This is a genomic window from Streptomyces sp. NPDC059994, from assembly GCF_042737755.1.
In the GTDB taxonomy this organism is placed as follows: domain Bacteria; phylum Actinomycetota; class Actinomycetes; order Streptomycetales; family Streptomycetaceae; genus Streptomyces.
In genome coordinates, this window is sequence record NZ_JBHWUR010000023.1 from 1 (window position 1) to 83422 (window position 83422).

Genomic DNA, 83422 nt, shown 5'->3' on the forward strand with positions numbered 1-83422 from the left:
CGCTTTGCGCGGGGGCCCACCTTCATATGTGGGGGCGCAGCGCCTCCGCCACCGCCTGCGCGATCTTCTCGTGGCCCCCGTCGTTCGGGTGCAAGCCGTCCGCCAGGTCCGACGGGGTCAGCAGGTCGCGCCCAGGAAGCACGTGAAGGCGGCTGTCGCCGCCCGTGATGTGGTCCCGGGCCGCCGCCTCCATCGCGGCGCGCAAGGCGCTCAGAGTGGCGCCCAGGGCGTTCGGGGTCCGCTCGGCGGCCGGGCGCAGCAGCGGGGAGAGCAGCAGGAGCGGGGTGTGCGGGTGGCCCCGGCGCACCAGGGCGAGGAACGCGCGCGTCGTCTCGTACAGCAGCGGCGCCGAAGTCGGCACGCCCGACCAGCAGTTGGTGCCGAACGCGAGGGTCAGGACGTCGGCGGGCAGGGACGCGAGCTGTTCGGCGGTGGCGAGTTCGCCGCGCGCGGCCCCCGCGTAACCGAGGTTGACGGTGTCCAGGCCGAGCGCGCGCCCGGCCGCGGCGGGCCAGGCGTGGGCGGGGCGGGTCGACCACCAGCCCTCGGTGATCGAGTCGCCGTGGACCAGCCAGCGCGGGCCGCGCGGCGCGGGCGCGAGCGTGCCGCCGACCCCGCGCAGGGCGAGGATCCGGGGCGAGCGGTCCTGGGGCGGATGGACCGTGAACGGGCCGCCGCCGGGCGGGAGTCGGAGTACGGCGACCGCCTCCTTGGCCGGTGCCACGGCCGTCTCGTGGACGCGGCGGCCGTCCGTCCAGAGCGCGAAGGTGTGGGCGAGCGCGCGCATCCTCTCGGTGGGCGCGGGCACCTCGGCGCGGTAGCGGATCTCCACGGCCGACGCGCCGTCGGCCGCGAATTCGAGCCGCACCCCGATCGGCAGCCCGGCCCGTTCCGCCGTGTCCCAGGGCAGCCGGGCCAGGTCGTCGGGGTCGGCGCGCACCGGCCGGCCCTTCGCGTCCCGCCACGCCACTCCGCGCAGAAACGGATCCGGGTCCAGCCAGGTCATCGGTGCCTCCGATCGTGGGGTGCCCGAGCGGCCCGGAAAGGTGTCGGGGACCTCACTCCTACCCCGCCGCGCGGGGCCCGCGCACCCCGTTCACGCACGGATCGAACGCTGATGCGCAACAAACACCCATCCGTCGCCCTTGTGCGCAATGATCATTCACCGATGCGCAAGGTTGCTGCATTACGAGCGGGAAGCGGAACCCTTTACTCTTCTCGCGATACGTGGAGTGGCGGCGACCGCCTGCTCGGCGGTACCGGCCACGGTGTGCTCAGTCATGCCCGGATTGCCCCTTCGTACGGGAAGGGCCGGACCGTCGCGGTCGTCGGCTCCCGAAGGCAGCGACAAGGAGCCCACTGAAGTGTTGGACCACGGCACAGCGCCCCCCACCGCAGCTGCACCGGCCACCGGGGCGCAGCGGCCCGGCAACCCGCTGTTGCGGCGCAAGCCGGTAGAACTGCTGGTCGCCGAGGGCGGCAAGGGCGAGGGCGGCACTCTGCGCCGCACCCTCGGCATGTGGCAGCTCACGATGATCAGCATCGGCGCCACGCTCGGCACCGGCATCTTCGTCGTCCTGGGCGAGGCCGTCCCCGAGGCCGGACCGGCGGTCACCCTGTCGTTCGTCCTCGCCGGGCTCACCGCGCTGTTCTCCGCGCTCTCCTACGCCGAGCTGGCGGGCTCCATCCCCGTCGCGGGCTCCTCGTATTCGTACGCGTACGCAACGCTGGGCGAACTCGTCGCCTGGATCTGCGGCTGGTGCCTGATCCTGGAGTACGGCGTCTCGGTCGCGGCCGTGGCCGTCGGCTGGGGCCAGTACCTCAATGAGCTCCTGGACGGGACCATCGGCGTCACCATCCCTGACGCGCTCTCCGCGCCGCCCGGCGACGGCGGGATATTCAACCTGCCCGCGCTGATCGTCGTGCTGCTCGCGATGGTGTTCCTGCTCGGCGGTGCCCGCGAGTCGGCCCGCGCGAACACCATCATGGTCGCGGTGAAGATCGTCACCCTGGTGCTCTTCTGCTCGATCGGCATCATGGGCTTCAAGTCCGGCAACTACTCCGACTTCATGCCGCTGGGCATGGCGGGTGTCAGCGCCGCGGGCTCCTCGCTCTTCTTCTCCTACATCGGCTTCGACGCCGCCTCCACCGCCGGTGAGGAGGCCAAGAACCCGCAGCGCGACCTGCCGCGCGCGATCATGCTCTCGCTGATCATCGTCACCGCGCTGTACGTCCTGGTCGCCGCCGTCGCCGTGGGCGCCCGCAAGTGGAGCACCTTCGAGGGCAGCGAGGCGACTCTCGCCGCGATCATGAACGACGTCAGCGGCCAGGCCTTCTGGGGCACGCTGCTCGCCGCCGGCGCCGTCATCTCCATCGCCAGCGTGGTGCTGACCGTGCTGTACGGCCAGACCCGCATCCTGTTCTCGATGTCCCGCGACGGCCTGGTCCCCAAGGTCTTCGGCAAGGTCCACCCGAAGACCGGCACCCCCCGCGCCAACACGGTCATCGTGTCGCTCTTCTGCGGTGTGCTCGCCGCGGCCGTCCCGCTCGGCGACCTCGTCGACGCCACCAGCATCGGCACGCTCTTCGCCTTCGCGCTGGTCAACGTGGCCGTCATCGTCCTGCGCAGGACCCGCCCGGACATGCCGCGCACCTTCCGCGCCCCGCTCGGCTGGCTCTGCCCGATTCTCGGCTTCTTCTTCTGCATCTACATGATGAAGGGCCTCGGCACGTCCACCTGGACCGTGTTCGGAGTCTGGATGGCCGTCGGTCTCGTGATCTACTTCGGATACGGCATCCGCCGCTCCCGACTGGCCACGGCCACGGACACCGTATCCGCAGAGAAGTGATCCACCCGCAGTGCGACTCAATGACCTCGACGAGCGCATCGTCCACGCGCTCGCTGAAGACGCCCGCCGCTCCTACGCCGACATCGGCTCGCTGATCGGCCTGTCCGCGCCCGCCGTGAAGCGGCGCGTGGACCGGCTGCGCGCCGAGGGGGCCATCACCGGATTCACCGTCCGGGTGGACCCCGCGGCGCTCGGCTGGGAGACCGAGGGCTTCATTGAGATCTACTGCCGCCGCAACACCTCGCCCGACGCCATCAGGCGCGGCCTGGAGCGGTACCCCGAGGTCGTGTCCGCCTCCACCGTCACCGGTGAGGCGGACGCGATCGTCCAGGTCTTCGCCTCGGACATGCGCCACTTCGAGCGGGTCCTGGAGCGGATCGCGGGCGAGCCGTACGTGGAGCGGACGAAGTCGGTCCTGGTGCTCTCTCCGCTGCTCAGACGGTTCTCGTCGGGCTCGCCCGCCTGACCGGGGAGGTCGGGCCCTAGTTGTACGGGACCTGCCACGGCAGCACATGGAAGTCGCTGGTGCCCGCCTTCACCTTCTCGAAGGGGGCGGCGCTCATGCACTTGGGCAGCTTCTTGGTCGCCTCGTCCTCCGAGCCGATCCAGCTGTAGCCGAGCCGGTCGTGCGTGCCCTGGTCGCTGACGGAGACACCGAGGCGCTTGCCCGTGAACGGGGTGTCGCTCTCGGTGACGATTCCGGTCACCACCGCGACCCTGCCGCCGGTGATCAGGCAGTCGACCTTCGCCTTGGCCGTCCCGGTCCGGCCGTCCGGGAAGACGTGCCGCCAGGTGAACGTGCCGAACGCCTTCTCCGGGTCCTTGTTGTCCTTCGCGGCCAGATGCGCGTCGAAGGAGAAGGTGATGTCGTCCCCGGCCGGGCGGTAGAGCTTGGCCGTCCCCGTCAGCGCGGCCGCCTCACGCGGCGCGCCCCGCCCGGCCCCGTTGTCGGAGGCGACCGCCGACCCGGCCGCGCCCGCGCCGATCAGCAGGGCCGCTGCCGGCGCCAGGGTGCGGGTACGGGTGCGGGAGAGGGCGGGACGGTTCATTGCGGGTCCTCCGAAGCGGTCGTGCTGCGCGGCGCCCGGGTCCTCCGGGCGCACTCAGCTTCCCGCCGCCGCCGGGCCCGCCGCATCGCACCCGAGGAGGGACCGCCTCCGCCGTACGGCGGGGGAGTGGGCCCTCGGGTACACCCCGAGGCGTAAGGGCCACGTCAACGCCACGCAACGAATCGCCGCCGAGGGCCCCTGACGCGCAATGAAAGATCCTCCGGCGCGCAACGGTCGCGCCTTGTCCGGGCCGAAGGCCGGAACGTACCGTCATAGGCGACCCCCTCACCCCCTTACGCCCCCGAGGTCTGCCATGCCGCCGCTGCGCACCGCCCTGCTCCAGAGCTCCGGCCGTCCGGGTGACGTCGCCGCGAACCTGAAGGTGCTGGACGAGGCGGCGGGCCGGGCCGCGGCGACCGGGGCCGGGCTCGTCGTGTGTCCCGAGATGTTCCTCACCGGCTACGCCATCGGGGACGACGTGCCCAAGCTCGCCGAGGCCGCCGACGGGCCCGGGGCGCGGGCAGTCGCCGAGATCGCGGTGCGGCACGGGCTCGCGGTGCTCTACGGCTACCCGGAGCGGGACGGCGAGACCGTCTACAACTCGGCCCAGCTCATCGACGCCGACGGGCAGCGCCTGGCGAACTACCGCAAGACCCACCTCTTCGGCTGCTTCGAGCAGGAGTGGTTCACCCCCGGCGACCAGCAGGTCGTCCAGGCCGAGCTGAACGGGCTGCGGCTGGGGATGATGATCTGCTACGACGTGGAGTTCCCCGAGAACGTCCGGGCGCACGCGCTGGCCGGCACCGACCTCCTCCTGGTGCCCACCGCGCAGATGCACCCCTTCCAGTTCGTCGCCGAGTCCGTGGTGCCGGTGCGCGCCTTCGAGAACCAGATGTACATCGCGTACGTCAACCGGACCGGCCCCGAGGGCGAGTTCGAGTTCGTCGGGCTGAGCTGTCTGGCCGGGCCCGACGGCACCGCCCGGGCCCGCGCGGGCCGCGAGGCCGAACTGGTCGTCGGTGACGCCGACCCCGAGTTCCTGGCCGCCTCGCGCGCCGACAACCCGTATCTGCGGGACCGCCGCCCAGGCCTCTACACCTCCCTCGTCTGACCCGGACCCTTCCGGCCGCCCCCACCCCCCCTCGTACTGTGCAAGGAGTCCGTACCCCATGACGTCCACGGTGCCCACCGCTGTCCCGCACACCGACGGCCAGCCGCCGATCACCATGTTCGGTCCGGACTTCCCCTACGCGTACGACGACTTCCTGGCCCACCCGGCCGGGCTCGGTCAGATACCCGCGACCGAGCACGGCACCGAGGTCGCCGTCATCGGCGGCGGTCTGTCCGGCATCATCTCCGCGTACGAGCTGATGAAGATGGGCCTCAAGCCCGTCGTGTACGAGGCCGACCAGATCGGCGGGCGGCTGCGCACCGTCGAGTTCGACGGGCCCGGCACGGACGGTCTGACCGCCGAGATGGGCGCGATGCGCTTCCCGCCCTCCTCGACGGCGCTCCAGCACTACATCGACCTCGTCGGCCTGGTCACCGAGCCGTTCCCGAACCCGCTCGCCGAGGCCACCCCCTCGACGGTCGTCGACCTCAAGGGCGAGACGCACTACGCCGAGACCATCGCCGACCTCCCGCAGGTCTACCGCGATGTGTCCGCCGCGTGGAACGCCTGTCTGGAAGAGGGCGCCGACTTCTCCGACATGAACACGGCGATGCGCGAGCGGGACGTCCCGCGCATCCGCGAGATCTGGGCCAAGCTCGTCGAGAAGCTCGACGACGAGACCTTCTACGGGTTCCTCTGCAAGTCGGAGGCCTTCAAGTCCTTCCGCCACCGCGAGATCTTCGGCCAGGTCGGCTTCGGCACCGGCGGCTGGGACACCGACTTCCCCAACTCCATCCTGGAGATCCTGCGCGTCGTCTACACCGAGGCGGACGACCACCACCGCGGCATCGTCGGCGGCTCCCAGCAGCTGCCGCTGCGGCTGTGGGAGCGCGAGCCGGAGAAGATCGTGCACTGGGCGCAGGGCACCTCGCTCTCCTCGCTGCACGAGGGCACGCCGCGTCCGGCGGTGACCCGGCTGACCCGCACCGCGGGCAACCGGATCACGGTGACCGACGCGTCCGGAGACATCCGCACCTACCGTGCGGCGATCTTCACCGCGCAGTCCTGGATGCTGCTCTCCAAGATCGCGTGCGACGACTCGCTCTTCCCGATCGACCACTGGACGGCGATGGAGCGCACCCACTACATGGAGAGCTCCAAGCTCTTCGTGCCGGTGGACCGGCCGTTCTGGCTGGACAAGGCCGTCGACGACAGGGGAAACCCGACCGGCCGTGACGTCATGTCGATGACGCTGACGGACCGGATGACCCGAGGCACCTACCTGCTCGACAACGGGCCGGACCGGCCCGCCGTCATCTGCCTCTCCTACACCTGGTGCGACGACAGCCTGAAGTGGCTGCCGCTGTCGGCGAGTGAGCGCATGGAGGTCATGCTCAAGTCGCTCGGCGAGATCTACCCGAAGGTCGACATCCGCAAGCACATCATCGGTAACCCGGTGACCGTGTCGTGGGAGAACGAGCCCTACTTCATGGGCGCGTTCAAGGCGAACCTGCCGGGCCACTACCGCTACCAGCGCCGTCTGTTCACGCACTTCATGCAGGACTCGCTGCCCGAGGACAAGCGGGGCATCTTCCTCGCGGGCGACGACATCTCCTGGACGGCGGGCTGGGCCGAGGGCGCGGTGCAGACCGCGCTGAACGCGGTGTGGGGCGTCATGCACCACCTCGGCGGCGCGACGGACGGCACCAACCCCGGCCCGGGCGACCTGTACGACGAGATCGCCCCGGTCGAGCTGCCGGAGGACTGACGGCCACCGGCGGCCGATGACGGCCGATGACGGCAGGGGCTCGGGGCTTTCGCTCCCGGGCCCCTTTTCGTTCGCAGCCTTTTCGTTCGCAGCCTGTTCGTTCGCAGCCTGGTCGTTCGTGGCCCGTCCGTTCGCAGCCCGTCCGTCTACAGCCCCGCCGCGCGCGCCAGCCCGTACACCTCCGCCGTCACGTCCTTCAGCTCCTCCGCGTCGCGCGTGGTGCCCTGGAGGTCGAGCAGGAACTCGCCTATGCCCTCGTGGGCATGGGCCACCAGGTCCTCGACCATCTGCGCGGCGCTGCCGGCGAACGGGGGGCGGTCGGCGCCCTCGTACGGCTTCGGGCTGTACCGCGCGTTCACGCGGACGCACACCTCTGTCGCGCGCTCCCGGCCGCGCTCGGCGGCCGGCTCCCGCAGCTCCGTCCATGCCCTGGCGAGCTGGTCCGCGCCCTGGGCCACCGGCATCCAGCCGTCCGCCCGGTCCACCACCCGGCGGACCGCCCCCGGGCCCGCCGCCGCGAGGTACACCGGGATCGGCCGGGCCGGCTTGGGGCCGACCTCGGAGGGGGCGATGGTGGTCAACTCGCCCTCGCGGGCGACCATGGGAATGTCCCGCCCGATGTCGTACCGCTTCATCTGCGGAAGGCCGAGTCCGAGCCGGATAGCCATGAGTGAACTCCTCGTGCCGAAGCAGGGGCCGCGTAAGGCGTCAGCAGGCACCGCCCCACCAGGCCGACACCCGCGTCCATCCGCTCTCTGAACTCCCGGGACAGGTCGGGAAGTTCCCGCAGTTTCCACAGCAACCGGGCCGACGACCAGGCCGCGTCGCGCGCCCGCTCCAGGCTCCACGACGCCAGCAGGTGCGTGAGCGGGTCCGCGACCTCCAGCAGATCGGGCCCGGGCATCAGCTCCTCGCGCACCCGCTCCTCCAGCGCCACCAGGGTGTCGCCGACCCGTTCGAAGTCCCGCTCAAGCCCGTCCGGCTCGCACTCCAGGGCGCGGCAGCTGTCGACGACGGCGAGCGCCAGGTCGTGCCCGATGTGGGCGTTGATGCCGCAGAGCGCGAACTGGAGGGGGCGTACGCCCGGGTGGCGCCGGTACTGGAAGAGCGGCCGCCAGCAGGCGGGCGGCCGCCGCCCCGCCGCCACCGCGTCCACCGCCCGCAGATACCGCCCGGCGAAGAGCACGTCCAGCGTCGCCGCTGACCGAGAGTCGTCGAACGCCCCCCGGGTGAGGGACCGGCCGATCTCCTCGGTGACCGCCAGATAGACCCGGTTGAAGACGGCCAGGCCGTCCTTGGGCGGCAGGCTCGCGCGCAGCGCCCGCATCCGCGCCGCTACGGTGTCCACCGACGCTCCGGAGAGCTCCGTGCCACCTGCCCGCTGTTCGATCAGCACCATGAGGGCAGCGTCCCAGCACCGCGCTTTCCGGGACGCCGCCGGGCCCGGGGCTTCCCCGGAACGGGTGAACACGCGGCCATCGGGGCCTTGGGGGAGGGGAGTTCACGGTGCCGGGAACACCGCCGTCACGCGCGCGTAGGCGCCGGGACGACAGAGCCGCGCGCCGCTCGGCCGTGCGGCGTGCCGCCATGGTGGGGCTGGCCTGCGCGGTCGTGGCCGCCGGCGCGGTCTCGGGCGCCTTGGCGGCCCTCGGGGGCGGGGGCGACGACACGGCCCGGCCCACGGCGACCGCCTCGGCCGCCACGGTGACCCTGCCCGCCGTGCCCCCCTCGGTATCCGCGACGCCGTCACGCCCGCGGGAGACCCCGCGCCCGGCCGAGCCGTCCCTCGCCCCGAAGCCCTCGGCCACCCCGTCGCCGTCGCGGGCGGCGGTCTCCGCCGCGCTCTACCGCTCGCCCGACTCGCAGGTCCTGGACTGGGTGCGGGACCACCCCGACGACCCCCGCCGGTCGCTGATCGAGCGGCGGATCGCGGACCAGCCCACGGCGGTCTGGTTCACCGAGTACGACCCCGGCGCGATCACGCGCGAGGTGCGGGCGGTGACCTCGGCGGCGGCCGGACAGGGGCGGGTGCCGGTGCTCGTCCCCTACGCGATTCCCGGCCGGGACTGCGGCGGCGCCTCGCAGGGCGGTGCGCCGAGCCCTGAGGCGTACGACACCTGGATCGGGAACTTCGCGGCGGGGCTCGGGCGTTCACCGGTCATCGTGGTCCTGGAGCCGGACGCGATCGCCCAGTCGGACTGCCTCTCCGAGGGCGAGCGCGCCGCCCGGTTCGCCTCGCTGGCCAGGGCGGGGCGGGCGATCCATAGCACCGACGCCCGGGCCAGGGTGTACTTCGACGCGGGCCACTCCGGATGGCGCGACGCCGGGGAGATGGCCGGGCTGCTGCGCGCGGCGGGCGCGGCCACCAGCGGCGACGGCATCTTCACCAACGTCTCCAACTTCCACCGCACCTCGGACGAAGTGGCGTACGCGCGGCGGGTGCTCAAGGCGCTGGGCGGTCCCGCGCGGCTGGGCGCGGTGATCGACACCAGCCGCAACGGCAAAGGCGCGCCGCCCGGCGGGGAGTGGTGCGACCCGGCCGGACGGGCGCTGGGACGCACCCCGACCACGCACACGGGCGAGGCGCGCATCGACGCCTATCTGTGGGTGAAGGTGCCCGGCGAGTCCGACGGCTGCCGGGGCACGGCGGGCAGCTTCACTCCCGACTACGCCTACGACTTGGCGCGCTGAGCCCCCGCGGCCGCGCCGCCCTCGCCGCTGCCGTCGTCGTACGACGACGTGCCCTCGTCGAGCAGCGGCTCCTGCTCCTTCAGATGGGCCGGGGCCAGGGCGCGCAGCACGTGGTAGCCGGTGATGACCACGATGGTGCCGAGGGCGATCCCGCTGAGGCGGAAGTCGTCGGTGAACTTCAGGGTGACGCCGCCGATGCCGATGATGATGCCCGCGGCCGCCGGGACCAGGTTCAGCGGATTGCGCAGGTCCACCTTGGCGTTGATCCAGATCTGGGCGCCCAGGAGGCCGATCATGCCGTACAGAATGACGGTGATGCCGCCGAGGACGCCGCCGGGGATGGCCGCGACGATCGCGCCGAACTTGGGGCAGACGCCGAAGAGCAGCGCGAACCCGGCGGCGGCCCAGTAGGCGGCGGTCGAGTAGACGCGGGTGGCGGCCATGACGCCGATGTTCTCGGAGTAGGTGGTGTTGGGCGGGCCGCCGACGGCGGTGGAGAGCATCGAGGCGGCGCCGTCCGCGGCGATCGCGGTGCCGAGCTTGTCGTCGAGGTCGTCGCCGGTCATCTCGCCGACGGCCTTGACGTGTCCGGCGTTCTCGGCGATCAGCGCGATCACCACGGGGAGGGCGACCAGGATGGCGGACCACTCGAAGTGCGGGGCGTGGAAGGAGGGCAGGCCGATCCAGTCGGCCCGGCCGACGCCGGAGAGGTCGAGCCGCCAGTGGTCGGTGGCCTCGCCCGCGCCCGGAACGGAGTGGATCTTGCCGAAGACGCGGTCGAAGAGCCAGGAGATGCCGTAGCCGAAGAGCAGGCCGAGGAAGATCGCGACCCGGGACCAGAAGCCGCGCAGACAGACCACGGCGAGCCCGGTGAAGAACATCACCAGGAGCGCGGTCCACTGGTCCTGCGGCCAGTAGGTGGCCGCGGTGACCGGCGCCAGGTTGAAGCCGATCAGCATGACCACCGCGCCGGTCACGATCGGCGGCATCGCGGCATGGATGATCCGTGCGCCGAACCGCTGCACCGCCAGGCCCGCCGCGAACAGCACGATGCCGACGACGAAGACCGCGCCGGTGACGGTGGCGCTGGTGCCCCCGGTGGCCCGGATCGCGGCCGCGACGCCGACGAAGGAGAGGGAGCAGCCCAGATAGCTGGGCACCCGGCCCTTGGTGGCGAGCAGGAAGATGACCGTGGCGACGCCGGACATCATGATCGCGAGGTTGGGGTCCAGGCCCATGAGGACCGGCGCCACGAATGTGGCTCCGACAGTACATCATGAGAGGTCGGGAGAGGCAGAGACACCCACTCACCTGCGGAAACGTCGCCTAGACGCTCCTGCTCGGGGTCCGTGACAGCCTCCAAGATGCCCCTGGAGAGGCCGGAACCGTCCCCCGCGAGGAGCCTCATCACATGCTCGAACTCTTGAGGGGTCAGCCGCACCGCAACCTCGTCCTGGGCGCCTTCCTCGACCTTGGAAGCCCCCTCAGCAGCTCGCCACGCCGCGATGTTGGCGAGCGTGTTCAGCAGGAACACGTCTGCCGCGCTGCGCTCCTCACAGGCCGGCTGGGGGAGGGACCTACCACCTATCGCCATGGGTTCACCGAGTTCCATAGCCCGATGTTAGCCAAAGATGATCTTTGCGAGAAGGGTTTCGATACTCACGAGGCTCAACTTTGTATCAACGTTTGTGTGGCAGTTAGTTCATTCATTCATGGGTGATGCTGCAACCTCCGCCCCCGTCTTGGGTGGGGCGGGGAGGCGAGCTGGGTGACCATCTCGGCGCCGGCCTCGCGCCTCGTCCCACTGCTCGGGGGTATATAACCCCCTCACAAGAAATGTCGGTGTCTTTGAGCGGCCGGCAGGACGCCAAGCTCCCCGAATGAGATCCGGATCACATGATTTGAATGCTGATTTGAAGCGCTGGTGAGGTTAGAGAGCTGCCATCACCTCGGAAACGCTCTGAATGGCCACCCAAAGGTGACTTAGAGGCCGTGGGAGGGCCTTAAGGGTCCTAGGCCGGCGGACCCGCAGGGGGCCGTCAGTTAGTTCATACCTGTACACGATCGAAGGAAGGCACCCCTGGTGGGTCCTTTGAATGAATGCACAGGTATTACCCCCGTATGTATATGCGTTGCATGTGTGTGGGTTAGTTCATTCATTAGGTGGTGGGCGAATGCGCAATATCTCTGGCTGCATTTCAGCTAGCGCCCAATATCTTTTGAGAATGAATGAACTGACTGTAATCGGTAGGTATTCGTGCCCATACAGATCGTTACGAGGTGCACGCTCCGTGCCCAGTGTCGCCAAGTATCGATACGGAGTGGTAAGGGTCACGCTCTAGTGACGCGATAGCACACATCGGAATGCGCTAGAGGGTTGTGGAGATGTGTATTGCATCACTATTGGGTGCAGGCTTCTAGGAAGGTGCATTCTGTAGGGAGTCGCTAGAGGGCAAGGCTATTCATTGTAGTGTTTCCACATAGACAGGCCGTATCCACTGTGCATCGACCGGCCTGTTTGTGTGACGGTTATCATCCGTTTCGCTATTGACATTCGATAGGCTTTGTGGTTTCGCGTGCGTCTCCTTTGATATCAAGGGCTTGAGGTGTGTTGATGCAAAGAGTGATACATAGTCTTGACGCGTACATGAGGTGGACAGTCAGGTTGGAGTGTGACAGTGTTCTTCTTGTCAGCGAGACACCGACCGGAAAGGCCAACCGAGACCCACCCGCTAAGCGGGGTGTGGATACGGGGCCTGAATCTGAATCCGGGCGTCAGGGCCGCGACAGGAGCGCTAGGAACGGCTCCCAAAGGCAGTACGGACCACAACCTAGGTACTAGGACCAGGTCCCTGTGTAAGAGCCCCTAGGGCTTGCAGGGAAACCGACTAGGAACATCACATAGGCCACACCCGGTGAAGCGAATAACCGGGATGAACCTAGAGCGCCCGTCCCTATATCTGCATGTGATGCAGCGTGGTTCGGAGTACGTCATAGGAGAGTGAGCGGATAGCGGGATGTGATCGCCCCGGCATGGATAGATCAATGCACTACTGAGATTGACTCTCACACACCCAATCGATACGACGTATCCAGCGCACAGGACCAAAGCCATGAGCAACGGCCCGCAGTGCGTCTCTAAGCGCCTGAGGGTGGATGTGTGGGGGTGAGTGACAGTACGGCACTCAGAACAAGCGAGAGGGGCGTACATGATGCGCGACAGAGCTGTACTCATAGCGTGTGTGCTGGTGTTCTCCTCCCTGGCGTTTGCGGGGGGATTTACCTATGCAGCAACGGCGATCAAGGCCGATGCAGTAGCGACGTTTAACGATGGCTTCACCGATGGCCTTTGTCGGCAGTCTGGCGAGCGCATCGAGGATGGCAGGGGTAACGCCTGCCTGACTGGTGTCAGGTGACCTAGAGCGCCTTAGTCAGGCTCACAAGTTGGAATGTGAGACTGGCTATGGCTCGCTAGCTCATAGCGAGGAACATAAGGGAGCAACCATGGAAAAGATTGCGGACGACTCACCCCGTAAGGGATTCCGCATTAGTCGATTTGCCCGTGAGTATGCCGAGCGTTCGCCGCACACCTATGGTGGCGGGGAGTTCGGAATGTATGGCATGTGGGACATGCGCGACAGCGCGGAAGGTCTCACCGTAGCCAAGGGGTTCGGGCTCATCGAAGACTCGGACGGGTCACCCCTGTCTGATTGGAATTCGGGGGGCTACTACAACTGCGACTGCCGAGAGAACGTGATCAGGGTCAACGCAGAGGCCGCGCACGCGGCCTTTGAAGCGGCCGGAGTCGAACACTGGGACTGGCGCGGCCTGGTTGCCTTCGATGCTGGCGACATCCGAGGACTGAGGATCGCGCGCCAGATATCCAACAAGCTGGCAGGGTATCCCATTCTCGATGATGAGCGGTTGTCGGAGCTGGAGTGGGATAACGCATGCACCATGATTGCGGACCAATACACCTTGCCCACGGGTGTTGAGCCTGGGGATGTCATCAATAACATGCCAGAGGTCCCGCATTGCTCTAACTGCTCATCATGTGACGTGGAAGATGCGATGGGGCATCTCGGATATCAGAAGTGCTTGCACTGTGATGAGTGGTTGAAGACGGAAAAGGGTAGTGCGCTCTGCTGGGGTTGCACAGAAGATTACGCCGAAGGCGACTGCGATTGCTTGAGTGTCTACGTCGACACGCTCAAGCATTCCGGATCGTATGCAAGCGTCGCAGAAGTGAAAGTCATGATGCGGGCTTGCGTCAAGTGCTCCAGGGCTCGCTACCCCTACCGAATGGCTGCATAGCTGATGGCCTTTAGTCGGGTCCGCAAGTTGGAATGTGACATGCGGGCGCGGCTATGGACTCTCAGACAGGCGAGAGTGCGAACGAAAGGGTAAGTCATGAAGACGATTCACCTTAACGAAATGAACCGCGAACGGCTGGTCTACGGGATGCGGGTACAGGTCCGGCTTCCGTATTGCGAGTACAGCCGTCGTCAGGCTGGCAGCTATCGCGGGTCGATCGAGTACGTGAAGGGAGACCACGTGGGCATCTACGTGCCCATGAAGGGGCGCAGTGACGCGGCTGGATTCCTGGTCGGGAGTGCCCGTATGGACGAAAGCGGTACGTGGATTGAGGGCCGCTGAAATGAAAGCGACCGTGAAGGTGGACGATCTCGAACAGACTGCGGCGGGTCTGTACGTACTTGAGTGCGGTGCCCACGATCAATGCGAAACGTGGTCATTCGAGTTTGAGCTTACGGAGTGGGACGAAAGTAGCTGGACCGTAGTAGCGGCCGGTTCGAATGGCCCGGCTGCTTATGAGGTCGCTCACCGCTACATGGTCGACCACTGCGTGAATGATCTGCCATTTCAGATGGTGGAGCAGGATCGAGGAGAGCCCGGACCGCTCGCAATCTATGGCTGGAATGACGCGCGGACGGGATGCCTCCTGCCCGCATGGGAAGAGGAGTAAGAAAATGACACTGATGCACCAGGAGCCCCAGGCCGGCCGTGGGACAGCTCTCGAAGTCCTCGGACGCTCGGACGCCGTGAAGATGGGCGCCGGAGCGATGCGGCCGGGCTCCCGTAAAACGGTTTACGTCTGGACGCGGGAAGACATTTCTTCGGCGGTCAACGCTGGCGTGGATCTCGTAGCGGAAGAGCTTGCAGGGTCGGAACGTGATCAGGACCTCATGAACATGGTCGTGAATGCCGTTATGCACATCCTCGAAAACCCGAACACTTCGCTTGATGAGGTGATCCGAGAGAACTACGAGGAAGACCCGGAAGAGGTTCGCTCGTGGTGGTCGGGATGGTAACCCCGGCAGGCGTTCAAATTGGTATGCGTGTCAAATACCGCTCGATGTTCGGATACAAGCTCACCGGAACCATCCGGGGAGTCATCTACGGCGCACCAAAGATGAAGCGCGACAACATCACACACGTGGTCATTCAAGGCTCATACGACACGGCACCTGTTGAACGCTCGTACGACATGAACGTAATCCCTCTCAAGGATGTTTGGAAGGTTCGCTAACCATGCACCAGATTTACGCCGCCTGCCTCGCCTCATATAACAACGGCATCTTGCATGGAGAGTGGATCGATGCCACGCAGGACCCCGACTCGATTGGTCATGAGATCCAGCTCATGTTGGACGCCTCCCCGATTCCTGGGGCGGAAGAGTTCGCGATTCACGACTACGACGACTTCGGCGGGCTCGAACTCGGCGAGTACGAGTCTCTGGAAAACCTCCATCTGATCGCGCTTGCGCTGGATGATTTTCCGGCGGTGATCGTTCGTCACTTCCACGGAGAGGTAGAGGTCGCAGACCTCTACGAGACGTGCCAAGACCGGTTCATTGGAACCGTCACGGAGGAGATAGGGCCGGAGGAGAATGCCTACGCCGCATACATCCTGGAAGAGGAAGACCACTACTGGGACGAACTCCCGAAGCAGTACCACAGTCACATGCGGGCTATCGCAGTTAGCGAGGCTGCGGAACGGCTGATCTGCGGTGAGACAGCGCTCTATGAGGGTGCAGGTACCTGGCACTTCGTCCGTGACTACTGACGCTTAGCGGCTGAACGTCAGGGGCTCAAGTTGGAATGTGAGCCCCTGGCTTTGAGTCTCTAAGGACTCTTGACCGACACCAGGAAGGAACACAAGGAGTGGGACGCATGAAGTCGTACGAACAAGACCGTGCGGCGGTGCGCGCGGAAGCGGAAGAGGCCGCGCACTACCTGAGGCACAGGGAGCGGATGACGCACATGGAACGGGTCTGGGAGATGTGCGGCACGGCCGCTAACGGATACCACTGCCCGACCGCAGTGGCGGAAATGCTCGTGAAGGAAGCGGTGTCGGCCTTCCTGGACTGCCGTACCGAACTGATCCTGGATGGGGTGGCCGCATGACGAACAGTCGTCTTCCCCGCCTTGGCCTGACTGTCGAGGACGTCGCAGAAATCGAGCTGGAGCTGAGCGCGGGTCACGAACTGGTCTACGTGCTCGACAACGGACAGCAGATCGTTCTTACCCCCGTGGAGGCTGACGCGTGATGCTGTCCGAACCGATGATGTGTGACACCTGCTGCACTCCGTTGAACCCTAGGGTCGACGCTTTCGGCTTTCGATACGCACACCCGGCCTGGATTGGAAAGGAGTGGGACCACGAGCCCGCGCCAGTGCCCGTGAATGCCGAACGGGTGCAAGGCATCTGTGACTTCTGCTCATCCGACCACCCTGAAACTGCCTTCCGCACCCGTAAGGCGATCGTAGAGATAGTGGGCGGTGTCACGAAGGTGTATTCGGAGGGGTGGGCCGCCTGCGAGAGGTGTGCCGTGCACATCCGTAATCGCTCGCCGCACCTCCTAATCGACCGAGCGGTTGCCGTGTTGCCGGGGACACTGAGCCGCCCCGAGAAGCGAGCACGCAGGGCAGCGATCAAGCCGGTCTTCATGAAGTTCTTCGCAGCTGAGCCGACGGAAGTGGGGCTCTAAGATGCGGCCGACTGAACAGACGGTGATCCGCAACGCTTCCGACTCTTGGCGAGCTTCTGCCCCCGGATCGAAGAAGTGGGTCTACGACTCGCACGGCCGCCCTTCCCTTGTCGAGGCAGACCTTTTGGAGCGGCTCGAAGCTCTCGGCTGGGCGATGCGGTTCGTGGACGACTGGCGGGTGTACTACCCGGAGAGCCATGCGGCCTGGGCCAAGGCGAGCGAGCAGGCCGGCCGTTCCCTCGACCCTGAGCACTGGCACCACGAGTGGGTCAAGGCGGGGAAGCCGCAGTGATGGAGGCCGCAGCCGAAAACGTGGTCCTGGTCGAGTCGCTTCGGGTGGCGGTCCCGCTGCACATGATGGAGCTCGGCTCCCGTTCGCCCGAGGAGTTGATCCGAATCGCGGCGGAGTCCGCCACGGTCGTCGGGTCGCAGGGCGACGTGTTGCAGTTCCGGTCGGCTAAGCGCGGAGAGACCGCGAAGGCGTTCAACGCGCTCGCCCGAGGACTGGCCGCTGGTGCCCTGGTGGCTTGGGGCGGCGCCACCTTCGCGGGGCTGCACTGGTGCACGGTCCCCTCCTGCCTCGGCCCCGACATCGAACACCCCAGCCCAACGCAAGGAGAGCACACGGAGAACTACGGCTAACCGGCTTCGGTGGCTTTGATGAGGGCCCGGCTTCGGCCGGGCCCTTCGTCATGGCTGATCGAAACACGATCGGACGGACAGAGGGATACGGACATGGCCACGAAGCAGATCACGACCTACATTGACGACCTCGATGGTGCCGAATCCACCGACCCCTACGAGATCCGAACGGTTGAGTTCGGGATCGACGGGACGTTGTACGAGATCGACCTGACTGACGAGAACGCAGGCAAGCTGCGTGAACTCCTCGCCCCCTACATGGTTGCCGGACGGCGCGTGGGGCACCACCAGGTCCAGGCCGGCCGCCCCGCGGCCCGCCCTTCGGTTGGGGACGACGATGCCTTGGACGCGAAGGCCGTTCGGGCCTGGGCCAAGGCGCAGGGATACACATTGTCCGACCGTGGGCGCATCCCCTTGGACGTACAGCAGGCGTACCGGACGACCCTCGCCAACGGCCAGGCGCCGCAGCCGAGCGCCATCGAGCGTGAAGTAGCAGCATCCAACGACGCGGCACTGATCGTGAGCGAGGAGGAAGCAGCCAACCACTACAAGGAGCTGCCCGTTCCCGAGGGGCGAGAGAAGAACTGGGCGAAGCGCGAGGGGTCCGGGTGCGAGCGGACGCACAAGATCGCGGACATGACGCTCATGGAGCGTATCGAGTCCTTGACTGCCTTCAACCTCAAGGTGCTTGGTCAGCTCACCGGAGACATCCCGGTCAAGAACGGAAAAATTAAGGGGCTCGGGACCTCGTCGGCGAGGCTTCGGAACTTCGAGTTCATCGACGCCGATGAGTTCATCACGCCGTTCGGTCGGTACGCCTATCGCGTCCACGCAGAGAAGTCGAACGCATAGCGAACCGATGGTTTTTGGTCAGGGCCGTCCGAAAGGACGGCCCTTTGGCCATGCCCTATCGGTCATAGGAGGACAGATGGCTAGGAAAGTGGTTGAGAGCGTCGTATGTGACGCCTGCTCCGTAAAGGGTAGAGAGCAGGCGGGCGTTATTGAGCTTGCTATAGGCTCGGCGAGCTACGACCTGTGCCAGGAGCACGGCGATAAGTTCGCGGCCTACTTCGAAGACTTGTTCGGTTCCGTCGCGGCCGTCGCGGCTTAAGGGGAGAGAAGCAAAAGTGACCACGTTCAAGGCAATGCAGTACGGCCCCCTGGGCAAGGCCGTTGCGGCGGCCATGCCGCACACGGAGGCGGACCCGATCGGGGTCTACGCCGCAACCCTGTCTCTTTGGTCTGCTGCGGTAGCTGGAAAGGTGTTTCAGCCCTCCGGCCGGCCTACCGCCTTCTGGTCGGCGCTCGTAGGGCGGTCGAGGGTGGGACGTAAGGGCTTCGCCCTGGCGACGGCGCGAGCGATCCTTGACCCGTCCATCGGCAGCTTCCTCGGCACCAGGATGCGCAAGGGAATTTCGTCCGGGCCCTCCCTGGTGACCACCCTGTTCGAGGTCGAGCAGGAGTCACTTACCTCGGAGGACGGCCGGGACGGTCGGGTGATGATCGCGGAAGGCGAGTGGGCCTCCGTCCTCAAGAGGGCCAACCGTGACGCCACCTACCACGATCAGCTCATCAACGCTTGGGACGGCGAAGCGGTCGTCAACACGACCAAGGGCAAGGGGGGCAAGAGGGAAGAGCAGAGGATCGACGTGCCCCTCCTCGGCTACCACGTCCACATCCAGCCGGGTCGGTGGGCGCCTCTCGTCAAGCCTGAGTTCGCCCTAGGAGGTGCCTTCAACCGCATCCCGCACTTCTTGGTCAACCAGTCGAAGTCCCTTCCGTCGAGCGTCAAGAAGCCGCTCGACGCGGTGAAGGAGACCCCGGCGCTGACGCGGGCCTACCGCTGGGCGCGGGAGAGGGCCCGGGAGATGGAGCTGTCTCCCGAAGCGGCGGCGCGGCACGACGCTTACCGCGCGGAGTTCGATGACCGCATGGCATCGCTGCCCGAGGCCGTCTCGTGTTTCATCGAGCGCGGTGACGAGAACCTGCTTCGTATTGCCTGCCTCCTGGTGGCCGCCGAGCGCAAGACCGTGATCTCCGTCAAGGCGTGGGAGGCCGCGCACGCGATGATCGAGTACTCGATGGCGTGCACGGAGAAGCTGATCAACGAGGCCCAGCAGGGTACCGGCCGACAGATGAAGTCGGTCGAGCAGATCATCCGGGAATCCCTCACCCGCTACGGAGGCGAGGCGACCCGGACCCTGATCCTGCGGTCCCTGGGCACTCGTGGCAACGCCGACTCCATGGAGGCCGCCATCGAGAAGATGCCCGACGTGGTCATGGAGAAGCGGGCTGGCTCCGCCAAGGGTGGCCCGAAGCCCGTGGTCGTGAGGTTCGTGGACGCGACGCGGGAGCATGAGCGGCCGGCCGTGCAGCAGGCCCAGGAGCAGAACGAGCACCAGGAGGACGAAGAGGTCGAGGAGAGGCCCAAGCTCACCGTCGTACCGGCGCAGAGGAAGGCCACTGCTGTACGCCCGCCAGCCAAGAAGGCGAGCGAGCCAGTACGGAAGTCGGCCCCGCGGAAGGCGGCGACGAAGAGGGCAGCCACCAGCCCTCCGCAGAAGGAGAGCGCTAACCCGCTTGCTGGGCTCCTGTGAGTCCGGACAAGATGCCACAGAGGCGGCCCGCACGCATCGTGCAGGGCCGCTTTTCCGTCTTGGTCAAGAAGTGGTCCGACGGAACGTGGAAGGACTGACCCTCTCACCAACTGAAAAAGGCCGGGGCCCCTGACGGGGCCCCGGCCTTTTTTGTTGTGCATTTTGTACCATGCTATGTAGCAGGGTTAGTTAGTTCATTCACGACCGAGGGGAGATACCTCCACCCGCGAGGTGCCGGGAGACGTTGCCAGCCCCGCTTCATAAAGGGCGAGCTTGAGGTGTGCTGCCGCAGCGGCCTCCTCGGGGGACGGCTCGAAGAGCGCGGTTTCGGTCTTTCGGTCCTCGACCCGCTGTGCAACCTCGGCACCACCGAGCAGTGCGAGCGAGGCCGGGATCAGGGCCTCCCAGGGGATGTCCGGAAACTGGACGATCAGCCAGGGGGTGAGGGCGGCCAGGGCGCCGAGCAGGCGCACGACGTGCTTACGAAACATGAGCGACCTCCGGGGCCGGGATAACGAGCTGGGGGACAACGGGGATGTCTGTGGGCTTGGAGACCTCGGGGTGGATGGGAGCCGGCACGTCCGGCTTCGGCTCCTTGGGCTTGGTCTCGACGTCCGGCTTCGGCTTCTCAACCGGCTTCGGATCGGGCTTCGGCGTCAGCTTGTCGAGCTTTCCGGAGACCTCATCGAGCTTGCCCTTGACCTCTCGGAGCTCCTTCTCAATTCGTGCCAGGCGGTCATCCTGTGAGGGCTTCTGAACCGCAGGCGCAGCAGGCTTTGAGGGGTGGAACGGCTCACGAGGCTTCGACTCCTTCGTCGCGGTCGTGGTGCCCGCGTGCTTACCGGCCTGGACCTTCACCTTCTGGCCGGGGTAGATCAGGTGGGGGTTGGCTGCCAGCCCCTCGTTCCAGCTCACGAGCTGGGCCAGACTCACCCCGAAGCGGTTGGCGATCGAGGAGAGCGAGTCGCCCTCGTTGACCGTGTACGTGCTCCCGGTGGTCGGAGGCGGGGACGGCTCCGGCTTCTGCGGCGGTGCTGTCGGCTTCTCGGTCGGTGCCGGAGGGATGGGCTTCGCCGGGACGTTGATCTCCTGGTCCGGGTAGACCACGTCAGGGTTCTTGATGTCGGGGTTCGCCGTCAGGAGGGCCGCAAGGGAGACTCCGAGGAGGGCCGCGACAGCTCCGAGGGTCTGGCCCTTCTTCACCTTGTACTTGCCACTGGGGGTGCCTGTGGAGCCGCCCGAGCCGGAGGCCGGCGTCGAGGCGGTAGCCGCGTAGGTGAAGCCGGTCTTGCCCTTCTTCGACGGGTCCGCGGTGACGATTCCCTCGGTGTACTCCGGCAGGCCGTAACCGTGTACGTAGGAGTCTCGGCGGAGACGCTTCCGTGCCATGACGCCGTTGCCGTTCGCGTCGTTCGAGAGGCTGGTGTTGCCCTCGTAGGTGTAGATGTAACTCTCGTCGTACGCGTAGCAGATGCCGGTGTGCGTGCTGCCCGAGGTGCCGTAGATGACCTGGGCCCCAATGGCGGGGTATTCGCTCCAGCGGGAGCGCTGCTTGAACCACTCCATCGCGGTCCAGACGCTCGCGGTGCGCGGGAAGAGATCGGCGACGCCTGCCTTCATTGCGACCCAACTCGTCCAGGTTGCACACCAGGGCTGATAGTTCGACCACTCAAGGCCGGGGACCTGTGGGGAGTACTTCTGGTGGCCGGACGGCCGCTCGCCGGCTGCGCGTTCCGCGCGGTAGCCGACCTCGTTCTTCGCTATGGATAGAACCTGGGTAACCTGACTCATGTTTCCGCCTTTCGGGCATGAAAAAAGGGCCGGCCCTGGTGGGCGGCCCTGTGCGTGAACTAACCGGCAACGGATAGTTAGTTCATTCGGTTCGGCGCAGAACGAGCAGTCGTTCAGGGTCGATCGCGGTGAGGATCTGGATGAGGCGGGCGTTCTCCTGCTCGATCCGCTTGAGGCGGTCCTTGATCTCGGTCAGGTCCAGCTCCAGCCGGTCTCCACGAGCCTTTTGGGCTTCCGCCTCCGCCTTCCAGACCTCGGCGGTCTTGGCTTCCTTCGTGGCTCGCACGACAACGAAGCCGCCGATAATGGTGGCGAGGATGCCGCAGAGGCCGAAGGTGTTGAGAATTAGTGTGGTGGTGTTCAACCTGCCAACCCCATTGCGTCGGGAGCGATTTGAACCGCCGCGAAGGAGTTCATTGAAGAGTTCTTGTTCTCGGAGGTCGCCTTCGTCCACTCGCCGCCCCAGCCCGTCACGCGGACGGATATGAAGGCCCCTTCGGGGAGGTGAACCAGTCCGGAGCAGTTAACGCTGAGGTACGAACCGACAATCTTCGTGGTGTTTAGAGACTTGAGGAAATCGTTCGTGCTGTCGTCCTGCGGGAACTGGACGGCGATCATGGCATCTACTTGCGCAGACTTCTTGCCGTCCATATCGCTCGGAGGGCGGAAGGTCAGATTGGTCGTCACGAAGTAGGTGCCGGCCGAAGGGCAACGGAACTTGACCATATTCGGTGAAGTCCATCCTTGCCTCTGGAAGTCCCATGCGTCCCACTTGACTTCGGTTCGAGCGGAGAAGCTGGCTAGAGAGTCCAAGCCCTTTACCCGCAATGCGCTGGGACTGGTGAGCTGTTTGTTGTTCTCGAACAGGTAAGGATTGAGGTCCGCAGCCGACACGAGCTGTCGGGGGGACCAGGACGGGTAGGTGAGCATTCAGGCCCCCATGTAGACGGCTCCCAGAGTGTTGACTCGCCCATCGCCGTCGCCGCTCACCCAACGGGTGCCGGAGCCCCAGCCGTAGAAGCGAACGTTCAGGACCTCACCTGCCGTCAGGTAGACAAGGTCGTCCACCGCCACAGAGCAGTCCTGATTGATACGGGTCGTGCTGTTCTGGGAAAGGATTCTGGCGTCGCCACTGCTGCCGTGGATTTTGAACTGGAAACCGTACGAAGCGGATTCCGTACCATCGCTGTGCTTTGCCGCGCAAAAGAAGTGAAGCAGGTACATTCCCGAGTAGGGAACCGTGATCGCGGTCCGGTCTGCGAAGCCATCGGCGAGCCGCTGTAGTACGAAGCCGGGATCATTGGCGTACATCTCCGGCCATGCGAGTGCGACCTTCTCCTGACTGGAAGCCACGTTGAAAGAAGTTCCGCGGGCAGTGAAGCGCGGACGGTTCTCCAGGTGCCCGAAGACATCGAGTGTGGTTCCATTCATGTCGGCTACGCTGACAACCCTGTCGTCCTTCCACGCGGTCAGCGTGGGCGGCTTGACTGACGGCTGCGACCAACTGTTGCCACTCGGGCTGACCATGAATGCGTTGAAATCTGCGTCGAAGTCATTTGCGGCGATTCCCCATCTTCCGGTGGCGCCCGAATCGAGGTAGACCTGAGTTCGAATCGAAGTGCCCTGGGTGAAGTACTCGGTCACGCTGACGCGGATGGTCGTGTAGCTGTTTGCCTGCTGGTGCTGGCAGGTGGTGTGCGCAATCGCCCCCGAGGCGCCCTGGCCGCTAGCCCCTTCCGCGACGATATAGGCGTTCAGGTTCTCGCCCACGCTGCGGACAACGCTCCCCCACACCGATGCGTTGAAGGTGACGTGGTAGACGCCGTCCTCGGGTATTCGGTATCGGATGTTGTCACCGCTGGAAAAGCCGTTCAGGAAGTGCCGACTTGAGTCCCAGGCGACATCCTTCCGCTGTCCTGCCGTGAGGGGCTGATTCGGTGGGACACCGCCAGGGAACGCAGTGCCGACGCTCACGCCGCGGGCCGAGAAATACGGCATCTTGGCGTAGTACTTCTGCGGCAACGTCAGGCGGGCATTCAGTAGAGAGGGGTTTGGAATCTCTCGGGACTGCCACCTCGTGAGAGTCGGTTTAGGCATTCTTCACCTCACTGGAGATATGTAGTCTTGCCGAGCACGGAAGCCGCCATGTCGCCCAGAATCCAAGTCGGGAGGCCGTCATCGGCTCCGGGAATCTTTATGGTTACTACCGCTGCGGCCGGCACCGTCGTATCGAGCTTTGCCGTGCCTACGCTCGCCCCCGAACCTGGTGTGTCAGCCGCGTGAACCCGTATCTGGTTCTCGCCGAACTTTCCCCCCGTGGAATAACGCGAGATCAGGCCCTCGGGGAACTGGACCGTTGAAAGATTCTTGGACTCGGAAACGACAGCGAAGAGAGAAGTGTTACCTCGGGGAGAGTTCATCGGCACTTCGAATACGTTTTTGTATTCCTTGATCTCCTGTAGAGGAGTGACAGGAATGTTCATCGTGTCGGCGTACCGGTACACGTAGTTGGCGACCGTCGAGTCACCGCCCGCGGGGACGCCCCACCTGACGGAGTCACCGTCGCGGAGACCCCATGCCCCGTCGTATTGGAAGACAACGCAGGCGATCCACGAACCAGTTGCCAGCCGTTTCGTTTGCGGCATGGAAAGAGTGGGGTTCAGGAGCTGCGGCATATCGTCCCTAGCGACGCAGACGGATACCACGAAGTCCCCGAGACGAATGCCTGCGGGGAGCTTGTAAGTCCGGTACTCGCTGTTTTCCTTGGGGGCCCCGTTAGCTGCTACGAATGATGGATACTGAATGGGGTCGGGGTAGCGGAACATCCACCCCTGTCCATCCCAGACCCTAACTGCGGGCTTCGTGCTCCATCGGGACCCATCCCAGATCTTCTTAGTGCCCTCGACCCACTTCGAGCCATTCCATATCTTCACCCGGTTGTAGGAAGAAGTGGGCTTCGGCAGAGCGGAAACCACAGCCCCTACGTACCGGTGGAACACATCTGTGCGCGCGGAAGGATCATCGCGGTTCGCAGCTCCCGAGTTGCCGTTGGGAAAGAATGCTTTGCGCTGACCGGCAGAGAGCTCAAGTTGTACCCCTGCTCCCGACTTGTTTCGATTCGCAATATTGGACTCCTTGGCCCCAGCGATATCTTCACCGGGGTTGTAGTCCACCGTGAATCCAGCCGCCTCCAGCTTTCTCCCCACCATCTGGGCGAGCGCGTTATCGAGGCCGCCAATGTGGGTTACCTGCTCATCTCCGGAATAGCCGTGATAGGAGATCGTCTTGGTTGCCGTGCGCTGGATTTTCACGCAAGTCGGCTCATCAAAGTTGGTGCTCGTGATGTGCAGAGTTCCGTTGTCTTTGGCCTTGATGCCCTCCATGCAGTACAGGGAGTGTCCGGTCTGGGTGGCCACAGCTTTTGCCACTTCCCCGGAACCAGCCTCGATTCCACCGGCGTGAATGGCAATGTGTGAAGTATCGGAGTCGGCGATGCTGTACGTGATCCTGAAAGCATCAGGTTCCGCCGCTACAAGTTCCTGCCAGTTCTTATACTCATCCGCCATAGGTCACCCAAACGTCGCCGGGCCGCAGGGTGATGCCCTGCACAGCGGGATCGGTTGGCCCGGAGAATACGCGGGCGTCACCCACGTTCGGAGCCTGAACCGGTGAATTGGTAATCAGGGTGCCGTTGGTTCGGATGTCACCGTTCTTCATTACCCGGAACGTCGAAGGCGTGCTTCCGTTCACGGTAATCAGCGGCTTGGTATCAGTCACGTTGGCACTGTTGATGACCAACGCAGTGTTATCGGTGAACGGATCAAGGTAGAGCGCGCCGCTCGACTTGAGATTGGTGCCTGTCTTCGCGTCACGATTCATGCGAATAACGTCGTTGGTGCCGGCCGGTGCGTCAACATTGAACAGTGCATCGGACGGGATTGTTCGACAGTCATTTCGTCCGGTCTTGAGTACGGCCTGTTCCAGGAGCTCACGGGAGTAGGCGCGGTCGCCATGAGGGTCGGCGTTCGACAAAAGGTGTGAACGGAAGCGCACCCCCACGTTGTTGGCAGTGAGCATGGTCCGGCCCTTACCGAAATCGACCCATAGCTGCTCTGTGCCATCTGGTCCCTGGAACTGGGGGATCATGCCTCGTTCATCTGCAAGGAGGCCGTCCAAGGGTTCGTCGTTGGGTCCCAGGACATCCTTGACGGGATCGGGGTCGGTGGCGGTGAGGTAGACCCGGCCGGGAAGGTTGGGGAGTCGGGAGCCGGCCTCGTCCTCTGCGACGTCCGCCGAGGTGCCGCCGAAGTAGTTGCGTGCCATTGAGTCTCCCGGTTAGGCGAGCCCCTGCGTCTCGTAGACGCCGGAGAATAGGATGTAGGAATTTCGAGGGAACACGCGGAGGTAGTCAAGGCCCTCGTGCAGATACTTGGGGTTCTGGTAGAGAATGCGCGCCACGTTGGTGCGATTCCCTCCCCAGGTGTAGCCCCGGAGGTCAACGAAGTTGGGCATTCCCGCGTCGTATCCACCGTTCGTCATCTGCCCTGACAGGACCTGCCCGATGTCACCGTGAAATGGCATGGGCAGCGTGAACGAGATGCAATCATCCTGGGAGTTGTTCCAGAAGTCGATTTCCGTGCTGTTGGCGATATCGATGGAGAACCAGATCATGTTGGGAGCGATCCACCTCCACCGCCCTCGCGCCTGGAGCTTGTCGTCCGTGCTGACGCGGGTGTTGAGGATCTTCGGCGTGTAGGTCTTCGTCGCGCCGAGGTCCCGGGTCACCGTGTAGCCGTCTGAGCCGTTGAACGCCTCGTACTGGTTCTTCGGGTCCAAGCACCGGATGAACGTGCCCTGCGGCTGGTGGTAGGCCACGGACTGAGCGGGGGCGACCGAGGCCGCGTCGTCACTGGTGATGTAGGGGTGGACCGGCTCTGCGACGGGGTTGCCGCCACCGCCCTTAGGCACGCGGATGACGTACAGGGGGAGTTCCCACTCGCCGCCGGGCTGGCGGGCCGGCTTCGGGATCTTAGGGGAAGTGGACTCGGCGCCGCGTCGGACAGCGAGGTTCACTGACCCCTTGGCGAGGTCGGCACGGAGGATAAGGAGGTCGACGCGGGCCTTGTCCTTGGACAGGTTACTGTCGATGCGGACGGCGGCCGGAGCGTCGAGCTTGTAGTAGAAGCCGCCCACGAATGCCTCGCCGGGCTGCACGGTGATCGTGTTCACGTCGGTCACGCGGGCGTAGAACGGCATGGCCTCCGGTACCAGGTTGGTCGAGGTCAGCAGCATGTTGATCCGGTCGCCAGACCACATCGAAGCCATGCTTTGCCAGTCGTTCTGCGTGACGGCGGTGCGGCCCCCGCCTGCTGCATCCTTTTCGAAGGGGTAACTGGTCTCCGTCATTTACAGTCTCGCTTCCAGCTTGCGCAGCTTGTCTCGAAGCTCGCTCACATGCTTGTAGAGGTTGAGCGGTTCGCCCGTTCCCTGTTCGCCGATTTTCGGCGTCACAGTCGAGACGCGACCGCCGTCCTCAACGGTGATGGTTACCTCTCGGACCACATCGACATAGGTCTCTCCGTCGATTTCGACACTGACCTTGTCTCCCAGGTAGTAGTCCCGCCCGAACCTGCATTGCGGGGTTTCGATGGGGTACACCTGAAAGTTGCCGTTCTTCTGGTTTTCCTTGAACACGCCCTCGGCTGCGGACTTGACGGAGTCCAGGTAGTGCTTCACGGCCGTGGGTTTGTCCTTCCAGGGCTTCCCGTCCGGGTCTGTGCCGAGGTCTTCCTTGCCGTCCGTGAGCTTCGTGACGAGCTCGGGCCCGCCGTCCTTGCCTGTCTTCAGCGGTACGTCGCGGCGGTCTACGAACTGCTCGATTACGAATCCCCACTCCCGCTCGTCCGCGGTGAGGTCGTTCACCCACAGGGGCTGACTGTCGTCGTCCAGCGCGGACTTCTCCGGGAACTGCTTGATGAAGCGTTCTTGACCCTCGCCTTGGCAGGCGACGACTACCCGCGTGACGCGGGGCGCCGTCAGTGTTGCGATGTACTCGCGCAGGTTGCCCAGCTCGGGTGAGAAGCGGACGTCCATCGACTTGTCGGCGGGGGTGAAGACAGTTAGTTCAATCTTTCGCGTGTCAGGGTTCCAGAGGAACTGGTAGGCGATCTCGCCTTCCTTCGTCCAGTTCTCCGCGAGGGTGCCGATCGAGTCGTAGCGGAGCGTCCCGCCGATCGGCTTGCCGACCTTCGGTGGGACGCCGGCCGTGGCGGGCGGCGGCCCCATGTTCACACCGGGGACCTTGCGGCCGGGCAGGCCGCGGTTGCCGAAGGCGAAGTCGTACTCGACCCACAGTGCCTGGCCCGCCTCGAACCCGTAGGTCCGGCGGTCCTCGCCCTTCCACTGCTGGTCGACGGGCAGCACTCTGCGGGCGTCTCCCTCACCGGTGGTGCCGGGAAGGGCGAGGTATCCGTAGGGAATCTTGTTGTCGCACTTCCCGCCCACGTAGACGGACCCAACTCCCGTGTGCTGTTCGGTCGTCCAGTACTTCTGGAAGGTTTCGATCTGACCGGAGAAGATCGGCTTGTCAGGGCGCTCATCCATCCAGACGGCTATCCCCCCACCCTTCTCCAGGAGCTTCGCCTGTGGTGTCTCATCACGTACGAGGAGCTGCCAGGAGCCGGCCCGGTTGAGTCGGAGGACCAGGTCCATCTTCATCCACGTGTCCAGCTCGCCTATTCGGTTCAGATTCCGGTCACGGACCTCAATGCGATATCCCATGGTCAGTAGCTTTCGTATCGAGGAAGCATACGGAGGCGCAGTGCCGCGCTGGATGCCCCCGGGTTCATCTTCACGCTGACCTTGGATTCGCCGGAGGGGATCGAGAACAGGGCCGGGCTTGTATCGAGATCGGGCCAGAAGTTCTTGCCTGTACTGCTGCGGACCGTCTTGTATCCGGGGCGAGTGTCGATGGTCAGGGTTTCGCCTCCGGCGATGATGTCTTTGGTGCCGTCACCCTTGTTGACGCCGAACTTCTGCCCGGCTTCGTTGGATATGGTGAAGGATCTGATGGGGCCCACCAGTTCCCACACAGGCCAGCATTCGACGTCGCCCGGATTGCTGACCGGTACTCCGGAGGAAGTGATCGTGCCGCGGCTTATCTCCATGGGCAGGAAGGGCTTGCCCGGCCCCTTGAGGAACTCCTTCCCCGCACCGGTCTTCCACTCGGCCATGACCTCGTTGGTTCCGTAGAACCAGGGGTCGAAGGCGGTGAGTTGGACGCCGTACCGGCACCAGGTGAACCCGGCGTCGTCGGGGCCTTCCTTGCCCTCCATGCCACCCTTGTAGTAGGCGGTGATGTATCGGGACGTGCCGTCGCCCTCGGTGAAGCGGAGTACGCAGTGCCCGTTTTTCGGGTTCAAGGTTCGGGTGAGGTTGCGCTTCAACTTGAGGAGGGTCCGGCGGTCCACCCCGTATAGGTAGAGCGGGAGCATGATCTCTCGTGCTGCGGCCTTCGTGGACCGGAAGGACCCGCCGTCGAGGTTGGGACTCGTGTCGGAGAAGACCTCCATGGGGGGCATGTCGAGCCCTTGTGCGCCGTCCTGGAGGAAGATGGCCGGCCAGGCGCGGCCGGAGAAGTCGGTGAGGGAGATGGTCTCTCCCATGCCACTGTGCCCAGTGATCGTGACGTTGGTGTGCCCCCAGACATCCGGAGAAGGGGGCTTCCCGACAACGGGTATGTTCTCTTCCCATTTGGGTTGCCTGTATCCCGGAACTGGCATAGCGCACCTCATTCAATTTGGGGCAAGCGAAAGCCCCGGCCGATGGGGCCGGGGCTCTCGTTCCCGCTATATTCCGTACATGGTCTCCACGTATTGAAGTCCGCGAATCACTGCCTGAGTGGTGTCCTCGGCCTTGGCTTCGTGGATGTGGATTTCGTATCGGTTACCGAGAAGGTCTCGGGTATCGCCGTGGTTGTAGACCCTCTCCCCGCCACGGAAATTGACCAGCTCGGGACCTCGTTCTCCGACCAGGGCGAGGCCCGGTGACGCGTACGGTGTTCCGGTCCAGTAGCCCTTGGGGGGCTTGGTGGGATCGGCCTGCTGAACCCGTGAGATGTCGCCGTACCGGGCCTTGATGTAGTTGATCGCGGCGGAGATGTTCGCGACCGGATCGAAGATGTCCCACGAGGTGCCGGCCTGGTGGTAGGCCCGGAAGGTCGGATCGATCACCTGGGCCAGGCCCTTGGAAGGGGTGCCGGCCTTGGCGTTGGAGTCCGAGTTGTTCACGGCCCGGACGTTGCCGCCGGACTCGCGGCGGATGATCGTCGCAAGGCCGTCCGACCACTTCGGCCCGCTTACGCTGGTCAGCCCCATCGCCTGTGCGATGTACTGGCCAATCGCGGAGTCCACGCCACCCCCGAGGGTGCCGGTGAACTTCGGGATCGAGCCCGGCCACGTGTTCAGCACGGGACCGTCAGCCGAGGCAACTCCACCCGTGGGCCGCAGGGCCGCCGTCGCGTTGCGCCAGTAGCCCCGACTGCGCTTCAACGAGTTCGATTCGTTGCCGCCAACCGTCTCGTCCGCACCCGTCTTGATGTTGATGTGCCCGTTGCCCTGGTAGGTCATCAGGTCACCCGGCTGGGACTGGGAAACCGGCACGTGGCGCATGGCGCCATTCCAGGTAGCTACGGCCGGCCACCGATTCCGCGGTGCCCCCTGGGGGCTGTTTCCGTAGGCCGCGTTGGCCCCGGCCTTGTCCACCACGTAGGAGATGAAGTCGGCACACCAGGCTTCCCCGTTGCCGAGGTTGTACTTGGAGCCGCCGACCATCGGAGCCTCGGTGCGGAACTCGTCCAGGGCGACCTTGACGGCGGCACCGCCACCCCCGGAGGTATGGTCGTCAACCCACTTGGTCCACGTCTGTGCCCACGGCTGCGTCTTCTCGAATCCCGTGGAGTTGAGGTCCCCAGGGACACCGAAGGTGCGGGTCACGGTGTCGAGCATCGGCTTGACGACCGACGACCATCCGGCCTTGAGTGCGGAGGTGTAGCCGTCGAAGTCGTCGTCCTTGTGCTTGTTCACCCAGTCCGCACCGGTCGGGCCGGTGAACGCGGCCGGGCCGACGATGCCGCCCTTCGCGTAGACGTGGCCGCCCTTCCGGGCCTGCTCGTTCCAGCGGAGGATCGTGTCGGTACCAAGGGACCTGACGACCTCGGGGCGGAGGATTCCCTCGCCCTTCGACAGGATGGCCGGGACCGTGTCGACGCCCGGCTGGTAGCCGGGCACGATGCCGCCGGTCGAGAACTGCACCGGGGCGAGGGGTGCCCCCGTTCCGGCGAGCTTCGCCATCGAGGACAGCATCGGAACGGCACCCCTGTTGTAGGGGCCGGTGACCGTGCTCCTGGTGGACGAGTCCACGTAGGACATGGCCAGACCCCACGCGGTCCGAATCTGAGAACCGGAGGTCTCGAAGAACCGCTTGGTGGTGTCCAGGTCGCTGCGGAGTCGGGTGAGGGAGCCGGAGACGCCGGAGACCGACGAGGAGACCTGGTTTTCCATGCTGACCCAGACAACCTGGTTCGTGGACTGGAAGGCCCGCTGCGTCTGAGTCAGAGGCCCGGACAGGTGCAGGGCCCACCTGGCCTGCGCCGGAGTGATCGTGCCGTCAACTGCCGTACGGACCTTGGCCGCTACCTGGTCCCACTCCGCGGTCGAGGACGAGCGGTGTGCGGTCACGGCCTTCGTGAGATCTTCCAGGGACGCGATGATCTCGGCTACCGCCTCCTCGTACGCCTTCGCGTCGGGGAGGAGTGTGACGGCCTGGCCCTGACCCTGCTGGGCCTGGCCCGTGAGGGCGCCTGTCTTGGCGCCGGAGTTGAGCTGCCGGATGGCCGCGTGTCCGAGGAACCTGACCGCCTCGGGGCGGAGGACTGCTTCGCCCGGCGAGAGCATCGCGTGAACTCGGTCGTTGCCCGGAGAGTAGCCGGGGACCACGCCGCCGTCCGCGAACTGGAAGAGGCCCTTCGTGTTGGGCATCAGTTCCTTGACGCGTACAACGAAATTGTCGAAGACCTCTTCCGCGTACTCAGAGGGATTCGACCAGATTTCCTGGAGCAGGCGGACCATTTCCTTGACCTGATCGACCATGCCCTGAAACATCGACTTGACGGACGACAGGGCGTCCTCGAAGAAGCCGACCGGATCGCTAATCGCGTCCTTTAGGGCTCCTAGGATTTCAGCGCCCGAGTCCCAGACGTTCGTAACAAGATCCTTTAGGATCTGGGGTATCGCCTTGACCATGTCGGTCATGAAGTTACCGCCACGCTGGAGGATATTCCCGTCACCCTTCCAGACGTCATCCCAGAAAAGCTGGCCGGCGGTCGGAGCGATACCGCCCGCGGCGATACCGATAAGATTTCCGATACCGGTGGGGGCCTTAGTCAGGAACGATGGAACTCGCTCAAGGATGAAGTCCTTCATCTTGCCGAACCGGTCGTTCACCAGTCGGCCGGCGCCGTCTCCGCCAGCCTGGGCACCCCAGTGGCGGACGTTCGAACCCGTCTCGCCGCCGATCGCCTGACCGGCTCCGGCCATCCCGATGCCGCCCGTGAAGGCCCCGATCCCGGGACCCACGTTCACGATGTCGTACAGCTCTTCCAGGATGCTGAGCGGCCAAGTTCCGGACTTCGAGGAGCCCTTGCCGGCCTTGCCCTTCGCATGGCGCGTGATACGGCCACGAGCAGCAGCCGAATTCCATCCGTTGATGGTGTCGGAGCCGAGGGCGTTGGCGACCTCGGGACGGAGGACCGCCTCACCCGGGGAGAGGATCGCGTGGTAGTTGTCCACCCCCGGCGCATAGCCGGGGACGATGCCACCGAGAGCGTGCCCCTTGCCCTTGTTCTTGCCGTTGCCGCCTCCGCCGAATCCGGTGAGCTCGTTGACGGAGCCGAGCTTGCCGCCGAGACCACCGGCCTTGTTTTCGGCCTGGTCGAGCGCGTCACGCAGGGTGCGAACCTTGCCGGTGATCTGCCCCAGCGCGCGGCCGTTGATGTCCTTGATCCTGTCGTTGAGGCCCTTGGCCTCCGACTGTGACTCCCTGATCGCAGGGGTGAGGTTCGAGGAGAACTTCGTACGGAGACTGTCCAGGGAACGGCCGTTGAGATCCTGTACGGCGGAAGCCACCTGTGCGATGTACCGCTTCGCGGTCTCGGCCTTCTCCTTCAAGAACTCGACCTGCTGACGGACCATGCCGAGCTTGCCGTCATTGAGGTCGTTCACGGCCTGGCGGACCTGCTTGATGCCGGACTGTGCCGTCTCGGCCTTCTCCTTGAGGGACAGGAGCCGCTGACCCAGTTCGGCCAGCGGTGCCTGGTTCAGCTCCCGCACCGACAGGCGCGTCTGATCGATCTCACGGTCAGCGCCCTGAGCACCACCGCGGACACTCGTGCCGGCCTCGCCGCCCAGCTCGTTGGCGAGCGAGTTCAGCCGTTCCCGGTTGAGGTTGTAGATCCGGCTCTGGATCTGCTGGATTCGCTGATCCACCTGCCGAAGGGCGTTCTCGGCATCGCTCGTCTCGACCGTCAGGCGGGTGGAGCGGCTGTCCTGTCCCCGCATCCGGTCCATGCCACGCCGAGCAAGAGAGCGGTCATCGCCGTCGTGGTTCTCGGCGCGTCGAGCCTGGTACGCCTCACGGAAGTTGCCCTGCCCGGCTGCGACGCCGGAGAGGAACTGGTTCGCGGTGCGGTAGCCGCCGCGTACTCCCTTCGCCAGGCCACCGGTCAGCTTCATCAGCGGGAGGAACGATTTTCCTACCTTGCCGAGAACCTTGGTGGCCAGGCCGATGGCGATGGCCAGCGGCCCCAGTACTGCGACGACCTTGACGGCCTTGGCCACGAGATCCTTGAGCCAGGGATGGTCGTTAAGGAACCCTTGGGTCTTCTCGATGCCACCGAGGAGGAGGTTCAGGGCCTTGATCAGGTTGCCGGACAGGCCGCCTGCGAGCTTCTGGAAGTCCGGGTCCTCAACGAGATCCTGGAGCCTGTCGGCGAGCTTGTGTGTGTTCTTGCCGAGCTCGGTCCACTCGAACTTTCCGGTCTCCTCCGAGAAGCCACCGAAGAGCTTGCCGAGGGTGAGCTGCATCTGCTCCTTGACGGAAGTGAAGTGTCCGCCGATGGAGCCGGTGCCAAGAGCTTCCGCAGACCCCTTCACGCCTGGAGCCGTCTGGTACGCCTTGATGAACTTGTCGAAGAACTCCTGGGAGTTCACACCGCCCTTGGGGTCCTGGACCTCTTTGAGGAAGTCGGGACCGCCCTTGTACCCGGCGATCTTGCCGAGTTCGTTCATCGGGATGCCGGTGCCTCGGACGAACTGACGAAGGTACCGGGTGGACAGCTTGCCCTGGTCCATCATCATGTCGGCGGCCATCATGCCGCCCTTGACCTTCTCCGGGCTGGTGACACCGAAGGAGGCCGCATAGTCCGCGATGCCCTTGATCAGCAGTTCGGACTTCTTGAGGGAATCCGAGGTCGAGTCACCGTAGGACTCGAAGTTGCGGGCAACCTGCGAGAACTTGTCGGTCATGTCCTCCAGCGAAAACGGGGTGTGAACCGCGAAGTCCTGGATCGCCTGGAGGCCCTTGGCGACTTCCTTCTGGTTGAAGCCGGCCCGGTTCAGGCCCTCCGAGGAGTAGAACTGCATGTCGGCGCTCGTAGCGCCGATCTTGGTGACGTACCCGGCAGCGAGGGCCAGCGGGGCCACGAGGTTCTGCGTGAGACTCCGGCCGACCTGCTCAAGGTTCTGGCCGTAGGTCTCCGTGGACTGCGAGAGGGACTTCCACTGCTCTCCAGCGGACCGCGTGGACGCCCGGTGCTCGCGGTCCCAGGTGGCTACCTGACGACGGTTACTGGTGATCGTGTCGGCGTACGCCGAGCGGGTCTGCTGGAGACCCCGCAGCTCATCACGCAGGAAACCGACGCGGGCCTGATTGGCTGCGCGTTCCTCGGCGAGCCGCCGACGCACAGCGGCAGCCAGCTCCTGTTGGGCGGCCCTCTGCTCAGCAGCAGCCTGCCGAGCCGCGGTGGCCTGCTCGCGCCTGACCTGCGCGACATCGCGGGCCAGGGCCCGTTCCTCGGTCCGCTCCGCCTGGACGCGTCGACGGGTCTCGGCCAGGGCCTCGCGCTGGAGGCGGGCCTTCTGCTCCTGCTCTTCGCGGGCCTGGCGGATCGTGTCCTGAGTGGCCTGGCGGTTTGCGCGAACAGTGTCGGCAATCGCCTGACGGGTTACACGGGACGTGCCTTCCTCAAGCTGCTCGCGCTGCCTTGCCAGGTTGCGATAGGTACGGAACTGAGTGCCGGCCTCCTCACCGTGAAAGCGGGTCAAGCTCCGTTCGATCTGGCGGAGCTTGTTGGAGGTGTCGAGCGCTTCCTTCTCGGTCGCCTTCCCGGCCTGCTTCGCCGCCTTGGAGGTGGCCGTCGCGATCCCCTGGAAGCCGCCCGTCAAGCCCTTGGAGAACGCGGCGGCGCCGGCCTTCCCCATCGCGGTCAACTGGGTGGTGAGGTCCGTTCGAAACCGTGCCATCGCAGTCTTGGAAAGCTCCGGGTAGATCTCGATGTAACCGGCGCCGACCTTGACCGGTGCCCTTCCTCGCGTAGCCATGCAGCCTCCTAGGGGTTGCCGAAGGTGTTGAAGAACGAAGCCACGTCATCGCCGGAGGCGAACTCGCGAGGCTTCGGCTTCTCTGCAACCCGCCCAGGGCGGGGAAGTGGCTCCGGAGGTTCGAGGTCGTTGTCCTCGGTTGAATTGGCCTTGATGAAGAGATAGTTCGACAGTTCAAGACCATCGGAGATCCGGGCAAGAATGTGATTCGTCTCGGTCCAGGTGGTCGCCTCATCGATCTCGATAAGAAGAAGCGACTCCCCAGGCTTCTTGAAGAGAGCCTGGATCAGGACATGGACGCGGCGAAGAGATAGCCGCCCGGACCACAGGTCGAGCAGGTCAACCCCGAAGTGCGACAGGAGGTCGGCTTCGAGAGGATCGCTGTACTCGTAGAGGATGCGGGCGGTCTGTATCAGTTTCCCGGCTCACCGAAACCCGCAGCCTCGGTGACCTTCTCCAGGAACTCGTTGAACTCGCCGATGGTGCAGCGCAGGGCCCGGTACTTGGCCCACTGGTCCGGGCCGACGATGGCCCGCGTGATGGCACGTTCGCCGGCCCCCTCCTCGATCACGTCCAGGACCTCATCCGGCAGATCCATCGGAGCCTGGATCAGGAACTCCTCGCCCTTGAACTCGAAGGCGGTCGCCTTGCTCTTCGCCTCGGCGGACTTGGCGGCAACGGTGGTCTTCTTAGCAGTGGTCATGGAGACTCCAGGAAGTTTCGGGGTGGGGTATGAGAAGGGGGGCGGGGATACATCCCTCCCCGCCACGGGGAAACGTTTCTTCTACTTGACAGGCTCTGCCTGCTTGGCATTGACCGTCAGCTTCTCGGTGGCCTCTACGTTGACGACTGTTCCGGCGCTGGCCTTCACGGTGTACTGCGCAACCGGGGTATCGGCGGCGACCGTGACCGGTACTGCGAAGGCCCCGTTTTCCTCAACGGCCTTGGCGGTGCGGGTGAACTTTCCGTCCCCGGTGGAGAACGTCAGGGTGACGGCCTCTCCCTTCGGGAAGCCCTGGCCGACCACGTTGAAGTGACCACCCTGCTCAACCGTTCCGGGCTGGAGAGTTACCTTCGTTGCTACCTCAACCGGGCTGTCGATGACCTGGTCGTCAGTGAGGACGTAGCCGAGGTTTCCGGAGCGGTCGAGGGCATCGATCGTCAGCTCGAACTTGCCGTTCTCGGCGCGCTGGAGCTGGATCGCGCCACGGTCGGAAATCATGGCGCGGCCGATGACGCATCGGTATCGGACCGGCTTGCCGCCTACGGTCTGGGACCAGTCCACGACAAGTGCGAGCTCGGAAAGTTCGGGAGTGGACTTGAGGTCAAGCCGGTACGTGCCCGGGATGACCTTGCCTTCCTTGTCGGTGGCCGGCACCCACTTGGCACCGAAGAACAGCTCAGTCGTGAGCTGATTCGTCTCCATCAGGGTTGCCTTGACCTGGAAGGATGCGCTCTTCACGTTGTAAAGGACAGGTACCGCGGACTGCCACACGTTGACGGGGTCAGTCTCGATAGACGGGGTGATGGTCACGCCGCCCTCGTCCACGTAGCCCAGGGCCCGGAAGTCGCCGTCTGCGGTGAAGGGGACGGTATCCCGAGGCAGGATGTTGGCAACCCGCTCTGCCGGTGCGACGTAGATTTCACCCGAGGGCGCGAAGCGAATCTTCTTGGAGTTGCCGGAGTTCTCAGCCATGGGGCCTCCTGTGAGTGGGCATGAAAAAAGCCCCCAGGCAGGGGGCTGGAAAGTTGGCGCGAGTGTCACATTCCAACTTCAAGGCAAAAAAAGGGAGGTGCTGGCAGGGTTACGCGTCGGTCAGGAAGAGGGTCACTTCACCCTGATAGGTATGCTCCCGAGATGTCGAGTCCGGGAAGTAGCGAGGGCTGATGGCCTCGTCCACATCGAGGACCAGGGCGTCACCCACGACGAGGGCCGGCAGCTTCTCAAGTAGATGCTCACGCACCCGATACGCGACGGCCGCGGCTTCGGCCCGGTCCTCCGCGTAGACCTGGTAGGTGATGTCGGCGCGGTCCATTCGGGACCGGACCGCTCGGTATCCTCCGGAATGCTCCAGATAGATCGTGGTGTCTCCCGGCTCGCGGCCCACCAGGTTGCCGGTCACGAGGTTAGTTAGTTCATTCACGCCCTTGAGGTAGTCGAAGACCACGGAGACGGGGTCAAGGCGCATCACGTCTCACGCTCCTTCATCAGGGCTTCCTTCAAGGTGTGGTTGCCCGGATGGCGTCGGCCGCTCTTGTCGCGCCAGCCGTACTCCACGAGGAGGGCATGCCTGTCGGCTTGGACGGCTGAATGAACTATCCCCTCGACCTCGTACGCAGTGACGGAGAGGGAGAGGGCGTACATGTTCCAAGAACCTCTGCGGTTCTTCGGGGCAGATCCCCGGGCGGTCGCCGCGATGGATGACGCCTTCTGGGCGAGCATCCGGGCCGTCTCGGCTGAGGACATGAGTCGGTGCATGGCGGTCTCGTCGAGGACCAGGCGGACGCGGGCGGCCATCAGTGCTCCACCCGCCAAGCGCGAGCCCGTACGTGCCGGAGGGCGCCATGTCCCCAGGTCGAGGGGACGCCGTCCACCTCGTACAGCTGCTGCCCGAACCGGAGCCGGTCCGCGGAGCCCACGTCAGCCCCGAAGGGAAGGTAGACGAGAACCCGCTCCTGAGCGGTCTCCCTCTCGGGGGAGCGGACCTCGAAGGACCGGTCGGGCTGGACATTGCCGAGCCCCTTGAACACCACCCTCGCGTGGTCCCAATCCCGCTTCTTCCCGTAGGCCGTGTCCGTCAGGCCGGCGCGGAGAATCAGGACCTCATCGCTGAACAGGTTCTTCACTCCGCCTCCCGTACGAGGGAGATCGAGGCGAGCTTCCTGCGGTACCTCTTGAGGGAAGCCCTGGCCGCAGGGGAGAGGGACTGGGTGGTCGCGGACGATCCGAACTCGACCTGGATGTCTCCGACGCGCTCGCTCACAATGCCCGGGGCGACGGCAAGCCATCGGATGACCTCGGCGCAGATCACTGCCTTGATCCCCGGAGTCTCCGCGTAACCGCTGCCGCAGTGATCCCGCACGAGAGCGGAGGCGTCCTCAATGAACGCCTCCACCCTCGGCTTCTCATCGTCCCCGATCGTGCGCCCTAGGCGGACAGAGATGTCGCCTACGGTGATATCCATCTGTCACATCCCAACTTAGGACACAAAAAAAGGGCTACTTGGCTGCCTGAACGGCCACGGTGCGGTTCTTCTCCACGGCGACCTTGTTGTGGTCCACGATCGCCTTCTCGACACCCGAGGCAACGAGAAGCTGCTCAGGGCGGATGACCTTGGCGTCGTAGATCACGCGGCTCTTGATGGCGTCCGTGAAGGACTTCTCCGGCTTGTACGCCTCCATCTGCGCGAACGGGATCACCAGCGAGGTCGCAGAGGTCGAACCCATGAACATGTCGATGCTGTTGAGCGCATCGTGACGGCGGCCCTTGACGAACTTGGCCTCGCCCGGCCGTTCCTTGCCCAGGGTGTTCGAGACCTGGACGGGGATGCCGAGAATCGTGCCGATGGCGCCGGACGGCATGACCGCGCCGCCACCGAAGTGGGCGGCGTCGATGAACTTGGGATCGCGCAGGAGCAGCGACCGCAGGCGCGGGGAGATGAACAGGTAGCGGGAGTCCGGAGCGTTCTTGAGGTCCAGGTTCTCCAGCATCGCAACCACGTAGTCGTAGACGCCGATGATTTCGGAGTCGAGAGCGTTCGGAGTCACGGTGTCGATCTTGCCGTGCAGGGCGGGCAGGGTGGACGCGTCGGCCGGCATCGCCTCCGCGCCGTTCAGGTCCTTGCCCACGACGGCCGCGGTGAGGGTCTGGGCCAGCATCCGGTCGATGGAGACGGCCGCCTGGCGGCCACGCTGACGGACCAGTTCCGACATGAGGTCGATGCCGCTCTTCGTCTGGAGCTGGTGAAGGGCGTCGATCTCAATGTGGAAACTGGAGCCCTTGCCGACAGTCATCGGAATGTATTCAAGGGCCGCGTGATCCTTGTCGCCGATCTCGCCGTAAGCCTTGATCAGGCCCTTGTCTTCCACGGTGTCAACGAAGTGGGGGATGCGAATGCGGTCGCCTTCGCGGCGGAACTCACCCTCGTAGTTTCGGTTAGTAATCTCCGCGGAACCGAGGATGAGATTGTCCTCAAGGTCCTGGAGAAGCTGAGCGGTCCACAGCTCCGGAACAAAGACGCCGTGCCCCTTGAGGGTCGGGTCCTGTCCAGCAGGGCCGCCGGTCAGAAGACCCGAAGCTGCCTGAGTGGTGAAGTCGTTACCAGCCATAGATATGTCCTTTGGTTAGATTTCGCCTCGCATGAGGGCGTCACACTTGCCCGCCTTGCGAGCCTCGTTGATCTCCCTCGGAGACATGCGGGAAAGGTCTTCACGAGTGAGCTGGCCGGCGGCCGGGCTCCCCTGACGACCGAGGCCGAGATCCTGCGCGTAAGGCTGCGTGGTGCTCGGCTTGGGAAGGGACGACACGAACGCCTCGATACGCGCCGAGTCCGGGTTTCCGTCCGCTCCGAGAAACGACTCAAGGTTCAGATACTCGGCACCCGGAAGCGTCACGCCGGCCGCCGAAGAAGCTGCACGAAGCTCTGCGCTGATGAGCTTGGTGCCCACCTCAGAGAGAGCCGTGTTTCGGGCCTCCGCCCGAGCGGCTTCGATGGCCTTCTCGGTGTCGGACATGTGGGACTGGCGGTATCCCTCAAGTTCCGTGGACGCCGCCTTGAAGCGGTCCTCGTTCTTACGGGACAGGGCCTTCCACTTGTCGATCTCCGCCTGAAACGCGGCGGCGTCAGCCCCTTCGTTCACGCTGCCCGGGGGGATGTTGTCCGCAGTCATCTGGTCGTCGCTCATTTGATCATCCATTTCGGATCGGGAAGGGCCACCATTTCGGCGGCCGTCGAGGGAACGTTTCTGCTACTTCTTCTCGAAACGTTGACGGTTCGCATTGCCGGAGTTCCCCTGCGCAGGCTTCATGGCGTCAGCCTTGGCCTTAGCGCCGGAGACGGCCGACTTGTCGTCGGCTCCCTGCTGGGCGATGGCAAGCTCCTGCTTCTGAGCATCGGTCTGATACTTGTCGGCCCGTTCCATTTCGGTCTTGGCCTCTTCTTCAAGTAGTTGGTCGAAGCGTGCGATCTGGGAAGGGGTGTAGCCCGCGTCCTGCCAGAGCTGCTGCTTCGGGACATTGAGTTGCTGGAGCTTGAGTAGCGCGTCGATGTGCTGGGCCTCGGTCCTGTTCTCGGGATCGCGCCAGATCACCTCAGCAGCTTCGTACTCCTCGCGAAGCTCTCCGCCGTTCTCCACGGCTATGGCGAGCCTCATTACTCGCTCCCACGATTCACCGAAGTGCAGCATCCGCTCCCTGGTCTTCGATACCAGACCGGCTTCCGCAGAGGTGATCGCGTCGCCGCTCGGAGGCTGTCCGCCCTTGAGCATGTAATGGAACGGAACCCTCGCGATACTCGCCATGTGCATGGTGAGCATGTCCACGAGATCGACATAGTTGCTCAAATTCGCGGCTTCGAATTGGCCGAACGATGCTGCGGGGTCTTCGGCCTGGAGGAGTTTGTCTACGGCGACCTTGAACGGTTCGATCGGGTTGCCGTTCTCGTCCTCCTGGATTTCCAGACCGGTTACGTAACGCTGCGGCCAGGCAGCGTATTCGGAGGCAACGAGAGAGTCCGAGACCGTCTTGTTGATCGCGTCCTGGATAGGAATGACCGTGGAGAGGTCCGACATCGGCTCGCCGACGAGCCGGGTCCGGTTCTGAATGGGGACGACCGGCACGACACCGAGCGGGTTCGGCTTGGCCGGCCCGTCGATGGTGTAGCCGCCGATCTTCCAGTTGCCCACGTGAACCGAACGGGCCAGCCAGAGGGTGCAGAACTGGCGGCCCCAGTCATCGACATAGAACTTCGCCGCAGCCTCGATCTCGTGGCGTGAGCCCGGCTTGTACTGCACCACGACGTGTTCGGCAGACTCGACGGAGATGACGGCCTTACCGGAGTCATCGCCCCACACGACCGCGTACGCGGCCCCTTGGATCATGGCGTCCAGGTGGGCGGAGTTGGACTCAGAGTCCATCCGGTTCCGCTGCCAGATTTCACGAGCGAGGTCGTCTTCCGCAGGTTCCTTCGAAAGCCGAAAGCCGTCGATGAACATACGCTCGTTAACACTGTCAATGATCAACCCGCAAAAGTTGTCATTCCAGCGGTCGAAGACGTGGGCGAACTCAGTCCGATACTTCGACTGAGAGAAGAGCATCTTCTGATGCTTGCCATCGTAATACTCGCCGAACCGCTTGAAGCGGCCCGCGCGAGACGATAGCTTCGATGATAGATAGTCCATCCACATCTGTGGTGTGGAGGGAGGCGACATTACGCCTTCCTGGCCTATCGATTTATCCAGAGCAGCAACCATCCAAGCCCCTTTCGAGCGGGGCTCAGAAACCGACTACTCGCCTCCTCTTGATCTGGAGACGTCCATCAGCAATCGCGTCCGCGCGTGCTTCAAGTGCAAGTACGGCGGCCACCGCGATATCAATTTTGCGTTTGGATCGAGGCGAATCTTTTACGATCAGATCGCCCTGAGGAACTTCCCGAACGACCGCGTTGAGAACATGGCGGGTCATTTCGGGATCACCAACATGCGAGAGGTCGCCTACCATGACGGCGGTACGGAATCTCTCGACGGCCTGAACCATTCGCGTCGGCTTATTGGTCCAGTATTCAAAAACGTAGTCATCGCCCCACTCGACAGCCCAGCGGCCGATATTCTCCTGCCACCACGGGGGATCGGCGTACATCCACTCCACGCGGTAAGTGTTGAAGGCTCGCTTAACGGCTGCCTCGACGGAGAGAACATCGACTTCCCAGTCATCCTTGGCATGCTCGGGACGCAACCACTTGCCGATAACGAAGAGCTTGGCGTCACGCAATCTGACGCCTACCAAGGCAGTTCCGTCTCCGCGGACACTGCCATCGAAACCAATTGCTATCTGCTCACCGGACGCAATGTCGTCCGCGGCTTCGCAGGCATCCCACTCCGCCTTTGACATCCAGCCGTCCGAGCTCTCAGCGATTTGGTTGAAGAAAAACCGGAAATACGTGGAATCGGGAGTCGTGCGATCGAAGAGGATCGTCTTCGTCAAGCCTTGGATGTCGGCCCAGTGGGCATCCCCGTACGCTTCGCGTAGAGCTGCTGATACCTTTGCTTCGTCTCGGATGTCTTCAACTTCGAGGGAGCCTTCAAGACAGTCGTAGAGCCAATAGCCCTGGGCGACCATGTCGGACTCGAAGATGATCTGCGCTACCGAATCTTCGTTTGGGTTGAATGCATTCGTTGTCGTCACCCACCGGCTACCAGCCTTGGTGGTCTTTTCGACATTTCGCTTCAACACCTGATAGAAATCAGGGCCCCCCGTGGAACTCACCCAGTGATGGACCTCGTCCATGACGATAAAAGTTGGGCGGTTACCTTCATTTGTCCGACCGCTCGTCGCCTTCGGGGTGATCGAGCCCGGCTTCCCGGACTTGAACTGAACCATCGACTTCGAGATTTCCAGGCCGTATTCCTTCTCGGCCGGCGACTCGGAGAGCATGCCGCGGATCATGTCGAGGGTCTGCTGTGTCTGGTCAAGGGCAGTCGCACCAAGCTGCACGACAGGCAGCGGCACACGCTTGCCAACAGGAAGGCCATGCTCATCAAAGTGGCTGAACCGGCACGGGCCGATGAACTCTACGATCGCCAGGGCTGCGAGCAAAGGCGTCTTTCCCCAGCCCTTAGCCCGACGCAGGGTGCCGGCCGCGTACTTCCATGTTCCATCGGGGTTGATGGCGTAGAACCAAAGAACGAAACGAAGTTGTTCGTTCGTGAACTTCCAGCTCTCGCCTGCACTGTCACCATCGGGCTGAACAATGTAAGTCTGAGCCCAGCGGATAATGCCGTAGCCGAGGGTTTCGTGAGGGGCCGGCACACCCTTGGGAAGGTTTCCGGTCTGCATCTGAACTCCCCTCGGGAACAGGGGAGAATCGTGCTCAACCCTCGCTGAGGAGCTTGAACAGCTCCGCATCCATGTCTGCGTGTGAAGTGGGCTGGTGCGGCCCCGTGGCCTCGCTCTGGGCCTGCTTGTCGAAGGACATCCGCAACCGGGCTCTGTCCTCGGTGGTTGCGCCCCACTTGCCCACGCGCTGACGGATCTCCCCGGCGAGCTTCATGTCTCCGAGGTAGAAGGCGTCCACGAGCTTCGTGACGATCTCCAGCTCGGCCCAGTCGGTATCCATCCAGTCCTCGGTCTGAGGAGCCGAAGCCCACGTCTTCCAGAAGCGCTTGGCGCCGGAGGTGGTGATGCCGAGGGCCTTGGGGAGTTCACGGCCGGTGCTGGACTGACCGGACAGCTTGTGCTCGCCCAGGGCGTGATCCTTGTTCCTGCGAACGGAGTTGGGGTTGGGGGCCGGCCCGCGTCGAGCTGGCATCAGATCGCCCCCTTCATCACGTCAGGGGAGACCCCGTACAGCTCGCCCAGCTCCTGTAGCTCGGTCCTCGCGTCCTGGTGCCACCGCCGCTTCACCGCGGCCTTGGAAGGCTGTGAGCCTCGATGTCGGACGTAGTCCTGGTCTCGTTCATCGGCCCAGGCATCCCACAGGGTGGGGTCGGTCATCACATCACGGCTCCATGCATGAACTAACCGGGGCTCAGCCTCGGTCCTCGTAGTAGGTCTTGAGTGCGTGGCAGCGGCCACACAGCGTCCAGAGGTTGTCCAGTTCCCAACTCCCTCCCCGAGAGACGGGGATGAGGTGGTCCACCTGGAGGTTTTCGCGCGTCCCGCACTTCTGACAGGTGAACCGGTCGCGGGTCAGGACCTTTGCCCTGCGGGACGACCAGTCACCTGGACGAGACTGGTTCCGGGCCGAAGGCCGGTCCCAGCCCTTTCGGGCCGGGGGAGCGTGCTCCTCACACCGGCCGGAACGGATGGTCACAGAGGTACACCCGCTCACGAGGCAAATCTGTTTGGCTCTCGGCATTGGCCCTCCTCTGTGAACTTGTAAGGCGGTAGGGCGGATTCGAACCGCTGCCCCTTCCGGTGCCGCTCCCTTGCGAGGGCCTGACAACGCCGGGTTTCCCTGTCAGGACTCCGTACCGCTCGTGCGCTGGCCGGGAGTTGAACCCGGTCTACCTATCGTCGGGGCTTTGAAAGCCCCTATTGTCGGAGTGCAGCCGTACACCACCACGCCAGCAAGGAGCTACCTTGCCTTGGCCGACTCAAGACGATCACTCTCAGTCGGTTGAATGAGAGGCCCCGGAGGTTTCTGATCTGGCTCCGGGGCCAATGCCTTCCTGGACCTCTACTGGAAATACTCGACAGGAGATCTAACAGGAAGGAATCTCTCTCTGACTCTTGTAAGTCAGAGAGGATGTTTCTTAGGGAGAATGAATCAGCTTTTACTAACTGTTCTTTCTTCTTCTCACTAACTATGTCGGTGTCCGGGAGATGGCAAGCGGACACCGCCAAGTGGGGATGTGACACGAGGCACATGCTGCCGAACGGTCGATCGAACGAACATTCGAGTTGGGATGTGACATGGCTCTCAGGTTGGAGTGTGATGCAACTTTCAGGCGCTTCGCGAGTCGATCCCAGTGCTACCTTCGATCATGTAAGCGCGTTCGGTGCACGTCACATGGAAGGAGTTGGGCCCGTGGAGAAGCGTCTGCCGGATCTCAACACCTTGATCCGTCTCTCGCAGCAGGGCTTGACCGACGAGCAGATCGGGAAGCGCTACGACGTCTCGGGCCAGGCCGTGAACAAGGCACTCACCTTGGGCGGGTACTACCGGCGGCAGGTCTCCAAGACGGTCATCACGGAGCTGATCCCGTGGGACGTGCTGACGACCAAGGAGAAGGGCTCGCACCACAACACCTACTTGGCGAAGCAGCTACGGGCCTATCTGCGGGCAGCACTCGGTGACGACCAGCTCAACGAGACGCACCTGTTGGCCGCGGCCCGCTTCGAGAAGAAGATCAGGGAGAAGAACCTGATCGTCACGTACGACCGCGAGACCGCAGGGGGATTCGGCCTGGAGCCGAGGACGGACGCGGACGGGGCGTTGATCGTGCGGTGGCCCAGGGGCCGCGAGCTCCCCGAGGGCGAGTACCTGAACGCGATCACCCTCGCCGACGAGTGAGACACGGCCGCGAGCCGGCCTTCGGACACGCCAACGGGCCCCCGGGTACATACCGGGGGCCCGTTGGCTGTCCGCCTGCCATGCGGCGGCGCGGGTTAGTTAGTTCATGAACCGTTCAAGGGATTGCCGTTCGGTGTCCGACATCCGACGGACCCGGCCCGCCTTCGAGTCGAAGGCCACCATGAGCGTGCTGGCCTTGATGTAGGTGGTCTCGGCATCGTGAATTTCGCAGTCGAGTGAGAAGGACACGGCCTTCATCCCCGTTACCCGCGCGGTGATAGTGACGGGGGCCGTGCTGTAGACGAGCGGCCGGACGAACTTTATCGACTGCTCGGAGACGACGAAGTTGGCTGCCAGACGTTCGTCCGGGTCCTCGGGTACGAGGTCCGCGAACATGTTCATGCGGGTCTCTTCGAGGTACCGGGAGTACACCGAATTGTTCACGTGGCCGTTCGCGTCCATGTCGGACCAGCGAATCTGGCACTGGAAGGTGAATGCGTTCATCTTGAAGGGCTCGCTTGTGTGTGGGTGAGGTTCAGCCAATGACGGGCGGAACCATGAAGCCGGTGGGGCTCTCCGCCTCGTGGGGCCAGGTGAGCAGGACCAGGCGCAGGTTCTCGAAGCGCGCGGGAATGAACACCTGGGAGATGAGGTCGATCTCCCCGTGGAACCGGGGTATGCGAAGCCGGAAGTGATGGCCGTCCCGGTTGGCGACCACGGTCGTGTCCTCGGCCCAGTAGCCACGGATCAGCGGGTCCTCAAGGGCTTGCTCAAGGATCTGGGGCAGGACGCTGGTACTGCGGCCCCGAGCGAGTTCCAAGCGGATCATGCTCAGGTACACGCGGGCATGGCTTTCCCAGCTCACGAGCTGGTCGCGGGACTCGGGGTTGATCAGCCCCCAGTGCATCAGGTTCGCACCCTCTTCCCGTACCCACGGGAACCATTCACCCATGGGCCGGTTGTACGCGATGACGTTCCAGTCGGCGTCGGAGACGTAGGCCGGCCGGGGGTCCTGCTGGTCCAGAACCAGCTGTATGGCCCTGTGCTCCGGAGAGTCGTGGATGGCCGTCACACCTGCGGGCGGGGTGCAGCCAACGGTGTAGAGGAAGAGCGTCAGTCGCTGGTCGGGCTCCAGGAGCAAAGCGTCGGCCAGGCGCTCCATGGCCTCGCGGTCGGGCCGGGGCATGTAGCCCTTCTCCATGTCCCTGTACCACCGGTCGCTCATCTTGCAGCGTTGGGCTACAAGGGCCTGCGGCATGGGCTTGTGGAGGCCCATCTTCTGACCTGCTGCCGCCCGCCATGCGCGCAAGAACCGAGGCAGACCAGAATTCTCGTCACCGAATTCAGAGTCGGTGTGAGAGTTCCCTGCCAAACCAGCCTGCATTTGCTTTATCTCCCGTGAGTCGTTTTAGCGTCTCTTTACCCCAGGACCCTACCGGAGCCCACTGACAGTCAGCTCAGGATTTTGGCCGTGCGGAAGGCAGATCGAGGCCGTCGCGCAGAAGGCGTTTTTGCGAAGACGATCGAGGGGGCGGAATGGTTGTGCGTGCAACCGAAGATGTAACGCAGGTAACTCGCGGAGCGCGACTTCCGGAAACGTCGTTCCGGTTCGGCATGGGTAAGAATCATGTGAGCGCCCCGGCGCCGTGCGGCCGAATCCCGCTCGGTAGTTGGGGAGTTGGTGTCGGGGTTAGGGTCTGGCCGTTTCGAAGGCCGGCCCGCTGCGGGGGTGCATGCCCCCAGGGGGAGAGATATGCGTTTGTGCTGCCGTGGGGATCGTCACACTGATGGATCTGCTGCCTTGTTACGCGAAGGTGTGCGATTTGTGACCGTCAACACAGTTGGAGTGTGACACTCGGCTGACCTGCGCCTGTATGGTTTGAGGTGCGGCGGCCGATGCCGTCGGAAGTGAAAGAGGAGCATGGTGTTCGAAACCTTCGAAGGCGTGAAGGTCCATGTTCGGGCTACTGAAATCCTCGCTGCCTTCGCGCAGTGCGAGCAGTGGTCGGGGCGGCCCGCGGAAACCACCGCGTCCGGAATCGTTACGGCCACTGCGGTCGGCTATGGAGAGATCACCACGGTGACCCTCGGGAACAACATGGGAGCCGCCGAGCAGCAGCAGCTCGCACTCCTCGCAGAGAGGACAGGGCGGCCCTTGCAGGACTGCGTCATCGTCTACAGCGACATCTGTGAATGGCCCCACCCCAGGATGAAGGGGTCGACGTCGTTCATTCAGTTCGGAATCTTTCAGGAGGAGAGCGCGTGACCGTAGAGGCCAACTACGAGCGGTGGGCGGGGATGCCCCGCTCGGTCAGTCAGATCACCGAGTACGAAGAATGCCCGTACAAGGGCTGGCTCAAGCGGGCAGAGAAAGTGGAGCCCAGGCCCGCAGCCTGGAGTACCCACGGAACCTCCTTCCATACGGCCGCCGAGGAGTTCGAGAAATCCGGCCGTGAGATGCCCGCAGACGACGTCGTACGCGTCTTCCAGGATGAGTACTGCAAGGGCATCAACCGGGACATGGGGAAGCTCAACGACATCGGGCAGTGGATGAGGGCCAACAAGGGCACCGCCGCTGACGACCTGGAGGAACGGTACGAGGCGGGCTCACGCCAGACGCGTGAGTACGTGGAGTACGTCCAGGAGAACGCGCCTGTGCTGTGGCACCCGAAGAAGCACAAGCGGGACGGCGTCTGGCAGGTGGCTGACGGCACGCCGGCCGTCGAGCTCTACTTCATGGCCGAGTTCGGAGGGGTCAAGGTCCGCGGCTTCATCGACCAGGTCCTCCTGAACACGGATATGAGTCGTCGCGTCCGGGACCTCAAGACCGGCTCCACCAAGTCGAAGTTCCAGCTCTGGGTCTACGGCCTCGCGGTGAACCAGCTGTACCCCGAAGAGGCTCCCGTCACGAACGGGGACTGGTACCTCGCCAAGACGGGAAAGGTGTCCCGGCCCGTCAAGCTGGCCGACGCCGACGAGGACGAGATTACCGAGCGCATCGTACGGATGGATCAGGGCGTGAAGGCCGGCGACTTCCCGCCCAAGCCTGGATTCGGCTGCCGGTTCTGCGACGTGGCATACGCCTGCGCTTTTTCTCGGCGCTGAAGTTGGAATGTGACACTATGGAGGTGCTGAATTGTTCAGCCTGAATCAATCCATCCTCGTCCGCGGCGCGGCAGGCGAACCCCTCAAGAACCCCTTCACTGGCCTGTCAAAGCTCGAAGTCGAGTTCCGTCGCGGAGACTTCTCCGTCGTCTGCGCCGGAGGTGGCACCGGTAAGTCCCTCGCCGCCCTGTGGCTGGCGGTCTGGTCCAACGTTCCCACGCTCTATTTCAGCGCGGACAGTACGGCCGCCACGCAGCTGTCACGGGCGACCGCGATGATCACCGGCGACAACGCGCGGGACATCAAGAAGAAGCTGGTCGCCAACGACGGTTCCTTCGCCGAGTACGAAGCTGCCCTGGCGAAACGGTGGTGGCTTCGCTTCAACTACCAGGCCCGGCCGACACCCAAGGAGATCGAGACCCACCTTGAGTGCTACCGGGAGGTATTCGGGATCTATCCACACCTGGTGATCGTCGACAACATCACCAACGTGGACGGCGGCGGCAGTTCGAACGCCGAGGAATACACCTTCGGCCTCGAAGGGCTCTGCGACTACTTCAATGAGATGGCCAGGGAGACCCACTCCCATGTGATGGCCATGCACCATGTCGTGGGCGAGTACAGCTCCGGTATCAAGCCGATCCCGCTGGACGGCGTGAAGGGCAAGATTGGACGTGTGCCATCCGTCGTCCTCACCATCCATGCGGAAGTGGACGGCATGAACGGCCGCACCCTCCACATCAGCCCCGTGAAGAACCGTGAGGGGTTCACCGATCCGAGCGGGGAGACGTACGCCTCGTTCGAGGTCAACACGTCGAACCTCCAAATCTCCGATCTGAACGTTGAGTTCTAGCTCACAGCCTCTTCATTTGATCAGGAAGTTGGAATGTGACACACTTGAGGAAGAGGGGCGGGGGATGAATCCTCCGAGGAAGGGCTTCCGGGCGTGCGTGAAGTGCGAACGGAACAGGGCCGAGAAGTTCTACACCTCCACGCGTGGCAAGGTCTGTGCATCGTGCAGGAAGCGCGATCGGAGTGCGAGTTCTCATGAAGTAAGAGTGCAGGCGACGTACGGACTTGGTCCGGGCGAGTACTCGACTTTGTTTCAGGAGCAGGGCGGAAAGTGCGCCATCTGTCGGCAGCCCCGACATCAGCGTCTAAGTGTCGATCACGACCACAAGACCGGCCTCTGTCGCGGACTCCTCTGTCGCCGCTGCAACAACTACCTTCTGGCGAAGGGTGCTCGGGACAACCCGACGATCCTCCGCAATGCGGCTGACTACCTCGACAACCCGCCGGCCATCCACATCATTGGCAAGCGATACCACAAGGAAGACGGAAAATGATCAGCTTCGACGGCGGCACGCTCTACGTCACCTTCACTCGCAAGACCAACCTGACGAAGCTGCTCCGGCTCCTGGAGGCCGAAGCCCAGCTCGGCCTTCATGAGCGTGCCGTGGCCATCTACAAGGGCCGTCGAGATGCCATGCGGCAGGAGATGGGGATTCCCGCCCTGGCCGAGATCGTCCGCGCAGAAGTGGACATCATGGCTCAGCTCCGTCTTGAGTCGGCTCTCAAGGTTGGGATGTGAGATGGCGAAGCCGGACATCGTCCAGGTTTTCCGGCACTACTACCCCGAGGTGGACGTAAAGGGGAAGGGTGGTTGGGAGAAGATCCACTGTCCCGAGCACTCCGAGAGCAACCCCAGTGCGTCAGTTAGTTCATTCAAGAGCCGCTGGTCGTGCTTTGTCTGCGACACCAGCGAAGACGGCTACGACGTGATCATGAGGAAGGAAGGGATCGGGTTCCGTGCTGCTCAAGAGTTCGCCGCCATCCACTTCGATGGTGGACATAGCCCAGAGCTACAGCCTGAGCTTCCCCGACAGTCCGGCCGCGGAGTACATCAGGCGCCGAGGTTTGGACAGCATCGCGACTCGGATGGGCCTCGGCTACGTCGAACACCCCGCTACGGGGCATGAGAAGCAGGGCGGCCGGCTCGCGATTCCCTACCTCCGCCCTGCGGGCGGGGAGCACGCGGTAGCAACCATCCGCTTCCGGTGCATCGCTGAGCGGTGCACCAAGAACCCTGACGGCTCCTGGCGGGACGACGAAGACCATGAGGGTCACGGGAAGTACCAGAGCCTCCCCGGCTCCAAGCCCATGCTCTACAACACGCAGGCCCTCATCCGGCCGTCACCGTACATCGGCATCAGTGAGGGCGAGTTCGACGGGATGGCGTCAGAGATCGCGGAGATTCCCTGTGCCGGTTCGTCCGGAGTTTCCTCGTGGCGGGACCACTTCGACCCCGCCTTCCTCGGGTACGAGAGGGTCTTCGGATTCACAGACGGAGACGGGCCGGGCGAGCAGTTCATAGCCAAGCTGGCCGAACGCCTCCCCAACCTCGTCCCGATCTACTTCGACAAGAAGTACGACGTGTGTCGATTCGTCAAGGAATTCGGGCCTCAGGCCCTTCGAGAGAAATGCGGTCTGTCGTGAGCGTCTTTTTCACCGGCCAAACGTTGGAATGTGACACCGATTCGGTGAACAGTCCATCTCACTACACGCAAGGCGCGTACGAAGTCATCGACATCATCCAGGCGTCGATGACCCACGAAGCCTTCCTCGGCTATCTCCTCGGCAACCAGATCAAGTATCTGATGCGCTGTCAGCACAAGCATCAGGACGCGGGAGTTCAGGATCTCCGCAAGCTCATCTGGTATGCGAATAGGTACATCGCAAATATTCAGGTGGCCAAGTGATTTATGAGGCGACTCACAGGATCAATCCTCTGGTAGCTGCCTTCCGGCTGCTCGGGATCTATAGCGCGGATCTCGAAGAGTGGGAGCTGGACACGGAGCAGGATGAAGAGTTCGTTGCGGCACTGGCGAACTATCTCGATGTGGCCTACGAGTCGGGGTTCACGGTCGGTGTGAAGAACGTAACTCGACTCCATCGAATGGGAGTGGTTGAATGAAGCGAATCATCGTCCTGCCTGACGTGCAGGCACCCCTCGAAGACCCCCGGATGGTCCGGAACTGGATCGCCTTTGTGAAGGACTTCCAGCCGGACGAAGTCCTCGGGATAGGTGACACCTGCGACTTCACAGCCCCTTCCCGCTGGAACAAGGGAAGTCGCGGAGAGTTCGAGGACGATGTCTACGAGCAGGCTCTCTACACCAAGAAGAGGGTGCTCGCCCCCGTACGAGAAGTCTTCGACGGCCGGTTCGGCATCCTTCGCTCGAACCACGGCGACCGACCCCGTGACTACCTCCGGAAGTACGCGCCGGCCCTCGCGCAGACCCACGTCTTCGATGAGCCGGAACTCCTCGACTACGACGGCTTCGAGATCACCGACCTGGGCGACTTCTACGACTTCGCGGAGGGGTGGACGGCGACACACGGCCACCTCGGGTTCTCGTCCAGCCGGTACGCAGGGGGCTCCGCCATGGCAGCAGCTCGGGCCATGGGCAAGTCGGTGGTGATGGGCCACGTACACAAGCTCGGACTGATCAATGAGTCCCGAGGCTACAAGGGCAACCTCCAGACCCTCACGGGAGTCGAGGTGGGTCACTTCATGGACATCAACAAGGCCACGTACTTGAAGCGCGGCGCAACCAACTGGCAGGCCGGGTTCACCCTGCTCTACGTCGGTAAGTACGGCGACGTGACGCCGGTACTGGTCCCCATGGCCAGTGACGGTTCTTTCACCGTCGAGGGGCAGCGGTACGGGGCCCTGCACCGGGGAGAGAACGGCCGGTTCGTCGGGAAGGCCGCAGCATGACCGAGAACACCGAACTCGACTGGGCCTACCTCTCCGACCTCGCCGGGCGAGTGGCGTACTCCATCGCGGAGCGCTGGCACATCGTTGAGGCCGACGACGTGAAGCAGGCCATCCTGGAACACGCCATCCGGGAGCGGAAGAACGTCGCCCTGGCCGTCGAGGACCAAGCCCTCCTCAAGCGGATCTTCTGGACGGCCGGCAAACGGTACGCCGCCAAGGAACGCCTCTACCGAGACCTGGTGGACGGCGAGTATTTCTACACCGCCGACGAGGCCAAGACGGCGCTTCTGACGATGGTCTACACCGCCGAGGAGTTCAGCGGACTGATCGGCAAGAAGGACGACCTCAACCACTGCACGGTGAGCGAGAACCTTCACACAGCTCGGCTGGACGCCGAGGACGCCATGAAGCGAATCAACGAGCGCTATCAGCGGCTCCTGCACAGCCGGTACGTCCTCGGAATCCCACTCACTTCCGACGCGGACCAGAAAGCCTGCCAGCGAGCGGTCGTCGCCCTCTCCTACGAGATGAACCGCTCACTCCGACGAAAGGTACAAGCGTGATCGAGACCCGCCACCACTACGACCGAGACGACATCGTCTTCGATGTGATCTATGACTCCGGCACCATCTCCCCTGTCTATCTCGGACTGCACAACGCCGCAGACAGTGCCGAGTTCAACATCGATCGACAGGACCTCCCGAAGGTCATCGAAATGCTGACCGCCGCTCTCGCGGCCCACCACTGAGGAGTACCGCTTGTTCCAGACTGAGACCGCCGAAACCGTCTTCCTTCGCACCTACTCCCGCAAGAAGCCCGATGGGAGCCAGGAGTCCTGGTTCGAGACGGTAGAGCGAGTCGTAGACGGAAACCTCGCCCTGGTCGAGCCTCGCTACATCGAGGCCGGCGAGCGCCAGGCCCTCATCGACCTCATCCAGAACTTCAAGTTCCTGCCCGCAGGCCGGCACCTCAAGAGCAGCGGCGTAGCCGACTTCGCGCTGAACAACTGCTGGGCTTCGGGCTGGAACAAGGAGGACCCCGCCGAGCACTTCGAGTTCAGTCTCCTCCGCCTGGCCGAGGGCGGCGGCGTCGGCGCCAACTACAGCAGCCGGTACTTCCACCGCTTCCCGTGCGTGGAGAACCAGGTGTTCGTACACATCGTGTGCGACCCCGCCCATCCGGACTACGAGGAACTGGCCGCGGCCGGACTCATCAGCGACGAGTACGACTACGAATGGGCCGGCGCCTACTCCATCGAAGACAGCCGGGAAGGGTGGGCCTCCACCCTCGCGGACCTGATCCGAACAGCCCACGAGCCCACGATGAAGTACCAGAACCGCGTCTTCGACGTAAGCCGGGTACGAGGCAAGGGCGCACCCTTGCGGAGCTTCGGTGGAACGGCCTCCGGCCCCGAACCCCTCGCCCGGATGATGGTCGAGGTCGGCCAGATCCTCTCCGATGCGGCCGGGTGGCCACTCAGCGGCATGGACGCCATGGCCATCGACCATCAGATCGCGATGGCCATCGTCGCGGGCGGAGTCCGACGATCCGCCCGCATGAGCATCATGAGCTGGGACGACAGCCACATCGAGGAGTTCTTGAAGTGCAAAAGTGCGGACACGGCTGCGATGTGGACGACGAACATCTCCGTCGAGATCGACTCCGCCTTCATGAAGGCCCTGGACGAGAAGCAGCCGCATGCCCAGAAGGTCATGAAGGCGATCACCGATGGAGCCCTTGGGAATGGGGAGCCGGGCTTCTGGAACTCGACGCTGACTGCCGTGGGTGAGGTGGACGGCACCTACACCACCAACCCATGCGGCGAGGCGACATTGACGCCGTGGGAGCCGTGCAACCTCGGATCGGTCAACCTCGGTCAGTTCGTTCATTCGGGGGAGGTTGACCTTCCCGGCCTGGAGGACGCACACCGCCTCGCCACGCGCTATCTCATCCGTGCGACCTTCGCCAAGGTCGCCGACGAGAAGTCCGCGGCAGCCATCAAGAAGTACAGGCGCATCGGTCTCGGCCACCTCGGGTTCGCTGACTACCTGGTGAAGCAGGGCATCAAGTACAGCCGGGCCCCGTACGTCCCGGAAGTGCGGTTCGACCTCCAGCATCTCGCTGAGACCGTGGACCAGGCCGCCGTCGAGTACGCCAACCTGTTGCGCATCCCCGTCCCGATCAAGAAGCGGGTCATCGCTCCGACGGGGACCACGAGCAAGCTCGCCTCGGCCAGTGGCGAGGGCATCCACGCCCCCTTCTCCGACTACTTCCTCAGGCGGATTCGCTTCTCGACCATCGAGCCCACCGAGAAGGCGCAGGTCGAGGCGTACGAGAGGAAGGGGTATCGCACCGAGCCGTGCGTGTATTCCGCCAACACCGTCGTGGTGGAGATCCCGACCGTGGACCCGCTCCTGCCGGCCTACCCGGAGCACGCCGAGTCCTTCGAGCACGCGGGGGAGCTCACTCTCGACCAGATGCTTTCGGTGCAGAAGATGTACCAGGAGCTCTGGGCCGACCAGGCCGTCTCCTACACAGCCTCGGTGAACCCGGAAACCTACTCCGTCGCGGACGTGTACGAGACGCTGCGCGGCTTCCTGCCCGTGCTCAAGGGGACCACCATCTTCCCGGAGATGAGCCGACCGCAGTCGCCGTACGAACGGATCACCCAAGAGCATTACGAGGAGCGCATGTTCGAGATCGGGGAAGTTGTGGCGGACACCGGATATGACGAGGTTTGCGCCTCGGGAGCGTGCCCTATCTGAGAGTTAGATCACGCATCTGCAAGTTGGAATGTGACACTAGAAATGCGAGGATGAAGACATGAGTGAAAGCCCCTTCGGAAGCGGTTCCCCCTGGGATGAAGCCGCCGAGAACACCCCCGCCCCGAACGAGATCAACACGGAGTCGCCTGTGACCACTGCCGCCCCCGCCCCTGCCGCCCACGAGGGCGCCACCCTTTCCTTCAAGGGCGGCGCCGGTTACGACGCCAACCTCCTCGTCCTCCGGGCGCCCACCGTGTCCGACATGGACGCCATGCTCGAAGAGGAGGGAACGGTCATCGCCTCGGTACTCCGGAAGGCGGCCAAGATCCAGGCGTTCAATACCGAGCTGAACACCAAGGGCAAGGGGATCACGACCAAGGCCGCGAGCAAGACCGTCTTCACCGGTGGCCGAGTCCAGCAGGAAGGCGGTAGCGCCGTTGTGAACGACACCTGCCCCCACGGTCGGAAGCACTTCGCGAAGGGTGACTGGGAGGCCATGTTCTGCACCGAACGCGAGAAGTCCGACCAGTGCCCGCCCGCCTTCCTGGATAAGAAGACCGGCAAGTACGTCCAGAAGTAGCAGCCATCAAGGTTGGAATGTGAGATTCGGGGGCCGGGATTCCAGCCCGGCCCCCGCACCCGAGGAGAGCAAGTGCACAACGACACCGGGGGCGAGCAGTGCTACGTGTGCGCCGCCACCTACCCACCGGAGGATCTGGCATCCGTGGACATCGACGGTGTGGAAGAGCTGGCCTGCTACGCCTGCGCGAGTGAGTACGAGGCAGTCGCATGATGCAGTTCAAGAGCGTCATGGATGTGGAGCTCGTCCAGCAGCTCGCTAACGACGACATGGTCTGCATGGCCGCCCGAGTCTCCACCACCGGTGGCACGGTGCAGACCTCGACCCGCGAGAAGAACGCGGGCCTGATCAACTACCTGATGCGCGACCGGCACGGCTCTCCCTTTGAGCACGGCTCGTTCACGTTCCGAATCTCAGCCCCGATCTTCGTCGTCCGCGAGTTCATGAGGCACCGGGCCGGCATGAGCTACAACGAGGAGTCCGGGCGATATCGCGAGCTGGAGCCCGTGTTTTACGTCCCGGCCGGCGACCGCCCCCTGGTCCAGGTCGGCCGCGCCGGAAGGTACGACTTCAAGGCCGGGACCTTCCGCCAGGCGCTCGTCACCGGCGAAGCCCTGCGCATGGCCTACACCGAGGCGTGGACCCAGTACCAGGCCATGCTGAACGAAGGCGTCGCCCGGGAGATCGCCCGCAGCGTCCTGCCGGTCGGAACGTTCTCGACCTTCTACGTCACCTGCAATCCGCGGAGCCTCATGCACTTCCTGTCGCTCCGCACCAAGAGCGACGACGCCACCTTCCAGAGCTTCCCTCAGGTCGAGATTCAGATGGTCGCGGACCAGATGGAAGAGCACTTCAAGACCTGCATGCCGACGACCCACGAGACCTTCGTGCGCAACGGCCGGGTGGCGCCGTGAAGTTTGGCAACGCCCTGGCGGCGGTCCTCCTGGCGCTGGCCGCAGTTAGTTCATTCCTCATCTGGACCAAGGCTCCCTGTGGCCTGTGGGCGTACGCGAAGGCCGGCGACGCCCCCGCCCGCTGCGTCACCCACCTCCGCTGATGGCCGAGCTGGTGAGCCTCCTGGCCTTCTACCAGTGCCACTGCGGAATGTCCTTCGTCCTGGACTACCCCGCCGACGAAACCCCCGAAGAACCCGCAGCCTGCACGGCTTGCGAGATACCTGGAGCCAACGAATGAGCATGTGGACGACCACGAACGCCTTCGAGCGCGAGAACTCCCAGATGGACCTTCTCAACGTCCCCCTGGGCAAGGTGACGATCGAGATCAAGGACGAGAACACCGCGCTGATCACCTCCCTGCGAGACCAGCTCGCCCAGGCCGAGGCGAAGGTGACGGAACTGGTCGACGCCCGGAAGTACTGGACCCAGCGCTACGACGACGAGAAGCGCGCCTCGAAGGACTGGCGAGGCCGGTACGAGGCGGAGCGGGCCCGGAAGACCGAAGGGGCCGGCCACCGCTACGTGCAGCTCGTGAAGCACCTCTCGGACCGCAAGCGCACCCTTCTGGGGGTTGTCGAGCGCGCCCAGCAGGACAAGCGGTGGGCCGACGCCGCGAACGCCCAGGCGCACGTTGATGAGGTTCAGACCGCGCTGCGAGCTGCCGGTGTTCTGTGAGACCTGGGACGAGGTCCCCCTTCACGTCTACGTCCACAACAACATGACCGTCGAACGTCGGGTGGGCCCCCTGACCGAGGAGCCCGAGTTCCCCGCCGTCCTGGAAGGGACCTACTGATGCTCGGAAGGAAGTCTGCGGCCCTGCGGCAGGTCGAGGCGGAGTTGGCGCTGAGTCAGCGAGCGGCCTCGAAACACCACCAGATCGCCCAGCGGCTCGGGCTCTACGCAGACGAGCTGGAACGAGAACTCGACATCGCAGTACGTGAGTACAGCGCGCTCGAAGCGAAGTTTGACGCGCTGATCGCCTCGCGGGATCGAAACCGAAGTACGGAGCCGCCTTTTTGAGCGCTCGAAGTTGGAATGTGACAGTGGGAGTCTTGTGTGAAGGTCATCGACTACAGCCTCAACGGCGACAGCATCCGTATCAACGTCGTTGAGACAGAAGAAGACCTCCCCGACTTCCGGAACTTCGTCATCGCCAACCGGCGTGTACTCGGCTTCGACACGGAGACCGACGGTCTCTCCTGGTGGGAGGACGGCTTCCGAATACGCCTCGCGCAGTTCGGAAACGCTCACGAAAGCTACGTCCTCCCCGTGGAGAGGGGCGGCCTCTTCCAAGAGGACGCGATCAAGGCCGTCGCTTGGGTCCAGAAGCTCGTCATGCAAAACGGCACCTACGACATCCTCTGCATGGACCGGGTGTGGGGTGTCAAGGCCGAAACGGTATTTCCCCGCCTTCTCGACAGCCGCATAGTCGCCCACCTCGTAGACAGCAGGGGCCGCAAAGACGGCGGCGTCGGTCATTCGCTCGAAGAACTCACCCGCCACTACCTCTCCGCAGCCGTGGCCGATGAGGTGAAGAGCAGCATGACCGCCATCGCCAAGGAGTTGAAGGTCAAGAAGGCCGAGGTATGGCCGGTCGTACCGCTGGACCATGAGGGCTTCAACCTCTACGCCGGCATGGACCCTGTACTGGCCTTCCGGCTGGCCCGGAAGCTCAAGCCGCTGATACCGGCCACCGCCAGAAAGCTCGTGGACTACGAGCACCAGCTCGCCGCGGCATGCGCCTACATGGTCCGCAAGGGCATCAAGGCGGACGTGCCGTACATCGAGGCCCGCGCGCACGAACTGGCCCGTACGGAAGTCCACTTCAAGGAGGTGGCCGCGAAGCTTGGGCTGGAGAACATCAACAGCCCGAAGCAGGTGGGGGAGGCGATCATCAGCCGGGGAATCCGGCCGACCGACACCACCCCCACGGGCCAGCCCAAGGTCGATGACCAGCTCCTCAAGGCCCACCTCGGCGACCCCCTGTGTGAGGCGATCTACCAGGGCAAGAAGGCGGCCAAGGCCAAAAGCACCTGGTTCGACAACGCCCTGAACAACCGGGACTCGGGGGATCGGCTGCATGCCGCGATCAACTCGACAGGCTGCCGGACAGCCCGGATGTCCATCAGCGGAGCGATACCGGCCCAGACCTTCCCCTCCAAGGATTCCCTGGTCCGCAGAGGCTTCATAGCGGACCCCGGATACGCGGTCTGCGCCGTCGACTACAAGGCTCAGGAGCTCCGGGTCCTGGCGGCCCTGTCGGGCGACACCGCCATGAAGCGAGCCTTCCGAGAAGGAGCGGACCTCCACCAGATCACCGCGGACTCGGCGGGGGTTGACCGGGCCACGGGAAAGATGGCCGGGTTCCTGACCGTCTACGGCGGCGGCTGGGCTGCCCTGGCCTCCCAAGCCGGGGTCAGCGAGGAGACAGCACGCCGTGCGATCGACGGGTTCTTCGACGCCTTTCCCAGAGTCAGGCAGTACTCCGAAGAGCTACAGAAGGAAGCCCGCCGCAACGGCTACATCACGACCAATACCGGGCGCCGGCTCCAGGTCGATAAGCGGCGGCCGTACGCCGCCCTGAACTACGCGGTACAGAGCGCAAGCCGGGACGTTACCGGTCGCGCAATTCTCCGGCTCCAGAAAGCCGGATACGGGCCCTACTGCCTTCTCCCGGTCCATGACGAAGTGATCTTTCAGTTTCCGGAAGAGCAAGCCTTGAAAGCCACTACCAAGGCCGCCCAGATCATGAAGGAAACCATGAACGGCGTCCTCATCGATACCGATGTATCGGTCTACGGAAAAAGCTGGGGATGCGGTTACATGGCCGCCGGCCAGTACTGCGACCTCTGCGACACCATCCACAAGGAGAACGAATGAGCACCGAGCACGACCCCTTTGACGAACTCGTCGGCGGAATCAGCAAGGAAATCCACGAACGGGTCATCGAAAACACCGGACTCGCGGCTCTGAAGTCAGCCAGGATCGCCGGATCTGTGATCAAGGAGGCAAAGGACTGGGGCGTCCCCAAGGACCTGGCCGAAGTCATGGGCGCCGACGTCTGGCAGCTCCTCATGATCGGCACCCCGGTTGTGGAGGTGACCGAATGAACACCGACCACTTCACCGTCGAAGGCATGGAGAACGGCGGCATCGTCCTCTGGATGAAGGACCGCGACGACCCGATCGCGGAGGGCGGCTGCTCCTGCTGCGGCGACAACGACGTCACTCTCACGGACCTGATGAACGCGGCCAAGACCCACTGGGGCTACAAGGAGAAGGAGGCCGCGGAGTGACCTCGTACCTCCTCCTCTCTTCGCCGGCCTGCGTCCCCTGCCAGCGCATGAAGCCCCTGATCGCCCAGGAATCCATCGCGGCCGACGTGATCGTGTCTGACGTCGTTGCCCCCGACGACCTCTTCGAGGTTCTCGACGTGACCAGCGTCCCGACCCTTCTGGCCATGAAGGACGGTCGCGAGGTCGGCCGCCTGACCGGCCTCAAGAGTCAGGCAGACCTCATCGTGTTCTTCGAGGAAACGAGTTGATGGATGACCGCCCGGACTGGGACACGTACTTCCTCGGGATCGCCGCGGCTGTCGCTGCACGAGGTGATTGTTGCCGCTGCCGTGTCGGATCTGTGGTGGTCGGTCCTGACCGGCGAATCCGCTCTACGGGATACAACGGATCGTATCCAGGTGGCCCGTCGTGTAGCCGTGGAGAATGCCCGCGCTGCCTCTCGGACGTCCCCTCCGGCTCCTCATATCAGGACTGTGTTGAAACCCACGCCGAAGCGAATGCTCTCCTCTACGCGGACTGGGCTGACTGCCAGGGCGCGACGATCTACATAACACGGGCACCGTGCCGTGACTGCATGAAACTGATCCGGTCTGCCGGTATCGAGGAGGTTGTCTACCCGTCCGCCGAAAGGGTGAGTCGTAAGGTGATTTGATGCGCTATCGTGACCGCAAGTATGTGAAGCATGGCGGTTGGGAGCCCCGCATGAAGGTAGTACAGCTAGTTCAGCTTGAGGTCGAGGGCGAGGAGTACGAGGGTCACGTCGAAGACCCGAAGACTGTTGCCCAGATCCAGAAGGCGAGCGACGCCTACGAGAAGGCCCTCGAAGGGCTTCACGCCGTCCTCGAAGAGGCAGGGGTGAACCGCGTTTACCGTGATAGCCCGGCTCCGAAGGTTGCCGTGGGCTCCAAGAAGAAGACCGCCTCTGGTCCTGAAACGTCCGACGTTCGGGCGTGGGCGATCAGCCAGGGCGTGTCCGTTCCCGACCGCGGCCGTCTCAAGGACTGGCTGTACGAGGCGTACGAGAAGAAGGTGTCTGGCGCTGCTCTCAAGGCGTTGGTCGCAGAGCACCAGGGCGACTAGCAGTCACTGAAAACGAGAAGGGCCCCCTCCGCGGAGGGGGCCCTTCTGTGTAGGCGGACTCAGCCCGCAGCGAGGCTGTCAACTAGCTCGCTGAGGTGTCGGGGGTTGCTCGTGCCCGGCATCGGGATGACATGTGGGCCGAGGTCGAGGAGCCACCGGAGAGCCTTCCCGGCCTCTCCGCGCTCTGCGAGCACACCGGTACCCAGAGGCGAGTAGGCCACGAACGGAATACCCAGCTTCCGGCAGTGCTCGACGGTGCTGATGTCGTCCTGCACTTCCAGGCTGAGCTTGTTCTGGACGGCTGCCACCGGAATGACTTCCGTGGCGCGGTCGATCTCGGCCGGCCCGACCTTTGAGAGTCCGATGTGCGCGATCTTTCCCTCGGATCGAAGCTCTGCGAGCGCGCCGACCTGATCCAGGAATGGCACCTCGGGGTCGTTGCGGTGGAGATAGCACAGGTCGAGCTGGTCCACGCCGAGACGCCGCAGGCTGCCTTCCACGGCCGCACGCAGATAGGCCGGACGGCCCAGGGGGGCCCACATGTTGGGGCCGGGCCGAACCATGCCGACCTTCGTGGCGATCAGCAGCTCCGTGTCCAGCCGAGCGGACGCCAGGCAGTCATGGATCAGCTCCTCGACAGTGTGAGGGCCGTAGGCGTCGGCGGTGTCGATGTGCGTGATCCCGTGGACGCGGACGGCCTCCAGGAGAACCATGCTCGGGCCGACGCGATCAGCGGGCATGTGCCAGGAGTCGCGTCCCGCCAGGCGCATGGTGCCAAGGCCAAGGCGGGAGACAGTCCTTCCGGCGATGGTGATGGTGCCGCCTGGAGGCGTCACGCCGCGATCCCGATCGTGATGCGCTTGACCAGCACGGTCACGGCGTCGCCGTTGTAGTCGGCGCTCGTGAGCTTCTTGTGCGGCAGGTTGAGGCTGTGGATCAGGGAGTGCACGTTGCGGTCCACGGCCGCTCGGTACTCCAGGTCGCGGTCTCGGGTGTCGCCCAGCGGGATCGCCGGGTCCAGCACGGTAGCCACGATGTGGTCGTACGTGTCGGCGTGGGCCTTCACCAGGCCCAGGAGCCGGTCTGCGATCTTCGGGTCCGGGTCCTGACCGGAGCGTTCGAGCGCGGCCATGTAGTAGGCGAGCGGGTCGATAGCGGAGCGGTCGATCAGGACGACGTCCGCGTTCAGGGTGGCCTCGGCAACTGCCGCCGCAGAAGCGGCAATGATCCACTCGGTGCACTCAGGCGTCTGCTTCTGGAGCTTCGGGAAGCCGAGCTCGGCGGCCTTCGCAGCGAAGGAAGCAGGGGTGCGGGCCACGGTGAGTCCGGTGGCCCGCAGCTCCATCTCCAGGCGCTTGAGGAGAGTGGTCTTGCCGGTCGAGTGAGTGCCGGTCAGAGCGACCCGGACGGGGGTAGTCACCACAGTGTTTGCTCCTCGTGTTCAGGGGGAGTGGACAGGCCAGGCATGCCGGGCGGTACGGCCTTTGCGGCAAGGTCTTGCCACGAGCCGTAGTGACCGGCGAGGTTGTGCAGCAGCAGAGCGGTGGCGTGGGCGTCGTACCCGGCGCGGTGTCGCGTGCCGGCCACTCCGTCCAAACTGATCCGGGTGTGGGTGATCAATGCATCGAGGCTGAAACCCCTGTGGCCTGCGAGGGTGGCTCGTGCCAGCCGAAGTGTGTCGATCACCCCTGCGGGCTTCCAGGAAGGCATGTGCCGTGTGAGGACGCTGTATTCGACCGTGGCCGAGTGGGCGCAGATCCAGGCGCCGTCCAGTAGCTCCTGTACCTGTTCGGCCACCTCGGACCATGCCGGGGCCTCGGCGGTCATGTCGTTGCTGATGCCATGGATGCGGCTGATCCGCGGGGGGATGGGCGTGGGCGGCTTGATCAGCCAGGAGCGCGTTGCCTCCGGCTGGGGAAGGCCGTCTTGGACGGAAACGGCGGCTACTTCCACGAGGTCGGGCGGGGTTGCTCCGTTGCCCTCCACGTCTACGACGAACAGTGGGCTGGGCCAGGAGGAGAAGTTCACGAGGCGGGGGCTCCTTGCTCCCCTCCGCTCCAGCCGATCTCGGCTCGGCCGTGACGGCGTTCGCGGTGGGGGTGGGCACGGTCATGGACCTGGAAACCGTAGCCGTGCTGCATGAAGTAGCGCGGCTGCTCCTTGAGTCCGGCGGTGATGATCGCCCGCTCGGTGATCTCCACCGGCCCGGTGGCGCCCAGTTCAGCAGCGACCTTGTCAGCGTCACCCTTCGACGGTGCCTTCCACGCTGCCGCGCACAGCCCGAGTTGACGCTTCGGGCAGATGTCGCACAAATCCTTGATGCCGAAGTGGCCGTTGTAGTCGGCCAAGCCGTGGGCGTACGCGACGGCGCAGGAGGTCTTTCGGAAGAGCGGCCCCCAGGGCTCTTCGCTGTCGGCCGGCCGCTGGAACAGGTTGAGGATGCGGTCCTCAAGCTGTTCGGGCATGATCTTGCGGCGAGCGGTGCCGTCGTACGGGGAGGGAAGTTCGTTCTCCTCGTAATAGGCGGAGATTTCGTCGCGGAAGAACAAGCCGGTGAATACCGACGCGTGAGCGTACTGGGATAGCTCCTTGGCCGTCGCCAAGTGCTCGTCCGTATCGTTGAGGCCCGGCACGATGGGTCGCCAGTAGAAGATCGTCCGGTACGACTTCGCGTTGGCGTAGAGCGTTTTGAGGCTGGTGGCGGCGATGTTCGAATCCACCGGTTCGATGCCCGCGTGCTGGATGCCCGAGTAGGTAACCAAGATGGTCACCTTGATGTTCTCGTAGCTGTTGAGGATGGCGCAGTCCTCGGCCGTGACCCTCCACCGCGTGATCACGAGCACGTGATTGGTCAGGCCCTGCTCGTCCAACAGGCGAAGGGTGTTGAAGGTGTGGGGCTTGACGACCGGGAGCATCGGATCGGTCGCCTTGTTGAACACCTGGATCGGGGTGACGTGCGGCCGGAAGTACCGGTGGCTGGTGAGAGCGGCCACGGCCTCTTCGTCCGACATCAGCGCCCGGGGGGCCTTCATGTCGAAGTTCTTGTACAGGTGGCGGATGCAGTAGCCACACTCCAGCGGGCAGCCGATGACGTGGTTCAGCGACAGGCCGGACTTCCGGTACTCAATCGGATCGGCCAGATCCGGCTGGAGAAGCGCGATCTGAGCGGGCGTCATGCGAGGCAGGAACCTGCGGCCGTACGTCGGCAGAGGAACTGCGGCGACCTCGGTTTTGGTCATAGGGTGCTCCTCTTTTTTCGCCCGCACTGCGGGCTGAGCGAAGGGAGTTGATTGGACGGGCTCCAGCCGCGGGGAGGGGTGCGGCCGGAGCCCACCCCGTCCGCTTCCGGTCTGGCAGGAAGGGGGAAAGCGGGCGGGGCTTGGCTCCCAACTCCGCCACGGGGGGAGGCGGAGGCTGACAAGGGAGCCGGTTCCCACGCGGGCCGGATGTCCGCGCAGGAAGCTTTAGGTCGTGAAGGGGCCGTAGTGGCCGAACTGCGCGTAATACAGGGCTGGGGCGATTGCTTCCCACATCTCGTTCTCGGGGTCACTCACTTCCCAGGTGTGGCCGCCAGGATGGAGCAGGAACAGGCCGCAGGGAGTCTCGTTGTCACTCAGCGCGGGGCAGTCGGCCAGCTCTGCGAATGAGTCGGGCTCCTGGTTGCCCATCCAGACGGCCCATACGGCGCTACCCCATTCGCCGTCCCCGAGGACTACCGCCCAGTGTGGGCCGCTACCGCTGTGTTCGAGCTTGCACGTGACCGTTTGCGATTCAACCCGGTCCTGGTGAGCGAGCCAGTACTCGCCCAGCTCGGTCAGTGCGTCGAGAAGCGCGGAGTCGTGGACTACGGACTTCGCTCCGCATACGTAGCGCCCGAGCATCGAGGGGCTCCTAGGGGTTCTTGCTGATCAATATGGCCACGGTGAAGGCGGCGATTGCGAGAGCCGCGAGACAGGTCTTCAAGAGCGCGGTGTGTCGCTCGTCGTCTCTCCGGGACATCTGCGGTTCCTTGCCTTCTGGAGCCTGGCCGGGTCGGCGCAGGAGTGATCTGGACCCGGCCAGGCGCTTGCCCCCACCCCGGCCGAGATGGCCCTCTCATCAAGGCGGCCGGCCCACCAGACGCGAGCTGTCGTGGCGTTTCGGAAAGCCTTGATTGCCGGGGTGGGGAGTCTTAGGGATTGCGGCGGTAGACCTCGACGGATCTGTCGACCACCAGCGGGGGGCGAGTCCGGAAGAGAAGAACCCGGCTGGTGCCGCCCCGTACCCGCATGTCCCTGACGAGATGGAACTGACCGCCGAGGTACAGGTAGTCGTCTATGTGCACGTCCCAGGGAAGGACCGTCGCCTTGCTCGTACCCACGGGAGGCAGCGGCCGGTTCGGGGCCTTGTCCCTCTTCTTCGGGGTGGCCGCAATGATCCGCGCACGCTTTCTCGCCGCCTCCACACCGGGGTCAAGGATGCACACCGCAGTGCGGGCGGCGAACTTCCCTCCCCCGTCATTCAGCAGCCACAGAACCCCACGCTCGACCGCGTCGACTTTTCCGGGGCGGTTCCGCTCCGTGTCGATCACCCGGTCACCGATCTTGAACGGGAAGGGGTTCTTGGGCGTGATCATTCGGGTGCCGGCGCGCATCATGACTGTCTCCTGGCCGGAGGCTCGTTGTTCCCGATCACCCGAAGTGCGGGCTCACCGCGGATCGTCAGCGCTTCCGCCTCGGAGGCGTATCGGCACAGGACCTCCTGAGCCGACCAACGCTGCGATCCCGGCGGCCGGACGAGGGTCAGTCGACCGTTGTCGACGTCGACCGCTTCGACCTCACCGACGATGCTCCTACCGTCAACCACGACGTCACCCCTCTTGTACGTCATCGGGGGCGCCTCGGAACCTGCAAATCGCGGGTGAGCTTCCGGGCCCCGGTCATCGACAGGAGGCCGATGCTGAACATGAAGGTGTCCGGCCCGGAGTGGTTCCGCAGCACCTCGCGCCGCATGTCGCGGGTGTCGTAGCCAGCAGCGGCAAGGGTCGCCCGAAGCTCCTGGAACACCTGCGTGGCCTCCTGCTCCGTGACGGCCCTGATCGGCAGCGCGGGCGTATCCGTGGGGGGCATCGTCGCTCCGTTCCCGTCCATCTTCCCTGTCTTGGTATGAGCTTCGGCCTGCCCGGCTACCCTGAACAGCAGTTTTATTGGGATGAGTTGGAGAAGGCAGAAAAGATGGGGACAGCTCCACGCGGACGGCCGCGACTAGATCTGGACAGGTCGACACCTGCTGGACTCCTCGGGTCCAAGGTGCGCCGACTGAGGGACGCGCGCGGGTGGACCCCGAAGCGGCTTGCGGACGAGGTTTTCAGCAATGAATCCCTGATCAGGAAGCTGGAGCGCGGTCAGGCGAGTCCGTCAGAGGGGCTGGTAGCCAAGCTCGACTCGGTCTTCGACGCAGGCGACGAACTGAACGAGCTGTGGCCGCTCCTGGCCATCAAGACCGTCACCGAGTACGCCGAAGGGTTTCTGGACCACCAGAAGCGAGCCAAAAAGATCCAGGAGTATTCGCAGGTCGTACCTGGTCTGTTCCAGACTCACGAATACGCCTTCGCCCTCGCTGAGTCCATGTCTTTGGTGAACGGTCGAGACCCTGTGGCCGTGGCTGAAAGCCGTGTGGAACGTCAGGCCATACTCACGGGTCCCTCTGCTCCGTGGTTCCTGGCCGTCCTGGACGAGGCGGCGATCCGACGTGTGGTCGGATCTAAGGCCGTGATGGTCGAGCAGCTTGAGCACCTGATCAAGCTGAGCGAGAGGCCGAGGATCGAGGTCCACGTGCTGTCCTTCGGCGAGACGGTCCCCGCAGTCCTGACGGGCAGTCTGTCCGTACTGACCATGCGGAGCGGCACCACGGTGGCCTACACCGAAGGGCCGTCAACGGGAAGAATGTTCCAAGGCAGTGAGGCTGATAGCTACGCTGTCCTCTACGATCGCGTCCTTAGTAGCGCGCTGCCGAAGACTCGGTCGATCGAACTGATCCGTGCAGTGATTGAGGAGTACAGCAAGTGAGTGCTGACCTGGTGTGGCGGAAGTCGAGTTACAGCGGTGGAGACCCGGACAACTGCGTTGAGGTCGCTCAGGGCGACGCTCCCGTCGTCCACGTGCGCGACACCAAGGACCACAGCAAGGGGCTGCTGACGGCGTCGCCTGCGGCCTGGTCAGCCTTCCTCGGGCACGCCAAGGGCGCCGAGCTCTAGGCTTCCAGGTCTGCATGAACGAACTGACCCCCTCACGGCACTGGTGGCGGAGGGGGTTAGTTCATCCTCGCAAGTTGGAATGTGACACTCATGGTACGGTCATGGAAAACAGCGAGGCCCCTCCTCCAGGAGGGGCCTCGCTTGGCGCTCGAAGTTGGGATGTGACAGCGTGGGTGACCGGGGCGAGGTTATGACTCAGGAAGACTGCCTGGACGCCTTCTGGCAGACCGTTGCCGAGTTGACGATCAAGTACGCCGACCGTCTCGCCGAGGGCTAGGCCGCCAGCTCCTGGTCCTTCTTGACCGGCTTCGGCGGCGGCGGAACCCACATAGGCCAGATCGTGCACTTCGTTGCGACCTTGCGGCCACGGTTCACCCGTATCTCCCGCACCAAGGTCTTGATCAACTTTCGCTGGTCGGCCACATCTGCCACCTCCAGCAGCTTCATGACTGTCGCGAAGTCCTGGATCTCGGGCTTCGGCGTAATTACCGGAGCGTCCTTGATCTTCTTCTTGAGGGTGGCCTGCTCCTCCTTGAGGCGGTACTTCATGCCGTCGTATTCCGCCCGGCGGCGACGGGCGGCCTCGTCCGAGATCAACTCGTTGAGAACGGCATCCGTCAGCTTGTCTTCCTTGCCTCGTAGCTCCGTCAGCTCCCGCGTGATCTGATCCAACCGAATCGTCTCCTCGGTGGCCTTCTCCTTGATCTGCTGCGCCTGGAGCTGAGCCACGCGGGCCGGCACGCTCCCAGCGCCTTGCGGATCTTCCTCAACACGCTTCAACAGCCAGTCCTTGACGACTGTCATGACCGTCTCCAGCGAGACGTAGACACCCCCGCCAGGGCAGTCCTTGAACTTCATCTGCCGTGTGCATCGGAACAGCACGTCGAAGGGGTCGGGCTTCCCGTCCTTCCAGGGCCGCTGGACCTTCTTGGCGCGAAGCATGGCGTGCATGTTGTTGCCGCAGCCCGAGCACGTCAGGGCTCCCGATACCTCGTACTTGGCCGAGTGGTCGTGGGCCTTGTCGTCGTCCCGTTTGCCCTTGAGGCGACGCGCTACGTACGCATCCCAGACCTGCTCGCAGTACACGGGGTCGTCCCAGATCGCCTGATGCTTGCCTCGGTAGTAGAGGTACGAGGTGATGTCCCTGTGTGCGCTCTTGCGCTTCTTCTTGGTTGTGCCGTCCTCGCGGGTGATCACGACATGAAGCTCTTCCGGCAGCGTGTACCGGACGTACCCCAGCCCAAAGCCGGAATCCAAGATCGAGTAGAGATCCCCGGCGTCGATCTCCCGGCCCGTCCAGTGGACGACCCCCTTCTTGCGCAGCCACAGAACCATTGACCGTGCCGACTTCCCCTTGATGGCGTCAAGGTAGAGCTGGCCGTAGATGGGGTTAGTGACTCTGTCGCGCTTGAGGACGCCGTCCTTGCAGTTCGGGCACTTGTCCATTGGCTCGCCCGGTTCGGGCGTAGGGCATGTGTCGCAGCGGTAGTAACCGAACTTTCCGCGACCAGCCGAACCGTGGGGGAGGCCGTGATTCTTGCGGCGCTCGATGGCCGCCTTCCACATGTCCGACTTCTGGTTGGACTCCAGCTCGGCAATGTTGAGCATCTGGGCGATGGCGAAGCGGCCGATCGTCGTCTTGCCGTCGAAGTCCTCGTGAGCTGCCCGGACCTCGATGCCGTAGGCGAGGAGATCGTCAAGGTGTTGCAGTGACTCGCGCAGGTTTCGGCCGAAGCGGGACCAGATCCAGAGAATCAGGACATCGAATTCCTTGTTCCGGGCCATCTCCTTGATTTCGGAGATCTTCCGGTCCTCGAACTCTCGACCGGACTCACCGAGGTCCATGATCGGCTCGATGGTCACTTCGATGTCGTTCGCGTCAGCCAGCTTCATGCCGTGGCCGACCTGGAGTTCCGGGCTGATCATGTCCGCCCGAGCCTGAGATACGCGGACGTAGATGATGCCGCGCTTCTTACGCCGGAACGATGCGGGTACTCCGTCGTCCTCGACGGGGCGGAGTCGGATGGGGGCAGGTGCAGGAACCACGGTTGTCACGTCCTCCAACGATAGGTGATGGATACACCCGTCGCTGACGGACCAAAGTCCCGACCAGGCAGTGCCTAGGTCCCGTGATGCATACTCGGAGCGACGAAGGACGCGCCGAACATGGCCACCACGTGCTGGGCGCCGAGCCCGATCGTCCGGGGCCAGGAGAGCCGCTCGTCGGGACGGACGACGGCACCCGGGGCGGGGGTCCGCCCGTTACCGTGCAGGGTCCAGCGCACGCCGAGGCCCATGAGTTCGCTCCAGTTCGTTCCGTGCTGAGAAGAATCAGCGCAATGGTAATGGGCACCGTGATCTCGGGTCCCATCCGTGAATCCTGCGCCAGGCATTGTCACCCGGAACTGCTGGCCCTACGCTCCAACCGCCTTATCCATGAACAGAGTTCAGATATATGAAGTCTCTGGTTTCTCTGCGACGTGAATCTCTAGCTGAGGGGATGCCTCCATGGGTGGCACAGCCGGAATGGGTGGCGGAAGATCTCGCAGCGGGCTCGTGGCCCTGCTGGCCGCGGCCGCGGCCCTCGCGTCGGCGCTCGTACCTGCCGCCTCGCACGCCTCGGAGGCCGCCGCCTCCAAGCCCGCCGCCCCGAAGGCCCCGCACACCGTGGTCGTCGACGGCGCGCGCATGAGGGACGCGCGGCTGCGGCTCGACGCCGGCGACCCGGTGCTGCGCACCGCCGTGGGGAAGCTGACCGCGGCCGCCGACGGCTGGCTCGGGCAGGGGCCCTGGACGGTCGTGGACAAGCCGGAACCCGCGCCGGGCGGCGACCCCCACGACTACCTCAGCCAGGCCCCGTACTGGTGGCCCTCGAAGCCGAGGACCGCCGACAACCCCCGGGGCTGCCCGTACGTGCAGAAGGACGGGCAGCGCAACCCCGAGGTCGACACCGGCACCGACCGGCCCGACCTCGCCAGGGTCGTCAACTCCGTGACGACGCTCAGCCTCGCCTGGTACTACACCGGCAGGCCGCGGTACGCGGAGCAGGCCTCGGCCGCCCTGCGCACCTGGTTCCTGGACCCGGCGACCCGGATGAACCCCAGCCTGGACCACGGGCAGTTCATCCCCTGCAAGTACGACGGCCGGGCCATCGGCATCATCGACTTCTCGCAGCAGTACACCGGCGTCCTCGACGCGGTCGCCGTCCTCGACCTGGGTGCGCCCGGCTGGCGGGCGGACGACCGCGCGCGGATGCTCGACTGGAACAAGAAGTTCCTGAACTGGCTGGTGACTTCGCCCTTCGGCAAGGAGGAGTCGGCCGCCAGGAACAACCACGGCACCTTCCAGGACATGCAGATCGCCGCCCTCGCGCTGGCCACCGGCGACAAGGACCTGGCGCGCAGGACGGTCCGGGGCGCCGAGAAGCTGAGGGTCGATCCGCAGATCGCCGCCGACGGCGGCCAGCCCCAGGAGCTCGCCCGCACCCGCAGCTGGCACTACTCGGCCTTCGACCTGGTGGCGTACAGCCGGCTCGCCGCGATCGGCAAGCAGGTCGGGGTGGACCTGTGGGGGTACCGGGGGCCGCAGGGGCAGAGCCTGTTCAAGGCCGTCGACTATCTGCTGCCGGCGGCGACCGGCGCGGCCGCCTGGCCCCACCCGGAGCTGGAGTTCTACCGGTACGCGGCGAGCGACGTGGTGCACGCGGCGGCCGACGCGGGCGACAAGAAGGCCCGCGCGGCCGTACCGAAGCTCCAGGCGCCGCCCGCCGGGGACCTCTGGGCGCTGCGGCCCGCCGCCGAACAGCTGGACTCGATCGCGGGCTGAGGCGGAAGGAGCGCCCCGGCTGAACCGCCCCCCCATACGGTTCAGCCGTCGGCTACTGGGCGGCGTCGGTGGACCGCACCGGCGCCGCCTCGCCCGCGCCGCCGGCGGCCCGGGTGCGCACTCCCGTACGCAGCACCTCCGCCCCGGCAACCAGGCCCAGCGCCAACAGCGTGACCAGGCCGAACGACACCACCAGCGAGGTCAGATCGGCGATGCCGCCGATGGCCGAGGGGGCGATGAGACCCGAGGTGTACGTGATGGTGGCGACGCCCGCGATGGCCTGGCTGGGGTCTGTCCGGCGGATCCGGTCGGCCTCGGTCCGGGGCGCCTCTTTCGGTGCTGGTGAGCGGGGGTCTGGTGCGTCCAGCTGCAAGGCGGAGGATTGAGGCGACGCGGAGCGTCGGCGATTGACGACAACGCCGCAGATGGGGGTGCCAGACCCCCGCGTGCCGACCGGATCCGCCGGACAGGCCCCAGGGTTCGGTCCGCTGCGCCCGGCCGCCGCGAAGGCCAGCGGCACCACGACCGCGACCCCCAGGCCGATCAGCGCGAACCCGCCCATCGCCATGGCCGGGCCGGGCGCGAGGACCACCGCGAGCCCGCCCGCGGTCGCCAGCACGCCCCCGCAGCGGACCGTCCGTACCGCGCCGAACCGGTCCACCACCTTGTCGCCCGCGATCCGCGCCACCGCCATGGTCAGCGTGAACGCGGTGGTCGAGGCGGCGGCGACACCGGCCGAGGCCTCCACGGTGTCCCGCAGATACACCGCCGACCAGTCCAGGCTCGCCCCCTCGGCGAACACCGCGCAGAACGCGACGAGCCCGAAGACCAGCGCCGTCCTGGGCGGCCGGGCGAAGCGCGGCGGCGGGGCCTCGTCGGGCGCGCTGCGCAGATCCAGCACACCGCCGCAGACCAGTGCGCCGAGCGCGGTGAGGGCGGCCGCCGCGACGAGGTGGTGCACGCGCGCGTCGACGCCGAGGTGCGCGGCCAGCGTGCCGGTGGTCGAGCCGATCAGGGCGCCCGCGCTCCACATGCCGTGCAGTCCGGACATGATGGACCGGCCGAGCCGGTCCTCGGTCTGCACGCCCAGCGCGTTCATGGCCACGTCCGACATGCCCGCCGTCGCCCCGAACACGAAGAGCGCCGCGCAGAGCGTGTAGAGGTTCGGCGCGAGCGCCGGGAGCGCGAGGGCGAGCGTCCACAGGGCGAGCAGCCCGCGCAGCGCACGGCGGGCCCCGAAGCGGTGGGTGACCGCGCCGGAGAGCGGCATCAGCAGCGACGAGCCGATGGCGGGGAACGCGAGCGCCAGACCGAGCTGGCCGGTGGAGGCCCCGGTGTGGTCCTGGATCCAGGGGACCCGGGTCGCGAAGTTGCCGGTGACCGTGCCGTGGACGCAGAACACCGCGGCGACCGCGATCCTGGCCCGCCTCAACTGCCGTACGCCGTCGTCCGCTTCGGTCGCCATCTGCCCTGTCCCCCCTGGATGCTGGTCCGCGATAAACTATCAGGAACCCTGCCTGATAAATACTCCGCCGTCCATCGGGTTCCGGTCGTCTGGAAGGATCCCCGGCATGCCCGCCTCACCCAGCACCGCCCGGGTCATCAACGACCGCCTCGCCCTGCGCCTGCTCCAGGACGAAGGGCCGTTGACGGCGGGTCAGCTCAAGAAGCTCACCGGTCTGTCCCGCCCCTCCGTCGCCGACCTGGTCGAACGGCTCCAGGGCTCGGGGCTCGTCGAGGTCGTGGGGGAGTCAGGCGCCGAGCGGCGCGGCCCCAACGCCCGGCTGTACGGCATCGTCGCCGACCGGGCCCACCTCGCCGCCCTCGATGTGCGCACCGACAGCGTCACCGTGCTCGTGGCCGATCTCCTCGGCGCGCCCCTCGCGGAGGCCGCCCTCCCGATCGGGGCCGAGGCCGGGACCGGGCCCGCCGTGGAACAGACGGTGGCGCTCCTGGAGCGGACCGCGAAGGAGGCGGGCGCCGAGCGGCTGCACAGCATCGGCATCGGGGCGCCCGGCCTGATCGACCCGGCGACGGGCGAACTGCGCGACAGCACGGGCCTGCCCGCCTGGCACCGGGAGCTGGTCCCCGCCCTGCACGGGCGGCTGTCGGCCGCGGTCCTCGTGGAGAACGAGGTGAACCTGGCGGCGATGGCCGAGCACCGGCTCGGCGCCGCGCGCGGCCAGGACGACTTCGTGCTGTTCTGGCTGGGCCAGGGCGTGGGCGCGGCGGTCTTCCTGGACGGGAAGCTGCGCCGGGGGGCCTCCGGCGGGGCGGGCGAGATCGGCTTCCTGCCGGTTCCGGGCACCGGCGCGCTGCCGTCCGCGACCGGCTGCGACGGCGGGTTCCACGCGCTCGCGGGCGCCGACGCGCTGGTGCGGCTCGCCGCCGGGTACGGACTGACGGGCAGCGCCGAGACCCTGGTGCGCGAGGCGGCCGGCCCCTTCCTCGACGCGCTGGCCGAGCGGATCGCCATCGGCGCCGCGGCCGTGGTCTCCGTACTGGACCCGGGCCTGATCGTGCTCGGCGGCGAACTCGGCCACGCGGGCGGCGCGTCGCTCTCCGCCCGGGTGCAGAGCCGGCTCGCCGCGCTCACCCCGCTGGGCGCGGAGGTCCGGCCCAGCGAACTCGGGGACCGGGCGGTGCTGCGCGGCGCCCTGCTCGCGGCCCGGGACGCGGCGCAGGAGGAACTGTTCGCGCCGCCCGCACCCTGACGCACCGCACCCCGGCCGGGGAGATCCGGCCGGGGTGCGGGCGCTTCACAGTGGGTGCCCGGCGGCCACGGCAAGGGCCTTGAGTCGCGCCGCCGGGCGTTCGGGGGTGGGGGATCAGCAGGCCCCGAGGTCCTGCCGGACTCCCCGGTCGCCGGTGGTTCCGGGCTCTTCGCCCTTCGTCCACCACTTCGGCTTCCAGTTGTGGGACGTGTACGAGACGGTCGTGGAGCCACCGTACTCGGCCGTGGCCGTCCAGGCGGGCGCGGTGCAGGAGCCGCCGCCCGTGGAACCGCCGGCCGAACCATCCAAGGTGTGGACCAATGCCCCGTCCGGGACGGATGCGGGATGTGGCGGACCGTGATCCTCCGCTACGGACCGCGACCGGCACTGTGACCCAGGCCATAGATGTTCGCCCGTATGGCCGACGATCAGCCGTGGCACACTGACCCTGTACCAGCAGCAGCGCACTCCGGGGTCGGTGTAATTCCGAACCGGCGGTAATAGTCCGCGACCCGGCCGCATCCAGTGGCCGGTTGACCAGGTGGAATTCCTGGACCGACGGTGAAAGTCCGGATGGGAGGCAGTGCGCGGCGGGCGGGCCCTCAGGGCTCATGCCGGCCGTTGTGCTGATCGTCGTCCGCGACGGTCGGTGTCCTTCGGCCATGCGTGAGCTGTATGTACGGCCCTGTTCCCGCTCTCTGTCGTTCATCGACAGCCCCGGAGTCCGTGCCCGAAGAGGCAGGAGGACCCGGTGGCCACCGCAGCCGACGCAGACGCGATGCGCCGAGCCATTGAGCTCGCCGCGCGCGGACTCGGCTCCACCAGCCCCAACCCGGTCGTCGGGTGCGTCATCACCGATGCCCGCGGCGCCGTCGTCGGCGAGGGCTTCCACCAGAAGGCCGGCGGCCCGCACGCCGAGGTCCACGCCCTGTCCGCCGCGGGCGAGAAGGCCCGGGGCGGCACCGCGTACGTCACCCTCGAACCCTGCAACCACACCGGTCGCACCGGCCCCTGTGCCCAGGCGCTCGTCGAGGCCGGGATCGCCCGTGTCGTGTACGCGGTCGGCGACCCGAACCCGCAGGCCACCGGGGGCGCCGACACACTGCGGGCGGCCGGGGCCGAGGTGGAGCAGGGCCTGCTCGCCGAGGAGGCCGAGGCGGGCAACGCCGCCTGGCTCACCTCCGTACGGCTCGGCCGGCCCCATGTCCTGTGGAAGTACGCGGCGACCCTCGACGGCCGGACCGCCGCCGAGGACGGCACCAGCCGCTGGATCACCTCGCCCGAGGCCCGCGCGGACGTCCACCGGCTGCGCGCCGAGGCCGACGCCGTGGTGGTCGGCTCCGGCACCGCCCGCACCGACGACCCCCACCTCGCCGTACGCGGCATCGAGGGCGCCGTCCAGCCGCTGCGGGTCGTCGTCGACACCGAGGCGAAGGCCGTACGGCCCGGCGCCCGGGTCCTCGACGATGCCGCGCCGACCCTGGTCGCGGTCGCCGAGGACGCCGACACCGCCCATCTGGCGGACACCGACGTCGTCCGGCTGCCGCGCGCCGCCACAGGTCTGGACATCCCGGCGCTGCTGGCCGCCCTGCACGGGCGCGGCGTCCGGTCCGTACTCCTCGAAGGCGGCCCGGCCCTCGCCGGGGCCTTCGTCGCCGCGGGCGCCGTCGACAAGGTCGTCGGCTATCTCGCACCCGTCCTGCTCGGCGCGGGCCCGGCGGCCCTGACCGGCGCCGGAATCACCACGATCGCCGAAGCGTTGCGGCTCGAACTGACCGAGACCGTCCGCATCGGCCCCGATCTCCGTATCAGTGCCACTCCCAAGGAGCGATGAGCGTGTTCACCGGAATCGTCGAAGAGCTGGGTGAGGTCACCGCCGTCGAGAAGCTCGGCGACTCCTCCCGCTTCCGTCTGCGCGGCCCCGTCGTCACCGAGGGCGCCCGGCACGGCGACTCGATCGCCGTCAACGGGGTCTGTCTGACCGTCGTGGAGACGGGCGACGGCGAGTTCACCGCCGACGTCATGGAGGAGACGCTCAAGCGCTCCAGCCTCGGCGCCCTCGATGTCGGCTCCCGCGTCAACCTGGAGCGGCCCATGGCCGTCGGCGGCCGCCTCGGCGGGCACATCGTCCAGGGCCACGTCGACGGCACCGGCGCCGTCGTCGCGCGCACCCCCTCGGAGAACTGGGAGATCGTCAAGGTCTCGCTGCCCGCGGAACTCTCCCGCTACGTCGTGGAGAAGGGCTCGATCACCGTCGACGGCGTCAGCCTCACGGTGGTCGACGCGGGCCCCGACCACTTCACCGTCAGCCTCATCCCCACCACCCTCGCGCTGACCACGCTCGGCCTCAAGCAGCCGGGCGACCCGGTCAACCTGGAGGTCGACGTGATCGCCAAGTACGTCGAGCGCCTCCTCGGCGCACACGGCCAGGAGGACCCGAAGTGAACTGGCTCAACTCCGAGGCGTTCACCGCCTTCGACCAGCACATCATGTGGTCCGACATGATCGGCAACACGGTCGGTCTCGCCGCCCTCGCGCTCGGCTGGCGGCGCTCCATATGGACCTGGCCCGCCCAGTTCCTCTCCGGCGTCATCCTGCTCGCCGCGTTCAGCACCGCCCACCTCTCCGGCAGCGCCGGCAAGCAGGTCGTGGTCATCGTGGTCGCCCTGTGGGGCTGGTACCAGTGGCAGGCCGGCAAGCGGCAGGGGCAGGACGGCTCCATCGCGGTGCGGTTCGCCACCTGGCGCGAGCGCGGTTCGCTGGTCGCCGGCGCCGCCGTCGGCACCCTCGCCGTCGGCGGTCTGTTCACCGCCTTCCCGACGCTGTCGTGGGACCCGTGGCCGGACGCGTACATCTTCGTCGGCACGATCGTCGCCATGTACGCCCAGGCGCGCGGCATGGTCGAGTTCTGGCTCGCCTGGCTCCTCGTCGACGCCGTGGGCGTGCCGCTCAACTTCGCCAACGGCTTCGCCTTCTCCGGCTTCGTCTACGTCATCTACGGCGCAATCGTCCTCTGGGGCCTGCGCGACTGGTGGCTGCGCTCCCGTACGAGCGCGCAGCCCGTCCTGGAAGGAGCGGCGGCATGAGCGCCACCACACCCACCTGGTACTCCACCGACAATCGCGAGGACCTCTCCCTCGACCCGGTCGAGCAGGCGATCCGCGACATCGCGGCCGGCCGGCCGGTCGTGGTCGTGGACGACGAGGACCGCGAGAACGAGGGCGACCTCGTCATCGCCGCCGAGAAGGCGACCCCCGAGATCGTCGCCTTCATGATGAGCGAGTGCCGCGGGCTGATCTGCGCGCCCATGGAGGGCGAGGCGCTCGACCGGCTCCAGCTGCCCCAGATGGTCGACCACAACACCGAGTCGATGAAGACCGCGTTCACCGTCTCGGTCGACGCGTCCGCCGCGCACGGCGTCTCCACCGGCATCTCCGCCGCCGACCGCGCCACCACGCTGCGCCTGCTGGCCGACGGGCACTCGGACGCCGGGGACTTCGTCCGCCCCGGGCACATCTTCCCGCTGCGCGCCAAGCCCGGCGGCGTCCTCGTCCGCAACGGCCACACCGAGGCCGCGGTCGACCTGGCCCGGCTCGCGGGGCTCGCCCCGGCCGGCGCGATCGTGGAGATCGCGGGCGAGGACGGGGTGATGCTGCGGCTGCCCGAGCTCATCCCGTTCGCCCGCAAGCACGGTCTGACGATCATCTCCATCGAGGACCTGATCGCCTACCGCCGCTCCTCCGAGCCGACCGTACGCCGCGAGGCCGAGGTCCACCTCCCCACCTCCTTCGGCGAGTTCACCGCCTACGGCTACCGCTCCACCGTCGACGGCGTCGAGCACGTGGCGCTGGTCCACGGCGAGATCGGCGACGGCGAGGACGTCCTGGTGCGGGTCCACTCCGAGTGCCTGACCGGCGACATCTTCCGCTCGCAGCGCTGCGACTGCGGCCCCCAGCTGCAGGCCTCCATGGAGCGCATCACCGAGGCGGGCCGCGGCGTCGTCGTCTATCTGCGCGGCCACGAGGGGCGCGGCATCGGACTGCTCTCCAAGCTGCGCGCCTACGAGCTCCAGGAGCAGGGCCGCGACACACTCGACGCCAACCTGGAGCTGGGGCTGCCCGCCGACGCCCGCGACTACGCGGCCGGCGCGCAGATCCTGGAGAACCTGGGCGTGCGCAGCCTGCGGCTGATGACCAACAACCCGGAGAAGACCACCGCGCTGGTCCGCCACGGCCTCAAGGTCACCGGCCGCGAGCCGATGCCCGTCCAGGCGGGCGAGCACAATCTGCGGTACCTGCGCACCAAGCGCGACCGGATGGGACACGACCTGCCGTGGCTGGACGCGACCGCGTCGGCCTGCGGCAACCAGTAGCGACACCCGTACAGCGACACCCGTAACAGCTGAAAGATCACTGAGGAGCAGCACGTGAGTGGCAAGGGCGCACCCGAACTGTCCGTACGCAACTGCGCAGACCTCCGGGTCGCGGTCATCGCGGCGCAGTGGCACGAGAAGGTCATGGACGGACTCGTCGACGGCGCCCTGCGCGCCCTGCACGAGCTCGGCATCGACGAGCCGACGCTGCTGCGCGTCCCCGGCAGCTTCGAGCTGCCGGTCGTCGCCAAGGTGCTCGCGGGCCGCGGATACGATGCGGTGGTCGCCCTCGGCGTCGTCATCAGGGGCGGCACGCCGCACTTCGACTACGTGTGCCAGGGTGTCACCAACGGTCTCACCCAGGTCAGCATCGACACCGGCGTACCCATCGGCTTCGGCGTACTGACCTGCGACACCGAGGAGCAGGCCCTGGACCGGGCCGGCCTCGAAGGGTCGAACGAGGACAAGGGGCACGAAGCGGTCACCGCCGCCGTCGCCACGGCCGCCACGCTGCGCACCGTCAGCGAACCCTGGCGCTGAGTGGCAGGGACGCACCCCTTACCCTAAGAAGCATCATGGCGAACAAACCCCCCAAGAGTTTCGAAGAGCTCTTCGCGGAGCTCCAGCTCAAGGCCGCCAACGGCGACCCGTCCACCTCCCGCACCGCCGAGCTGGTGGACAAGGGTGTGCATGCCATCGGCAAGAAGGTCGTCGAGGAGGCCGCCGAGGTCTGGATGGCCGCCGAGTACGAGAGCAAGGACGCCGCCGCCGAGGAGATCTCGCAGCTGCTGTACCACGTCCAGGTGATGATGGTCGCGCGCGGGATCTCACTCGACGACGTCTACGCCCACCTCTGAGCACCCCCGCACTCTCCCCCGTACGTCTCCAAGTAAGGAAGCCGACCTCATGCTGCGCATCGCCGTCCCCAACAAGGGTTCACTGTCCGGACCTGCGTCGGCGATGCTCCATGAGGCCGGCTACCAGATGCGCAAGGAGTCCAAGGAACTCGTCCTGGTCGACCCCGAGAACGAGGTCGAGTTCTTCTACCTGCGCCCCCGCGACATCGCGATCTACGTCAGCGCCGGCCGCCTCGACATCGGCATCACCGGACGTGACCTGCTGCTCGACTCGGGCGCCGAGGCGGAGGAGATCCTCTCCCTCGGCTTCGCCCGCTCGACCTTCCGCTACGCCACCAAGCCCGGCACGGCCAAGGGCGTCGGCGACTTCGACGGGATGACGATCGCCACCTCGTACGAGGGGATCGTCGCCCAGCACCTCAAGGACAGCGGCGTCGCCGCCTCCGTCGTCCACCTGGACGGCGCCGTCGAGACCGCCATCGAGCTCGGCGTCGCCCACGTCATCGCGGACGTCGTGGAGACCGGCACCTCGCTGCGCAACGCGGGCCTCGAAGTCATCGGCGAGCCGATCATGAAGTCCGAGGCGGTCGTCATCCGCCGCACCGGCGCGGACATCGAAGAGCCCAAGGTGCAGCAGTTCCTGCGCCGCCTCCAGGGTGTCCTGGTCGCCCGCAGCTACGTGATGATGGACTACGACTGCCGCGCCGAGCACCTGGAGCGGGCCGTCGCCCTCACCCCGGGCCTGGAGTCGCCGACGATCTCGCCGCTCCACAACGAGGGCTGGGTCGCCGTCCGCGCCATGGTCCCGGCCAAGGAGGCCCAGCGGATCATGGACGACCTGTACGAGCTGGGCGCCCGCGCCATCCTCACCACGGCCATCCACGCCTGCCGCCTCTGACCGCCCCTCCGATCCCTTTACTCCCGTACGGAAGTGACGTACCCCGTGTCCGCCCCCGCGCCCCAGCTCCCCGCCCTCCCGGTCACGTTCCGGCCGACCCGCACCCGGGCCGTGCTGCTGAGCGTGGGTGCCGTGATGTTCGCCGTGATCACCGGCGTCGCGCTGCTCCTGGAGAACATGAGCGGGGGCGAGCGGGCCAGCTTCGTGTTCACCGCGGCGATGTTCTTCGCGGTCCTCGCGCTGCTGAGCCGCCCCAAGGTCGTCGCCGACGACACGGGCGTCACGGTCGTCAACCTCACCCGGACACGGCGGCTCGCCTGGGCGGAGATCCTGCGCGTCAACCTCCGCCCCGGCGACCCCTGGGTGTTCCTGGACCTCAGCGACGGCACCAGCCTGCCCGCGCTCGGCATCCAGCCCGGCATCGCCAAGGAGCGGGCCATCCGCGACGCCCGGGCGCTGCGCGCACTCGCCGAGTCGCACGGCACCCGCCAGGACGGCTGACCCGCCGTTTCAGCACCGGGGCAAGCATTGCGGCGACGATCCCAATAGCTACCCTGGTGACGTCGGCGCTCAACGCGCCGGCCCCGCGCACAAGGCGGCACCATCGGCCTGCGGGGCACCAGCGACCCGAGGAGTGACTCCCTCCAGCAATGGACGGATCGTCCGGTAGTATCTGCGCCGCCCCTTCGCAGGAGGCGGCGGCATGACCACTACGCTTCTGCTGCTCGCCGCGGCATTCCTTCTCATCCTTGCCAACGGGTTCTTCGTGGCCGCCGAGTTCGGTCTGATCACCGTGGACCGCCCGGACGCCGAGAAGGCCGCCGCCGACGGCGACCGCCGCGCCGGCACCGTCGTCAAGGCCCTGCGCGAGCTGTCCTTCCAGCTCTCCGGCACCCAGCTCGGCATCACCATCACCTCGCTCGTCGTCGGCATGCTCGCGGAGCCCGCGCTCGCCGGACTGCTCGACGGGCCGCTCACCGCGACCGGCCTGCCGGACGGGGTGGTGCCCGGGGTGGGCGTCGTCATCGGCATGCTGCTCGCCTCCGCCGTGCAGATGGTGATCGGCGAACTCGTCCCCAAGAACTGGGCGGTGTCGCGGCCCCTCCAGGTCGCGCGGTTCGTCGCCGGGCCGCAGAGCCGCTTCTCCCGGCTCTTCCGGCCGGTCATCTCGCTTCTGAACACCGTCGCCAACCGGCTGGTCCGGGCGCTCGGCGTGGAGCCCGCCGACGAGCTGGCCTCCGCCCGCACCCCCGGCGAACTGGTCTCGCTGGCCCGCCACTCGGCGCGGGCCGGAGCCATCGAGCAGGACACCGCCGACCTGTTCGTACGCACCCTCGCGCTCGGGCGGCTCACCGCGGAGAACGTGATGACGCCGCGTGTGAAGGTGAGCGCGCTGCAGACCTCCGCTACCGCCACCGACGTCCTCAACCTCACCCGGGCCACCGGGCTCTCCCGCTTCCCCGTCTACCGGGAGCGGATCGACGAGGTCGTCGGCATGGTCCACCTCAAGGACGCGCTGGCGGTGCCGCCGCGGGAGCGCCATCGCACTCCCGCGGCACGCATCGCCGTGCCGCCGCTCCTGGTGCCCGAGACCCTGCCCGTGCAGCAGCTCCTGGAGCGGCTGCGCAGCGAGCAGCCGATAGCTGTGGTCGTCGACGAGTACGGCGGTACGGCCGGGGTCGTCACCCTGGAGGACATCGTCGAGGAGCTGGTCGGCGAGGTGCGCGACGAGCACGACGCCGAGGGCGACACCGGGCCCGAACTCGCCGCGGTGGCGAGCGACGACGGCCGCCCCGCGTGGGAGGCCGACGGCAGCTGCCGGGTGCTGAGCCTGCGCCGGATAGGACTGGACGTGCCGGACGGCCCGTACGAGACGGTCGCCGGACTCGTCGCCGATCTGCTCGGCCGCATCCCGGTCCCCGGTGACCGCGCCGAGCTGCCCGGCTGGCGGATCCAGGTCCGCCGGGTCGAGCGGTACCGGGCGGAGCGGGTGCGCTTCGTGCGGACCGCGGATGTCCTGAGCGAGGCCGTGCGATGAGCGTGCTGCAACTTTTCTTCGCCCTGCTCCTGGTGCTGGCGAACGGCTTCTTCGTCGGGGCCGAGTTCGCCCTGGTGTCCGTGCGCCGCAGCCAGATCGAACCGCTCGCGTCCCAGTCGGCGCGGGCCCGGCAGGTGCTGCACGGCCTGGAGAACCTGCCGCAGATGATGGCGGCCGCGCAATTCGGCATCACCGTCTGCTCGTTGACCCTGGGCGCGGTGGCCGAGCCCACGGTGGCCCACCTCCTGGAGCCCGTCTTCGAGGCGGCCCGGGTCCCGGCGAGCCTGATCCACCCCCTCGGCTACACGATCGCGCTCGCCCTCGTCGTCTTCCTCCACCTCGTCATCGGCGAGATGGTCCCGAAGAACCTGGCGATGGCGGCGCCCGAGAAGACCGCGCTCTGGTTCAGCCCGGGCCTCGTCGCCTTCGCCCGGGTGTGCCGCCCGGTCACGGTGGCGCTGGGCGCGTGCGCGCGGCTGGTGCTGCGGGCGTTCCGGGTGGAGCCCAAGGACGAGGTGGAGGCGGTCTTCACCAGCGAGCAGCTCAACCGCCTGGTGGAGGACTCCGGTCAGGCGGGCCTGCTGGACCCCCGGGAGATGGAGCGCCTGGAGGACGCGCTGGAGCTGGGCAGCCGCCCGGTGACGGACGTGCTGCTCGACCGGTCGTCGCTGGTGACGGTGGGCTGCTCGGTGACGCCCCGGGAGCTGGAGGAACTGACGGTCCGTACCGGCTACTCCCGCTTCCCGGTGTGCGCGGAAGGGGGCGCCTTCATGGGCTTCCTCCACGTCAAGGACGTGCTGGACCTGGAGGACAGGGAGCGGGCGGTGCCGCAGCAGGTGTGGCGGCCGCTGGTCACCCTGCGGGCGGAGCTGCCGCTCGACGACGCGCTCACGGTGATGCGCCGGGCGGCGGCGCACCTTGCGCAGGTGGCGGATGCGTCGGGGCGGGTGCTGGGTCTTGTGGCCCTGGAGGACGTCCTGGAGATGCTGGTCGGCGAGGTCCGCGACCCGTCCCACCGGCCGTTCCCGACCCAGCCGCGCGCGGAGCAGGCGCTGGCGGGTTGAGCCCCACCCCGCCCCTTCCCCCAGACCCTCCGGGGGTGGGGGAAGGGGCGGGGTGGGTGGGGTTTACCCGGGGGCTTCGCCCCCGGACCCGGGCGGAGGCTACGACCCCTGCGCCCCGGGCGGGGCCTCCACCCCGGGCGGGGCCTGCACCCTGGGCGCTCCCTCCACCCTGGGCGGGGCCTGCACCCCGGGCGGGGCCTGCACCCTGGGCGCTCCCTCCACCCTGGGCGGGGCCTGCGCCCCGGGCGGCCCCTGCGCCCCCTGCACCCCGCTCACGGGGGCTTCGCCCCCGGTACCCCCGCTGGGGCCCGCGCCCCCGCCCCCGCTCCTCAGACGCCCGAGGAGCCGGCGTTACCCAAGGGGCGCGGGGAACTGCGCGACCAGCCCCCACCGAACCCGCAGACGAACCCCGGGGTCCCACGGGCGGAGCCCCGAAGCGGGGTGCAGGGGCCGCAGGCCCCGCAA

99 protein-coding genes, 5 pseudogenes and 1 riboswitch are annotated in these 83422 nt (G+C 65.6%); of the genes and pseudogenes, 59 read left to right on the forward strand and 45 right to left on the reverse strand.

Translation table 11 applies throughout. The features are described from left to right. Positions 1 to 22 precede the first annotated feature (22 nt). Positions 23 to 1006, reverse strand: a complete 984-nt coding sequence (locus ACFWA7_RS14595) for a GDSL-type esterase/lipase family protein (protein ID WP_385823131.1) — start codon at positions 1004 to 1006, stop codon at positions 23 to 25. A 358-nt stretch (positions 1007 to 1364) separates the two neighbouring features. Between ACFWA7_RS14595 and ACFWA7_RS14600 the strand changes: the two genes are divergently transcribed. Together ACFWA7_RS14600 and ACFWA7_RS14605 are read left to right on the forward strand one after the other, a co-directional pair. Further along, positions 1365 to 2849 (forward strand): amino acid permease, encoded by a 1485-nt coding sequence (locus ACFWA7_RS14600; protein ID WP_385546559.1) that lies wholly within the window; start codon positions 1365 to 1367, stop codon positions 2847 to 2849. Between the two features lie 10 nt (positions 2850 to 2859). Next, positions 2860 to 3315, forward strand: coding sequence for an Lrp/AsnC family transcriptional regulator (locus ACFWA7_RS14605; RefSeq protein ID WP_385546562.1), 456 nt, complete (start codon positions 2860 to 2862; stop codon positions 3313 to 3315). A 16-nt stretch (positions 3316 to 3331) separates the two neighbouring features. Here the strand turns inward: ACFWA7_RS14605 and ACFWA7_RS14610 are convergent, their stop codons facing one another. Further along, on the reverse strand, positions 3332 to 3898 hold the full coding sequence (locus tag ACFWA7_RS14610; RefSeq protein ID WP_385823133.1) for a Repetin: 567 nt from the start codon (positions 3896 to 3898) through the stop codon (positions 3332 to 3334). Between the two features lie 313 nt (positions 3899 to 4211). On the opposite strand from ACFWA7_RS14610, the gene ACFWA7_RS14615 reads away from it, so the two are divergent. Continuing rightward, positions 4212 to 5009 carry a carbon-nitrogen hydrolase family protein gene (locus ACFWA7_RS14615; RefSeq protein ID WP_385546567.1) on the forward strand — a complete coding sequence of 266 codons (798 nt, stop codon included), beginning with the start codon at positions 4212 to 4214 and terminating at the stop codon, positions 5007 to 5009. A 58-nt stretch (positions 5010 to 5067) separates the two neighbouring features. After that, positions 5068 to 6777 carry a flavin monoamine oxidase family protein gene (locus ACFWA7_RS14620; RefSeq protein WP_385823135.1) on the forward strand — a complete coding sequence of 570 codons (1710 nt, stop codon included), beginning with the start codon at positions 5068 to 5070 and terminating at the stop codon, positions 6775 to 6777. 146 nt (positions 6778 to 6923) lie between these two features. On the opposite strand, the gene ACFWA7_RS14625 is transcribed toward ACFWA7_RS14620, so the two are convergent. Continuing rightward, positions 6924 to 7445, reverse strand: a complete 522-nt coding sequence (locus tag ACFWA7_RS14625) for an LLM class flavin-dependent oxidoreductase (RefSeq protein WP_385823137.1) — start codon at positions 7443 to 7445, stop codon at positions 6924 to 6926. Continuing rightward, positions 7409 to 8176 carry a DUF5995 family protein gene (locus ACFWA7_RS14630; protein WP_385546576.1) on the reverse strand — a complete coding sequence of 256 codons (768 nt, stop codon included), beginning with the start codon at positions 8174 to 8176 and terminating at the stop codon, positions 7409 to 7411. Before ACFWA7_RS14630 ends, ACFWA7_RS14625 begins: the two co-directional genes overlap by 37 nt. Before the next feature lie 188 nt (positions 8177 to 8364). Between ACFWA7_RS14630 and ACFWA7_RS14635 the strand changes: the two genes are divergently transcribed. After that, positions 8365 to 9468 (forward strand): glycoside hydrolase family 6 protein, encoded by a 1104-nt coding sequence (locus tag ACFWA7_RS14635; protein ID WP_385823139.1) that lies wholly within the window; start codon positions 8365 to 8367, stop codon positions 9466 to 9468. Here the strand turns inward: ACFWA7_RS14635 and ACFWA7_RS14640 are convergent. Further along, a pseudogene (locus ACFWA7_RS14640) lies at positions 9450 to 10733 on the reverse strand (uracil-xanthine permease family protein); the annotation flags it as partial. The gene ACFWA7_RS14635 and the pseudogene ACFWA7_RS14640 sit on opposite strands and share 19 nt — an antisense overlap. Further along, a complete protein-coding gene (locus tag ACFWA7_RS14645) occupies positions 10676 to 11080 on the reverse strand; it encodes a hypothetical protein (RefSeq protein ID WP_385823141.1) in 405 nt (134 codons plus the stop codon). The pseudogene ACFWA7_RS14640 and the gene ACFWA7_RS14645, both read right to left, overlap by 58 nt. 1597 nt (positions 11081 to 12677) lie before the next feature. On the opposite strand from ACFWA7_RS14645, the gene ACFWA7_RS14650 reads away from it, so the two are divergent. The 13 genes from ACFWA7_RS14650 to ACFWA7_RS14710 all read left to right on the forward strand — a co-directional run bounded on the left by ACFWA7_RS14650 (position 12678) and on the right by ACFWA7_RS14710 (position 19715). Further along, positions 12678 to 12884: a hypothetical protein gene (locus ACFWA7_RS14650; RefSeq protein WP_385823143.1), complete on the forward strand. Its 207-nt coding sequence runs from the start codon at positions 12678 to 12680 to the stop codon at positions 12882 to 12884. 88 nt (positions 12885 to 12972) lie between these two features. Then, positions 12973 to 13782, forward strand: coding sequence for a hypothetical protein (locus ACFWA7_RS14655; RefSeq protein ID WP_385823145.1), 810 nt, complete (start codon positions 12973 to 12975; stop codon positions 13780 to 13782). Positions 13783 to 13878: 96 nt separating this feature from the next. Beyond that, positions 13879 to 14124 carry a hypothetical protein gene (locus ACFWA7_RS14660; protein ID WP_385823147.1) on the forward strand — a complete coding sequence of 82 codons (246 nt, stop codon included), beginning with the start codon at positions 13879 to 13881 and terminating at the stop codon, positions 14122 to 14124. Position 14125: 1 nt separating this feature from the next. Continuing rightward, positions 14126 to 14452 carry a hypothetical protein gene (locus tag ACFWA7_RS14665; protein WP_385823150.1) on the forward strand — a complete coding sequence of 109 codons (327 nt, stop codon included), beginning with the start codon at positions 14126 to 14128 and terminating at the stop codon, positions 14450 to 14452. Positions 14453 to 14456: 4 nt separating this feature from the next. Beyond that, entirely contained in the window at positions 14457 to 14798 is a 342-nt protein-coding gene (locus ACFWA7_RS14670; RefSeq protein WP_385823152.1) for a hypothetical protein, read from the forward strand. A 220-nt stretch (positions 14799 to 15018) separates the two neighbouring features. Then, complete coding sequence (locus ACFWA7_RS14675; protein WP_385823154.1) at positions 15019 to 15552, forward strand: antirestriction protein ArdA; 534 nt, start codon at positions 15019 to 15021, stop codon at positions 15550 to 15552. A 107-nt stretch (positions 15553 to 15659) separates the two neighbouring features. Then, the gene (locus ACFWA7_RS14680) at positions 15660 to 15893 is read left to right on the forward strand and encodes a hypothetical protein (RefSeq protein ID WP_385823156.1); all 234 of its coding nucleotides are present in this window, start codon (positions 15660 to 15662) and stop codon (positions 15891 to 15893) included. Next, entirely contained in the window at positions 15890 to 16036 is a 147-nt protein-coding gene (locus ACFWA7_RS14685; protein WP_385823158.1) for a hypothetical protein, read from the forward strand. Before ACFWA7_RS14680 ends, ACFWA7_RS14685 begins: the two co-directional genes overlap by 4 nt. A gap of 441 nt (positions 16037 to 16477) precedes the next feature. Then, positions 16478 to 16768, forward strand: a complete 291-nt coding sequence (locus ACFWA7_RS14690) for a hypothetical protein (protein ID WP_385823160.1) — start codon at positions 16478 to 16480, stop codon at positions 16766 to 16768. Further along, a complete protein-coding gene (locus ACFWA7_RS14695) occupies positions 16768 to 17118 on the forward strand; it encodes a hypothetical protein (protein WP_385823162.1) in 351 nt (116 codons plus the stop codon). Before ACFWA7_RS14690 ends, ACFWA7_RS14695 begins: the two co-directional genes overlap by 1 nt. 93 nt (positions 17119 to 17211) lie before the next feature. Then, the gene (locus ACFWA7_RS14700; RefSeq protein WP_385823164.1) at positions 17212 to 17970 is read left to right on the forward strand and encodes an Lsr2 family protein; all 759 of its coding nucleotides are present in this window, start codon (positions 17212 to 17214) and stop codon (positions 17968 to 17970) included. A 76-nt stretch (positions 17971 to 18046) separates the two neighbouring features. Further along, positions 18047 to 18229: a hypothetical protein gene (locus tag ACFWA7_RS14705; protein ID WP_385823166.1), complete on the forward strand. Its 183-nt coding sequence runs from the start codon at positions 18047 to 18049 to the stop codon at positions 18227 to 18229. 16 nt (positions 18230 to 18245) lie between these two features. Next, positions 18246 to 19715: a hypothetical protein gene (locus tag ACFWA7_RS14710; protein WP_385823168.1), complete on the forward strand. Its 1470-nt coding sequence runs from the start codon at positions 18246 to 18248 to the stop codon at positions 19713 to 19715. Between the two features lie 194 nt (positions 19716 to 19909). Here ACFWA7_RS14710 and ACFWA7_RS14715 read toward each other — a convergent pair whose 3' ends face one another. The 25 genes and pseudogenes from ACFWA7_RS14715 to ACFWA7_RS14835 all read right to left on the reverse strand — a co-directional run bounded on the left by ACFWA7_RS14715 (position 19910) and on the right by ACFWA7_RS14835 (position 44235). Next, positions 19910 to 20206: a hypothetical protein gene (locus tag ACFWA7_RS14715; RefSeq protein ID WP_385823170.1), complete on the reverse strand. Its 297-nt coding sequence runs from the start codon at positions 20204 to 20206 to the stop codon at positions 19910 to 19912. Beyond that, a complete protein-coding gene (locus ACFWA7_RS14720) occupies positions 20196 to 21506 on the reverse strand; it encodes a LysM peptidoglycan-binding domain-containing protein (RefSeq protein WP_385823172.1) in 1311 nt (436 codons plus the stop codon). The genes ACFWA7_RS14715 and ACFWA7_RS14720 overlap by 11 nt, the downstream gene beginning before the upstream one ends. A gap of 82 nt (positions 21507 to 21588) precedes the next feature. Then, positions 21589 to 21870, reverse strand: a complete 282-nt coding sequence (locus ACFWA7_RS14725; protein WP_385823174.1) for a hypothetical protein — start codon at positions 21868 to 21870, stop codon at positions 21589 to 21591. After that, positions 21867 to 22436 (reverse strand): hypothetical protein, encoded by a 570-nt coding sequence (locus tag ACFWA7_RS14730; RefSeq protein WP_385823176.1) that lies wholly within the window; start codon positions 22434 to 22436, stop codon positions 21867 to 21869. Before ACFWA7_RS14730 ends, ACFWA7_RS14725 begins: the two co-directional genes overlap by 4 nt. After that, positions 22437 to 23504 carry a hypothetical protein gene (locus ACFWA7_RS14735; RefSeq protein ID WP_385823178.1) on the reverse strand — a complete coding sequence of 356 codons (1068 nt, stop codon included), beginning with the start codon at positions 23502 to 23504 and terminating at the stop codon, positions 22437 to 22439. A 107-nt stretch (positions 23505 to 23611) separates the two neighbouring features. Further along, positions 23612 to 25072, reverse strand: a complete 1461-nt coding sequence (locus ACFWA7_RS14740) for a poly-gamma-glutamate hydrolase family protein (protein WP_385823181.1) — start codon at positions 25070 to 25072, stop codon at positions 23612 to 23614. Then, positions 25062 to 25829, reverse strand: coding sequence for a hypothetical protein (locus ACFWA7_RS14745; RefSeq protein WP_385823183.1), 768 nt, complete (start codon positions 25827 to 25829; stop codon positions 25062 to 25064). Before ACFWA7_RS14745 ends, ACFWA7_RS14740 begins: the two co-directional genes overlap by 11 nt. Before the next feature lie 12 nt (positions 25830 to 25841). Further along, on the reverse strand, positions 25842 to 26912 hold the full coding sequence (locus ACFWA7_RS14750; protein ID WP_385823185.1) for a hypothetical protein: 1071 nt from the start codon (positions 26910 to 26912) through the stop codon (positions 25842 to 25844). Next, entirely contained in the window at positions 26913 to 28286 is a 1374-nt protein-coding gene (locus tag ACFWA7_RS14755) for a hypothetical protein (RefSeq protein ID WP_385823187.1), read from the reverse strand. A 2-nt stretch (positions 28287 to 28288) separates the two neighbouring features. Continuing rightward, entirely contained in the window at positions 28289 to 29170 is an 882-nt protein-coding gene (locus tag ACFWA7_RS14760) for a phage tail family protein (protein WP_385823189.1), read from the reverse strand. Positions 29171 to 29611: 441 nt separating this feature from the next. Further along, a pseudogene (locus tag ACFWA7_RS14765) lies at positions 29612 to 29857 on the reverse strand (transglycosylase SLT domain-containing protein); the annotation flags it as partial. Between the two features lie 3777 nt (positions 29858 to 33634). Beyond that, a pseudogene (locus tag ACFWA7_RS14770) lies at positions 33635 to 35161 on the reverse strand (tape measure protein); the annotation flags it as partial. Between the two features lie 412 nt (positions 35162 to 35573). After that, a complete protein-coding gene (locus ACFWA7_RS14775; protein WP_385823191.1) occupies positions 35574 to 35864 on the reverse strand; it encodes a hypothetical protein in 291 nt (96 codons plus the stop codon). Positions 35865 to 35945: 81 nt separating this feature from the next. Continuing rightward, complete coding sequence (locus tag ACFWA7_RS14780) at positions 35946 to 36857, reverse strand: hypothetical protein (protein ID WP_385823193.1); 912 nt, start codon at positions 36855 to 36857, stop codon at positions 35946 to 35948. 109 nt (positions 36858 to 36966) lie between these two features. Beyond that, positions 36967 to 37353, reverse strand: a complete 387-nt coding sequence (locus ACFWA7_RS14785; protein WP_385823195.1) for a hypothetical protein — start codon at positions 37351 to 37353, stop codon at positions 36967 to 36969. Further along, positions 37350 to 37679 carry a hypothetical protein gene (locus ACFWA7_RS14790; RefSeq protein WP_385823197.1) on the reverse strand — a complete coding sequence of 110 codons (330 nt, stop codon included), beginning with the start codon at positions 37677 to 37679 and terminating at the stop codon, positions 37350 to 37352. The genes ACFWA7_RS14785 and ACFWA7_RS14790 overlap by 4 nt, the downstream gene beginning before the upstream one ends. Continuing rightward, positions 37679 to 38008, reverse strand: coding sequence for a hypothetical protein (locus ACFWA7_RS14795; RefSeq protein WP_385823199.1), 330 nt, complete (start codon positions 38006 to 38008; stop codon positions 37679 to 37681). Before ACFWA7_RS14795 ends, ACFWA7_RS14790 begins: the two co-directional genes overlap by 1 nt. Further along, positions 38005 to 38346 (reverse strand): hypothetical protein, encoded by a 342-nt coding sequence (locus ACFWA7_RS14800; RefSeq protein ID WP_385823201.1) that lies wholly within the window; start codon positions 38344 to 38346, stop codon positions 38005 to 38007. Before ACFWA7_RS14800 ends, ACFWA7_RS14795 begins: the two co-directional genes overlap by 4 nt. A 34-nt stretch (positions 38347 to 38380) precedes the next feature. Then, positions 38381 to 39490, reverse strand: a complete 1110-nt coding sequence (locus tag ACFWA7_RS14805) for a hypothetical protein (RefSeq protein ID WP_385823203.1) — start codon at positions 39488 to 39490, stop codon at positions 38381 to 38383. Between the two features lie 15 nt (positions 39491 to 39505). Further along, positions 39506 to 40066: a hypothetical protein gene (locus tag ACFWA7_RS14810; protein ID WP_385823205.1), complete on the reverse strand. Its 561-nt coding sequence runs from the start codon at positions 40064 to 40066 to the stop codon at positions 39506 to 39508. Between the two features lie 63 nt (positions 40067 to 40129). Beyond that, positions 40130 to 41632, reverse strand: a complete 1503-nt coding sequence (locus ACFWA7_RS14815; protein ID WP_385823207.1) for a phage portal protein — start codon at positions 41630 to 41632, stop codon at positions 40130 to 40132. A 22-nt stretch (positions 41633 to 41654) separates the two neighbouring features. Then, positions 41655 to 43214 carry a terminase TerL endonuclease subunit gene (locus ACFWA7_RS14820; protein WP_385823209.1) on the reverse strand — a complete coding sequence of 520 codons (1560 nt, stop codon included), beginning with the start codon at positions 43212 to 43214 and terminating at the stop codon, positions 41655 to 41657. A gap of 34 nt (positions 43215 to 43248) precedes the next feature. Continuing rightward, positions 43249 to 43686: a hypothetical protein gene (locus tag ACFWA7_RS14825; RefSeq protein ID WP_385823211.1), complete on the reverse strand. Its 438-nt coding sequence runs from the start codon at positions 43684 to 43686 to the stop codon at positions 43249 to 43251. Further along, positions 43686 to 43871 (reverse strand): hypothetical protein, encoded by a 186-nt coding sequence (locus tag ACFWA7_RS14830; RefSeq protein WP_385823213.1) that lies wholly within the window; start codon positions 43869 to 43871, stop codon positions 43686 to 43688. The genes ACFWA7_RS14825 and ACFWA7_RS14830 overlap by 1 nt, the downstream gene beginning before the upstream one ends. A gap of 34 nt (positions 43872 to 43905) precedes the next feature. Then, the gene (locus tag ACFWA7_RS14835) at positions 43906 to 44235 is read right to left on the reverse strand and encodes an HNH endonuclease (protein WP_385823215.1); all 330 of its coding nucleotides are present in this window, start codon (positions 44233 to 44235) and stop codon (positions 43906 to 43908) included. A 672-nt stretch (positions 44236 to 44907) separates the two neighbouring features. Between ACFWA7_RS14835 and ACFWA7_RS14840 the strand changes: the two genes are divergently transcribed. After that, a complete protein-coding gene (locus ACFWA7_RS14840) occupies positions 44908 to 45393 on the forward strand; it encodes a hypothetical protein (protein ID WP_385823217.1) in 486 nt (161 codons plus the stop codon). 99 nt (positions 45394 to 45492) lie between these two features. On the opposite strand, the gene ACFWA7_RS14845 is transcribed toward ACFWA7_RS14840, so the two are convergent. Together ACFWA7_RS14845 and ACFWA7_RS14850 are read right to left on the reverse strand one after the other, a co-directional pair. Beyond that, a complete protein-coding gene (locus ACFWA7_RS14845; protein WP_385823219.1) occupies positions 45493 to 45897 on the reverse strand; it encodes an acyl-CoA thioesterase in 405 nt (134 codons plus the stop codon). 31 nt (positions 45898 to 45928) lie between these two features. Continuing rightward, on the reverse strand, positions 45929 to 46777 hold the full coding sequence (locus tag ACFWA7_RS14850) for a helix-turn-helix transcriptional regulator (RefSeq protein WP_385823221.1): 849 nt from the start codon (positions 46775 to 46777) through the stop codon (positions 45929 to 45931). Between the two features lie 537 nt (positions 46778 to 47314). On the opposite strand from ACFWA7_RS14850, the gene ACFWA7_RS14855 reads away from it, so the two are divergent. The 26 genes and pseudogenes from ACFWA7_RS14855 to ACFWA7_RS14980 all read left to right on the forward strand — a co-directional run bounded on the left by ACFWA7_RS14855 (position 47315) and on the right by ACFWA7_RS14980 (position 60954). Next, positions 47315 to 47659 (forward strand): hypothetical protein, encoded by a 345-nt coding sequence (locus ACFWA7_RS14855; RefSeq protein ID WP_385823223.1) that lies wholly within the window; start codon positions 47315 to 47317, stop codon positions 47657 to 47659. Next, the gene (locus ACFWA7_RS14860) at positions 47656 to 48498 is read left to right on the forward strand and encodes a RecB family exonuclease (RefSeq protein WP_385823225.1); all 843 of its coding nucleotides are present in this window, start codon (positions 47656 to 47658) and stop codon (positions 48496 to 48498) included. Before ACFWA7_RS14855 ends, ACFWA7_RS14860 begins: the two co-directional genes overlap by 4 nt. Before the next feature lie 31 nt (positions 48499 to 48529). Beyond that, positions 48530 to 49351 (forward strand): AAA family ATPase, encoded by an 822-nt coding sequence (locus ACFWA7_RS14865; RefSeq protein WP_385823226.1) that lies wholly within the window; start codon positions 48530 to 48532, stop codon positions 49349 to 49351. Positions 49352 to 49415: 64 nt separating this feature from the next. Then, positions 49416 to 49844 (forward strand): endonuclease VII domain-containing protein, encoded by a 429-nt coding sequence (locus ACFWA7_RS14870; RefSeq protein WP_385823299.1) that lies wholly within the window; start codon positions 49416 to 49418, stop codon positions 49842 to 49844. Further along, the gene (locus ACFWA7_RS14875) at positions 49841 to 50089 is read left to right on the forward strand and encodes a hypothetical protein (RefSeq protein WP_030706500.1); all 249 of its coding nucleotides are present in this window, start codon (positions 49841 to 49843) and stop codon (positions 50087 to 50089) included. The genes ACFWA7_RS14870 and ACFWA7_RS14875 overlap by 4 nt, the downstream gene beginning before the upstream one ends. Position 50090: 1 nt before the next feature. After that, a pseudogene (locus ACFWA7_RS14880) lies at positions 50091 to 50270 on the forward strand (CHC2 zinc finger domain-containing protein); the annotation flags it as partial. A gap of 37 nt (positions 50271 to 50307) precedes the next feature. Beyond that, complete coding sequence (locus tag ACFWA7_RS14885) at positions 50308 to 50994, forward strand: toprim domain-containing protein (RefSeq protein WP_385823301.1); 687 nt, start codon at positions 50308 to 50310, stop codon at positions 50992 to 50994. Next, on the forward strand, positions 50991 to 51257 hold the full coding sequence (locus ACFWA7_RS14890; RefSeq protein ID WP_385823228.1) for a DUF3310 domain-containing protein: 267 nt from the start codon (positions 50991 to 50993) through the stop codon (positions 51255 to 51257). Before ACFWA7_RS14885 ends, ACFWA7_RS14890 begins: the two co-directional genes overlap by 4 nt. Beyond that, positions 51254 to 51472 carry a hypothetical protein gene (locus tag ACFWA7_RS14895; RefSeq protein WP_385823230.1) on the forward strand — a complete coding sequence of 73 codons (219 nt, stop codon included), beginning with the start codon at positions 51254 to 51256 and terminating at the stop codon, positions 51470 to 51472. Before ACFWA7_RS14890 ends, ACFWA7_RS14895 begins: the two co-directional genes overlap by 4 nt. Continuing rightward, on the forward strand, positions 51469 to 52278 hold the full coding sequence (locus ACFWA7_RS14900; RefSeq protein ID WP_385823232.1) for a hypothetical protein: 810 nt from the start codon (positions 51469 to 51471) through the stop codon (positions 52276 to 52278). Before ACFWA7_RS14895 ends, ACFWA7_RS14900 begins: the two co-directional genes overlap by 4 nt. Then, positions 52275 to 52841: a hypothetical protein gene (locus ACFWA7_RS14905; protein ID WP_385823234.1), complete on the forward strand. Its 567-nt coding sequence runs from the start codon at positions 52275 to 52277 to the stop codon at positions 52839 to 52841. Before ACFWA7_RS14900 ends, ACFWA7_RS14905 begins: the two co-directional genes overlap by 4 nt. Next, complete coding sequence (locus ACFWA7_RS14910; protein WP_385823236.1) at positions 52838 to 53026, forward strand: hypothetical protein; 189 nt, start codon at positions 52838 to 52840, stop codon at positions 53024 to 53026. Before ACFWA7_RS14905 ends, ACFWA7_RS14910 begins: the two co-directional genes overlap by 4 nt. A gap of 10 nt (positions 53027 to 53036) precedes the next feature. Next, positions 53037 to 55043, forward strand: coding sequence for a ribonucleoside-triphosphate reductase, adenosylcobalamin-dependent (gene nrdJ / locus ACFWA7_RS14915; protein ID WP_385823238.1), 2007 nt, complete (start codon positions 53037 to 53039; stop codon positions 55041 to 55043). A 58-nt stretch (positions 55044 to 55101) separates the two neighbouring features. After that, complete coding sequence (locus ACFWA7_RS14920; protein WP_385823240.1) at positions 55102 to 55623, forward strand: hypothetical protein; 522 nt, start codon at positions 55102 to 55104, stop codon at positions 55621 to 55623. Positions 55624 to 55695: 72 nt separating this feature from the next. Beyond that, entirely contained in the window at positions 55696 to 55836 is a 141-nt protein-coding gene (locus ACFWA7_RS14925) for a hypothetical protein (RefSeq protein ID WP_385823242.1), read from the forward strand. Continuing rightward, positions 55833 to 56537, forward strand: coding sequence for an FAD-dependent thymidylate synthase (gene thyX / locus ACFWA7_RS14930; protein ID WP_385823244.1), 705 nt, complete (start codon positions 55833 to 55835; stop codon positions 56535 to 56537). The genes ACFWA7_RS14925 and thyX overlap by 4 nt, the downstream gene beginning before the upstream one ends. Beyond that, complete coding sequence (locus tag ACFWA7_RS14935) at positions 56534 to 56680, forward strand: hypothetical protein (RefSeq protein WP_385823246.1); 147 nt, start codon at positions 56534 to 56536, stop codon at positions 56678 to 56680. Before thyX ends, ACFWA7_RS14935 begins: the two co-directional genes overlap by 4 nt. A 133-nt stretch (positions 56681 to 56813) precedes the next feature. Continuing rightward, positions 56814 to 57254 (forward strand): hypothetical protein, encoded by a 441-nt coding sequence (locus ACFWA7_RS14940; RefSeq protein WP_385823249.1) that lies wholly within the window; start codon positions 56814 to 56816, stop codon positions 57252 to 57254. Continuing rightward, positions 57244 to 57372 (forward strand): hypothetical protein, encoded by a 129-nt coding sequence (locus ACFWA7_RS14945; protein WP_385823251.1) that lies wholly within the window; start codon positions 57244 to 57246, stop codon positions 57370 to 57372. Before ACFWA7_RS14940 ends, ACFWA7_RS14945 begins: the two co-directional genes overlap by 11 nt. Beyond that, on the forward strand, positions 57372 to 57599 hold the full coding sequence (locus tag ACFWA7_RS14950) for a hypothetical protein (protein WP_385823253.1): 228 nt from the start codon (positions 57372 to 57374) through the stop codon (positions 57597 to 57599). Before ACFWA7_RS14945 ends, ACFWA7_RS14950 begins: the two co-directional genes overlap by 1 nt. 36 nt (positions 57600 to 57635) lie before the next feature. Further along, positions 57636 to 59459 (forward strand): DNA polymerase, encoded by a 1824-nt coding sequence (locus ACFWA7_RS14955; RefSeq protein ID WP_385823255.1) that lies wholly within the window; start codon positions 57636 to 57638, stop codon positions 59457 to 59459. After that, positions 59456 to 59689, forward strand: a complete 234-nt coding sequence (locus ACFWA7_RS14960) for a hypothetical protein (RefSeq protein WP_385823257.1) — start codon at positions 59456 to 59458, stop codon at positions 59687 to 59689. Before ACFWA7_RS14955 ends, ACFWA7_RS14960 begins: the two co-directional genes overlap by 4 nt. Next, a complete protein-coding gene (locus ACFWA7_RS14965; protein ID WP_267842183.1) occupies positions 59686 to 59874 on the forward strand; it encodes a hypothetical protein in 189 nt (62 codons plus the stop codon). The genes ACFWA7_RS14960 and ACFWA7_RS14965 overlap by 4 nt, the downstream gene beginning before the upstream one ends. Next, on the forward strand, positions 59871 to 60122 hold the full coding sequence (locus ACFWA7_RS14970) for a thioredoxin family protein (RefSeq protein WP_385823259.1): 252 nt from the start codon (positions 59871 to 59873) through the stop codon (positions 60120 to 60122). Before ACFWA7_RS14965 ends, ACFWA7_RS14970 begins: the two co-directional genes overlap by 4 nt. Next, positions 60122 to 60526, forward strand: a complete 405-nt coding sequence (locus ACFWA7_RS14975; RefSeq protein WP_385823261.1) for a deoxycytidylate deaminase — start codon at positions 60122 to 60124, stop codon at positions 60524 to 60526. Before ACFWA7_RS14970 ends, ACFWA7_RS14975 begins: the two co-directional genes overlap by 1 nt. A gap of 50 nt (positions 60527 to 60576) precedes the next feature. Continuing rightward, positions 60577 to 60954, forward strand: coding sequence for a histone-like nucleoid-structuring protein Lsr2 (locus ACFWA7_RS14980; protein ID WP_385823263.1), 378 nt, complete (start codon positions 60577 to 60579; stop codon positions 60952 to 60954). A 59-nt stretch (positions 60955 to 61013) separates the two neighbouring features. On the opposite strand, the gene ACFWA7_RS14985 is transcribed toward ACFWA7_RS14980, so the two are convergent. The 8 genes from ACFWA7_RS14985 to ACFWA7_RS15020 all read right to left on the reverse strand — a co-directional run bounded on the left by ACFWA7_RS14985 (position 61014) and on the right by ACFWA7_RS15020 (position 66062). Further along, the gene (locus tag ACFWA7_RS14985) at positions 61014 to 61790 is read right to left on the reverse strand and encodes an aldo/keto reductase (protein ID WP_385823265.1); all 777 of its coding nucleotides are present in this window, start codon (positions 61788 to 61790) and stop codon (positions 61014 to 61016) included. Next, positions 61787 to 62374 carry an AAA family ATPase gene (locus ACFWA7_RS14990; RefSeq protein WP_385823267.1) on the reverse strand — a complete coding sequence of 196 codons (588 nt, stop codon included), beginning with the start codon at positions 62372 to 62374 and terminating at the stop codon, positions 61787 to 61789. Before ACFWA7_RS14990 ends, ACFWA7_RS14985 begins: the two co-directional genes overlap by 4 nt. Next, complete coding sequence (locus tag ACFWA7_RS14995) at positions 62371 to 62982, reverse strand: exonuclease domain-containing protein (RefSeq protein WP_385823269.1); 612 nt, start codon at positions 62980 to 62982, stop codon at positions 62371 to 62373. Before ACFWA7_RS14995 ends, ACFWA7_RS14990 begins: the two co-directional genes overlap by 4 nt. Next, positions 62979 to 64193 (reverse strand): radical SAM protein, encoded by a 1215-nt coding sequence (locus ACFWA7_RS15000; RefSeq protein WP_385823271.1) that lies wholly within the window; start codon positions 64191 to 64193, stop codon positions 62979 to 62981. The genes ACFWA7_RS14995 and ACFWA7_RS15000 overlap by 4 nt, the downstream gene beginning before the upstream one ends. A 225-nt stretch (positions 64194 to 64418) precedes the next feature. After that, complete coding sequence (locus ACFWA7_RS15005) at positions 64419 to 64835, reverse strand: hypothetical protein (protein WP_385823273.1); 417 nt, start codon at positions 64833 to 64835, stop codon at positions 64419 to 64421. A gap of 290 nt (positions 64836 to 65125) precedes the next feature. Then, positions 65126 to 65590: a hypothetical protein gene (locus ACFWA7_RS15010; protein WP_385823275.1), complete on the reverse strand. Its 465-nt coding sequence runs from the start codon at positions 65588 to 65590 to the stop codon at positions 65126 to 65128. After that, on the reverse strand, positions 65587 to 65823 hold the full coding sequence (locus ACFWA7_RS15015; protein ID WP_385823277.1) for a hypothetical protein: 237 nt from the start codon (positions 65821 to 65823) through the stop codon (positions 65587 to 65589). The genes ACFWA7_RS15010 and ACFWA7_RS15015 overlap by 4 nt, the downstream gene beginning before the upstream one ends. Next, positions 65820 to 66062, reverse strand: coding sequence for a hypothetical protein (locus ACFWA7_RS15020; RefSeq protein WP_385823279.1), 243 nt, complete (start codon positions 66060 to 66062; stop codon positions 65820 to 65822). Before ACFWA7_RS15020 ends, ACFWA7_RS15015 begins: the two co-directional genes overlap by 4 nt. 36 nt (positions 66063 to 66098) lie before the next feature. Between ACFWA7_RS15020 and ACFWA7_RS15025 the strand changes: the two genes are divergently transcribed. Both ACFWA7_RS15025 and ACFWA7_RS15030 read left to right on the forward strand, forming a co-directional pair. Beyond that, positions 66099 to 67001, forward strand: a complete 903-nt coding sequence (locus ACFWA7_RS15025; RefSeq protein ID WP_385823281.1) for a Scr1 family TA system antitoxin-like transcriptional regulator — start codon at positions 66099 to 66101, stop codon at positions 66999 to 67001. Continuing rightward, positions 66998 to 67189, forward strand: a complete 192-nt coding sequence (locus ACFWA7_RS15030; protein ID WP_385823283.1) for a DUF397 domain-containing protein — start codon at positions 66998 to 67000, stop codon at positions 67187 to 67189. Before ACFWA7_RS15025 ends, ACFWA7_RS15030 begins: the two co-directional genes overlap by 4 nt. Positions 67190 to 67462: 273 nt before the next feature. Here ACFWA7_RS15030 and ACFWA7_RS15035 read toward each other — a convergent pair whose 3' ends face one another. Both ACFWA7_RS15035 and ACFWA7_RS15040 read right to left on the reverse strand, forming a co-directional pair. After that, entirely contained in the window at positions 67463 to 69244 is a 1782-nt protein-coding gene (locus ACFWA7_RS15035) for a recombinase family protein (protein ID WP_385823285.1), read from the reverse strand. Between the two features lie 86 nt (positions 69245 to 69330). Then, positions 69331 to 69486, reverse strand: a pseudogene (locus ACFWA7_RS15040) (nitrate reductase); the annotation flags it as partial. Between the two features lie 211 nt (positions 69487 to 69697). Between ACFWA7_RS15040 and ACFWA7_RS15045 the strand changes: the two are divergent. Continuing rightward, positions 69698 to 71014 (forward strand): alginate lyase family protein, encoded by a 1317-nt coding sequence (locus ACFWA7_RS15045; RefSeq protein ID WP_385823287.1) that lies wholly within the window; start codon positions 69698 to 69700, stop codon positions 71012 to 71014. A gap of 52 nt (positions 71015 to 71066) precedes the next feature. Here ACFWA7_RS15045 and ACFWA7_RS15050 read toward each other — a convergent pair whose 3' ends face one another. Then, positions 71067 to 72479, reverse strand: a complete 1413-nt coding sequence (locus ACFWA7_RS15050; protein ID WP_385823289.1) for an MFS transporter — start codon at positions 72477 to 72479, stop codon at positions 71067 to 71069. Between the two features lie 106 nt (positions 72480 to 72585). Between ACFWA7_RS15050 and ACFWA7_RS15055 the strand changes: the two genes are divergently transcribed. Beyond that, positions 72586 to 73728 carry an ROK family transcriptional regulator gene (locus ACFWA7_RS15055; RefSeq protein ID WP_385823291.1) on the forward strand — a complete coding sequence of 381 codons (1143 nt, stop codon included), beginning with the start codon at positions 72586 to 72588 and terminating at the stop codon, positions 73726 to 73728. A 114-nt stretch (positions 73729 to 73842) separates the two neighbouring features. On the opposite strand, the gene ACFWA7_RS15060 is transcribed toward ACFWA7_RS15055, so the two are convergent. Further along, positions 73843 to 74037 carry a hypothetical protein gene (locus ACFWA7_RS15060; RefSeq protein WP_385546617.1) on the reverse strand — a complete coding sequence of 65 codons (195 nt, stop codon included), beginning with the start codon at positions 74035 to 74037 and terminating at the stop codon, positions 73843 to 73845. Between the two features lie 151 nt (positions 74038 to 74188). Beyond that, positions 74189 to 74319, forward strand: a riboswitch (FMN riboswitch). A gap of 160 nt (positions 74320 to 74479) precedes the next feature. Between ACFWA7_RS15060 and ribD the strand changes: the two genes are divergently transcribed. The 10 genes from ribD to ACFWA7_RS15110 all read left to right on the forward strand — a co-directional run bounded on the left by ribD (position 74480) and on the right by ACFWA7_RS15110 (position 82957). Further along, a complete protein-coding gene (ribD, locus tag ACFWA7_RS15065) occupies positions 74480 to 75562 on the forward strand; it encodes a bifunctional diaminohydroxyphosphoribosylaminopyrimidine deaminase/5-amino-6-(5-phosphoribosylamino)uracil reductase RibD (RefSeq protein WP_385823293.1) in 1083 nt (360 codons plus the stop codon). A gap of 2 nt (positions 75563 to 75564) precedes the next feature. After that, positions 75565 to 76173, forward strand: coding sequence for a riboflavin synthase (locus ACFWA7_RS15070; RefSeq protein WP_385546614.1), 609 nt, complete (start codon positions 75565 to 75567; stop codon positions 76171 to 76173). Next, a complete protein-coding gene (locus ACFWA7_RS15075) occupies positions 76170 to 76814 on the forward strand; it encodes a nicotinamide riboside transporter PnuC (RefSeq protein WP_385546597.1) in 645 nt (214 codons plus the stop codon). The genes ACFWA7_RS15070 and ACFWA7_RS15075 overlap by 4 nt, the downstream gene beginning before the upstream one ends. Then, complete coding sequence (locus tag ACFWA7_RS15080) at positions 76811 to 78100, forward strand: bifunctional 3,4-dihydroxy-2-butanone-4-phosphate synthase/GTP cyclohydrolase II (protein ID WP_385823295.1); 1290 nt, start codon at positions 76811 to 76813, stop codon at positions 78098 to 78100. Before ACFWA7_RS15075 ends, ACFWA7_RS15080 begins: the two co-directional genes overlap by 4 nt. A 54-nt stretch (positions 78101 to 78154) precedes the next feature. Further along, positions 78155 to 78640 (forward strand): 6,7-dimethyl-8-ribityllumazine synthase, encoded by a 486-nt coding sequence (ribH, locus tag ACFWA7_RS15085; protein WP_067155634.1) that lies wholly within the window; start codon positions 78155 to 78157, stop codon positions 78638 to 78640. A 35-nt stretch (positions 78641 to 78675) separates the two neighbouring features. Beyond that, positions 78676 to 78957 carry a phosphoribosyl-ATP diphosphatase gene (locus ACFWA7_RS15090; RefSeq protein WP_283144384.1) on the forward strand — a complete coding sequence of 94 codons (282 nt, stop codon included), beginning with the start codon at positions 78676 to 78678 and terminating at the stop codon, positions 78955 to 78957. A gap of 49 nt (positions 78958 to 79006) precedes the next feature. Further along, positions 79007 to 79855 carry an ATP phosphoribosyltransferase gene (gene hisG / locus ACFWA7_RS15095; RefSeq protein WP_385546605.1) on the forward strand — a complete coding sequence of 283 codons (849 nt, stop codon included), beginning with the start codon at positions 79007 to 79009 and terminating at the stop codon, positions 79853 to 79855. 45 nt (positions 79856 to 79900) lie between these two features. Next, positions 79901 to 80356, forward strand: coding sequence for a PH domain-containing protein (locus ACFWA7_RS15100; RefSeq protein WP_190089803.1), 456 nt, complete (start codon positions 79901 to 79903; stop codon positions 80354 to 80356). A gap of 202 nt (positions 80357 to 80558) precedes the next feature. Continuing rightward, complete coding sequence (locus tag ACFWA7_RS15105) at positions 80559 to 81893, forward strand: hemolysin family protein (RefSeq protein WP_385823297.1); 1335 nt, start codon at positions 80559 to 80561, stop codon at positions 81891 to 81893. Then, a complete protein-coding gene (locus ACFWA7_RS15110; RefSeq protein ID WP_385546611.1) occupies positions 81890 to 82957 on the forward strand; it encodes a hemolysin family protein in 1068 nt (355 codons plus the stop codon). Before ACFWA7_RS15105 ends, ACFWA7_RS15110 begins: the two co-directional genes overlap by 4 nt. The last annotated feature ends 465 nt before the right edge of the window (positions 82958 to 83422 follow it).

What these genes read in the sequence shown, in the direction of transcription:
- ACFWA7_RS14615 (WP_385546567.1), top strand. Translation starts at nt 4,212, where the DNA reads ATGCCGCCGCTGCGCACCGCCCTGCTCCAGAGCTCCGGCCGTCCGGGT.
- ACFWA7_RS14810 (WP_385823205.1), bottom strand. Translation starts at nt 40,066, where the DNA reads ATGAGCGACGACCAGATGACTGCGGACAACATCCCCCCGGGCAGCGTG.
- ACFWA7_RS14655 (WP_385823145.1), top strand. Translation starts at nt 12,973, where the DNA reads ATGGAAAAGATTGCGGACGACTCACCCCGTAAGGGATTCCGCATTAGT.
- ACFWA7_RS14825 (WP_385823211.1), bottom strand. Translation starts at nt 43,686, where the DNA reads ATGCCAGCTCGACGCGGGCCGGCCCCCAACCCCAACTCCGTTCGCAGG.
- ACFWA7_RS15050 (WP_385823289.1), bottom strand. Translation starts at nt 72,479, where the DNA reads ATGGCGACCGAAGCGGACGACGGCGTACGGCAGTTGAGGCGGGCCAGG.
- ACFWA7_RS14690 (WP_385823160.1), top strand. Translation starts at nt 16,478, where the DNA reads ATGCGGCCGACTGAACAGACGGTGATCCGCAACGCTTCCGACTCTTGG.
- ACFWA7_RS14850 (WP_385823221.1), bottom strand. Translation starts at nt 46,777, where the DNA reads ATGCAGGCTGGTTTGGCAGGGAACTCTCACACCGACTCTGAATTCGGT.
- ACFWA7_RS14620 (WP_385823135.1), top strand. Translation starts at nt 5,068, where the DNA reads ATGACGTCCACGGTGCCCACCGCTGTCCCGCACACCGACGGCCAGCCG.
- ACFWA7_RS14630 (WP_385546576.1), bottom strand. Translation starts at nt 8,176, where the DNA reads ATGGTGCTGATCGAACAGCGGGCAGGTGGCACGGAGCTCTCCGGAGCG.
- ACFWA7_RS14595 (WP_385823131.1), bottom strand. Translation starts at nt 1,006, where the DNA reads ATGACCTGGCTGGACCCGGATCCGTTTCTGCGCGGAGTGGCGTGGCGG.
- ACFWA7_RS14965 (WP_267842183.1), top strand. Translation starts at nt 59,686, where the DNA reads ATGAACACCGACCACTTCACCGTCGAAGGCATGGAGAACGGCGGCATC.
- ACFWA7_RS14975 (WP_385823261.1), top strand. Translation starts at nt 60,122, where the DNA reads ATGGATGACCGCCCGGACTGGGACACGTACTTCCTCGGGATCGCCGCG.
- ACFWA7_RS14735 (WP_385823178.1), bottom strand. Translation starts at nt 23,504, where the DNA reads ATGCCGTATTTCTCGGCCCGCGGCGTGAGCGTCGGCACTGCGTTCCCT.
- ACFWA7_RS14815 (WP_385823207.1), bottom strand. Translation starts at nt 41,632, where the DNA reads ATGGTTGCTGCTCTGGATAAATCGATAGGCCAGGAAGGCGTAATGTCG.
- ACFWA7_RS14780 (WP_385823193.1), bottom strand. Translation starts at nt 36,857, where the DNA reads ATGGCTGAGAACTCCGGCAACTCCAAGAAGATTCGCTTCGCGCCCTCG.
- ACFWA7_RS15105 (WP_385823297.1), top strand. Translation starts at nt 80,559, where the DNA reads ATGACCACTACGCTTCTGCTGCTCGCCGCGGCATTCCTTCTCATCCTT.
- ACFWA7_RS15055 (WP_385823291.1), top strand. Translation starts at nt 72,586, where the DNA reads ATGCCCGCCTCACCCAGCACCGCCCGGGTCATCAACGACCGCCTCGCC.
- ACFWA7_RS14805 (WP_385823203.1), bottom strand. Translation starts at nt 39,490, where the DNA reads ATGGCTGGTAACGACTTCACCACTCAGGCAGCTTCGGGTCTTCTGACC.
- ACFWA7_RS14845 (WP_385823219.1), bottom strand. Translation starts at nt 45,897, where the DNA reads ATGAACGCATTCACCTTCCAGTGCCAGATTCGCTGGTCCGACATGGAC.
- ACFWA7_RS14960 (WP_385823257.1), top strand. Translation starts at nt 59,456, where the DNA reads ATGAGCACCGAGCACGACCCCTTTGACGAACTCGTCGGCGGAATCAGC.
- ACFWA7_RS14715 (WP_385823170.1), bottom strand. Translation starts at nt 20,206, where the DNA reads ATGTTTCGTAAGCACGTCGTGCGCCTGCTCGGCGCCCTGGCCGCCCTC.
- ACFWA7_RS14855 (WP_385823223.1), top strand. Translation starts at nt 47,315, where the DNA reads ATGGTGTTCGAAACCTTCGAAGGCGTGAAGGTCCATGTTCGGGCTACT.
- ACFWA7_RS14695 (WP_385823162.1), top strand. Translation starts at nt 16,768, where the DNA reads ATGGAGGCCGCAGCCGAAAACGTGGTCCTGGTCGAGTCGCTTCGGGTG.
- ACFWA7_RS14610 (WP_385823133.1), bottom strand. Translation starts at nt 3,898, where the DNA reads ATGAACCGTCCCGCCCTCTCCCGCACCCGTACCCGCACCCTGGCGCCG.
- ACFWA7_RS14625 (WP_385823137.1), bottom strand. Translation starts at nt 7,445, where the DNA reads ATGGCTATCCGGCTCGGACTCGGCCTTCCGCAGATGAAGCGGTACGAC.
- ACFWA7_RS14905 (WP_385823234.1), top strand. Translation starts at nt 52,275, where the DNA reads ATGACCGAGAACACCGAACTCGACTGGGCCTACCTCTCCGACCTCGCC.
- ACFWA7_RS14920 (WP_385823240.1), top strand. Translation starts at nt 55,102, where the DNA reads ATGAGTGAAAGCCCCTTCGGAAGCGGTTCCCCCTGGGATGAAGCCGCC.
- ACFWA7_RS14675 (WP_385823154.1), top strand. Translation starts at nt 15,019, where the DNA reads ATGCACCAGATTTACGCCGCCTGCCTCGCCTCATATAACAACGGCATC.
- ACFWA7_RS14680 (WP_385823156.1), top strand. Translation starts at nt 15,660, where the DNA reads ATGAAGTCGTACGAACAAGACCGTGCGGCGGTGCGCGCGGAAGCGGAA.
- ACFWA7_RS15020 (WP_385823279.1), bottom strand. Translation starts at nt 66,062, where the DNA reads ATGCCCCCCACGGATACGCCCGCGCTGCCGATCAGGGCCGTCACGGAG.
- ACFWA7_RS14940 (WP_385823249.1), top strand. Translation starts at nt 56,814, where the DNA reads ATGAGCATGTGGACGACCACGAACGCCTTCGAGCGCGAGAACTCCCAG.
- ACFWA7_RS14750 (WP_385823185.1), bottom strand. Translation starts at nt 26,912, where the DNA reads ATGACGGAGACCAGTTACCCCTTCGAAAAGGATGCAGCAGGCGGGGGC.
- ACFWA7_RS14760 (WP_385823189.1), bottom strand. Translation starts at nt 29,170, where the DNA reads ATGGGAGAGACCATCTCCCTCACCGACTTCTCCGGCCGCGCCTGGCCG.
- ACFWA7_RS15080 (WP_385823295.1), top strand. Translation starts at nt 76,811, where the DNA reads ATGAGCGCCACCACACCCACCTGGTACTCCACCGACAATCGCGAGGAC.
- ACFWA7_RS14665 (WP_385823150.1), top strand. Translation starts at nt 14,126, where the DNA reads ATGAAAGCGACCGTGAAGGTGGACGATCTCGAACAGACTGCGGCGGGT.
- ACFWA7_RS15090 (WP_283144384.1), top strand. Translation starts at nt 78,676, where the DNA reads ATGGCGAACAAACCCCCCAAGAGTTTCGAAGAGCTCTTCGCGGAGCTC.
- ACFWA7_RS15110 (WP_385546611.1), top strand. Translation starts at nt 81,890, where the DNA reads ATGAGCGTGCTGCAACTTTTCTTCGCCCTGCTCCTGGTGCTGGCGAAC.
- ACFWA7_RS14820 (WP_385823209.1), bottom strand. Translation starts at nt 43,214, where the DNA reads ATGCAGACCGGAAACCTTCCCAAGGGTGTGCCGGCCCCTCACGAAACC.
- ACFWA7_RS14635 (WP_385823139.1), top strand. Translation starts at nt 8,365, where the DNA reads ATGGTGGGGCTGGCCTGCGCGGTCGTGGCCGCCGGCGCGGTCTCGGGC.
- ACFWA7_RS14650 (WP_385823143.1), top strand. Translation starts at nt 12,678, where the DNA reads ATGATGCGCGACAGAGCTGTACTCATAGCGTGTGTGCTGGTGTTCTCC.
- ACFWA7_RS14660 (WP_385823147.1), top strand. Translation starts at nt 13,879, where the DNA reads ATGAAGACGATTCACCTTAACGAAATGAACCGCGAACGGCTGGTCTAC.
- ACFWA7_RS14700 (WP_385823164.1), top strand. Translation starts at nt 17,212, where the DNA reads ATGGCCACGAAGCAGATCACGACCTACATTGACGACCTCGATGGTGCC.
- hisG (WP_385546605.1), top strand. Translation starts at nt 79,007, where the DNA reads ATGCTGCGCATCGCCGTCCCCAACAAGGGTTCACTGTCCGGACCTGCG.
- ACFWA7_RS14755 (WP_385823187.1), bottom strand. Translation starts at nt 28,286, where the DNA reads ATGGGATATCGCATTGAGGTCCGTGACCGGAATCTGAACCGAATAGGC.
- ACFWA7_RS14670 (WP_385823152.1), top strand. Translation starts at nt 14,457, where the DNA reads ATGACACTGATGCACCAGGAGCCCCAGGCCGGCCGTGGGACAGCTCTC.
- ACFWA7_RS14790 (WP_385823197.1), bottom strand. Translation starts at nt 37,679, where the DNA reads ATGGCCGCCCGCGTCCGCCTGGTCCTCGACGAGACCGCCATGCACCGA.
- ACFWA7_RS14740 (WP_385823181.1), bottom strand. Translation starts at nt 25,072, where the DNA reads ATGGCGGATGAGTATAAGAACTGGCAGGAACTTGTAGCGGCGGAACCT.
- ACFWA7_RS14720 (WP_385823172.1), bottom strand. Translation starts at nt 21,506, where the DNA reads ATGAGTCAGGTTACCCAGGTTCTATCCATAGCGAAGAACGAGGTCGGC.
- ACFWA7_RS14745 (WP_385823183.1), bottom strand. Translation starts at nt 25,829, where the DNA reads ATGGCACGCAACTACTTCGGCGGCACCTCGGCGGACGTCGCAGAGGAC.
- ACFWA7_RS14830 (WP_385823213.1), bottom strand. Translation starts at nt 43,871, where the DNA reads ATGACCGACCCCACCCTGTGGGATGCCTGGGCCGATGAACGAGACCAG.
- ACFWA7_RS14800 (WP_385823201.1), bottom strand. Translation starts at nt 38,346, where the DNA reads ATGGATATCACCGTAGGCGACATCTCTGTCCGCCTAGGGCGCACGATC.
- ACFWA7_RS14730 (WP_385823176.1), bottom strand. Translation starts at nt 22,436, where the DNA reads ATGCTCACCTACCCGTCCTGGTCCCCCCGACAGCTCGTGTCGGCTGCG.
- ACFWA7_RS14685 (WP_385823158.1), top strand. Translation starts at nt 15,890, where the DNA reads ATGACGAACAGTCGTCTTCCCCGCCTTGGCCTGACTGTCGAGGACGTC.
- ACFWA7_RS15000 (WP_385823271.1), bottom strand. Translation starts at nt 64,193, where the DNA reads ATGACCAAAACCGAGGTCGCCGCAGTTCCTCTGCCGACGTACGGCCGC.
- ACFWA7_RS14875 (WP_030706500.1), top strand. Translation starts at nt 49,841, where the DNA reads ATGATCAGCTTCGACGGCGGCACGCTCTACGTCACCTTCACTCGCAAG.
- ACFWA7_RS15010 (WP_385823275.1), bottom strand. Translation starts at nt 65,590, where the DNA reads ATGATGCGCGCCGGCACCCGAATGATCACGCCCAAGAACCCCTTCCCG.
- ACFWA7_RS14980 (WP_385823263.1), top strand. Translation starts at nt 60,577, where the DNA reads ATGAAGGTAGTACAGCTAGTTCAGCTTGAGGTCGAGGGCGAGGAGTAC.
- ACFWA7_RS14950 (WP_385823253.1), top strand. Translation starts at nt 57,372, where the DNA reads ATGCTCGGAAGGAAGTCTGCGGCCCTGCGGCAGGTCGAGGCGGAGTTG.
- ACFWA7_RS14900 (WP_385823232.1), top strand. Translation starts at nt 51,469, where the DNA reads ATGAAGCGAATCATCGTCCTGCCTGACGTGCAGGCACCCCTCGAAGAC.
- ACFWA7_RS14705 (WP_385823166.1), top strand. Translation starts at nt 18,047, where the DNA reads ATGGCTAGGAAAGTGGTTGAGAGCGTCGTATGTGACGCCTGCTCCGTA.
- ACFWA7_RS14835 (WP_385823215.1), bottom strand. Translation starts at nt 44,235, where the DNA reads ATGCCGAGAGCCAAACAGATTTGCCTCGTGAGCGGGTGTACCTCTGTG.
- ACFWA7_RS15045 (WP_385823287.1), top strand. Translation starts at nt 69,698, where the DNA reads ATGGGTGGCACAGCCGGAATGGGTGGCGGAAGATCTCGCAGCGGGCTC.
- ACFWA7_RS15015 (WP_385823277.1), bottom strand. Translation starts at nt 65,823, where the DNA reads ATGACGTACAAGAGGGGTGACGTCGTGGTTGACGGTAGGAGCATCGTC.
- ACFWA7_RS14645 (WP_385823141.1), bottom strand. Translation starts at nt 11,080, where the DNA reads ATGGAACTCGGTGAACCCATGGCGATAGGTGGTAGGTCCCTCCCCCAG.
- ACFWA7_RS15005 (WP_385823273.1), bottom strand. Translation starts at nt 64,835, where the DNA reads ATGCTCGGGCGCTACGTATGCGGAGCGAAGTCCGTAGTCCACGACTCC.
- ACFWA7_RS14775 (WP_385823191.1), bottom strand. Translation starts at nt 35,864, where the DNA reads ATGACCACTGCTAAGAAGACCACCGTTGCCGCCAAGTCCGCCGAGGCG.
- ACFWA7_RS14870 (WP_385823299.1), top strand. Translation starts at nt 49,416, where the DNA reads ATGAATCCTCCGAGGAAGGGCTTCCGGGCGTGCGTGAAGTGCGAACGG.
- thyX (WP_385823244.1), top strand. Translation starts at nt 55,833, where the DNA reads ATGATGCAGTTCAAGAGCGTCATGGATGTGGAGCTCGTCCAGCAGCTC.
- ACFWA7_RS15025 (WP_385823281.1), top strand. Translation starts at nt 66,099, where the DNA reads ATGAGCTTCGGCCTGCCCGGCTACCCTGAACAGCAGTTTTATTGGGAT.